The organism is Antribacter soli, assembly GCF_021568775.1.
Classification (GTDB): domain Bacteria; phylum Actinomycetota; class Actinomycetes; order Actinomycetales; family Cellulomonadaceae; genus Antribacter; species Antribacter soli.
The window spans coordinates 1-115,343 of record NZ_JAKGSG010000036.1 but is presented as its reverse complement, the minus strand read 5'-3'; the positions used below and the strand labels follow the sequence as shown (position 1 = coordinate 115,343).

85 protein-coding genes and 3 pseudogenes (1 of these 88 running past the window's edge) are annotated in these 115,343 nt (G+C 70.5%); 54 read left to right on the top strand and 34 right to left on the bottom strand.

Annotation, left to right across the window (positions count from 1 at the left end; all coding sequences use genetic code 11):
- The 5 genes from L1785_RS13720 to L1785_RS13700 form a co-directional block, all read left to right on the top strand.
- Positions 1-91, top strand: the end of a protein-coding gene (locus L1785_RS13720) for an aromatic ring-hydroxylating dioxygenase subunit alpha (protein WP_236089834.1). It extends 1,040 nt beyond the left edge of the window; 91 of the gene's 1,131 nt are visible here — the last part of the coding sequence; the start codon falls outside the window, past its left edge; its stop codon occupies positions 89-91.
- Positions 88-1,092, top strand: coding sequence for a PDR/VanB family oxidoreductase (locus tag L1785_RS13715; RefSeq protein WP_236089833.1), 1,005 nt, complete (start codon positions 88-90; stop codon positions 1,090-1,092). The genes L1785_RS13720 and L1785_RS13715 overlap by 4 nt, the downstream gene beginning before the upstream one ends.
- A 205-nt stretch (positions 1,093-1,297) precedes the next feature.
- Positions 1,298-1,525: a helix-turn-helix domain-containing protein gene (locus L1785_RS13710; RefSeq protein ID WP_236089832.1), complete on the top strand. Its 228-nt coding sequence runs from the start codon at positions 1,298-1,300 to the stop codon at positions 1,523-1,525.
- The gene (locus tag L1785_RS13705) at positions 1,525-2,823 is read left to right on the top strand and encodes a tyrosine-type recombinase/integrase (protein WP_236089831.1); all 1,299 of its coding nucleotides are present in this window, start codon (positions 1,525-1,527) and stop codon (positions 2,821-2,823) included. Before L1785_RS13710 ends, L1785_RS13705 begins: the two co-directional genes overlap by 1 nt.
- Before the next feature lie 135 nt (positions 2,824-2,958).
- Positions 2,959-3,819, top strand: a complete 861-nt coding sequence (locus tag L1785_RS13700) for a DUF2637 domain-containing protein (protein WP_236089830.1) — start codon at positions 2,959-2,961, stop codon at positions 3,817-3,819.
- Between the two features lie 80 nt (positions 3,820-3,899).
- Here L1785_RS13700 and L1785_RS13695 read toward each other — a convergent pair whose 3' ends face one another.
- Together L1785_RS13695 and L1785_RS13690 are read right to left on the bottom strand one after the other, a co-directional pair.
- Positions 3,900-4,838, bottom strand: coding sequence for a hypothetical protein (locus tag L1785_RS13695; RefSeq protein WP_236089829.1), 939 nt, complete (start codon positions 4,836-4,838; stop codon positions 3,900-3,902).
- A 663-nt stretch (positions 4,839-5,501) separates the two neighbouring features.
- Positions 5,502-5,945, bottom strand: a complete 444-nt coding sequence (locus L1785_RS13690; RefSeq protein WP_236089828.1) for a hypothetical protein — start codon at positions 5,943-5,945, stop codon at positions 5,502-5,504.
- Positions 5,946-6,536: 591 nt separating this feature from the next.
- Between L1785_RS13690 and L1785_RS13685 the strand changes: the two genes are divergently transcribed.
- Both L1785_RS13685 and cysS read left to right on the top strand, forming a co-directional pair.
- Entirely contained in the window at positions 6,537-6,683 is a 147-nt protein-coding gene (locus L1785_RS13685; RefSeq protein WP_236089827.1) for a hypothetical protein, read from the top strand.
- A gap of 312 nt (positions 6,684-6,995) precedes the next feature.
- Entirely contained in the window at positions 6,996-8,414 is a 1,419-nt protein-coding gene (cysS, locus tag L1785_RS13680) for a cysteine--tRNA ligase (RefSeq protein WP_236089826.1), read from the top strand.
- Positions 8,415-8,476: 62 nt separating this feature from the next.
- Here cysS and L1785_RS13675 read toward each other — a convergent pair whose 3' ends face one another.
- From L1785_RS13675 to L1785_RS13640, 8 genes are all read right to left on the bottom strand, one after another.
- Positions 8,477-9,232 (bottom strand): C39 family peptidase, encoded by a 756-nt coding sequence (locus L1785_RS13675; RefSeq protein WP_236089825.1) that lies wholly within the window; start codon positions 9,230-9,232, stop codon positions 8,477-8,479.
- Positions 9,233-9,268: 36 nt separating this feature from the next.
- Complete coding sequence (locus L1785_RS13670) at positions 9,269-10,861, bottom strand: outer membrane protein assembly factor BamB family protein (protein WP_236089824.1); 1,593 nt, start codon at positions 10,859-10,861, stop codon at positions 9,269-9,271.
- Positions 10,862-11,111: 250 nt separating this feature from the next.
- On the bottom strand, positions 11,112-11,585 hold the full coding sequence (locus tag L1785_RS13665; RefSeq protein ID WP_236089823.1) for an NUDIX hydrolase: 474 nt from the start codon (positions 11,583-11,585) through the stop codon (positions 11,112-11,114).
- A gap of 4 nt (positions 11,586-11,589) precedes the next feature.
- On the bottom strand, positions 11,590-12,351 hold the full coding sequence (locus tag L1785_RS13660) for a helix-turn-helix domain-containing protein (protein WP_236089822.1): 762 nt from the start codon (positions 12,349-12,351) through the stop codon (positions 11,590-11,592).
- Between the two features lie 39 nt (positions 12,352-12,390).
- Complete coding sequence (locus L1785_RS13655) at positions 12,391-13,131, bottom strand: helix-turn-helix domain-containing protein (RefSeq protein ID WP_236089821.1); 741 nt, start codon at positions 13,129-13,131, stop codon at positions 12,391-12,393.
- A gap of 68 nt (positions 13,132-13,199) precedes the next feature.
- A complete protein-coding gene (locus tag L1785_RS13650; RefSeq protein WP_236089820.1) occupies positions 13,200-13,916 on the bottom strand; it encodes a haloacid dehalogenase-like hydrolase in 717 nt (238 codons plus the stop codon).
- A 63-nt stretch (positions 13,917-13,979) separates the two neighbouring features.
- The gene (locus tag L1785_RS13645; RefSeq protein ID WP_236089819.1) at positions 13,980-14,561 is read right to left on the bottom strand and encodes an HD domain-containing protein; all 582 of its coding nucleotides are present in this window, start codon (positions 14,559-14,561) and stop codon (positions 13,980-13,982) included.
- Positions 14,562-14,627: 66 nt separating this feature from the next.
- The gene (locus L1785_RS13640) at positions 14,628-15,110 is read right to left on the bottom strand and encodes a GNAT family N-acetyltransferase (protein WP_236089818.1); all 483 of its coding nucleotides are present in this window, start codon (positions 15,108-15,110) and stop codon (positions 14,628-14,630) included.
- Between the two features lie 465 nt (positions 15,111-15,575).
- Between L1785_RS13640 and L1785_RS13635 the strand changes: the two genes are divergently transcribed.
- Positions 15,576-15,980 carry a GNAT family N-acetyltransferase gene (locus L1785_RS13635; RefSeq protein ID WP_268915279.1) on the top strand — a complete coding sequence of 135 codons (405 nt, stop codon included), beginning with the start codon at positions 15,576-15,578 and terminating at the stop codon, positions 15,978-15,980.
- A gap of 125 nt (positions 15,981-16,105) precedes the next feature.
- On the opposite strand, the gene proS is transcribed toward L1785_RS13635, so the two are convergent.
- Positions 16,106-17,530: a proline--tRNA ligase gene (proS, locus tag L1785_RS13630; protein WP_236089816.1), complete on the bottom strand. Its 1,425-nt coding sequence runs from the start codon at positions 17,528-17,530 to the stop codon at positions 16,106-16,108.
- A gap of 167 nt (positions 17,531-17,697) precedes the next feature.
- On the opposite strand from proS, the gene L1785_RS13625 reads away from it, so the two are divergent.
- The 8 genes from L1785_RS13625 to L1785_RS13590 all read left to right on the top strand — a co-directional run bounded on the left by L1785_RS13625 (position 17,698) and on the right by L1785_RS13590 (position 26,693).
- On the top strand, positions 17,698-18,357 hold the full coding sequence (locus tag L1785_RS13625; RefSeq protein ID WP_236089815.1) for a 3'-5' exonuclease: 660 nt from the start codon (positions 17,698-17,700) through the stop codon (positions 18,355-18,357).
- A 170-nt stretch (positions 18,358-18,527) separates the two neighbouring features.
- Entirely contained in the window at positions 18,528-19,124 is a 597-nt protein-coding gene (locus L1785_RS13620) for a class I SAM-dependent methyltransferase (RefSeq protein WP_236089814.1), read from the top strand.
- Positions 19,121-19,321 carry a hypothetical protein gene (locus L1785_RS13615; RefSeq protein WP_236089813.1) on the top strand — a complete coding sequence of 67 codons (201 nt, stop codon included), beginning with the start codon at positions 19,121-19,123 and terminating at the stop codon, positions 19,319-19,321. The genes L1785_RS13620 and L1785_RS13615 overlap by 4 nt, the downstream gene beginning before the upstream one ends.
- Positions 19,322-19,365: 44 nt before the next feature.
- Positions 19,366-20,763 (top strand): tyrosine--tRNA ligase, encoded by a 1,398-nt coding sequence (gene tyrS, locus L1785_RS13610; protein ID WP_236089812.1) that lies wholly within the window; start codon positions 19,366-19,368, stop codon positions 20,761-20,763.
- 157 nt (positions 20,764-20,920) lie between these two features.
- The gene (locus tag L1785_RS13605) at positions 20,921-21,328 is read left to right on the top strand and encodes a 6TM ABC transporter family protein (protein ID WP_236089811.1); all 408 of its coding nucleotides are present in this window, start codon (positions 20,921-20,923) and stop codon (positions 21,326-21,328) included.
- A gap of 16 nt (positions 21,329-21,344) precedes the next feature.
- Positions 21,345-22,544, top strand: a complete 1,200-nt coding sequence (locus L1785_RS13600; RefSeq protein WP_236089810.1) for an RIP homotypic interaction motif-containing protein — start codon at positions 21,345-21,347, stop codon at positions 22,542-22,544.
- Complete coding sequence (locus L1785_RS13595) at positions 22,541-22,912, top strand: hypothetical protein (RefSeq protein WP_236089809.1); 372 nt, start codon at positions 22,541-22,543, stop codon at positions 22,910-22,912. Before L1785_RS13600 ends, L1785_RS13595 begins: the two co-directional genes overlap by 4 nt.
- Positions 22,913-23,288: 376 nt before the next feature.
- Positions 23,289-26,693, top strand: a complete 3,405-nt coding sequence (locus tag L1785_RS13590) for a DEAD/DEAH box helicase (RefSeq protein WP_236089808.1) — start codon at positions 23,289-23,291, stop codon at positions 26,691-26,693.
- Between the two features lie 18 nt (positions 26,694-26,711).
- On the opposite strand, the gene L1785_RS13585 is transcribed toward L1785_RS13590, so the two are convergent.
- From L1785_RS13585 to L1785_RS13580, 3 genes and pseudogenes are all read right to left on the bottom strand, one after another.
- A complete protein-coding gene (locus L1785_RS13585) occupies positions 26,712-27,938 on the bottom strand; it encodes an Hsp70 family protein (protein ID WP_236089807.1) in 1,227 nt (408 codons plus the stop codon).
- A gap of 256 nt (positions 27,939-28,194) precedes the next feature.
- Positions 28,195-28,419 (bottom strand): annotated as a pseudogene (locus L1785_RS23400) (Hsp70 family protein); the annotation flags it as partial.
- An 8-nt stretch (positions 28,420-28,427) separates the two neighbouring features.
- Entirely contained in the window at positions 28,428-30,617 is a 2,190-nt protein-coding gene (locus L1785_RS13580; RefSeq protein WP_236089806.1) for a hypothetical protein, read from the bottom strand.
- Between the two features lie 343 nt (positions 30,618-30,960).
- On the opposite strand from L1785_RS13580, the gene mobF reads away from it, so the two are divergent.
- A complete protein-coding gene (gene mobF / locus L1785_RS13575; protein WP_236089849.1) occupies positions 30,961-34,524 on the top strand; it encodes a MobF family relaxase in 3,564 nt (1,187 codons plus the stop codon).
- Positions 34,525-34,582: 58 nt separating this feature from the next.
- Positions 34,583-35,062 carry a hypothetical protein gene (locus L1785_RS13570; RefSeq protein ID WP_236089805.1) on the top strand — a complete coding sequence of 160 codons (480 nt, stop codon included), beginning with the start codon at positions 34,583-34,585 and terminating at the stop codon, positions 35,060-35,062.
- 3 nt (positions 35,063-35,065) lie between these two features.
- Here the strand turns inward: L1785_RS13570 and L1785_RS23240 are convergent, their stop codons facing one another.
- Together L1785_RS23240 and L1785_RS13560 are read right to left on the bottom strand one after the other, a co-directional pair.
- Positions 35,066-35,794, bottom strand: coding sequence for a GntR family transcriptional regulator (locus L1785_RS23240; RefSeq protein WP_236089804.1), 729 nt, complete (start codon positions 35,792-35,794; stop codon positions 35,066-35,068).
- Complete coding sequence (locus tag L1785_RS13560; RefSeq protein WP_236089803.1) at positions 35,791-36,315, bottom strand: GntR family transcriptional regulator; 525 nt, start codon at positions 36,313-36,315, stop codon at positions 35,791-35,793. Before L1785_RS13560 ends, L1785_RS23240 begins: the two co-directional genes overlap by 4 nt.
- Before the next feature lie 81 nt (positions 36,316-36,396).
- On the opposite strand from L1785_RS13560, the gene L1785_RS13555 reads away from it, so the two are divergent.
- A complete protein-coding gene (locus L1785_RS13555; RefSeq protein WP_236089802.1) occupies positions 36,397-36,633 on the top strand; it encodes a helix-turn-helix transcriptional regulator in 237 nt (78 codons plus the stop codon).
- A gap of 5 nt (positions 36,634-36,638) precedes the next feature.
- Positions 36,639-37,094 (top strand): hypothetical protein, encoded by a 456-nt coding sequence (locus L1785_RS13550; RefSeq protein ID WP_236089801.1) that lies wholly within the window; start codon positions 36,639-36,641, stop codon positions 37,092-37,094.
- Between the two features lie 106 nt (positions 37,095-37,200).
- Here the strand turns inward: L1785_RS13550 and L1785_RS13545 are convergent.
- A pseudogene (locus L1785_RS13545) lies at positions 37,201-37,361 on the bottom strand (transposase); the annotation flags it as partial.
- 111 nt (positions 37,362-37,472) lie between these two features.
- Here L1785_RS13545 and L1785_RS13540 point away from each other — a divergent pair.
- From L1785_RS13540 to L1785_RS13495, 10 genes are all read left to right on the top strand, one after another.
- Entirely contained in the window at positions 37,473-39,911 is a 2,439-nt protein-coding gene (locus L1785_RS13540) for a type I restriction-modification system subunit M (RefSeq protein ID WP_236089800.1), read from the top strand.
- Complete coding sequence (locus tag L1785_RS13535; RefSeq protein ID WP_236089799.1) at positions 39,908-41,101, top strand: restriction endonuclease subunit S; 1,194 nt, start codon at positions 39,908-39,910, stop codon at positions 41,099-41,101. Before L1785_RS13540 ends, L1785_RS13535 begins: the two co-directional genes overlap by 4 nt.
- On the top strand, positions 41,098-44,235 hold the full coding sequence (locus tag L1785_RS13530; RefSeq protein WP_236089798.1) for a type I restriction endonuclease subunit R: 3,138 nt from the start codon (positions 41,098-41,100) through the stop codon (positions 44,233-44,235). The genes L1785_RS13535 and L1785_RS13530 overlap by 4 nt, the downstream gene beginning before the upstream one ends.
- Positions 44,222-44,941: a M48 family metallopeptidase gene (locus L1785_RS13525; RefSeq protein ID WP_236089797.1), complete on the top strand. Its 720-nt coding sequence runs from the start codon at positions 44,222-44,224 to the stop codon at positions 44,939-44,941. The genes L1785_RS13530 and L1785_RS13525 overlap by 14 nt, the downstream gene beginning before the upstream one ends.
- Positions 44,942-46,098: 1,157 nt before the next feature.
- Positions 46,099-47,385: a hypothetical protein gene (locus tag L1785_RS13520; RefSeq protein ID WP_236089796.1), complete on the top strand. Its 1,287-nt coding sequence runs from the start codon at positions 46,099-46,101 to the stop codon at positions 47,383-47,385.
- Between the two features lie 881 nt (positions 47,386-48,266).
- Positions 48,267-52,373 carry a P-loop domain-containing protein gene (locus L1785_RS13515; protein WP_236089795.1) on the top strand — a complete coding sequence of 1,369 codons (4,107 nt, stop codon included), beginning with the start codon at positions 48,267-48,269 and terminating at the stop codon, positions 52,371-52,373.
- 172 nt (positions 52,374-52,545) lie between these two features.
- Positions 52,546-53,538, top strand: a complete 993-nt coding sequence (locus L1785_RS13510) for a tyrosine-type recombinase/integrase (RefSeq protein ID WP_236089794.1) — start codon at positions 52,546-52,548, stop codon at positions 53,536-53,538.
- A 234-nt stretch (positions 53,539-53,772) separates the two neighbouring features.
- Positions 53,773-57,585 carry a DUF4082 domain-containing protein gene (locus L1785_RS13505; RefSeq protein ID WP_236089793.1) on the top strand — a complete coding sequence of 1,271 codons (3,813 nt, stop codon included), beginning with the start codon at positions 53,773-53,775 and terminating at the stop codon, positions 57,583-57,585.
- A 95-nt stretch (positions 57,586-57,680) separates the two neighbouring features.
- Positions 57,681-64,904, top strand: coding sequence for a polymorphic toxin-type HINT domain-containing protein (locus L1785_RS13500; RefSeq protein WP_236089792.1), 7,224 nt, complete (start codon positions 57,681-57,683; stop codon positions 64,902-64,904).
- A 2-nt stretch (positions 64,905-64,906) separates the two neighbouring features.
- On the top strand, positions 64,907-65,131 hold the full coding sequence (locus tag L1785_RS13495) for a hypothetical protein (protein WP_236089791.1): 225 nt from the start codon (positions 64,907-64,909) through the stop codon (positions 65,129-65,131).
- On the opposite strand, the pseudogene L1785_RS23395 reads toward L1785_RS13495, so the two are convergent.
- Together L1785_RS23395 and metH are read right to left on the bottom strand one after the other, a co-directional pair.
- A pseudogene (locus tag L1785_RS23395) lies at positions 65,092-65,502 on the bottom strand (TauD/TfdA family dioxygenase); the annotation flags it as partial. The gene L1785_RS13495 and the pseudogene L1785_RS23395 sit on opposite strands and share 40 nt — an antisense overlap.
- 424 nt (positions 65,503-65,926) lie before the next feature.
- Complete coding sequence (metH, locus tag L1785_RS13490) at positions 65,927-69,439, bottom strand: methionine synthase (protein ID WP_236089848.1); 3,513 nt, start codon at positions 69,437-69,439, stop codon at positions 65,927-65,929.
- A gap of 193 nt (positions 69,440-69,632) precedes the next feature.
- Here metH and L1785_RS13485 point away from each other — a divergent pair, with 193 nt between their 5' ends.
- Positions 69,633-70,742 (top strand): GNAT family N-acetyltransferase, encoded by a 1,110-nt coding sequence (locus L1785_RS13485; RefSeq protein WP_236089790.1) that lies wholly within the window; start codon positions 69,633-69,635, stop codon positions 70,740-70,742.
- A 12-nt stretch (positions 70,743-70,754) separates the two neighbouring features.
- On the opposite strand, the gene L1785_RS13480 is transcribed toward L1785_RS13485, so the two are convergent.
- Positions 70,755-71,522, bottom strand: a complete 768-nt coding sequence (locus L1785_RS13480) for an enoyl-CoA hydratase-related protein (RefSeq protein ID WP_236089789.1) — start codon at positions 71,520-71,522, stop codon at positions 70,755-70,757.
- Between the two features lie 116 nt (positions 71,523-71,638).
- On the opposite strand from L1785_RS13480, the gene L1785_RS13475 reads away from it, so the two are divergent.
- Positions 71,639-72,808: an acyl-CoA dehydrogenase family protein gene (locus L1785_RS13475; protein ID WP_236089847.1), complete on the top strand. Its 1,170-nt coding sequence runs from the start codon at positions 71,639-71,641 to the stop codon at positions 72,806-72,808.
- Between the two features lie 5 nt (positions 72,809-72,813).
- Here L1785_RS13475 and L1785_RS13470 read toward each other — a convergent pair whose 3' ends face one another.
- The gene (locus L1785_RS13470) at positions 72,814-73,365 is read right to left on the bottom strand and encodes a TetR/AcrR family transcriptional regulator (protein ID WP_236089788.1); all 552 of its coding nucleotides are present in this window, start codon (positions 73,363-73,365) and stop codon (positions 72,814-72,816) included.
- A 25-nt stretch (positions 73,366-73,390) separates the two neighbouring features.
- Between L1785_RS13470 and L1785_RS13465 the strand changes: the two genes are divergently transcribed.
- Genes L1785_RS13465 through L1785_RS13445 form a run of 5 tightly spaced genes read left to right on the top strand, consistent with a single transcriptional unit; the run spans position 73,391 to position 79,555 of the window.
- Positions 73,391-74,929 (top strand): carboxyl transferase domain-containing protein, encoded by a 1,539-nt coding sequence (locus L1785_RS13465; protein WP_236089787.1) that lies wholly within the window; start codon positions 73,391-73,393, stop codon positions 74,927-74,929.
- Positions 74,930-74,934: 5 nt separating this feature from the next.
- Positions 74,935-76,932, top strand: a complete 1,998-nt coding sequence (locus L1785_RS13460) for an acetyl/propionyl/methylcrotonyl-CoA carboxylase subunit alpha (protein WP_236089786.1) — start codon at positions 74,935-74,937, stop codon at positions 76,930-76,932.
- Positions 76,925-77,863 (top strand): hydroxymethylglutaryl-CoA lyase, encoded by a 939-nt coding sequence (locus tag L1785_RS13455; RefSeq protein ID WP_236089785.1) that lies wholly within the window; start codon positions 76,925-76,927, stop codon positions 77,861-77,863. The genes L1785_RS13460 and L1785_RS13455 overlap by 8 nt, the downstream gene beginning before the upstream one ends.
- A 10-nt stretch (positions 77,864-77,873) precedes the next feature.
- The gene (gene fgd, locus L1785_RS13450; protein ID WP_236089784.1) at positions 77,874-78,875 is read left to right on the top strand and encodes a glucose-6-phosphate dehydrogenase (coenzyme-F420); all 1,002 of its coding nucleotides are present in this window, start codon (positions 77,874-77,876) and stop codon (positions 78,873-78,875) included.
- The gene (locus L1785_RS13445; RefSeq protein ID WP_236089783.1) at positions 78,872-79,555 is read left to right on the top strand and encodes an HAD family hydrolase; all 684 of its coding nucleotides are present in this window, start codon (positions 78,872-78,874) and stop codon (positions 79,553-79,555) included. Before fgd ends, L1785_RS13445 begins: the two co-directional genes overlap by 4 nt.
- A 26-nt stretch (positions 79,556-79,581) precedes the next feature.
- On the opposite strand, the gene L1785_RS13440 is transcribed toward L1785_RS13445, so the two are convergent.
- Complete coding sequence (locus L1785_RS13440; protein ID WP_236089782.1) at positions 79,582-80,109, bottom strand: O-acetyl-ADP-ribose deacetylase; 528 nt, start codon at positions 80,107-80,109, stop codon at positions 79,582-79,584.
- Entirely contained in the window at positions 80,106-80,537 is a 432-nt protein-coding gene (locus L1785_RS13435) for a GNAT family N-acetyltransferase (protein ID WP_236089781.1), read from the bottom strand. Before L1785_RS13435 ends, L1785_RS13440 begins: the two co-directional genes overlap by 4 nt.
- A 282-nt stretch (positions 80,538-80,819) precedes the next feature.
- On the opposite strand from L1785_RS13435, the gene L1785_RS13430 reads away from it, so the two are divergent.
- The gene (locus L1785_RS13430; RefSeq protein ID WP_236089780.1) at positions 80,820-81,542 is read left to right on the top strand and encodes an alpha/beta fold hydrolase; all 723 of its coding nucleotides are present in this window, start codon (positions 80,820-80,822) and stop codon (positions 81,540-81,542) included.
- 48 nt (positions 81,543-81,590) lie between these two features.
- Here the strand turns inward: L1785_RS13430 and L1785_RS13425 are convergent, their stop codons facing one another.
- Together L1785_RS13425 and nhaC are read right to left on the bottom strand one after the other, a co-directional pair.
- A complete protein-coding gene (locus L1785_RS13425) occupies positions 81,591-84,074 on the bottom strand; it encodes a DNA gyrase/topoisomerase IV subunit A (protein WP_236089779.1) in 2,484 nt (827 codons plus the stop codon).
- A 111-nt stretch (positions 84,075-84,185) separates the two neighbouring features.
- Entirely contained in the window at positions 84,186-85,664 is a 1,479-nt protein-coding gene (nhaC, locus tag L1785_RS13420; protein ID WP_268915256.1) for a Na+/H+ antiporter NhaC, read from the bottom strand.
- Between the two features lie 81 nt (positions 85,665-85,745).
- Here nhaC and L1785_RS13415 point away from each other — a divergent pair, with 81 nt between their 5' ends.
- Positions 85,746-88,541 carry a bifunctional acetate--CoA ligase family protein/GNAT family N-acetyltransferase gene (locus L1785_RS13415; RefSeq protein ID WP_236089777.1) on the top strand — a complete coding sequence of 932 codons (2,796 nt, stop codon included), beginning with the start codon at positions 85,746-85,748 and terminating at the stop codon, positions 88,539-88,541.
- A gap of 12 nt (positions 88,542-88,553) precedes the next feature.
- Here the strand turns inward: L1785_RS13415 and L1785_RS13410 are convergent, their stop codons facing one another.
- From L1785_RS13410 to L1785_RS13395, 4 genes are all read right to left on the bottom strand, one after another.
- Positions 88,554-91,631: an AfsR/SARP family transcriptional regulator gene (locus L1785_RS13410; RefSeq protein ID WP_236089776.1), complete on the bottom strand. Its 3,078-nt coding sequence runs from the start codon at positions 91,629-91,631 to the stop codon at positions 88,554-88,556.
- A 130-nt stretch (positions 91,632-91,761) separates the two neighbouring features.
- Positions 91,762-92,235, bottom strand: a complete 474-nt coding sequence (locus L1785_RS13405) for a hypothetical protein (RefSeq protein ID WP_236089775.1) — start codon at positions 92,233-92,235, stop codon at positions 91,762-91,764.
- Between the two features lie 47 nt (positions 92,236-92,282).
- Positions 92,283-93,203: a hypothetical protein gene (locus L1785_RS13400; RefSeq protein ID WP_236089774.1), complete on the bottom strand. Its 921-nt coding sequence runs from the start codon at positions 93,201-93,203 to the stop codon at positions 92,283-92,285.
- 209 nt (positions 93,204-93,412) lie between these two features.
- Positions 93,413-94,648, bottom strand: coding sequence for an MFS transporter (locus L1785_RS13395; protein WP_236089773.1), 1,236 nt, complete (start codon positions 94,646-94,648; stop codon positions 93,413-93,415).
- Between the two features lie 81 nt (positions 94,649-94,729).
- Here L1785_RS13395 and L1785_RS13390 point away from each other — a divergent pair, with 81 nt between their 5' ends.
- From L1785_RS13390 to L1785_RS13370, 5 genes are all read left to right on the top strand, one after another.
- Complete coding sequence (locus L1785_RS13390; RefSeq protein WP_236089772.1) at positions 94,730-95,599, top strand: LysR family transcriptional regulator; 870 nt, start codon at positions 94,730-94,732, stop codon at positions 95,597-95,599.
- A 53-nt stretch (positions 95,600-95,652) separates the two neighbouring features.
- Positions 95,653-96,234, top strand: a complete 582-nt coding sequence (locus L1785_RS13385; protein WP_236089771.1) for a DUF5998 family protein — start codon at positions 95,653-95,655, stop codon at positions 96,232-96,234.
- A complete protein-coding gene (locus L1785_RS13380; RefSeq protein WP_236089770.1) occupies positions 96,231-97,430 on the top strand; it encodes an alkaline phosphatase family protein in 1,200 nt (399 codons plus the stop codon). Before L1785_RS13385 ends, L1785_RS13380 begins: the two co-directional genes overlap by 4 nt.
- 9 nt (positions 97,431-97,439) lie before the next feature.
- Positions 97,440-98,087, top strand: coding sequence for a thymidine kinase (locus tag L1785_RS13375; RefSeq protein WP_236089769.1), 648 nt, complete (start codon positions 97,440-97,442; stop codon positions 98,085-98,087).
- Positions 98,088-98,245: 158 nt separating this feature from the next.
- The gene (locus L1785_RS13370) at positions 98,246-100,147 is read left to right on the top strand and encodes an acyl-CoA dehydrogenase family protein (protein WP_236089768.1); all 1,902 of its coding nucleotides are present in this window, start codon (positions 98,246-98,248) and stop codon (positions 100,145-100,147) included.
- Positions 100,148-100,153: 6 nt separating this feature from the next.
- On the opposite strand, the gene sepH is transcribed toward L1785_RS13370, so the two are convergent.
- Complete coding sequence (sepH, locus tag L1785_RS13365; RefSeq protein ID WP_236089767.1) at positions 100,154-101,350, bottom strand: septation protein SepH; 1,197 nt, start codon at positions 101,348-101,350, stop codon at positions 100,154-100,156.
- A gap of 177 nt (positions 101,351-101,527) precedes the next feature.
- On the opposite strand from sepH, the gene L1785_RS13360 reads away from it, so the two are divergent.
- The 3 genes from L1785_RS13360 to L1785_RS13350 all read left to right on the top strand — a co-directional run bounded on the left by L1785_RS13360 (position 101,528) and on the right by L1785_RS13350 (position 103,663).
- Positions 101,528-102,178, top strand: coding sequence for a trimeric intracellular cation channel family protein (locus L1785_RS13360; protein WP_236089766.1), 651 nt, complete (start codon positions 101,528-101,530; stop codon positions 102,176-102,178).
- 2 nt (positions 102,179-102,180) lie between these two features.
- On the top strand, positions 102,181-103,020 hold the full coding sequence (locus L1785_RS13355; protein WP_236089765.1) for an inositol monophosphatase family protein: 840 nt from the start codon (positions 102,181-102,183) through the stop codon (positions 103,018-103,020).
- Positions 103,021-103,363: 343 nt separating this feature from the next.
- Positions 103,364-103,663: a DUF4193 domain-containing protein gene (locus L1785_RS13350; RefSeq protein WP_236089764.1), complete on the top strand. Its 300-nt coding sequence runs from the start codon at positions 103,364-103,366 to the stop codon at positions 103,661-103,663.
- A 93-nt stretch (positions 103,664-103,756) separates the two neighbouring features.
- On the opposite strand, the gene L1785_RS13345 is transcribed toward L1785_RS13350, so the two are convergent.
- Entirely contained in the window at positions 103,757-104,209 is a 453-nt protein-coding gene (locus tag L1785_RS13345) for a DUF3093 domain-containing protein (RefSeq protein WP_236089763.1), read from the bottom strand.
- 71 nt (positions 104,210-104,280) lie between these two features.
- Here L1785_RS13345 and dut point away from each other — a divergent pair, with 71 nt between their 5' ends.
- The 4 genes from dut to L1785_RS13325 all read left to right on the top strand — a co-directional run bounded on the left by dut (position 104,281) and on the right by L1785_RS13325 (position 106,778).
- Entirely contained in the window at positions 104,281-104,754 is a 474-nt protein-coding gene (dut, locus tag L1785_RS13340) for a dUTP diphosphatase (protein ID WP_236089762.1), read from the top strand.
- A gap of 106 nt (positions 104,755-104,860) precedes the next feature.
- On the top strand, positions 104,861-105,580 hold the full coding sequence (locus tag L1785_RS13335) for a DUF3710 domain-containing protein (RefSeq protein WP_236089761.1): 720 nt from the start codon (positions 104,861-104,863) through the stop codon (positions 105,578-105,580).
- A 36-nt stretch (positions 105,581-105,616) separates the two neighbouring features.
- Entirely contained in the window at positions 105,617-105,985 is a 369-nt protein-coding gene (locus L1785_RS13330) for an OB-fold nucleic acid binding domain-containing protein (protein ID WP_236089760.1), read from the top strand.
- Positions 105,986-106,016: 31 nt separating this feature from the next.
- Positions 106,017-106,778, top strand: a complete 762-nt coding sequence (locus L1785_RS13325) for a DUF3159 domain-containing protein (RefSeq protein ID WP_236089759.1) — start codon at positions 106,017-106,019, stop codon at positions 106,776-106,778.
- Positions 106,779-106,790: 12 nt separating this feature from the next.
- Here the strand turns inward: L1785_RS13325 and L1785_RS13320 are convergent, their stop codons facing one another.
- The gene (locus L1785_RS13320; protein WP_236089758.1) at positions 106,791-107,456 is read right to left on the bottom strand and encodes a potassium channel family protein; all 666 of its coding nucleotides are present in this window, start codon (positions 107,454-107,456) and stop codon (positions 106,791-106,793) included.
- A complete protein-coding gene (locus L1785_RS13315; protein WP_236089846.1) occupies positions 107,456-108,106 on the bottom strand; it encodes a potassium channel family protein in 651 nt (216 codons plus the stop codon). Before L1785_RS13315 ends, L1785_RS13320 begins: the two co-directional genes overlap by 1 nt.
- 100 nt (positions 108,107-108,206) lie before the next feature.
- Here L1785_RS13315 and L1785_RS13310 point away from each other — a divergent pair, with 100 nt between their 5' ends.
- Complete coding sequence (locus L1785_RS13310) at positions 108,207-110,207, top strand: APC family permease (RefSeq protein WP_236089757.1); 2,001 nt, start codon at positions 108,207-108,209, stop codon at positions 110,205-110,207.
- A gap of 51 nt (positions 110,208-110,258) precedes the next feature.
- Entirely contained in the window at positions 110,259-111,590 is a 1,332-nt protein-coding gene (locus L1785_RS13305; RefSeq protein WP_236089756.1) for a class I SAM-dependent RNA methyltransferase, read from the top strand.
- 25 nt (positions 111,591-111,615) lie between these two features.
- Here the strand turns inward: L1785_RS13305 and L1785_RS13300 are convergent, their stop codons facing one another.
- Positions 111,616-112,323, bottom strand: coding sequence for a DUF5701 family protein (locus L1785_RS13300; protein WP_236089755.1), 708 nt, complete (start codon positions 112,321-112,323; stop codon positions 111,616-111,618).
- 197 nt (positions 112,324-112,520) lie between these two features.
- On the opposite strand from L1785_RS13300, the gene acnA reads away from it, so the two are divergent.
- Positions 112,521-115,265: an aconitate hydratase AcnA gene (acnA, locus tag L1785_RS13295; RefSeq protein WP_236089754.1), complete on the top strand. Its 2,745-nt coding sequence runs from the start codon at positions 112,521-112,523 to the stop codon at positions 115,263-115,265.
- The last annotated feature ends 78 nt before the right edge of the window (positions 115,266-115,343 follow it).

Genomic DNA, 115,343 nt, shown 5'->3' with positions numbered 1-115,343 from the left:
GGTGCGGCGGATCCTCGACCGGATGCTCGAGGCCGAGGACCGCGCCCCCGTCCGGTCGGCAGCCAGGTCGGCAGTCGGGTCGGCACCATGACCACCAGCGCCCAGCCCGACTGGAGCACCGGCCGGGTCCTCGCCACCGCCCCGGTGGCAGCGGACGTCCAGCGGATCACCATCCAGCGCCCCGCACGCGGCCGGGCAGCGCCGGGCAGCCACCTCGACGTCCGGGTGCCGGTCGGTGACACGACCGACGTCCGGTCCTACTCCATCGTCGAGTCCGACGACGACGGCTCCCAGCTGACCATCAGCGTGCTCCGGGTGCCGCAGTCCCGCGGCGGCTCGGCCTTCATGCACACCCTCGTCCCGGGCGACGAGCTCCCAGTGACGCAGCCGCTGCAGAACTTCCCGCTCAGCGTGGCCGCCCCACGACACGTGCTGCTGGCCGGAGGCATCGGCATCACCGCGGTGGCGGCGATGGCGCAGGCGCTGCGTCGCGCGGGCGCCGACTACACGCTGGTCTACGCCGGCCGCAGCCGGGAGCGGATGGCGTACCTCGACGAGCTGGCCGGCCTCCACGGAGACCGGCTGGTCGTCCACATCGATGCCGAGCAGACGCCCCTGGACGTGGCCGAGCTGGTGGGCTCGATCGGCCGGCATCCGCTGAGCGGGGCCACCGAGCTCTACATGTGCGGGCCGATCCGGCTGATGGACGCCGTACGCCGGGCCTGGGAGAGTGCGGCCCTGCCGCTGGTCAACCTGCGCTACGAGACCTTCGGCAGCAGTGGCTGGTTCCAGCCCGAGGAGTTCGTGGTCACCATCCCCCAACGAGCGGTGGAGGCGACCGTCCGCAGCGACGAGACCATGCTCGAGGCACTGACCCGCGCCGGCATCGACCTGATGTACGACTGCCGCAAGGGCGAGTGCGGACTGTGCCTTCTCGACGTCGACGCGGTCGACGGCGCCCTCGACCACCGCGACGTCTTTCTCAGCACCACCCAGAAAGCCGATGGACGGACGATCTCCACCTGCGTCTCGCGGGTCGTGGCCAGGGAGGGCTCGCCTAACGGGCCGCGGGTGTCACTGACGCTTCCATGACAAGCGCGACGAGAAGGGGTGAGTGCCGGAAACCTCACACCGAGAAGTACTTCGCTTCAGAGTATTGAGCCTCTGACCAGCGACTTCGGGATTCGTGAGCCCTCGGGAGCACGAATTGCGCACGCTTTGCTTGACAGCGGTTCGGGAGCGAGGCGGTCGGTACGGCCACCACCGGCTGCCGACGAGTCGTTCACACCTGACCTGCATGAGCACGACGCACCGGCCCCGCACGCGTCATGTCACGCTGCCCGCTACGGGCTACATCACGCCGAGCCAGGCTGCCGAGGTGCTCGGCGTCTCCGTCCACACACTCGAGAAGTGGCGCCGACCCGGCTACGAGGGAATCGGCCCTCGCTATCGGCTCCACGGTCGCCACGTGCGGTATGACCCTCGAGACCTTCTCGAGTGGAGCGAGTCGAGGGTGGTGGCCTGATGGCGCGCCCCAAGCTCGCTCCCGGTTCCTTCGGCGACATCAGCGTGAAGAAGGCCAGCAGCGGCCGTCAGTGGCAGGCCCGCGTGCGCTATCGCGACGCGCTTGGTGAGTACGGCACCACGTCGGCTGTTGCGCCGACAAAGACTGCTGCCGAGGACAAGGTCAAGGAGAAGCTAGACAAGCTCCTTGGGACGACGGTCGTGGCCGCAATCACGACCGTGAGCGACTTGTGCTCGGCCTGGTACAACCAGGTCGAGGCGGAGTCGGAGGCGTTTTGGTCGCGGCCGGACGCCGCCGAGCGGCTGGGCGAGACGCCGCCGCGCCCGCAGTCGCTGGTCCACACGAAGCGGGCTGTCGGCTACGTGTGCGCCCCCGACGGTGGGATCGGTCACCTGCGTCTGGACGAGGTCACGACGCTGCTGCTGGAGCAGTGGCTCGACGGGCACAAGCGCATCGCGCGCAGCCGGGCAGAGGAGATCCGGATCGCGCTGCGCGGTGCGTTCCGGTCTGCCGTCCGTCTTGGGATCCTGCCCACGGATCCGATGGCGGGCGTGTCGCCGGTCCGGCGGCACGACCCCCGGCCGGTCGCGCTGGAGGCCGAGGAACTGCGCACGATCCGCCGCATCCTGCGCGACGAGCGGTCGCTGAAGATCACGCGCACGACGGCGACGAACCTCGACGTACTGCTCGTCCTCCTGCTCGGCGCCGCGCTGAGGGTCGGGGAGGCGGCGGCGCTGCGGTGGGGCGACCTGGTCCTGGACAGCGACTCGCCGTCGGTGAGCGTCACCGGGACACAGGTGGAGGTCACAGGCAAAGGCACCTATCGGCAGGACGTGCCGAAGACCGACTTCAGCAACCGGACGATCCTCCTGCCGCCAGCGGTCGTGGAGGCGCTGCGAAGCATCCAGCCTGAACGGCCGAAGTCGTCCGACTGGGTTTTCCCGACGAGGAACGGCACCTGCTGGAACACCGGCAACGCGGGCAAGATCCTCAAGGCGACCGTCGCGACGTCGAACGGGGCGCTCAAACCACACCGGGTCACGTTCCACAAGCTGCGCTCGACGGCAGCGACGGCGATCGCCGAGGCGCACTCCGACCACGTCGCCTCCCAGGTGCTGGGGCACAAGCCGAAGGGCGTCACGCAGTCGCACTACGTCGCCCGCCGCGAGGTCGCGCCCGACGTGCGCGAGGTGCTGCAGACCCTGGTCGAGTCCTCCGACCCCGCGCCGAAGAAGGAGCCGCGCCACCTCGTGGCCCCAGCCCGCCGTACGTCTCGCCGCCACCTTCGCGTCGTGTAGGACCCGGACGACCGATCACCAACATCCAAGACACCACCAGGAGCAGCCTTCGTGAGTCTGACCACTGCAGTTGGACAGCCCGCCGCCGTACCTTCTCGCCCTGCTCGTCTGGATCCGGACACGCTGCCGTCGCTAGTGACGGCCGTCCTGCTGACCACGACGCTCGGCGCCGTCTCATTCGTTCTGTCCTACTCCGGCCTGGTGGAGGTGGCCGACTGGGCGTCAGTCCCGGACTTCCTGGCATGGACCGTCCCGGTCACCATCGACGCCTCGATCCTGGTCTACACCCTCGCCGTGTTCATCTTCCGCGCCAGGGGCGAGTCCACCGCGACCGCGTGGTGGTCCCTGATCGGCTTCACCACGGTCTCGGTCGCGGCGAACGCCGCACACGCGTGGGACGCGAGCCTGCACGACTGGCACGGATACGCAGGCGCCGGGATCGCTGGTCTCGCCCCCGTCTCCGTGCTCCTCACCACGCACACCCTCGCGGAGCTGATCGTGGCTAGACCTGCTCATCGGCACGCCCCCGACACCGCACAAGGTGCATGTCCAACCGCCGCGGTGTCTCGTCCCGGCAGCGTGATCGCGGGCGTCCCGTCCCAGGCGCCCGACGTAGGACAAGCTGGGACGTCCCACGAGCCGGCCGGAAGCCATGCCAGCCCCGGTCGGTCCCGCGCACGAGGTCGCAGCCGGCCGGGACGTCCCAACGGGACGTCCCACGGGCAGACATCGCGGTCCACCGACGACCTGCGTGCCATGCGAGACAGCGGTATGACCATCCAGCAGATCATGAACACCACCCGGCTGAGCCGGTCCACGGTGTACCGGCGCCTGGAGCGCGACCCGCGCGTCCCTGAGACCCCTTCGGAGGGAATCCCAGCGGTCTCGCTCCAGACGTCCCCTGAGGCGTCGGACGAGACACGGGACAACCAGGCAGCCCAGGGGGAACTGTCACCATCGACAGAGGTGACCCACCTGAGCCCGTCGGCTGTGTAGCGCCGGGACGCCGCGCGCATTCCGGGCGCGTGGTCGGAGATGTCGTCGCTCCCTGAAAGGGGCGACCCTTGCGGTCGCGTTCAGCACCACGTCGAACCGGCCGCCACCTTGCTCCGTGCGTTACAGCCCGTACGTCCTTGGCGTGGGCTCTGGCAGCGGGACGTCCAGCCACGCCACTTCTGGTCACTGATGGTCGTGTCGATCTGCAGCCGCGCGAGGTGTCCGCGAAGGTGCGACGGTACCCGCACCGGCCACCGAGCCTCCGGATGCCCAGGTCGAAGGCGATCTTGAAGCGTCGCCACACGCCTCGACGCCAGCGATGCCGGCTGGTCGGTCGTGAACAGGAAGGCTTCTGGCGACAGCAACGTGACCGTGACGCTGTCCACGGCTTCCCTGCTCGTGAGGACGAGGCTGAGAAGGAACGATCTCTTGTCCTTGCGCTCTGGTTCGACCTTCGCCTCCCAGGTCGGCCTGCGTTCGTCATGTCGGCGCTGATGCTCGATCTCCGTCTGCCGCTGGGCCGCCTCGGCCTGCACGCGCGCCGAGCGCGTGGCCAGGAAGCTGTAACGCGCCGACACGATGGAGACCAGCAGTGCGAGCGCCCCGAGCCCGTCGGGGACCCAGTCCGACAGGTTTGCCATCACTGACGTCATGCCACGACCCACAGCGGCGGCAGATCCGTCCGCAAGATCGCCGCGGTCAACCGCTCGCGTTTCCTGGTGCGTTCCGTCGTGGGTTTCGACTCGTTCAAGAGGCGGTTCAGCACGTCTTTGAGGCAGGCCACCTGCGCATTGTGCCAAGTACGCAGCGGCGACGGGGCGGCTCGGGGGTGAAACGCGGCCGAGGATCGTGCTCAGCGCGACACGACAAGGCCCAAAGCCGTTGGCGGCGCGGTGGGTGATGCCCTTGCGGACGTCGTGAGCCGTCGCCGCGGGGTCCGCGTCGAGGTAGTACGCGAAGTACAGATCGAGCGAGTCGGGACTTCCCGCGTGCGTCAGGGTCGTGATGCGGTCGTCCACGCGGCGGAGCACCTGCATCCCGTGGGTGGTGGACCACACCGCGACTGGTCTGCCACCGAGGCGGACAAGCCAGGTCGAGCCGCCGTAGACGCTTACGCCCGGCTCGAGACGGGCGAGCACGCTGATTGGCTCGGCTGCGCCCAGTGGGTTGGCGATCAGCGGCCCGAGGGTTGCTGTTCAATCAGGTGGCGCTATGTCCAGAATCGCCGCCAGACCTCGCGCTTCTGGTCAGCAAGCGCATCGATGACGCCTTGTTGAGTCTCTGTGCCTTTCGCGGCTCCGAGCGCGCGACCAACGTCTTGCCACGAGGCACCCGCAGCGAGCGCGGCGTGAATCGCCTTACCGATTGCCTTGTCAATGGCTGTCGACGCCCGACAACACTCACGCACAGCTTCCAGGGGCGCCGGCTGCCAACGGCCATGCTGTCGGAGCCGTAGTCGCTCTCTATACCCGGCGATGCGCAGGCGGGGTGCTCGTGTCAACACGGTGGGAACCTCCTTCACCGGGATTCCCTCACTCTAGGTTCGAACTCCGACGCCAACTGCCCGAGGCGGAGCTACGCAGAGCCGGTGGGTCGGCATCGCGGAGGAGCAAGCCGGACACGGTACCGAGATCTCCGACGTCGGCCACTGGCTCCCTGACGAACGGCCAGGCGGGGAAGGTTCACAGCCCCAGGCGGGGTTCATCGACGGACCGACGCGCTTCATGCCGGGCGGGCGGGGTCTGGCGTGGGAACCGTGCGTGTTCGTCGTCGGGTTGTGCTCGGTTCTGAGGCAGGCGGCCCGGAGCCTGGTCGGCCGCCGGCGGGTTCCAGGTGGCTGATGTGGCGGTCAGACCGTGCTCGCGGGCACGGGTGACGATGTCCGTCAGCGCCGTGGCGAGCCGATGGGGGAGTGGTTCGCCGTCGGGCGCGACGACCAGGATGTGCCCGGTGGAGCCAGCGGGCTGGAGCCGCATGTGGCCGAGGACATGTTCGGGATGGTCGACGAAGTACTCGTTGGCCAACCCCTTGCCCTTGTCGAGGGCAAGGGGTGTGGCGTAGAGGAACGCGTCGGAGTTGACCGGTTCGTGGTCGCCGCGGCGACGGAACAGCAGGATGTCGCACACGCTGTCGGCGCCCGGGACGCGTGGACGCAACGTGCCAGACGGCAGGCGGACGGCGCCGGTCGCCGAACGCGAGCATGATCTTGCGCGCGCTCTCGTCCAGGCTGTCCAGGACCTGGTGGGTGACCAGCGCGACCACGATCCCGCCCTCCCGGGCTCGGGCCAACGATCCCTGCACGACGCGCCCCTGCCGGATCACCAGGTCGCTGATCGCGTCTGGGTTGCGCAGCCGCAGGTCGCTGTACGGCAGGTTCGCCAGCACGACGTCGTACCGCTCGTTCAGACCCTGAACCGTCCGTGCACGGGTGCGGTGCGGCCAACCGGGCGGGGGGATCGGGGCGGCGAGCTCGGCCGGGTCCGGGCGGTTGAGTGCCGGCCGGTGGGGCAGGCAAAGGAACGCCCGCGGGTCGGTGCCGCGTGCCAGCACCTGGCCGTTCTCTACGCCGAGCTAGCTAGCTGAAGTGGCTTATGAGGAAAGAGGTGGCTGCGCGAGGCCGTGGTCGAATGCGTCGAGCTCTAGGCAGCGCGCCGAACGGGCTTAGTCGGGATCGGACGGACAGGACCGAGGCAAGGCCTCGTGGGCTGGACAGTCGTTTGACGGTCGGCAGGACCTGGGTCAGGACGTGGAGCGCGTGCTCGGGCCCGGGCGGCACGACGCCCCTGACCGGGACAGTGGTGCAGCTGCCCGGCGGAGGACACCTGGCCGTCACCCAGCACCACGACCGCGTCGAGGAGATCTGATGTCGCTGGGCTGGGCCAGCGGTCTACTCGTCACGGCTGCCGCCCGAGCGTGGTGCCCGTGTCGTCCTCCGTGCTACGGGTCGTGACCTGCTCCTTCCCGATGGCGCTCGCCCAGGTCGAGCGCCTCCGAGGCCTCCTCGTCCGCGAGTCGCACATGCACGCCGTCAACTGACCTCGTCCGGTGTATTCGTGTCGTTGGTCTGGGAAGATGCTCAGGACGAGCCCTCAGGCCGTGGGAGCGTGAAGTGAGGTCGGCCGGACATCTCGCGGGTTCTACAGGCCCGTCGGACAGATCAGATCTGGAGAGTAGGCATGGCGATCGCCTTGTACAACACGCTGAGCAGGCGTGTGGAGCCGCTTGAACCGATGTCGCCCGGTGCGGTGCGGATGTTCGTGTGTGGCCCCACGGTGTACGACCTCGCGCATGTCGGGCACGCCAAGACCTATACCCAGTTCGACTTCCTGGCCCGGTACCTGCGGCTTCGTGGGTTCGAGGTGACGTACGCCCAGAACATCACCGACATCGACGACAAGATCATCCGCCGCGCCGCCGATGTGGGCCGTGAGCCGCGTGAGCTCGCCGCGGAGTTCGAGGACGCCTACCGGCAGGACATGGCCGCGCTCGGCAACACTGAGGTGGACGTCTACGCGCGGGCTCACGATTACATCGACGCGATCGTGGCCCAGGTCCAGGCGCTGGTGGAGCGTGGGCATGCCTACCAGCTGGACGACGGGTGGTACTTCGACCTGTCCACGTTCCCCGGCTACGGGAAGCTGTCGGGGCGCACGGAGGTGGCCGAGGGTGACTCGGTGGCGCGGATCGACGAGAACGACGCCAAGCGCAACGCTGGTGACTTCGCGCTGTGGAAGGCTCGCAAGCCCGGCGACCCGTTCTGGGACACGCCGCTGGGGCCGGGTCGGCCGGGCTGGCACATCGAGGACACCGCGATCACCGAGGCCCTCTTCGGGCCTCAGTACGACCTGCACGGCGGGGCGGTCGACCTAATCTTCCCGCACCACGAGGCCGAGATCGCCCAGATGGAGGCGGCCTCGGGCAAGGAACCGTTGGTGCGGCACTGGGTGCACACCGGTCTGCTGCGGGTCGACGGCGCGAAGATGTCCAAGAGCTCGGGCAACTTCCTCACGCTGCATGACGCGCTGGCGATGAGCGACTACCGGACCCTGCGGTATGCGTTCTTGTCCCAGCACTACCGGTCCTCGATGGAGCTGTCGACGACCGTGCTCGAGCAGGCGCGTGGTGCACGGCGCCGGGTGGAGAACTTCGCCCGCCTGATCGACCGGTCCGCACCAGAGACTCCGGCGGCCGTGGAGGCTGCGGAGGCGACGTGGGCTGCCATGATCGATCGTCTCGACGACGACCTCGACACGCCCGCCGCGCTGGCCGCGCTGTTCGGGTACATCCGTGAGCAGAACCGTAGCGATCAGACGGCCGGACCCTCCGCCTGGGGCCTGCTGCAGCGCGTGAACGAGCTGTTCGACATGTTCGACCTCGACGTCCGCTCGGTCGACGACGCCGAGATCGAGGCCCAGCTCGCCCGTCGGGCCGAGCTGCGCACGGCGCGCGACTTCGCTGGTGCGGACCAGATCCGCGACGCCCTTGCCGGCCGGGGAATCGTGATCGAGGACACCCCGAACGGGACGCGCTGGTGGCTCGCGGAGGACGCGGTCTCGAGCACCGGCGCCGCACCGGCATCATCCGTCGGCCACTGAACGCGAGAGCGGGAGCCGTGCTCAGGAGGTTCCCCTGAGCACCGCTCCCGCCGTTGTGATTGTCAGACGAGCTGACGCTCGCGGACCGGAGCGTCGAGGACCGAGCGGACGGCGATGCGCGCTCGGGACCCGACGACGTCGGTGAAGGGGTACGGGTCGTAGCCGAGTCCGAGGCCGGCGACGGCAATCTCGATCTCGCCGTCGACCGGTCCCCGCTCCTCGATGACCCAGGTGAGTTCGGCGTCGCCCTCGGGGGTGACGAGGCCGGCCCACTGGCGGGCCTGCTCGCAGGCCAGGCCGGCGGGGAGCTTGATGCTCGCGTTGAGGTCGGTGATGGACCGCAGCTCGCAGCGGGCGTGCGGGTGGCGGGGTGCGCCGACGGTGACGACCAGCTGGTTGGTCGTGGGTCCGACGGCCTCGATCCGGGCGGACATGGTCATGGGCGCCGGCATCGCGGCGTAGCACGCGGTCGAGTTGCACAGCAGCAGGGCCATGTCCTGCGCGGTGAGGGTGGTCAGGCCGTGGCGGTCACCACCCCACTCGGCCCGCCACGGGTCGCCGATGAGGAACGTGTCGTGGTCGTCGTCGTAGCCGACGACGGCCACGACGTGGCCCTCGCGGTCGACCTTGTGCACCAGGTCGTTGTCGGGCATCGGGTAGGCGACCCCGGGGTGGAGCCGGACGACCACCGAGTACCCGGCGGCGAGGTGCTCCTTGAGGTTGGCGATGAACCGCGGCTGGAACGGGTCGTAGCTGCCGATCGGCAGGAGACCCGCGCCGTCCAGCGCGCCGGTGCTGATGTCACGGACGTTGAGCATTGTGCATCCTCTCCTTCGTCGTGTTGCCGAACCTTGCTAGGCGTCGTCCTGACCGCCGTTCTCCCACCCTTCGATGACGGCGAGCACGTCCGACCGGGTCGGTGTGCGGCCCTGCATCTCAGGCAGCGGGAGCGTGGACGAGGCGATGATCCGGGCGGATCCGCCTCGCCAGATCAGGTGCGGGTCGATGCCCCGCCCGCGGATGTACTGCGCGGCGTCCTCGGCCAGAGCTGGGTCGACGGCCTTGCCGTGTGTTGCCAGAACGGCCGCGAGTACCGGGCCGCCGGAGTTCGCGCGGGCATCAGCGGGCGCTGGCAGCTCGGCGTCACCCAACACCCGGGCCTGGGCCGCGGCGGGGCGCTCCATGGTGCCGGTGTCGACGATGAAGCTCACGATGCGCTGGTGCGTGCCGGAGTACAGGCGCCCGTAGATCGCCACCTCGGCGTAGCGCTTGTCCTGCTGGATCTCGCCCGCCCAGTAGTACGACGTCGGGCCGCTGCGCAGCATCCGCTCGTGGCCGGTGCGTCCGAAGTGACGCAGGTCCAGGTCGATCTCGTCGACGCCCTCGCCTGCCTGGTACTCGACGCGCAGGAAGTCGCGGTCGGCGCCTACGACGTACCTGGACTCGACGCTGACCGGTACCTCCTGGTCGACCAGGGAGACCGACACGAGATAGCCGTCGCCGGGCGGGTCGCCGCCACAGATGAGGATCCGGTCCACGGCGATGACGGGAGCGGAGTATGCGTTGAACCCGACCGGGACCTCCCACACGGCCGAGAGGTCGTTCAGGCTGCGCCGACTCAGCCAGGCACCGCCGTGCACGTAGACGGACCCGTCATGAATCGTGGGCGAGGACCAGATCCCGAGCGGGTCGACCGCCGTCGAGCAGACGAGCCCGCCGTCGACCGAACGCAGCAGGTGCAGAGCACCCTCAAGGGTGCCGAGCGCGACGACGCCGTCCGCGACACATGGTGCGGAGCGCACCGCGACGCCCCGGCCGGGCAGCTCGGTCTTCCACACGACGGTTCCCGACTCGGCGTCGACCGCAACGGCGTGGCCGTCGCTCGTCCCAGCGACTATCAGGCCGTTCTCCACGGCCAGCGCGGGGCCGGCGGTGTCGGAGGCGACGACGTAGTCCCGGCCGACCGACGTGGTCCACACGATCTGGCCCGATGCGCGTTCGAAGCACACCACGACCAGCGAGGCCTCCTCGCCGCGCCGTAAGCCGGCCAGGGAGTAGAGCCGCTCGCCGGCGACGGCCGGCTTGCCGAAGAAGATCGAGCCGGGCAACACGGCGAGCTCGGTGACGCCGTCGGGCCCGAACTCCAGGATGTGGTTCCCGATAAAGATGATGTACCGGCTGCCCACGGCCACCGCGGTCGACCGGACGCGTGATCCGAGGTCGGCCTCCCAGCGGACGTGCCCGTCGTGGGGGTCCAGGGCCGAGTACGTGGTGAACGAGTTCGGGACGCAGAGCTCGTCCGTGTCGGGGTTGTAGATGCTCTGCGCGTACGAGCCCATCGGCAGTGCGCGCCGCCAGAGCTCCGCATGGCCGTCGGACATCAGCCTCGCGTCGAACGTCTTGGCCTGGTCGTCATAACCGACGACAAGGACCCCGTGCGGTGTCACCAGCGGCACCCGACCGACCCCGTGCAGCGGCGTGGCCGCCAGGACGTTTGCACGGACCTGACAATCCTCGCGGGGCGCGGTTCGTCGCCATAGCTTGTCAACGGACATCATGCTTTCGCCTCCTTCTCGCAGATCTCTTGCGATCTAGGAGACAGCCGCGGCCCGGGACACCGTCACCGCACTTGAGGTACCACTTGACGGACACTTCGAGTGTCCGCCGCGAGTCCGTCGCAGGCTCGCCGGTGGCCGGTCAGCTCAGCCATGGCTCCTTGCGCGAGGAGTCGAGCAGGTGAGCGATCCGGAGGCGGATCGACGCGTGGATGTTCAGGTCCTCGAGCTCGTCAACGGGCTGCCAGACGACCTCCGACGACTCGGTCGAGGTCCGGGCCTGGCCGGCGGTGACGGATCCGGTCAGGCAGATCGAGAACTGGGAACGGACCTCGCCGTCGGAGTAGGCGATGATGTGGTTTGGGTCCGTGTAGATGCCAACCAACCCAGTCATCTCCACGTCATAGCCGGTCTCCTCCCGGGTCTCCCGGACTGCGGCCTGACGGACGGACTCCCCGGGCTCCATGGCACCGCCCGGGATGGACCAGAGGTCGTTGTCCGTGCGGTGGATCAGCAGGATCCGGCCCGTCCCGTCGCGGACGATGACGCTGACAGCAGGGACGATCGAGTTCGGCGTCGGTGCGGCCGGGTCGTTGAGATAGTCGATGCGTGCCATGTTCTCAACCTTTCAAGGGGATGGTCAGCGGTTCAGCGAGCGCCCAGACCCGCTCGAAGCTGTCGCGGTACATCTCGAACATGTCGCGTTCTGGGTCATGGCGCAGGTGCAGCAAGGGCGCCAGGTAGCCGGCCGCGCCGAACACGTGCGGGGTGACGAGCATGTCGTCGTCGTAGACGAAGATCGAGTTGTACAGCGTGGTGCGGTGCAGGCGGAACTCGACCGTTGGCTCCTCGCGCAGTGGCTGGTAGTAGGCCAGAGCAGCCCGTATACGCTCGGGGACGGCGCTGTCGACGCCTTCCTCCTTGCCGCGCAGAGCAGCCTCTGGGCTGTCGGGATCGCCGAGGAGGATGCGGACGCGGGCGCCGTCCTGGGCTTTGCGCCGCATGATGTCGACAGAGGACGGGTTCTGCTCGGGGATGAACAGGATCGCGTGCCCGAGCAGGGCGATCTCCGAGGCGGCCCCTTTGAGCAGGCGCAGCCAGAGGTCCGGTGGTGAGGTGGCGCGGTGCGGGTACAGGGCCACGATCTCGGAGTGGACGGGGGTTGCGTCGCTGTCGCGGGGCCAGAGCGCGTCGACCGTCACACCGAGCGTCTCAGCGACCCGGGTCGCGGTCCCGGGGTGAGGCTTGCGGCCCTGGTGCAGCCAGCGGTCCACGGTCTTGGGATCGACATCGACGCGCTGTGCAAGGTCGGCCGGGCTCAGTCGTCGAGCCGTGAGCAGGCTGACCAGGTGATGGTTGGCGCGCTCTGTCGGGTTCGGCACCGATGGGACGTTACCGGACATTCGGGGCGTCCTCCAGGGTTACGGCTGGCCTTTCCCCAGGGGGAAGGACGCGTCCCAGACGCGCTCGAAGCTGGCCGCGTACATGTCGAACATGTCGTGGGCGGGGTCGCGGCGTAGGTGCAGGATCGGGGCCAGGTAGCCGTAGGCGCCGTAGACGTGCTGGTTCACGAGCATCTCGTCGTCGAACCGGAAGATCGAGTTGTAGAGCGTCGTGCGATGCTGGTGGAACTCGACTCTCGGTACGTCGATCAGTGGTCGGTAGTACGCCATCGCCATCCGGATCCGCGCTGGCAGTGCTTCGCCGAGCCTCTCCTCGGCGCCTCGTAGTGCAGCTTCGGGGCTGTCGGGGTCTCCGAGCGCGAGCCGTACACGCACCCCTGAGCAAGCCTTCTGGCGCAGGAACGCGACGGCGCCCGGGTTCTCCTCGGGCAAGAACTGGCTCGCATACGCTAGAAGCCCGATCTGGGTAGTCGCCGACCGAATCAGGCTCAACCAGAGAGGCTTCGGGACTGCGGCACGGTGCGGATACAGCGCGACGACCTCGGAGTGCACGGAGGCGGCGCTCTGATCGGCGTGCGGCCAGAGAACCTCAGGCGCTACGCCGAGCGCGTCGGCAACGTCGCGCGCCGTGCGGCGGTGCGGGACACGGCCGTCATGGAGCCATCGCCGGACGGTCTTGTCGTCGACGCCGACCCGCGCAGCCAGTTCCGCGACCCCCATCCGACGATGCTCCATTGTCTGCCGCAGCGCAGTGTTCACAGTCGGCCCCTCTCTGCCGACGAGACGGTACCTGACGACGAAGTCCCACGTCAGGAGGCTGGCCGCCCTCAGCGCACCCACGTCGGGCGGCCGGCTGCGGCCGCGACTGCCGCGACCACAGCGGCTGTGTCCGACAGGTCAGGCAGGACGCGGGTGGCGCCAGCCGCAGCGAGCGTGTCGACATCATCGGCGCCGGTTGCTACTGCGACGACCCGTGCTCCGCCAAGGATCCCAGCCCGTACATCGTTGACGGTGTCGCCGATCAGCACGGTGTTCTCGCCGTCGAACTGGCCCCCGTGCTGGGCTGCGGCTCGCCGTTGCGCGACGGCGACGAGCCCGGGTCGGTCTTGGGCGTCGAACCCGAAACCTCCGCAGTCCCAGTCCAGGGCGTCTGCGAGGCCGAACACCTCGAGCTTCACGAAGCCGTTCGTTCGGGTGTTGCCCGTCAGGACCGACTGCACTACGTCGGCGGCCTCTGTCAGGGCGTCGATCGCCGCTCTGGCTCCGAGCAGCGCATGGCCCTTCTCTGCGAGCCGCCCACGACGGGTCTCCAGAGACTCCACCAGCGCTTCTCTGATCGAGTCAGCGCTGAACGAGCCAGGGTCGACGCCATGATCACGGAGCAGATCCGCCATGATCTCAGGGTCGGTCCTACCGTCTGTGCGAGCCCTGCTGCGTGCCGTTTGACCTGTCAGGAGCTCGAAAGCACCGGCGTAGCTCTCCTTGCTCACTCCGCCGTTCTCGACAAGTGTGTGATCCACGTCCCAGAGCACGAGCACGGTCATGGAGACGAACCTATCGGCCCGCGCGCAGGTCAAGCAGATTCGCCCCCGACCCGCCGTCGGCCCTCAGGAACGCTCCGCGATGTGGAGCCGCGCACGGATCCGGTCAACGAGCGCACGCGCCAACGGCTCGGCCTCGCGCATCGACCGCTCGACGACATGGCCCGGCTCGTATCGCGTGAAGACGTCGGCGAGCCGCGAGTCGACGGTAGTGGGCTCGCCCCGGTGACTTGTCGTGAGATCGCAGTAGGTGACGAGGTCCGACAGCTCTGCGAGATCGCCGTCGGGCATCGGGAACTCGTGCTCCAGCGCCTGCCCGAGGCCTTGGTTACGCGCTTCGATTCGCGCGAACGTGTGGTGGGCGACGAGGCGGCACAGGTCGTCGTCGTACCCGAGCCCGCGTAGGTAACGGGCACCGTCAACCTGGTGTGCTCCTGTGTCGACGGCCACGTCGGCATAGCCCACATCGTGCAAGTACGCCGCAGCGACCACCAGCGATGCGCGCCGAACCGTGAGCCGCTCGGTCACGAGCTGCGCGCGCCGACCGACGGCGAGCGTGTGCGAGAGCCGGTCCGATCCCGCGGGCAGGGCGTCGTCAAGCATCGCGACGGCTTCCTGGCTGCTCGGCAGGCGATTCAAGAAGGCCATCACACCACGGTACCGGCGCGGATCGTGGTGAGGATGGCGCCCACCGAGACGGGCGGCTCACGCGTGTCAGGAGCTGATGCCCAGGTACTTGATCACTGGGTCCAGGCCGTGCGACCGGATGCCCGCCCGCAGGTGGTCCGGGCGGCCGTCCCATGCCTCTCGGGTCATGGACCAGCGACGCATGATGACAGGCGAGCCGTCCCGTGCGACGCGCCGCTCGTCAGCGAGCCGGTAGCCGAGCTTCGCCGAGACCGCGTTGGACGCCGGGTTGTCCGTGTAGGCCTCGCAGACCATCTCCTGAGCGGCCAGGCCCTCGAAGCCGAGATGAAGAACCAAGAGTCGTGCCAGGGAACCGATCCCGTGACCGTGGAGCCCGGCAGCGACCCACGAGCCGGTGGTCACCGAGCCCAGGACCAGGAAGCCCTTCGCGGACATCGACTGGACGCCGACGATCCGCCCGTTCTTGTAGATGCCCAGGTTCAGTCGCCAGTCGTCAGCGTCCACGCGAGAGCGCAGGTCCCAGTGGTACTCAAGGACGTTCCGGCGCACCGTGTCCGGCGCACCGTGTCCGGCCCGCCCCGCGTCCACGGCCAGGTGAACGCCGAACCCGCGCCATGGACACCGCCTGCGGCGACGTCGGCAAGCGCGACCAGGTCGGTATCGTCGGGGGACCTTCAGCTCCAGATCACCGCACCGCACGGAGAGCCCGAACGTCGGCACGATCGCGGTCAGGAGGGCACGTGGCGTGGCGTCCATGACCGTATCGTTCCTGGTCGTCGGCTGGGCCACCACAGGTTTTCTCACTGCTCGCCGAGATGGTGAACCGCTGGACCTGGTCAGGGAAATCGGTGGCGGGCGGCGCCGCCGGCGCGAGAGCCTGCCAGCGACACCCATGTTCCGTGTTCGCGAGGAGGTCCACCGTTGAGCACGTACGACCTGCGTCCAGCCGTCGCTGGGGACGCCGAGCAGATCGCCGTCGTGCACCACGCGGGATAGCAGCACGCCTACAGCGACCTGCTCCCGCCGGACTTCTGGCTCACCGACACCGTCGAGTACCGTGCCGGGCGCTGGGCGAACCGGCTGGCCAGAGGCGACCCGGTCGGCTGGTCGATCGTGGCCACGGTCGACGGCGTCGTTGTCGGCTTCGCCCAGGTCGGCCCCGCCCGGACAAAGCACGGCCTGGTCCCGGTCCACGAGACCGAGCTCATGTCGCTCTACCTGCACCCGGACCACCACGGGTCAGGCGTGGCGTCGGCGCTGCTGGACACCTGCCTGCCAGGCGCGTGCCCGGCTGACCTATGGACGGCTCACCCGAACCCACGGGCGCAGGCGTTCTACTCGAAGCATGGCTTCGCGCGCGACGGCGCTGTCTTCATCGACGATCACGGGATCACCGAGGTCCGCATGATCCGCTCCTGACTGGGTGGGCCGCGCCGCTGGGGGGTGCGGACCCGGAAGTTCGTCGGTGCCTCGGGATCCGACGCCTGGGCCGAGTGGTCGTCGATGGTGCCTAGTCCGCACACCATGGACGACCATCAGGTTGCTCAATAGCTGCGCGCGACGATGGCGATCAGATCGTCGGCGGAGTCCTCGACGCCGGGCACCTGGCCGGACGGGGTCTGCAGGCAGCGGACCGTGACGGCCTGCTCGTTGAGCGTGCGCTCGCCTCCCTCGCCGAGGGCCTTCCACGGGATGCGGACGAAGCCGGTCATGGCGCCCTCGAGTGCCTCGTCGACGCTGGTGGCCTCGATCGTGCGGTCGGCGAGGCGCTGCCGGGCAGCTGCGAGCATGTCCTCGTGCATCGACTCCAGAAGCGACGGGATCGTCGCTACGACCTCGCCCAGGGGGAGGGGTGACTTCTCGCTCGTGTCGCGGCGCACGACCGTGACCTGCCCGGCGTCGAGGTCGCGCGGGCCGACCTCGATCCGCAGCGGGACGCCCTTGAGCTCCCACTCGGTGGCTCGGCGGCCGAAGCCCTGCTCGGTGCGGGCGTCGATCCGTGCCCGCACTCCGGCAGCGTTGAGCGAAGCCACGAGGTCCCTGGCGGTCGACAGCGTGCGCTCGTCGTCCTTGACCGCGATGACGACCGCCTGTACGGCGGCGACCCGCGGCGGGACGCGAAGGCCGGCGTCGTCCCCGTGAGCCATGATCAGACCGCCCACCATGCGCGTGGAGGAACCCCACGACGTTGTCCAGCAGTGCTGCACCTGGCCCGCGCTGTCGGTGTAGGTGATGTTGAACGCCTTGGCGAAGTTCTGGCCCAGCTCGTGGCTGGTCGCCATCTGCAGCGCCTTGCCGTCGCCCATCATCGCCTCGCACGTCATCGTGTTGATCGCTCCGGCGAAACGCTCCCGCTTCGTCTTCGCTCCCACGAGCACCGGGATGGCCAGGACGTTCTCCAGGAAGTCGCGGTACACGTCCAGGTGGATCCGCAGCGTGTACTCGGTCGCGTCCTGACGTGTCGCGTGGGCGGTATGGCCCTCCTGCCAGAGGAACTCCGTCGTACGCAGGAACACCCGCGGGCGCATCTCCCAGCGCACCACGTTCGCCCACTGGTTCAGCAACATGGGCAGGTCCCGATGGGACTGCACCCACTTCGCCATCAGCTCGCCGAACAGCGTCTCGCTCGTCGGGCGGACCACGACCGGCTCGGTGAGCTCCTTGCCACCCGCGTGGGTCACGACGGCCAGCTCCGGGCTGAACCCCTCGACGTGCTCGGCCTCGCGCTGCAGGTAGGACTGCGGGATGAACAGGGGCAGGTACACGTTCTCGGCACCCGCAGCCTTGATCCGGGCGTCGACCTCGGCCTGCATCCGCTCCCACAGACCGTAGGCGTACGGCCGGATCACCATCGTCCCTCGCACCGGCCCGTTGTCGGCCAACTCGGCCTTCTCCAGGACGTCCTGGTACCAGCGCGGGAAGTCGGCTTCCTGGGTCGCGAGCACGCTCGGCCGCTTCGGTGTCGTCATGCCCGCGATGCTACAGACGGCCTGACCTGCACGATCGGCCGAACGCTACCGGGCCCGGAGCTTCCGGGACCTGCCTGGACCAGGACCGCGTCATGATCCGGGCGGTCCTGGAGGATCACAGCCGTGGAGTCGCGTGACGGTCGCCGCGCGGGAAGGATACCGAGTTCGTGGAGAGCATCGACGTGGACCGGCCGATCCCGGCACGCTGGGACGCTCTGGACTACGTCGTCGTCGACGTCGAGGGCAACGGGGCGTACCCGCCCGAGCTCGTCGAGGTCGCGGTCGTGCCGGTCCGGCGCGGGAGCATCGGCGGCCCTCGCGCCTGGCTGGTCCGGCCGCCGTCGCCGATCACCTGGCAGGCTCGCCGCGTGCATGGCATCACCAACCAGGACGTCGCCTCGGCGCCCAGGATCGATCATGTGGCCGGCGAGGTCCTGGCGGCGTTGGGCGTTGACGGTTCACAAGCCGCGGTCGTCGGGCACAACGTCCGCGTCGACCTGGACGTCCTGACCAGGTCGCTGCCCGGCTGGACCCCCGTCGAGGTGTTCGACACGCTCAGGCTCTCCCGGCACCTGTGGAACCTGCCGAGCCACAGCCTGGGCGCCCTGGTCCGCACCCGGCACCTGGACCACGACCTGCCCGCAGGCCTGCGCCCGCACCGGGCCGCCTACGATGCGCTCGTGACGGCGCGGCTGTTCGTCGACCTCATGACGAGCGCCGCGGTCGACGGGCTCGGGCTCAGTGCCCTGCGAGCGCACGGCGCGGTGAGCACGCTGCCCGCTCACCGTGAGGTTCTGAGCGACTCTGCCTTGTTCGACCTGCCGTGACCAGGCTGCCGGGCCGAGGACGGGCTCGGTCCCGTCAGCAACGGTCACGGACGTTTAACCGGTGGACGCCGGCCGGGGGCGCGATGGCACGATGCCAGGCGTTCCCCGCACGACGCGCGAAGCCTCACTTGGAAGACGCGCGACCGAACGGACCGACCGAGGGAGCTGCCATGACCACACCGCCGCAACCGACGTCCCCGAGCCCGTTCGCCGGGGTCGCGGACTCCTACCACCGGTTCCGGCCCGGCATCCCCGCCGACGTCGCCGACGTCCTGACCGGCGCATCGCCGCGCCGCCGTCCGCGCCGGCTGCTCGATCTGGCCACCGGCACCGGCCAGGTCGTCCGGGCGATGGCCGCCCGGTTCGACGACGTGCTCGCCGTCGAACCGGACCCCGCCATGGCGCACCTGGCGCGCACGACACTCGCCGCCGAGGTTCCCGACCTGGCCGTCACCGTGGTCGAGTCGCCCGCCGAGACGTTCGAAGCTCCCGCAGGCTGGGCCGCGGACCTGGTCACCATCAGCCGCGCGTTCCACTGGTTCGACCGCCCCACCGTGCTGCGTCGTCTCGAGCCGGTCGTGCGGCCCGGTGGCGTGATCGCGATCTTCTCCGAGCCGAGCTTCTGGGAGTACCAGAGCGACTGGACCGCGACCGTCCGCGGCACGGTCCAGGAGTTCCTGGGCCCTCGCCGCCGTGCAGGGCGGGGTACTTCGAGCGCACCGAGGCGCACACCGACGTCCTGCGCGCATCGGCGTTCAGCGCGGTGACCGAGACGAGGGTCCGGTTCACGCGCGACTGGACGATCGACCAGGTGCTCGGCTACCTGGCCTCGACCAGCTTCGCGGCGCCCCACCTGTTCGCCGAGCGAGCCCAGGAGTTCCAGGACCGCCTGCGCGACCGGCTCGGGGACGGACCGTTCGAAGAGTCCTCGTCGTTCGAGGTGATCCTCGCCGCCCGGCCTTGAACCGATAGCCCCGTATCAACCTCCCAGAGAGCAAGGAGCCCTCGATGACCCGCCTCGCCCAGTCCGTCCAGACCGTCACCACGCTGCTGCGCGGAGCGGACCTGGCCGGTTATCAGGCGGTCAGCGACCTGCTCACCGAGACGACCGCCCGCCGCACCCTGGACCTGTCGGACCTCTCGCCGACCGAGCAGGCCGAGCTGATCGGCGCCCGCACCCAGCAGCTGCAACCGTCCGCGGCCGCGCTCGCCGAGCGCGTCGCCAGGGCCGCCGCCGAGAACCGGCCGTTCATCGCGAAGTTCGGCATCGACCCGACCGGATCCGAGGTCCACCTCGGCCACGCCGTGCCCATGATGCTGCTCTCGCGCGTCCAGCGGATGGGCCACCAGGTCGTGTTCATCGTCGGGGACGTCACGGCGAAGATCGGCGACCCCTCCGGACGGTCCGACGAGCGTCCTGCCCTGAGCGACGAGGACATCGCCCGAAACCTGGCCACCTACAAGGACCAGGTCACCCCGTTCTTCGACTTCAGCCGCGGGGCCCGGTTCCGGCACAACGGAGACTGGCTGCGCGAGATCACCCTGCCGCGGATGATCGAGATCCTCGCCAAGATCCCCGTCTCCATGCCGTTGCAGCGTGAGGACTTCCGCAAGCGTCTCGAGGCCGGCCAGGGCCTGTCGATGGCCGAGCTGATCTACTCGGTGGTCATGGCGCTGGACTCCGTGGAGATCGGTTGCGACCTGGAGATCGGCGGCATCGACCAGTTCCTCAACATGCAGATGGGCCGCAAGGTCATGGAGATCAGCGGCCAGGCCCCCGAGATCGTCGTGGCGACCTCGCTGATCGAGGGCACCGACGGGACCGGCGCGAAGATGTCCAAGTCCCAGGGCAACTACGTGCCGGTCGCGGCCCCGGCCGGTGAAGTCTTCGGCAAACTCATGTCCGTGCCGGACCGGCTCGTCGAGCCCTACTTCCGCGCCCTGTCGGAGTGGACCGACCCGGAGCTCGCCGTCGTCACCGAACGGCTCGCCGCCGGGACCCTGCACCCCATGGACCTCAAGAAGATCCTCGCGGGCGAGGTCACCGCCGCGATCCACGAGCTCGACGCCGCCATGAAGGCCCGCCAGGAGTTCACCGCCCAGTTCTCCAAACGGTCCTTCAGTGACGTCTCCGACCTGCCGGTCGTGGCCGACCTCGGAGTCCCCGTCACGGAGGTCGTCAAGGCGCTCGGCTTCGCGACGTCGAACGGTGACGTGCGGCGGGTCGCCGAGCAGCACGGCCTGCGGATCGTCGTCGAGTCCGAAGCCGGCCAGGAGCAGACCACGCTCACGCCGGACGACGCCCGCCAGACCCTGACAGCTGTGCTCGCGGGGATCGGCACCACGACCGGCGAGGTCTTCCTCAAGGTCGGCCGGAGGGTCGCGCGCATCGAGCACCGACGCTGAACCGTCAGACCACCCCACGGCAGGTGACACCCTCAGCACGATGCGGGCGGCCGGACCCGGAGCAGGCGAATAAGCCCTGGTGAGCGGCGTCGCCGGTGCTGCACGCTCAGGGCGAGAACACGATCAAGGGGGCTGATCTGTGCTGGGTCCAAGGGTGATGCGTAGGCGTCCGAGAGCGAGCGAGACGTGGCGGCGGTTCGCCGTCCGGTCGCTGTTCGCGTTGACGCCGCTGACCGTCGTGACAGCGGTGATCGACGCGTTCCTCGCGGTCGTCGTCGGACGCCTGACGGCAGACCCGATCGGGGAACACCTGGTTGCCCTCGCCTGGCTCACCGCGGCGTCTCTCGTGGTGACGTGGGCGAGCGTGCTCACCTGGCGCGCGGTGGCGGCGGCGGGGGAGCGGCGCCTTCGCGGCGAGCTGCTGCACGCGACCCTGCACCAGCAGGTCTCTCCGGCGTCTCCGTACCAGTCGTACCTGCCGGCGCAGCAGCTCCACTCGTCGCCTGAGAGTGCGACCGGGACGCCGCCGACGCTCTCCGACCGGCGGTCGGAGGGGCACCAATGATGCGGAGGCCCTGGCCGTGACGGGCCGCACGAGCTACCTGCAGGTCGTTGAGGACGGCGATGGTGCCCTCGCCTGGTTCGCTCTGCGACTTCGGCCGGCGCCGGCGCTCTCGAGCGGCGCCACGCTCGCGGGTGCCGTCGCACACCCGGGTGACGCTGCCTCGTCGGTTGAGGCGGAGGCAGTCTGGCTCAGTGGGCTCCTCACGTCGGGTGGGGAGATGCGACTCGAGGTTCGCTGGGTCGCCGACGGGCGTGGCGCGCTGGCCTGCTTCCTGATCGGGAGGTGCGAGGCGCCGACGACGGAAGAGGTCGTCCGGCTCGCGAACGATCTGCGGACGCGTGCGAGTGTCGTGCCGGACCACGTCGTCGTGGAGCCCGTCGAGGTCCAGGACATCGACGCTGTGCTCGAGCCCTTCGAGGTGCTTCCATGCGGGGGCATCGTCGCCCTGCGGAGGCCCGTCCGGATCGACCGCACCTCGGCAGGCCGACTGTTCGCGATCGCCCGGGTCGACCCCTGGACGGCCAAGGGCGTCGGGCGGGGTGCCTGGGCCCACGTCCTGCAAACGCTCGAGCGATCGGCCACGCCCGTCGCGCTGTCCGTCCTGCTCGTCCCGGGGGTACTGGACGGTCCGCAGCGAGCGGCTCTGGAGCAGGTCGCCGGGATCTACGCAGAGCGGGCGCTGCCCACCACCGGGTCTGGCATCTTCGGTTCGGGGCGCAGTCCCGACGATGTAGCCCACCGCGCTGCGGCGGATGCAGGTGAGTGGCTGCACCGGCTGGCGCACCGGACTGCGCGCCTGCAGGTGATGGTGACGTCGGCCGCGCCGATCGCCCAGGGTCTGCTCGCCCAGGTGGCAGAGGCGATCAGGCCGGGTGCCGGAGGGCTGGACAACCTTGCTGTTGAATGGCCCGACCCGCCTATGGCCGACAACGCGGTCGTGCGCCATGCGGAGCTCGACGACGCGTGGTGGATCTCCGAGCCGCTGCCAGCAGGAGTGCCGGCGGTGATCGCTCGCCTGAGGGACTTGCTGGACCCCGCCGAGGTGGTCGTGCCCTTCAGGATCCCGCCCGCTCCAGGTACGTCCATCACCGTCGTCCACCTGGAACATGCGGACTCCGTACAGATCGGCAACCACAACGTGCAAGGGGGAACGGGCAACGTCACCGGCTCCGGCCACACGATCCACCAGGAACAGCGAGAAGGAGATCGACGATGAGCGGCGGAGAGTTCAAGTTCGACAAGGTCACGAACCTCCAGATCGGCGACAACAACATCCAGGGCGGCCAGGGCAACGTCACGGGGACCGACCACACGTTCACCCAGAATTTCGATGCCGCCGCGGCCCCCGAGCCGCAAGCAATCATCGACAAACTGGAAGCACTGCTCGCCGCGGTGTCCGACGCCGACCGTCCCCTTGTGGAGGCCTCCGTGGAGCGACTGAACCAGGTCGCGCCGGATGACAAGCAAGGCTGGCGGGTTGCGTTCGAGGAGACCCTGGGCACGCTGTCGCAGGTGACCGGGACGTACTCCGGCGTGGTCGAGGCCGTCGACATGACACGACAGATGCTCGAGAGCCTAGGCTGACAAGCGCGTCTCGAATCGGTCAGCGTCAGGTGACCCCAATCCAGCACGACGGCTGCGATCCCGGCCCTCCGCAGCCGTCGTAGGCATGTCCGTCACACGTTTGCACCCGAGGCTCAGAGCGCCGGGGCTGGCCTACTCTCGGGGCTGCTGTGGCAGTTCGGTTGCGGGCTCGCGCAACTCGCTGGCACCCCTCCGCCAAGACGTACGAGAAGACCCGCTCGGCGAGGTCCGTTGACGCGCCCAGCGGGTCCCCAGATCCCGAGTGCACGCGAGGTGCAGGCTTCGGCACCGTTCGGATCCGGAGTCCAAACCGCGAGAGGGCGACTTTGGTCGAGTTCGGCGTTTGAGACGAGTCCGGCCCGGTAGTTTCACGTGCGTGGACGACACCAAATACTTCCCGTGGCGCGAAGGGCTCAGCTGGCTCGCGGCCGCCCCGGTCGATCAGTTACTGGTGCTGGGCAAGGTCACGGAGGAAGACGTCGCTGCGCTTGCTGCAGTCAACGCCGATGTGCGGACCGCCGCCGAGTACGACGCCTTCGGCGGCGTACCGCGGGGTGTCTATGCGAGCGCCCGCCGTGGACGCTGGCGCGTCCTGGCGATGGCCGACGGCGGTCCTGAGGAGCAGGCGTCCAGCTTCGAGACCCGGTACAGGGACGTGCCATGGGTCGAGCTCGCCCTGCGGGTCCGCAGCGACGAATGGGGGGACGCCGTCCCGTTCGGTGGTGGCACCGACCTGACGCCAGGATCGATGGTGCGGGTCAGGAGCACCTCCGAACTCGGCACGGTCCGCAAGATCACGCGAATGGCTGCTGGCTATCAGGTGACGGTCGAGGTGGCCGGCCTCCTTCGGGAGTATCCCGAGACCGCGCTGGAGCGGCTCGCGGGCGACCCTCGGTCACCCGCATTCTGGACGAGCCAGCCGCCGGCACGCTCGACGGATCTCGCCCTGACACTGACGCATGCGACGCTCCGTAACCCGCTCACCGACGTCCTGTACTCGTTCGCGGCGAGCAAGACGGTGTTCCGCCCGTACCAGTTCCTCCCTGCGATCAAGGTGCTCTCCTCGGGTACGGGCCGCCTTCTCGTCGCGGACGAGGTCGGTCTTGGCAAGACGATCGAGGCGGGCCTGGTCTGGAACGAACTCGACCAGCGCCATGACGGCGGACCGGCAGGTGGGGCGGGTCGCCTGCGCCGAGCCCTGGTCGTAGCTCCGTCGGCCCTGACGCACAAGTGGCGCGACGAGATGAACCGGCGATTCGACCGCAAGATCGAGATCATCAAGCCGGACCGGCTCCAGGAGCTTGCCGACGACATCCGCACGGGAGGTGACCCAGAAGTCCAGGCGGTCATCAGCCTGGAGTCGTTGCGGTCGGCCACGACGGTCCTCGAGGCGCTTAACGAGGTCAACCCTCGGTTCGACCTGATCATCGTCGACGAGGCCCACCAGATGCGGAACACCGGGCGCCGGTCCAACCGCCTCGGACACCTCCTGTCCGACTGGTCGGACTACCTGCTATTCCTCTCGGCCACGCCCATCAACCTGCGCGAGGACGACCTGTTCAACCTGCTGGAGATCCTCGACGAGGGCAGCTTCTACGACAAGGACGTGTTCCGGGCGCAGCTCGAACCGAATGCCCTGCTGAACGAGACGCTGCACACGGTCGCGACGGCAGGGATCGGTCGGACCGCCCGCACCACGCTCAAGCGGGTGGAGACGGTGCCGTTCGGCCGCTCGCTCGCGATGCGGCCCGACTTCGACAGACTTCTGAAGGTCCTCGACGTCGACCGCCCTCTCGAACCTGAGGAGTGGTCGGAGGCGCGACGGTTCATCGCCGAGCTCTCTCCGCTGAGCGGGGTCCTCACCCGCACCCGCAAGATCGATGTCCCGGGCACGAAGGCAGTGCGCGAGGCGTACTCGGTCGAGGTGGAATGGACGTCGGAAGAGAAGGCTGTCTACGACGCTGTCGAGACCTACTTCCGCGACCGAGCGAGGTACGAGGGCATCCCCGTGGGCTTCGCGATGCAGATGCCTCTGCGCCAGGCAGCGAGCTGCCTCCCTGCGCTCCTGCGGCGCGCGCAGACGGAGGCCGAGCGAGGCGTGACGGTGAGCCCGGTGGACGATCCGGACGAATTGTTCGACGAGGGGTCCCAGGACGTTGAGCGGCCCGCGGCGCCGGCGTGGGCGGAGATGCTGGCGTCGTCGGCTGCGTTCCGGCGCGGAATCCGCGTGGATTCCAAGTACGAGGCCTTCGTAGAGGACCTGCGCCGCTTGCGCGACATCGGCGTGCGGCAGGTCATGGTGTTCTCGACCTTCCCCGGGACGCTGGAGTACCTGCTCTCACGCGTGCGCCCGGAGTTCACGGCCGCGGTCATGCACGGCAAGACGCCGATCGAGCGTCGCGTCGAGGTGATGGAGCAGTTCCGCGCCGGCGAGTTCGACCTGCTCCTACTCAGTGAGGTCGGGTCCGAAGGTCTCGATTTCGAGACGTGCAACGCCGTGGTCAACTACGACCTGCCGTGGAACCCGATGCGTGTGGAACAGCGCATCGGGCGTGTGGACCGGTTCGGTCAGCAGAGCGAGAAGATCTTCGTCCGCAACATGCACGTCCCTGGGACCATCGAGTCCGATATCCTCGAGCGTCTCTACCAGCGCATCGGCGTTTTCGAGCGATCGATCGGCGATCTAGAACCGATCCTGCGGTCGCACTTCAAGCAGTACCGGACCGAGCTTCTGACCCAGCGCCTCAGCCCGGAAGAGGCTCGGCGGCGGCAGAACGAGATCGCCGTCGCTATCGAGAACAACCGGCGCGAGATCGAGCGCATCGAGGAGTCCCGCGCGACGCTCGCCACGGCGGACCACCTGCGGATCGAGGGAATGGGCGAGGAGGGCCCTGATCGTGGGCGGTTCGTCGGACGGACCGAGATCGAACGGCTCGTGCGACGCCTTCTCGTCCCGACCGGTAGCCGACTGACCGGTCCGGACGAGAACGGGATCCTACTGCTGCGCGGCACACCAGAGCTTGCCGAAAAGTGCGGGCACATCCGGGGCGAACGCGGACGCGGCACCACGTTCCCGCTCAGCCGCCTGGAGGGGGCGTTCCGCACCGACCGCGACGTCCGGGTGACGTTCGACGCCGACACCGCGAGCAAGCACGACGTCGACCTGCTCTCGGTCCGACACCCACTCGTGAGCCTCGCCCTCCTCGAGCTGGAGCGCTCCGAGACCGACCTACGGCGGTTCGGCGCAGTCGCCGTGCCGGGGATCGCACCCGACCAGTACCTCCTGGCCCGCGTCGACCTCGCCCAGACCAGCGGTCTGCGCCCGCGCCTGGAGCTGTGGTCCACCGCGATCGACGCGACTTCGCATGCTGCCGTGCCCGGGGCCGAGGACGCTCTGCTCGCCGCCGTGGCCACCGGCACCCTGCGCGACGCGCACGTGCCCGACGACTTTGATGCCCGGGGCCCGCTCCCAGTGCTGGCACGGCAGATCTGGGATCGGCGAACGGCTACGGAGGCGACACGTGCCCAGGACAACGCAGCCCTGATCGACGGCCGAGTCGAAGCCCGCGAGCGGTACTTCAGGATCAAGATCGACAGGGCCACAGCGAGCGCGCGGGAATATGCGACGAAGGATCCCAGCTACGCGAAGGGCCAGCTGACCCGAGCCGGCAACCTCCGTGAGTCGCTCGAGCGAGAGAAGTCCCGGATCAGCCAGAGTCGCGAACTGGCCGTGTCGCTCACGCCGGTCGCGGTTCTCGTTGTGACCGGCACAATCAGCTGACCGCGTAGCGGCCTGGCATCAGTAGTCCTCCTGGTGCCAGGCCAGCTTGCGCACGGTACCGAGCGACGCCGCCTGCTGCCGGGCGTTCTCGACGAGGATCCGCTGGTAGGTGTCGCCCTTGAGTACGGGCCACCGGTCGACCCCCAACTCGGTGGTTCGGCCGGTGCCGTCGCCGACGAGCACCGAGCCGTCTTGCGCCAGGCGCAGGACGAACCGCTGGTGCCCGAAGCGGACGCTGACGCCGTCGAACTCGCCGTCCGCATCGGCGAACTTGATCGGCACCTCGTCCTTCTCGTGCGCCTCCACGGACCTGACGGTCAGGACGCCCTCACCTGACGTCGGCAGCTCGCCCCGGTCACGCCAGTAGTAGCGCGCACTATCCCCGCCGAGACTGCCCATGGGGTCGTAGAAGGGCGTGTATGCGTCGTAGATCCGGTGCTCCTGCCGCCCCCGCGGGGTGTCCCACTCCAGGTAGAAGTGGAACCCGGGACGGTGCAGTGACAGCCGCTCGTACGAGGTGGTCTCCGCGAGCCCGACGGCGATCGCCTCATCGGCAGCGACTTCCGGGATCTCGTGCAGCTCAGCCTCGGTGAACCTGTCGCGCAGGTACTCCGCGATTGCCGGCGTCCGGCTCATGCCTCCCGCGAGCAGCACGTAGTCGACCGTGTCGAGAATTGCGGATTCCGGTATGGACCGGACGGCAGACATCGACGACTCACCCCTCTCTGCGAGGCGAGCCGCGCGCAGGGTCGCGACCACGAACCGGTGCGCCCGGTCGAGCTGTGGACGAACGATGTCGTCGAGCGACTCGCGCGACAGCATCACGTCCGGCAGCGTGGCCTCGGCATAGCCGACCGGGACGCGAGCGTCCATCGCGGTTGTCAGGCTCACCTTCGCCTCACGCGACGCGCGGCGGACCCAGGCGCGGGCCACCTCAGGGCGCGGCTGCTCGTCGAGGTAGACGCCTTGTTCCGCCAGCCGGAGCTCATAGTCACGAAGGATCGACTGGTCGACGGCGTCGCCGGCCTCGTCGATGCCGTGCGCAGCGAGCACGTTGATCGTCGGGTCCTGGTACGGCTCGGCGTGAACATCCAGCACCGCGATGTCGAGCGTGCCGCCGCCCATGTCGTAGACGAGGACCCTGCCGCGGATCTCCTCGCGACGGTCCCGCGCGCGCTTCATGAGCCATGCGACACCCGCGGCGATCGGCTCGTCGACCAGCGTCGACGAGGCGGCCTCTTTCACGCACCCCCCCCACCCCCGCGGCCTGCGCTTCTACCCCGGCCCCCCCCCCCCCGACGGAGATGCCTGCTTCCTCGGCGAGGCCCATGAGGCGTCGCCTCTGGGCGCCGGTCCACATGGCTGGGCAGCCGAGCCGGACGCTGCCGTCGGCCAGGTCGAGAAATGCCTTCTGTTCTGCGCGCGACCGCAGCTCACGAAGCAAGTGGTAGATCGCGTCGTCGGCCTTCAGCGTGACATCGGTCCCTGGGACCTTGACCTCGGCCCAGTTCTTCGTGATGGCCCGCTTCACTGAGCGCAGCAGCGCATGCTCGGCGACCGCCACTGCCTCCTCGCCGACCAGAAGACTGCGGTCGCCCTGCGCGACGACGGAGGGCATCCACGACTGGGTGTCCCCGATCGCGACGATCTGGGTCCTCAGGGCGGTGCCCTCGGCAACCAAGCAAGTGCTGGTACCGAAGTCGATCCCAATCGCGGTCTGTGCCACGGGCGCTCCTATACGTGCAACGTCTCTACGGTCGCGCGGGCAAGAACGACCCGTTCGCCCCCATGCGTCCAGGTATACCCGGGCTGTCTGACACTGACTTCGGTGCCCGGTTCGACACCGCGCTCGATACTGTCGTGCAGAGTCGGGTCGTAGGTCACCACGGCCCCGATTTCACCCACGGTCTCGAGTCCGCTGCGCCGCACGAGCGCGGTGATCCGGTCACGCGCCCGCTTTGGATCACCCGCGCCGACTTCCTCGACTGCAAGCGCAGCGATCCGCGCCACCGAGCGCATCGCATCGATCTGCAGCTGCCGCTCGTTCGCACCGTGCGACGCCCGGTCAGCCTCGCGCATGGCATCGATCTGCCGGTGCGCTCGCTCCAGGTTCGACTGCAAGGCCGCGGCCTCCTTCAGCGCCGACTCCAGACGGCGGGCGGCCGTATCCCGCTCCTGGCTCAGCGCGGTAATCCGAGACTCGGCCGCGGCGCGGTCTGCGGCACCAGTGAAGACGGCTCGCCAGGCGGCGAATACCTTGTCCGCGCTCGCGATCCGTGCGAAGGCCTGGCCGACACGTTCAGGATCGACCATGGCTGCGACCTCGGGTGGCGACGCCAGCAGAGTCAGGAGCCGTCTCCGCGTCTGGGCGTCGTCAACAGCTACCCGCACCTTGGGCGCGACGTGAGCGGCGATCGTCGGTTCCGCGAGTGCCCGAAGCAGCGCGCCGTCCGTCACCGCCACGACGTCGTCGGCCCCGACCTCGCTCCACCACCGTGCTAGGCCGGCCTCGGCGGGCTTGAGCAGCCACAGCCGGCCGAGCAACGCCTGACGGGCGGGCGACTCCGCCAGCGGCATGAGAGCCGCCTGCTTGCCAAGCTCGCGCAAACCCTTTTCAGATACGTCGATCCGGTCCGAGGTTTGGAGAGCCTGGACGATCGCGGCAAGGACCTGCTCGCCATGCGTGCGGACGGTCGTGGACGTAAACGCACCGAGCAACTCGATGAGTGCTTCGGCCGAAACGCGAGAGAGCAGGGGCGCGGACCTTGAGACGAAGAGTGACAGCGCGCGCTCGTGGCGGCGGCCAGCGGCCGATCGGAGCTCGGCTGCCACCTGTCGAACCAGGTACTCCAGCGCGTCCCGGGAACGGCCAGTGACTCCCTTTGGCGCCTCGCTGGTCGACGCGACGAGGAGAAGCATCGCTGCCAGGTCGTTACTGCTCACGGCCGACGCAGCAGTCGCAACGACCTTGGCACTGACGCCACTCATCTGGTCGATGGTCGCCAGCGGCTTGCCCGCCAGCTCTTTTACGACCGCGGCTGGCACGTTGTCGGTGAGGGCACCTGCCAAGAAGCGCATGACGGGGTCCCTGTCCGCTGCCAGGCTCACGGCGAGCGGTCGACGTGCTTCGAGATCGGCAATCGCCGCGATCTCGGTCAGCCGACGAATCGGTGAGATCGGGCGTTCCGCGGCCTTGTCCACGTTCGTCGGGGTCGCACCGGGCTGCGGCTCTCGACCGGGAGTGGCTGCTTCGGCAGCGTTCTCGGGCGTGGGCTCCCGATCAGTGTCAGGTCCGTCGTCGCGAACTGGCTCTGCAACCCCGTCAGTAGCCGAACGCGCCTTCGACGGCTCTGTCTCTGCCTCCGATGGAGCCGTCGGGAGTGCCGCATCGGGTTGGCCACCAGTATCAACCTCGAACTCGACGTTGCTTGACGGGGCATCGGCCGCCGGCAGACCTTCTGGCGACGAGATCCCCGCGGGTTGCTCAGCGGCTTTCTCGAGAACCTCCGTCTTCAGGCGTACCCGCTTGCTGGTCACCGCGAGCCCGGCCCCATTCAGTTCGTCGCGTCGATTGACGAGGAGGTCCCTGAGCTCGTCCTCAGGCACACCCATGAGCCTCTTCGTCAGTTCATGAACCGTGCCCTCGCCCCCAGCCATGTCGAGAACCGCTCCGACGACCGCTGCCACCGGGTCGCCAGCGTATGCTTCGGCCGGCGTCGTTCCGTTTATCCATTGCAGGTATCTCAGGCCACCAGTGGCGACGACGACGACGCGATTCTTTCCCGGGGTGACTACATCCTCGACCCCGTCCGACCAACGCACGGTGGCCTCCTTTGCGGAGGGGTCCGACGCAAGGACCTGACCTTCTCGAAGGACGGCCCTCGTCTTGGGATCGGTGAGCAACGCAGACTGGTGGACTGGCACGCTGAGATTCTAAGGATCGCTTTGGCCATCAGCGTAGGCGAGGGCAGCCAGCGGGGTGCGTTCGCGCCACCGGTCAGGTGGTCGTCGCTGCGCTCCGCGAGCGGCTGTAGAGCGCGACATGATCGACCCCAGCATTGGTGCCGCCGTAGCGCCACGACCCCTCCGGCTGGACCCGCGACTGTCGTCCCCAGCAGAGCTGCTACAACTGCGGCGGACGCCTTCGGCACGACGTCCTTCGTGCCCACTGCTACGTCCGAAAACGGCGAAATGTCCACGCTGGCTCGTGCACCGTGCAGGGTGTATGCCGCGCACCTCCTTGCCGAGGGGGTGCGCCGCCGTGACGATGTCCATCCGCAAGGTCTCGGCCGGGCACGGGTACGCCTACGTGCTCAAGTCCGTCGCGAACGCGGACGGCGACCGCACGGCTCCGGATCAGGTGACGTGGTACTACCTCGAGGCGGGCACGCCGCCCGGGTTCTGGCTGGGCAAGGGCGTCGCGCACCTCGGCGACGGGACGCTCGCCCCAGGGCAGACGGTCACCTCCGAGCAACTCAAGCGTCTCATCGGTACTGGCCGCGACCCGGTCACCGGCTGCAGCCTGGGCCGTGACTTCCAGCGGTACAAGTCCGTCGCGGAGCGGGCCGAGGATCGTGCTGCGAAGCTCGAGGCCAACCTCACAGCCGAGGAGCGCCGCACCGCCACGGCCAGGATCGAAGCCGAGGAGACCAAAGTCGGGGACCGCCACGCCGTCGCCGGCTTCGACCTGACCTTCAGCGTCCCAAAGTCCGTCAGCGTCCTGTGGGCTGTCGCTGATGCCAACACCCAGGCGCTCATCGTCGAGGCTCACCACTCCGCGGTCGCAGAGACGCTCGCGCTCCTCGAGAAGCACGTCGCCGCCACCCGCACGGGTCACGGCGGGATCGAGCAGAAGGACGTCGTCGGCATCGCCGCCGCGGCGTACGACCACTGGGACTCGCGCGCTAACGACCCGCAGCTGCACACCCACGTCGTCGTCTCGAACAAGGTCAAGACCGTCGACGATGGCGTCTGGCGCGCGCTGGACGCCAAGCCCCTCTTCGACGCGACCGTCGCGCTCTCTGCCCACTATGACGCCACGCTGCGCGACCGCCTCACCGGCACGTTCGGCTTGGCCTGGGAGCAGCGCTCCCGCCCTGCGGACAAGATGCCCCAGTGGGAGCTTGCCGAGGTCCCGGACACCCTCATCAGCGAGTTCTCCTCGCGCACCCACCAGATCGACGCCTGCGCCGAGGAACTCGTCGAGGACCACGTCGCCCGCCATGGCCGCACGCCATCCAGCCGCACCCGGTCGAGGCTGCGCGCGCGGGCAACGCTCGCCACGCGCCCGGAGAAGCAGATCCATTCCCTGCACGACCTCACCGAGACCTGGCGGACCCGCGCCGCCCGCCTCCTGGGCACCGACCCCACAGGGTGGGCGCGGAAGGTGACCACGACGTCGCTGGCCCGGACCTTCACCGCGGCCAAGGTGCCCGACGGCGTCATGGCGCACCTTGCGCACGACGTCGTCACCGCGGTCTCGACCTCCAAGGCGACGTACACGCACTGGAACCTGTGGGCCGAGGCGAACCGGCAGTCCATGGGCCTGCGACTCGCCTCGGCCGAGGACCGCGAGGGCCTGATCGCCGCGGTCGTGGCGATGGCCGAGGACGCGTCCGTGCGGCTGACGCCCGGCGAGCGCGCGTCCGTGCCCGCGGCGATGCGCCGCCAGGACGGAACCAGCTGGCTGCGCCCGCACCGCGGCGAGCGATACACCGCCCCGGCGACCCTGGAGGCAGAGGACCGGCTCCTGGCCCGCGCCGCGAACACCGCGGCCTCCACGGTGGACCTGCGCATGGTGGACGCGGTGATGTCTCGGCCGTTCGACGGGCGCACGCTCACGACCGAGCAGCGGTCCGCCGTCAGGGGGATCGCCGCGTCCGGGCGGCAGGTTGACCTGCTCGTCGGCCCGGCAGGCGCCGGCAAGACGACCACGATGCAGGCCCTGCGCGCCGTGTGGGAACGAGCGCACGGGCCGGGCTCGGTCGTCGGGCTGGCACCGTCGGCCGCGGCCGCGCAGGTCCTCAGCGACGAGCTGGGCATCCGGACGGAGAACACGGCCATGTGGCTCCACGAGGCGGGGGAGGGGCGCGCCTGGTTCTCGCGCGGGCAGCTGGTCATCCTCGACGAGGCCACCCTTGCCGGGACCCAGACCCTCGACCGCGTCAACAGCCTCGCTGCGGAGGCCGGGGCGAAGGTGCTCCTGGTCGGCGACCCGGCCCAGCTGCAGTCCGTCGAGGCAGGGGGAGCGTTCGCCCTTCTGGTCGAGACCAGGCGCGACGCGGCACGTGCAGGCGAGTCTGACTCCGTCGTACCCGAGCTGACCGAGGTGCACCGGTTCCGCAACGACTGGGAGAAGACCGCCTCCCTGCGCCTGCGCGACGGCAACGCGGACGTCATCGACGTCTACGACCACCACGACCGCATCCGCGGCGGCACCACCGAGGACATGATCGACGCCGCCTACGCTGCCTGGCAGACCGACTCGAGTGGCGGCCACGTCGCGCTCCTGGTCGCCGACACACGCGACACCGTCCGCGAGCTCAACGAGCGAGCTCGTGCCGACCGGCTCGTCAGCGGCGCCACCGACCGCGGTCAGGCGGTCAGGCTGCGCGATGGGTTGGAAGCGAGCGTGGGCGACGTCGTCGTCACTCGCCGCAACGACCGTCGTCTGGCCACCCCGCACGACCTGGTCCGCGGCGCGTTCGTCCGCAACGGCGACCGCTGGCAGGTCACCGACGTCCTACCGGAAGGGTCCGTCGAGGTCCGGCGCCTACGCGCCGACGGCACGCCGCGCCACGGTGGGAACACCGTCGTGCTGCCCGCCTGGTATGTCGCCGAGCACCTCGACCTCGGCTACGCCGTCACCGCCCACGGAGCGCAGGGCATGACCGTCGACACCACCCACGTCCTGGTCACCTCGACCATGACCCGAGAGAACGTGTACGTCGCGCTCACCCGCGGACGGTCGTCGAATGTCGCGTACGTGGCGACGGACCGGCCCGACGGCGACCACACGCCGCCGTCCGAGGAAGTCACGCCGCAGCAGGTGCTCTACGGAGTGCTGGCGCATGTCGGGGCTGAGCCGTCTGCGCGGCAGGCCGAAAGGGCCGAGCACGAGCGGTGGGACTCGATTGCGCAGTGGGCCGCCGAGTACGAGCACATCGCCCAGGTCGCCCAACGACCCCGGTGGGGGCGCCTGGTTGCAGCGGCGCTCACGGTGGGCGGGTTGCGGCCCGCCGACGTCGCCGACGCCCTCGACCCCGACGCCACAGGCGCGGACGCGTTCGACGCCCTGTGCGCCGAGCTACGCCGGGCCGAGGCGTACGGGTACGACGTCGAGCGTGTGCTCCCCGCGCTGGCCGCACGCCGGACCCTGCTCGACGCCGACAGCCCGTGTGCGGTGCTGCACACCCGGCTTGAACGGCCGACCGCCCGGCCGGTCGCCACGCCGGTGCTCGTCGCCGGCCTGATCCCCGAGGCGCTTCGGCCTCTGCCCGATGACGTCCGTACGGCCCTGGACGAGCGCGCTGACCTCATCGAGGAGACGGCCCGCGACCTGGCCGAGGCCGCAATGCGCGACCGCGAGCCCTGGGTGGGCCGGGCGCTGGGAGGGGAGGCGACGTCGGATGCTGACTTGGACACGCTGGCGACCGTCGCGGCGTACCGGGACCGCTACGCGATCAAAGGTACGGACCCGCTCGGTCCGGAGCCGACGACGCTCACCCAGCGTGCCGACCTTGTGCGAGCGCGGGCCGCGATCAGCCGACAGTCGACGCGACGGACAAGCGATGGAGCGGTCTCCAGCCGCCACATCGTTCTGCACCCGTGACGGACGCGTGCGCGTGTGGTCGGATATGCGCCAACTGTCCGATGGTCGGGGAGGCGCCTTGTCTGAGTCCACGCTCACCTGGATCGAGATCGTCGGTGGCGTCGCGTCCCTCCTGGGGATCGTGGCCGTGCTGGTCCAACTGCGGCAGGTCGTCATCAGCCTCCGGTCGACGGCCCGCGGCGCGACGTCTGCGATCGGGACGCAGCTCAAGGACGTGTTCATCGCCTACCCACACCTGCGCCCGTACTTCTTCGACGATGCCGATCCCACGGGCGACCCCGACCAGGGCCGGATCCAGACGATCGCCGAGTTGTACTGCATCTACCTTCAGGAGATCGCGGCACAACGGGCTCACGTACGCGGAGCGAGCGGCGACGCCTGGTTCGCGCTCATGATGGCGATCTACCAGGGGAGTCCCGCCGTGCGAGCGCAGCTTGAGCGGCACTCCGCCTGGTACTCCGTTGAGCTTCGCTCAACGATCGCGGTCATCAAGGGGGTCCTCGCCAGGGAAAGCCCGGTGGGACCTACTGGTGACTGACCGCTACGACTGCGGGATCACTTGCTGGTACTGCAGCTCGTACAAGTGCGCGCCCTTGACCAGCACGCTCACCTCGACCGGGCGGTCATTGTCGGACAGGACGGTGCGCAGCTGGCGGAGAACGGGGACGCCGTCGGGCAGGGCGAGGAGCGCAACCTCCTCTGTTGTGGGCTGGCGGGCCGAGACCCGGTCGGTGAAGGACCGCTCGGGTGAGCCCAGCGACGCGAGGACGGCCGGCGCGCCGCCAGGCACCTTGCCGGGGCTGGCGAGCGGGGTCCCGGCGACGAGGTCGGCCGGGTAGTACGACGCCGACACCTCGACCGGATTGCCGTGGTGCAGCATGAGGCGCCGGCGTCGGACTGCCTCGCCGCCGTCCGCCAGCCCCAGCGCAACGACGACATCCGCGGGCGGGACTACGGTCGCGATGTCGAGCAGGTCGTACCGGAACCCGTCGCCAGGCGGGACATACGCGGCGACGTCGACGACGAACGGGTGCGCTGCGCGCACGTACACGCCCTTGCCGACGCGACTGTCGAGGAATCCCTCGTCCTTGAGGGCGCGCAGTGCCCGCTGGATGGTGGCGTTGGCCGCGTCGAACCGGGACACGAGCTGTGCCGTGGACGGGATCTGCGCGCCCGGGGCGAGGTCGCCGGAGAGGATCTGCTCGCGCAGCTCGGCGGCGATCTGCTCGTGGCGTGGGCGGTGGTCCGCGCTGCGGGAGGTGCCGTTCACGGCGTGATCTCGTAGCGAAGTCGCCGGCCGTCGGCCGGGGAGGTCATGACGGTGGCTTCGACGGGGAGGTCGTCGTCGGACAGGATGACCCGCCGCAGCTCGATCACGCACGCTCGCTCCGCGAGGCCGAACGTCTCAACTTCCGCCTCGGTGGCGAGGCGGGCGGTGACGTCCTCGATCACCTTCCGGACCGGGTACCCCAGCTCAGCCAGGTGCCCGACGGCGCCACCGCGCACCTTTCGCTCCTCGGCGAGCCTCGTGCCGCGGGCAATCGAGACCGGGTAGTGGGAGTCGACGAGCTCGACCGGATGGTCGTCCAGGAGCATCACCCGTGAGCGCCTGATCACGAGGTCGCCCGGATCCAGGCCAAGGGCGGCGGCGGCCTCGTTGTCCGCGGTGTGCTCCGTGACGGAGAGGAGCCGCTGCGTGCCTATGCCGCCCGCGGCGGAGGCCTCGGCGGCCCAAGCGTCGGCCGCGTTCCCGACGACGTAGGGCAGGGAGACGCTCGTCCACTTGCTCACAAGCCAACACTACTTCCATTGTCACCTTTCGGGATAGGCGATAAGGTTGTGGCGGTTGCCGAAGCGGCTCGGGAGGTCGACATGACAGAGGTCGCGAACGCCGCGCGGGTGCGCCGCCCGCTCATCGTGGAGCGTCGCCGCGTCGTCGGGCTGACGCAGGAGGCGCTGGCCGCCGTGCTCGGTGTGCAGCGCTGCACCGTCGCCCGCTGGGAGACCGGCGCGACCGAGCCGATGCTCTGGGTTCGTCCACGGCTCGCCGCGTCCCTCGGTCTGACGCTCGAGGAGCTCCATGCGATCCTCGAAGAACCGGGGAGGTGAGTGCGATGACGCCTGACGCCGTCAAGTACCAGATGACGCTGGAGAACGAGGAACGGCTCCGCATGCGCACGTGGCGGCCGGGAGACCACGACGTCGACTACGACGAAATCACTGCGCGGCCCGCGCGCTGGTCGGATGTCGCCGTCACGCCGACGAGCCGGCTCATCGTCTGGATGCTTCGCCTTCCGAATCAGAGGTGCGGAGAGGCGATCGCCGCTCTGCTTGTGCCTGCCTACCTCGCGGTTGCGTATGGGCTATGGCAGTGGGCGCCTCCTTCGGGCGAGGTGGCGCTGCTTGCGGTGCTCGGGATCGCTGTGGCGCTCTGGAACGCAGCGAAGTTCACGGTCGCTGGAATTGTCGGTGCCGCGCTCCTCATCAGCGGTCCCACCGCTCCCTCTCGGCCATCCGGGGCTGCCAGTGCGGAGGAGTCACATTGGCGGCCCAGTAGGGTCACGCGGTGACGAGACGGACTGTCCACGTCGGCTGAATCTTGACCATCTGGCGCCCCGTCGATCCCAGATCAGTCTTCAGGCGACGTCGACACGGACCCGTTTAAGGCACCAGCGGCCTTGAGAGCCGGTGACGACCGTCTTGCCGGACGACGCCGGTAGTGGTGCGACGCCAGCGAGGGCGGCGAAGGCGGTCTCGGACCGCACGCGCCCCCGGTTGGACCACACGGTCAGGGCCGTCGCTGCCACGTCGGGTCCGACACCCGGGACGGTGAGCAAGCCGGGCACGAGCTCGCGCACGCTGATGTCAGCGGCGACAGATACGCTCGTTCAGGCGTCCCCGCAGGTCGGCGGACATCTCCCAGACCAGGACATGAGGAGTACCCAAGCGTGGCGTTGAAGAAGTCTGACCTGTACGGCTCCCTGTGGGCGGGAGCGGACCAGCTCCGCGGCGGCATGGACGCTGGCCAGTACAAGGACTACGTGCTGACGCTCCTGTTCGTGAAGTACGTGTCGGACAAGGCGAAAGCCGACCCGCGGGCCATTATTGACGTGCCCGACGGCGGCTCGTTCGACGACCTCGTTGCCGCGAAGGGCAAGCCCGATGTCGGCGAGCGCGTGAACCTCGTTCTCGCTTCCCTGGCCAAGGAGAACGGCCTGGAGCGGGTGATCGATGTCGCCGACTTCGATGACCCGGACAAGCTCGGCAAGGGCAGAGAGCTGGTCGAGCGGGTTAGCAACCTCATCGGGATCTTCCAGGGCCTGGACTTCACTGGCTCACGCGCCGAGGGTGATGACCTCCTCGGTGACGCCTACGAGTACCTCATGCGGCACTTCGCCACCGAGTCCGGCAAGAGCAAGGGCCAGTTCTATACGCCGGCCGAAGTCTCCCGGGTGCTGGCACAGTTGCTCGGCATCAAGGCGACGACACCGAAGTCGTCGACCGTCTACGACCCGACCTGTGGTTCTGGCTCCCTGCTGCTCAAGGTGGTCGACGCCGCACCGCACGGTCTGACGATCTACGGCCAGGAGAAGGACAACGCGACGCGGGCCCTCGCGCTCATGAACACGATCCTGCACGGCGTGGGTACTGCAACCATCGAGCAGGGCGACACGCTCACGAGCCCGGTGTTCGTCGAGGGCGGCGAGCTGTCCACGTTCGATTTCGTCGTCGCCAACCCGCCGTTCAGCGTGAAGTCATGGACGAACGGGCTGCTGAACGAGTACAGCAGGTTCGACGGCTACGGCCGCCCGCCGGAGAAGAACGGCGACTACGCCTTCCTGCTGCACATCTTCAAGTCGCTCAAGAGCACCGGCAAGGCCGCCGTGATCTTGCCGCACGGCGTCCTTTTCCGCGGCAACGCGGAGGGTCGGATCCGCAAGGAGCTCGTGCGCCGGGGCCACATCAAGGCGATCATCGGGCTGCCGGCAAACCTGTTCTACGGAACGGGCATCCCCGCCTGCATCATCGTGCTCGACAAGGAGAACGCCCACGCCCGCACCGGCGTCTTCATGATCGACGCGTCCAAGGGCTTCGCGAAGGACGGCCCCAAGAACCGGCTACGGCACCGCGACATGCACCGCATCGTCGACGTGTTCACACGGCAGGTCGAGGTCGAGCGCTACTCGCGCATGGTCCCTCGGGCAGAGATCGCAGACGCAGAGAACGACTACAACCTGAACATCCCCCGGTATATCGACAGCTCGGAGCCCGAGGACATCCAGGACCTTGGCGCCCACCTGCACGGTGGGATTCCGAACCGGGACCTGGACGCCCTCCACCAGTACTGGGACGCGTTCCCGTCGCTGCGCGGCAAACTGTTCAGACCGTTGCGCCCCGACTACAGCGAACTGATCGTCGAATTGTCCACGATCCAGCCGACCATCACAGCATCGGCTGAGCACCAGACCTTCGTCACCAGCGCCATCGGCACGGTGACGCACTGGTGGAACACGCACACCGACCTGCTGGCCGGCATCACCGAGACGACCCGCCCTGCTGCGGTCGTGACCGAACTCGGAGAGTCGCTGCTCGACGCCTTCCGCACGAAGCCGCTGATCGACGAGTACGGCGTCTACCAGCAGCTCATGACCTACTGGGACGACGTCATGCACGACGATGTCACGCTGATCGTCGGACTCGGGTGGGAGGAAGCCGCCAAGCCGCGCCGGGCCGTCGATGACAAGGCGCGAAAGCTCACCGAGACGCCTGATCTCGTCATCGGCACGGCGCGCAACGCCGTCAAGTACAAGATGGACCTCATCCCGCCCGCGCTGATCGTGGCCCGATACTTCCTCGGAGACAAGGTCGCTCTCGACGAGCTGATCGCCTCGGGAGAGGCGGTCACGCAGGAGATCGCTGAGCTCGTCGAGGAGCATGCGGGCGAGGACGGCCTGCTCGCCGACGCCATGGAGGACGAGAAGATCACCAAGGCCCTCGCTACGGCACGACTCAAGGCAGCGCGGTACGAGGACCCGAAGGGTGACGAGGTGGTTCTTCTTACCAGGCTTGTCGGCCTCTACGCTCGCGAGGCGGACCTGAAGAAGCAGACGAAGGAAGCCGCTGCTGCCCTCGACAAGAAGACGCTCGACCAGTACGGGAAGCTCTCTGTCAAGGAAATCCAGAGCCTCGTCATCGACGACAAGTGGGGGGCCCGGTTTGTGCGTGGCGCCCAGGCCGAACTCGACGTTCTGATTCGGCAACTCGTCGAGCGGCTCGATGGGCTCGGCAGCCGATACGCCGATACCCTCGGCGATCTTGACGCCACGATGGCACTCCTGAACGCGGAGGTCATGATGCACCTCTCCACGATGGGTTTCGAAGCGTGAGCGCGAACGTGCATGGCCCGTGGCCGAACGTTCTGCTCGACAGCGTTGCAATGCGAGGAAGTGGTCATACACCCAGCAGGAAGCACCCTGATTACTGGGATGGTGACGTGAAGTGGGTTTCCCTGAAAGACACAGCACGGCTTGATAACGGTCTAATAAATACAACCGGGGTAACCATCACCGAATCCGGGCTCGCGCACTCTGCAGCTGTTGTTCACCCTCGTGGTTCAGTGATTCTTCTGCGCGACGCTGGGATCGGAAAGAGCGCAGTTCTTGCATCAGATATGGCCGTGTCGCAACATTTTATGGCGTGGCGATGCGGTCCCAAACTTCACAATTGGTTCCTCTATTACGTGCTCCAATTCAGAAAGCCGGAATTTGAGCGAATCGCGAATGGCAGCACGATCAAGACGATCGGGCTCGACTACTTTCGGCAACTTCAGATCGCTCTCCCAGACCTCCCGGAACAGCGATCGATTGCAGGTGTATTGTCCGCGGTCGACGCCGCCATCGCCATGACTGAGCGCCTGATAGCCAAGAAGCGGGCGATCAAGCACGGCGTGATGCAGGAACTCCTGTCTGGTCGCACGAGACTCCCGGGCTTTTCGGAATGTTGGACGCCGGCCAGGTTTGGCGCAATTGCCGCACCTGCGCGCGAGAGGGTCCGCCCGCAGACGGTCACGGGGCGTGTTGTCGAGTTGGAGCACCTCGCGGCAGGCACTGGCGCACTTCTCGGCGACGGCGACGTTCGCAACGCTGTCTCCTTGAAGACCCGATTCCGCGATGGCGACGTCCTGTTCGGCAAGTTGCGTGCATACCTGCGCAAGTATTGGCTCGCCGACCGCGACGGATACAGCTCCACCGAGATCTGGGCGCTGCGACCGCGTGATGGTGTGGCGTCAGGAAAATTCGTACGGTACGTCGTCGAGCAGGATGGGTTCATCGAGGCGGCAAGCACCGCATACGGCACCCACATGCCGAGGTCGGACTGGGGCATTGTGTCCAAGTTCAGGGTGTTGTTGCCTCCGCCAAGCGAGCAGATCGCAATTGGTGAGGTGCTGGGGGACGCGGACGCCGAGATCGAAGCACTTGAGCGACGGCTGGACGTGACTCGGGCACTCAAGGTGGGGATGATGCAGGAGTTGTTGACGGGGCGTGCCCGTCTGAGCGTCGGGGAGGACGCCGAGTGACCGAGGTGGGGCAACCAGAGCGCGAGACGCAGGATCGTGTCGTTGCGTTGCTGACCGAGCGGCTCGGGTACGAGCCGCTAGGCAGCTGGCAGTACCGAGCAGGGAACGCGAACGTCGAGGAGGCGAAGCTTGCCTCCTACCTGACGAAGACCCGGCGGTACACGGACGACGTCGTCCGAGCTGCGGTCAAGCAGGCGAAGCATGCCGCGGTCGTCGGCGGTACGCGACGCCTGTTCGACGCGAACCGTGACGTGTACCTCCTGCTGCGGTACGGGGTGAAGGTCAAGGACAGCACGGGCGAGAAGGTCACGACCGTCTGGCTGATCGACTGGGACCATCCGGAGGAGAATCACTTCGCGGTGGCGGAGGAGGTCGCAGTCGACGGTCCGCACTCGAAGCGCCCCGACGTCGTGCTGTACGTCAACGGCCTGGCGTTGGGCGTGATCGAGCTGAAGCGCTCGAACGTCGCCGTGAGCGAGGGCATCCGGCAGCACCTGGGCAACCAGCAGCAGGACTTCATCCGGCCGTTCTTTGCCACCGCGCAGCTGCTGTTCGCGGGCAACGACGTCGAGGGCTTGCGCTACGGAGTGATCGAGACGCTGGAGAGGTACTGGCTGACCTGGAAGGAACCCGAGGAGAGCCCGGTCGGCTCTGACGCGACCGGACGCCTCGACCAGGCGCTGGTGCAGATGTGCTCCAAGGCGCGGTTCCTGGAGCTGCTGCACGACTTCGTCGTGTTCGACTCGGGGGTCAAGAAGACCGCACGGCACAACCAGTACTTCGGGGTCAAGGCCGCGCAGAAGCGCGTGCGGTCCCGTGAGGGCGGGATCATCTGGCACACGCAGGGCTCGGGCAAGTCTCTGACGATGGTGTGGCTCGCCAAGTGGATCCGCGAGAACGTGGACGGCTCGCGCGTCCTGATCATCACTGACCGGACCGAGCTTGACGAGCAGATCGCGAAGGTCTTCGCGGGTGTCGAGGAGCAGATCTATCGGACGACGACGGGTGCGGACCTACTGGCCCAGCTCGACAAGCACGATCCATGGCTCATCTGCTCGCTGGTGCACAAGTTCCGGCGGGGGCACTCCGAGGACGAGAGCCCTGAGGCGGAGGCCGAGCGTGACAAAGCGACGGCGGACTTCGTCCGACAGGTGACATCGTCGGTGCCGGACGGGTTTCAGGCGAAGGGCAACCTGTTCGTCTTCGTCGACGAGGCGCACCGCACGCAGTCGGGCAAGATGCACATCGCAATGAAGAAGCTGCTCCCGGGGGCGATGTTCATCGGGTTCACCGGCACCCCGCTGCTCAAGGCGGACAAGGCGACGAGCATCGAGACGTTCGGCTCGTTCATCCACACGTACAAGTTCGACGAGGCCGTCGCTGACGGGGTCGTGCTCGACCTGCGCTACCAGGCGCGGGACATCGACCAGGACCTGACGAGTCCCTCGCGGGTCGACAAGTGGTTCGAGGCGAAGACCCGCGGTCTGACCGACCTGTCGAAGGCGGCGCTGAAGAAGCGCTGGGGAACGATGCAGAAGGTCGTTTCGTCCGAGCCGCGTGCCCGCCAGATTGTGCAGGACATCCTCCTTGACATGGAGACTGAGCCGCGGCTCGTCTCGCGTCGAGGCAACGCGATCCTCGTGGGTCAGAGCATCTATCAGGCGTGCAAGTTCTACGAGATGTTCGTCGATGCCGGCTTCGCCGGGCAGTGCGCCATCATCACGAGCTACGAGCCGAGCGCTAGCGAGGTCTCCAAGGAGAACTCCGGCGAAGGCCGGACCGAGAAGCGGCGACAGTACGACATCTACCGGCGGATGCTGGCCGATTACTTCGGCGAGCCGGAGGACGTGGCGTCCACGCCGGAGCGGATCGAACGGTTCGAGATAGAGGTCAAGCAGAAGTTCATCGACGAGCCCGGGCAGATGCGCCTGCTCATCGTGGTGGACAAGCTGCTGACTGGTTTCGACGCGCCGAGCGCGACCTACCTGTACATCGACAAGCCGATGCGTGACCACGGGCTGTTCCAGGCGATCTGCCGTGTGAACCGGCTCGACGAGGAAGACAAGACGTACGGGTACGTCGTCGACTACCGCGACCTGTTCAAGTCGCTGGAGAACGCCATCGGCGACTACACCTCCGGCGCGCTCGACGGGTACGAGCGCAAGGACATCGAGGGCCTGCTCAAGGACCGCCTGAAGCAGGCTCGCGAGGACCTCGACGAGGCGCTCGAGAAGGCCCGCGCACTCGTCGAGCCGGTCGCGCCCCCAAAGGGGACCCTGGAGCACCAGCACTACTTCTGCGCGATCGAAGCCGGAAACGCCGCCCAGCTCAAGGCCAACGAGCCTAAGCGCGTCGAGCTGTACAAGACGGTCTCGACCCTCGTTCGTGCCTACGGCGCGATCGCCAACGATCTTGCGGCAGTCGGGTACCCGGTCGCGGAGGCTGAGGCGATCAAGAAGGAGGTCTCGCACTTCGTCGCCGTGCGTGACGAGGTCCGGCTCGGAGCCGGCGAGAAGCTCGACCTCAAGCAGTTCGAAGCCGGCATGCGGATGCTCCTTGATACCTACATCTCCGCTAGCCCGTCCGAGGAGGTCGCCACCCTCGAAAAGGGCCTCGTCCAGATGGTCGTCGAGCGTGGCAAGGACGCTATTAGTGGCCTGCCTGCGGGCCTACGGAACAACCCCAAGGCGGCATCGGAGACGATCGTCAACAACGTGCGTCGCACGATCGTGGACGAGCACGCGATGAACCCCAAGTACTACGACGCGATGTCGACGCTGCTTGACGCGCTCATCGAGCAGCGCCGCCAGAATGCGATCGAGTACGAGGAGTACCTGCGACGTCTCATCGACCTCACCGAGCAAGTGGGACGCAAGGACTTCGAAGGCGATTACCCGTCGTGGGCGACGACACCGGCGCGGCGTGCTCTCGTCGACCTCACCTGGCCGTCCGGGTTCGACGTGGCGGTTGTCCACTCGGCCATCCAGCACGGCAAGGAGCACGGCTGGACGAATCATGTGCGAAAGCGCAAGGCGCTGCGGAACGCGCTCCGGCCAGTGGTGCCAGCCGAGTGGCTGGATGGCGACATAGACAACCTGCTCGATCACATCGAGAAGCACCATGAGTACCAGTAGCGAATATCTCACCGTCGCCGGCATCGACGTCGACGTGATCTACAAGGACATCAAGAACCTGCATATCTCCGTCTACCCGCCGATGGGCCGCGTGCGCGTAGCGGCTCCACAGCGGCTTGACGAGGACACGATCCGCCTGGCCGTGATCCAGCGCCTGCCCTGGATCAAACGACAGCGCCAGGAACTTCAGGTGGCGGCTCGTCAGACCGAACGTCGGATGGTTAGTGGCGAGTCCCACTATGTGTGGGGCGCCCGCTACCGGCTCGACGCTTCACAAGGCGGTCGGCCTTCCGTGCGGCCGAAGGGCAAGACCCTCTGGCTCACGACACCGGAGGGAAGCAGCGAGGACGCACGCCAGGCCGTCCTTGACCGGTGGTACCGGCGCCAGCTCAAGGACGCACTTCCCCCCCTGCTTGCCAAGTGGCAGCCGGTTATCGGTGTCGAGGCAACCCAAGTAGTCGTCCGGCGCATGAAGACCAAGTGGGGCACCTGCCAGCAGAACAGCGGGGCGATCTGGATCAACCCCGAACTCGCGAAGAAGCACCCCCGCTGCCTGGAGTACATCGTCGTCCACGAGCTTGTTCATCTCCATGAACGCACCCACAACGAACGGTTCGTCAACCTCATGGACCAGCTCCTTCCCGACTGGCGGTCACGGCGCGATGAGCTCAACGTGGCCCCGCTCGCTGCAGAATCGTGGCAGTAGTCGTCAGGATGCGTGGCTTTGCCGTCCTCCGAGTGGTGACTACGAACCTCGCCCGATACGTCACGCGTCACTCGTACCGCCATCGCGAGCAAATGTAGGGCGAACCACCAGACGACCAGGTTTGTACCAGAACAAGCACAACGGGTTCCACGAGGTGTTGACCGCTGCAAGGCGCGATCAGCGACAGTCCGCCATCGCGCTGCCGGTGGTCCAACATTCATGTACTTCCCGTGTTGATTCTGCGTGGGTGTCGCTGCACCGAGGGCCGTCCCGGCGCTGCGCGGTCGGCCCGGGACTCGTTAGTTTCTGGGTGGGTGACGCAAGGGGGCGGGGGTGGTCTCGACTGCGGCTTTGTCCGCGTGCAGCTGTCTGGCAACGCGGCGGGGCGCGTCAGGGTCGCAGTGTGGCGATCATTGGTGCAACCGACCGCAGCCGGATGAGCGCTTCGCCGCGTTCGATCGCACGCAGCGCTTGCGGCGACATAAGGAGTCCCTGCGCCGGGTCCGGTCTGGGTGGTGCTGGCCCCGTCGGCGCCAACAGACCGGGAGTGGGTGGTCTCGTCGCGGTTGCCGAGCAGGGCGGAGACATCTTGTAGGTCCCGGGCGACGGCGGAACCACCGAGGTTGATCCTGACGATTGCGGTGTCCCGGACGGCGCCGGCCTCCTCGACACCCCAGGCACATTGCGGGCTTGGGCCTAGGACTGGAGTACCGGCATGACGGTGATGTTGGGTCCGCCGCCGTCGGACATGAGGGCGCGGCGACGTGAAAGAGCTCGGCAACCGGGTCACCGCGGGCGGCGTCGTCGCCCGGGCACTGTGGGCGCAGGTCACCCGTGATGTTGACGTACTTCAGCTCGACGTACGTGGGGAGGCAATCTACGACCCGGTGACCAAGGCGCTGGCGGATGACGGCAATCTCAAGGAGTCCCACCCAGGCTGCCTGGGACCGCGCACAAACGGGAGTCCGGGAGACCCACGGAGCGGATGCGAAGACCCGTTCGCTCAGATCCCTCGGCGACCAGTGCCGCTCCTGGGGCAGGGTGAACTTCGACTACAGGCAGGCACGCCAGGCGCTTCGGCGCAAGACTTACAAGTACTGCTCGTTCGAGCTGGGTCGCAAGGGTGCGCGAGCGGGGCTTCTCCTGGGAGGTGTCCGTTGACCGACAAGTTCAATTGGTTCGTGATTCCCAAGGACCCGCAAGCGATAACAGAGTTACTCCCTGGAGCGACTGACTACGACCTCCTGAACGAGTACACGCTTCAGCGTCTTATCTACAGGCGGCGCGAGTACGGGATCAACTTGGACTGGGCAGAACTAGATCCTGGCTCACCATCACCATCGTTCTATGTTGCGCGGGGGTTCGCGGGCGCAGGGCCGATCAACTACAACGAGCCGGTCGCGATAGGCATCCGCGACGGCGGCTACCTTCGCTACGGATCGCAGGAGTACGGCATCAACCTTCGCTGGTCAGGAAGCCCAGTGTACGAATGGCGGCTAGTGTCGGAAGACATCAATCTCCTCGGAACCCCTGTGCGGTTGGGCCAGCCTGTAGGGTTGCGCAACGACGTAGTGCCTGACGAATTGTTCTACGACCCGCGCAGGTACGGCATCAATCTCAAATGGCTTCAAGACAAGGGGAAATTTAACAGCCGTCCCTGGTATGCGCCAATCACCACGGCCATCGGCGGGGTTATCTCGGAACTGCGGAACTTGGCAAGCGAGGGCCTTTGGAGACTGATCCATTCGCCGGACTTCCTGCTCACAATAATCGGCATCCGGTTCCCGAAACAGGTGCGCGTCCACTTCATGATACTTCGCGATACGTCAGGAAAGCCTGTCTTTCTCGACCAGAACAGTCCAGCATTCGGCGACGACAAAGATCAACTCGATAAGGCAATCGCGGCCATGCGGAGATGCCTAAACGAGGTCAACGTCGAGGCGATCATCGAAGAGGACAAGAATCTCTACAGGATCCTGCCATTTCCGGCCCCTGCTTACGCGTTGGACGTCAAGTGTAAAGGCGGGGCGTGGGGAGAAGACTTGAAACTCACGGGCCGTTATTTCCGCGGCAACCGAGGTGTGAGCGGAATCTCAGTGTTTGTCGTGCGCGAGGTTGAAGGCAAATCTGGCTGCTCCCTCGGCCCGCTAGCCGATTACGTCACCGTTGGTGCCGACAAAGGTTTTGAGAACTCGACGTCGGGCCCGCCGTATGCGGATGAGCAACGTCCAACAACGCCAGTCCACGAGATAGGGCATGCTTGCATGCTTCAGCACAGGCGAGTTACAAGTTCAGATCAGGAAGAGAGGGACAGGGAACGCAAGAATCTCATGAAGGCTAGGACACCCCGAGGTGTGACTTTGAGCCGGGTTCAGGCTGCGATCCTTCGAACCTCTCGCCACATGCGATACCGGTTCGGGACCGGCGGAACGATCGTGGATTGAGGTCGAGCATTCTTCCGACCCCGGGGCCGAGGCACTGCGCTGGCGTCTAGCCATAGCCGCACCCAGGTCAGGCCGTCATGTCGATCCCGGGTCGCCCGTCGAACCGCGGCCCCCCGCGTGGCGGGACTCCGACGTGCTGACGGCAGAGTGCGGGATCGACGCCTCGGTCGGCTCGGTCGGTGACGCCTGCGTACCCTCTCTCGCCAGATCGTGGTGTCTTCGGAGATCGGTGCTATCTCGAGGGTTAGCGTGTGCCTGGGCGTAGCGCGTCCGCAAAAGGATCACGCCGCGCTCCAGGCGTGCCCATTGCGGGACCGGGCCATTGGAGACCCTTGGACCCGTGGACGGTGCCGAGTGCGACGCCGTCGGCGAATAGGTCTTCCTCGCCGGCAGAGTCCTCGAAGCTCCCGACCGCGTAGTTCGCCAGCCCGGCGGGCAAGAACTCACCCTCACCGGCACGACGGTTACCGCCCAGCGCTACTACACCCACGGCGGCACGACCGTCGCGACCCCCGGCGTGTCCGGGGCGACCATCATCCGTCATGACCGCGTCAGCAGTCGCGCGGCCCTCTGACCCCGCCAGAAACCCCGGTTTACGGTGAGACGTCCGGCAGCGAAGCCGGACCGGCCGGACTGTCGGGGGTGACGGGACGTGGCGAACGGGGTTCCGGTCGCACCATTGACTGGCATCAGGGCCGTGCGCGCGGACGACCTGCTCCTCAACGGGACCGTCGTGCCCAAGTGGCCGGCCGCCGAGTGGCAGCCGCTACGAGGGGCGCGTCGTGCAAAACGCCCATATGCTCTCGGGCACCGTGCACCGCTGGCCCTCCCCGCTGGAGCCGATCTTGAGCCCACGTCGCCTGACCGTCGTGATTACCGGCGTGGTCGCCACCGCCGTCTTCGTGGTCCTTGCGGTGCTGAAGTGGAAGCAGGGCGAGCAGGTCGCCGGGACCGTCAGCGCGGTGTGCGGGGTGCTCGCGGTGGGAGCCGCTGTCGTGCCGCTGTTCTCGCGGCCGGGAGCTGGTGAGGGCGCAACGGGTCGGTGGCGAGTGTCGCGGACCGGTCGGGCACAGGGCGGGCGCGGATCGACGGCTACTACCGGAGTGAACGCGCCCGCCGACGCGCTGCCCGGCTCGCTGAAACTGTGGCGGACGGGGAGCGCCACTGTCGAGGATGACGGGGAGGCGCACACAGGGGTACGGGTGGTCAGCGGCGCGGGCGCGGGGGAGGCGGCCACGACGGAGGGTGCGAGGGGGGACACCGTCGGCCCCGGGGCCATGGAAGTACACCGCAGCGGGCAGGTGCAAGCAGGCGATAACAGCACGAACATCACGGGAGCCGTTGGCTCCGTCGTCATCACCAAGCCCGCCGACGTGCCCCGCCCGCATCACACGAAGTACCTCGTGCGAGTCCGCCAGCTCCGCCCCGAGGCACTGAAAGAGCGGGACGCCGAGCTCGCCGAGCTGAGCGAGATCTGCACCCGGCCGGACGGCGCCGCGTATGTCTGGTGGCAGGCCGGGCCGTGGGCTGGCAAGACCGCGCTGATGGCGCACTTCGTCGACAACCCGCCCGACAACGTGCGGATTGTCTCGTTCTTCATCATCGCGCGCGACGCCTCGGAGGCGGACTGCGAGGCGTTCCTCGAGCTCGTCATCCCGCAGCTCGCGGAGATCGCCGAGGTGCCCGTGCCCGCCAACATCGCAGGCAATCGCAAGCGGGACTTCTTCTGGGAGCTGGTGGTGCAAGCCGACGAGGCGTGCACGGCCCGCGGCGAACGGCTCGTCCTGCTCGTGGACGGGCTCGACGAGGACCAGGGTGTCACCGGCTCCGGGACGATGCGGAGCATCGCTTCGATCCTGCCCAAGCCCGCGGGCGGGTCGTTCCGGGTGATCGTGGCGGGGCGGCAGAACCCGCCCATCCCGGCTGATGTCCAGGCGGACCACCCGTTGCGCGACCCTGCCGCCGTCCGGCTCCTGGACCCTTCGCCTCACGGACTCGCGATCAAGGCGCAGGCGGAGCTTCAGCTCCGGGCGCACCTGGAGGACCGCGGGCTGCAGCACGAGGTCCTCGCGTTCGTGACGGTGGCACGCGGCGGCCTGACAGTCGCCGACTTGGCCGAGCTGACGGGTGAGACGGTGCCGCACGTGCGGGGGGTGCTCCACTCGCACTCCGGGCGGGCGTATCAGCTCCGCGACCAGGTCTGGTCTGCCGCCGAGGAGGTCATGCTCGCGCACGACAAGCTGCGGGATGCGGCCGAGGAGGGCATCTCACGGCGGGAGTCGACCGAGAAGCTTGCTGCGCTTGTGCGGTGGGCAGGGGAGTACCGTGACCGCGGCTGGCCGGCGGACACGCCGGAGTACCTGTTGGCAGGCTTCTACAGAGTCCTGCTGAAGGCCGGAGACGTCGTCGGACTCGTGGGCCACGTCGCCGACCTCGCGCGGTTGGAGCTGCTGCGCTCCGCGACCGGAGGAGACGCAGCAGGACTTGGACAGGTGAACGCGACGATCGAGCACGTCGCGAAGGATCCCGCCGATCTGGAGCAGACCGTCCTCCTGGCGCTCGTTCGGGATCACCTGTCCGACCGGAACGGGAACCTTCCCGAGGAGGTGCCTGAGGTGTGGGTCCGGCTCGGGGACCCGCGGCGCGCGGAGGCCCTGGCGGAGTCATCCGTCGACCCGGGCAAGCAGGCCGATGCTCTTGGACGGCTCGTCCAGCCGCTGATCGAGTGCGGGTACACCGACCGCGTGGGGCGTGTGGTCGAGAAGGCATGCGCGGCTGCGATCCTGGCAGGCCGTGGATGGCTTGTGGACCGGAGACTTGAACTGGCGGAGAGGCTGTACGCCACGGGCTTCCGCGAGCAGGCGACAGACCTGTTACGGCGGGTCTGCAACGAGGACGCCAGCCGTCGTCTTGAACCGGACGGCGTCGCTCGTGACCTGCTGGAGCTCGTGGCTCCAGAGAGCGCCGGCGAACTCCCGACGGTTGCCGATCAGCTGGGCCTCTTGCCGGACGCCCTGCACCGCGTAGTGGCAGTCGAGTCGCTTGTCGCTGCCCGGGCACGAAGGCGCGATCTTCGCTCGTCGGCGGATGTCGTGTCCGCCGCAATTGCCGAGGCGACTTCGATTCCTGAACCACAAGACCGGCTCCGGGCACTTCGTGGTCTGGCGGGCGCCGCGGTCGCAGCTGGAGACCTGACTACTGCTCTGGTATTGCTCGATCGGGTCACTGACATTGCGAGAGGCCTGCCTGACGTCGGGCACCGCATGGAACAGCTGGACAACGCCGCGACTCTGGCCTGTGACCTCAACGCCCTGCAGAAGGCCCGGTTGATTGCCCTGGAGGCGCGCGACCTCGCTGACACCACCACGGAGCCAGACACGGGGTCACAGCGAGAGGCGTCATTCGCCTGGCTCGCCCGCCGGCTAGCACGCACCGGTGACGTCGATGAAGCTCTGGCGACCGCAGACCGCATCACAGACCTCGACCAACGGCATGATGCCCTGGCACGCATCTCGGCGACCCTGGCCACGATGGGCCAGGTGGAGCCGGCACATGACCTCCTCCGCGGGCTGCCCCGCGAAACTGACGTGTCGGATGCTCTCATAGCCGTGGCCCAGCATCACGGGGCCGCTGGCCGGTTCCGAGCTGCGGAGGCGGCGCTTGCCGCTATCACTTACCCCGGCCACCGGGCCGCGACGCTGGGATCCATCGCGCTTCACGCCGTCAAGCAGGGCGACGCAGAGCGCGCCCACATCGCCGCCATCGCTGCCGAGGAAATTGCACGAACTGTTGTGTCCGCACCGGACGCATCGCAAGTACTGAGTGCCCTCGGGCTGACACGCTACGAACTGGGTGACTCCGAGGGCTCGCGCTCCGCACTGAGCGCAGCGCTCCACGAGGCACACCGGGAAACTCTCCGCTACACGCCGACGGGATGGACGCCGCTGTGCCGTGTCGCGGCGACGCTGGCTCGTGCAAATGAGGTTGACCGAGCGCGGGACGTCGTGGAAGAGGTGGTCGCCACCTTCGCGGAAGGTCTGCCATCCGGCCGAATTGACCCGCACTCGCTACTCGACGTGATGCGGTACATCGCCCCCATCAACCCAGCGGCGCGAGCCCAGGTGATCGAGCTCCTGACGATTGTCCTGCCCAAGGCGCCATATGTTGATGCATGGTGGCTCGCCCTACTCGCGGATGCTGCACGCCAGTACCTCAATCCGGCCACTGCAGTCACCATCCTCGACGTCGCCGTGGCGCGCCTGGATCGACTGAGCACCGACTCGAAACGGGCGGAGGCCGCACTCCTGATCGCAGACACTTCGATCGAACTCGGTCTCGCAAAGCAGGCTCGCGAATACCTTGCAGCGGTCCTGACGATCGCGAAAGGGTCCCTCTCTAGCGAGCGCCGATCCCTACTCTTCCGGGCACTAGACTACGCGGGAGGCCCTAGCGCCGTTATTTCCGTCGAGGAAGTCATGAGCCACGCCCACGCGTCGGACCATGAAGATCTCAGCGGCGCGCTAGCGCACGCCCTGGGCAGGCTGGGGCAGTTCGACGAGATTCGGCGGTATCGCGACAGTCTCACGGGCGACACCCGCCGCCGATTCACTGAGCGGTCCGTTCACGGCCTCGTCGCCGGAGGCTTCACCGCCGAGGCCCTCGCCGAGTACCGCGACGCCGAGGACGCACAAACCCGCGAAGGGCTGGTTCCCGCGGCGGTGCGGGCGCACACGGCCCGGGACGAGATCACACACGCTGTCCGGCTCGTCACCACGACGCCGATGACACCAGAACTGCGAGGCGCCATCCTGTACCTGTGCGAGCTTTGCACAGGCGACGACGCCCGCGCCGTCCTGACCCTCGCTGTCGCGTACGGCCCAGTCGTGGACGTGGTCGACGACCTCGCCGAGAAGCTCCCAGAGGTCCTCGTGGCCAACGGGGACAGCGTTGAGACGATCTACTCCGTCGACCCTGTGCTGTCGCCGTGACACCACACCGACCGGACCTGAAGGAACCGGTCACGAGACTCTGGCAGCCCGGAAGGTCAACGAGCTGGGCCCCGCTCCGTTGCGACCGTGTGCGGGTCCTCTGACCCCGCCAGAAACCCGGTTTTGCGGACGTAGCGAGCCGCCGTTCCGGTCGGCCGGTATCACGGCTGCTGTGACTACCTCATTGATACCCGCTCCCGCCCGCGCCGACCAGGCACTCCCGCCCGGCCTGACTGCCGAAGACATCGATCGCATCGTCGCGGCGGTCGCCGCGGAGCACGCCTCCAGCACCCTGGCCGTCTATGCCTCGGCATGGCGCATCTTCGCCAGGTGGTGCGCGGGCCGCGGCATGCAGGCGCTGCCCGCCGATTCAGCGACGGTGTGTGCCTACCTCACCGACCGGGCCCACCAGGGCAAGTCCTACGCGACTCTCGACCTGGCTTGCGCCGCCATCCGGTACGAGCACCTCCGCACCGCCCTGCCCAACCCGATCGCCGACGCGACCGTCGGGCGGGTCCGCCGGGGCCTGCGTCGCATCATCGGTGTGGCGCCGCGCCGTCAATCCCGCCCGCTGCTGGGCGAGGACATCTGTTGCATTGTTGAGGTCATCGACGCCGGCACCACGACCGGGGTCCGCGACCGCGCCCTGATCCTGCTCGGCTTCGCCTCCGCGCTGCGCCGCCCAGAGCTTGCCGCCCTCACCTTGGCCGACCTGGCGTTCGAACCGGGCGGGATTCTGGTGACGGTGCGCCGGTCCAAGACCGACCCCGACGGACGGGGACAGGTCATCGCGGCGGCGGCCGGCGCCGGCCGGGCCACCGACCCCGTCGAGGCGGTGCGCGCCTGGCTGCAAGTCCGTGGCACGCGGCCGGGGGCGCTGTTCACGCGTGTGGCCGCGGACGGCACGGCCGGACCCGAGGCGCTGTCCGGACGGACGATCTGCCGGGTAGTCCACGATCGTGCGAGGGACGCCGGCGTCCCGGCCGACCGTGTGTCGACCCACTCGCTGCGCGCCGGCCACGCGACCACGGCCGCGATGGCGGGCGTGCCGCTGGACCGGATCGCGGCCCAGACCAGGCACCGTGACCTCGCCACTCTCGTGCACCACCACATCCGGCCGATCGAAGAGATGACGAACACATCAAGTCGTGCGCTCGGACTCTGAAAGTACTGGGCTCGCGCTTGCCCCGACCTACCGCAGCGGCGCAGTCCTGCGAGCGATCTCCCCTCTGGCTCAATCGGTTGGGCGCCGAGCCCGAGCACGGCAGTGCTTCCCGAGTGGGCCGCCACCGTGCCCCCAGGGGGGCTGATTTCACCCGTCGGCGCGGTCTGAGGGCTTTTTCTGGAGTGTTAAATTTCGCCTGCTCTGGGGCGTTCCTGGGCGTTGGAGGAATGTCTGATGGGCTGGTCGTCGCGCGCCGGCGCCCGCGTGGTTGCGGGTGTCGTTGCTCTGATCGTGGTGTCGGGTGGTTCGGCGTGGGCGTCGCCGACGTCGCCGGCACCTGCGGAGGCAGGTGTCACGCTGGCCGAGCCGGTGGACACGTCGGGGATGGATCGCACGCAGGACGGGTACCTGTTCGCGTCTGACGGTGGCAGGGCTGCTGCTCTGGCGGTGGCGACGGGCGAGCCGGTCGAGGACTTGTCCTCCCGGGGGGAGTCGGGGGAGACCTTGTGGCTCCCGGACGGCACGATCGCGCTGGGACAGTCGAGCGGCCCGCGCTGGCTGCAGACCGGCGGTGACGGTACGGCGCTGGAGGACTGGGCGCCGGTGGACACCACGCTGGTGTTCGACGACGGCCTGGTCCGCCCGGTGGCGGTACCGGGTGACGTGGTGATCTCTGCCGGAGGTGCGGGTGATGCGACGTCGCCGCAGTCGTTGGTCGAGCTCACGGCACAGGATGGGACTCGGCAGTCGCTCGGCTGGGAGGGTGACCTTCCCACGCCGGTGCTGGACGGTCCGCGTGCGACGTGGCAGGACGCCGCCGGCGTGGGCGTCGATGTGGTGGTCGAGGTCAACACCTCGGGCGCAGAGGTCTTCTTCGTGATCGCGCAGGCTCCGGCGTCCGAGGTCGAGCTGCCTGTTCAGGTCGCCTCTGAGGGCGGGGTCCGGTTCGACGGCGCGGGCGGGCTGGAGCTGCTGGGCAGCGACGGGGCCACTGCGGCGAGCGTCGTGCCGGAGCCGATGATGTGGGACGCGGTGGCAGACGGCGACCGCTTGCACCCGGTTGCCCAGGACTGGGTGGCCGGAACGCGCGAGCGCACGCCGCTGCCGCCGGCGGGCTGGGGCGGGGTCAGCGACGCGGCGCTCGAGCGGGTCGAGGCCGCTTCGGTGTATCGCTCGGCGGTCGCTGACGAGCCGTTCGAGGCTCCGAGCCTGTCTGAGCCTGAGTCGTTCGCCGCGCCGTCGCTGCTCACCTCGACGGCCTCGGAGTCCGAGGCCGCTCCCGAGGCGGCGGGCACCGATGAGGTGGACCCGCGGGTCGCGGCTGCGGCGAGCTCGCCGGAGCCGGAGTCGGACCGGCAGTTCCCGGTTGGGGTAGAGCTGCAACCCGTGACGGCCGGCGCCGGCGTGGGCGAAACAGCGGCGATGGCGGAGTCGTCGATGTCCGTCGAGGAGCCGACCTCCGAGACGGTGGCGGCCGCTGTGGTCGCGGATCATCCGCAGGCGGTGCGGATGGTGCTGCGTCCGGACATGGGTTTCCTGAGCGATCCGGACACGGTGTACCCGGTGATCGTGGACCCGGAGCTGAGCCGAGCCGGGTTCGATACCTGGGTCCAGTCGGACTCGACGGTGGACAAGTCGAACGATGCGGAGCTGCGCCTGGGGACGTTCAACGGAAGCACCGTGGCGCGGTCGTTCCTCCAGTTCCAGACCGCGGAATTCGCTGGCCGCGTCATCCTTGATGCGCACATCGGCCTGTGGGCGAACTGGTCCTACTCGTGCGAGGCACGTGGCTGGGAGTTCTGGCACACCGGAGGCGTCGGTACGGGGACACGCTGGAACGCTCAGCCGGGCTGGCTGTCGTATCAGAGCACCTCGTACGACACGAGGGGGCACGACGGCGCGTGCGGTGCGGGTTGGGTGGGCATCTCAGCTCGTTCCCAGATCCAGTGGGCGTCCGACCACGCCGACCCGCAGATAACCTTCGGCCTCAAGGCGTCCAACGAAGGGGACATGTACGGCTGGAAGAAGTTCAACAGCGGCAACGCTGGGTCCGGTCAGCCGTACCTGTGGCTGAACGTCGAAGACAAGGCGCCGGGCCTGCCGTGGGGCATCAAGGTGACAAGCCCGAACGAGATCCCGTGCGTGGTGACCCAGCCGTATCCGAAGCTGCGGTCGACGCCGACGATCTACTGGCGGGTGGACGACCCGGACGATGAGTCGGTTGCGGCGAACCTGGACATCGTCAACCTCGACACGGGGGGGTTCGCGTGGGATGCCTGGGACGGGGACGGGACCCAGGCGAGCCGTCCCGAGAGCTCCAACAACGAGTTCAATGTTCCGGTTCCGGTGGGCAAGCTGACGCCAAACGGGAGGTATGAGTTCCGCACCGGTGGCCAGGATGCCGACAGCGGGGCTTTTGGTCCGATGACGGGCTGTCGTTTCGTGTTTGACCCGGTGGCGCCCGAACCGCCGACGGTGACCTCGTCGAACTATCCGGCGACGGAGGCTGGCGGTGTCGGGGTCGTGGGCAAGTTCACGTTCACGCCCGCAACGTCGGACACGGACGTCGCGCGCTATGCGTGGGGCTTTGACGACCCCGCGATGGGCAGTGGCTACCACACCGCGGCCGACATGTCGCTGGACATCTGGTGGGCCCCGCAGACCGCCGGACCGCACTACCTGTACGTGCAGGCGATCGACGACGCAGGCAATGCGTCCTTGCCTACGACGTACAAGTTCGACGTGGCCGAGGCGGTCGAGGACGGCGCGTGGACCTTCGACGACCAGGCCGCGCCCTACCACGACACCTCGGGCAGGGGAGCGTTGCCGTTGGTGCCGTCGGGTGGTGCGCCCGCGCGTGAGCAAGGTGCGTTGACGGAGTTCGGGGCGCGCACCGGTGACCTGGCGTTCTCCTCGGACGGTGACGACTGGGCGGCCACTTCAGGTCCGGTCATCGATACGCGAGAGAGCTTTGTGGTCTCAGCGCGGGTCCGGCTCGATCCGGCCGCGGTGGGCACGGGCAGGTTCGCCACTGCCGTGGGGCAGGACGGGCTGAACGTGTCCGGGTTCGAGCTGGGGTACCGGGACCGGGACTGCCCGGCCGGCGCTGACGGGCCGGGTTGCTGGTCGTTCACGATGTTCGACGCAGACGTGGTTGGTACGTCGGTACAGGCGAACGCCGAGGACAAGGTCAACCCTGGAACGTGGGTGCAGCTGGTGGCGGTGCACGACGCCGGGGCGGATGAGATCTCGTTGCGGGTGTGTGATGTGGGTATCGCCGAGGCACCCGGGACAGCGATCCCCGGGGCGGCGGCAACCACCCACTACACCTCGTCGTGGTACTCGCCCGGTGGTCTGACGGTCGGGCGGCACAAGCAGGCGGACGGGAACTGGCACGGCCTGGTCGATGACGTGCGCGTCTTCACCGGTGAGGTCGTCGGACCGGCGAAGATCCGAAGGCTGTGCCAGGGCGCTGAGGCGACGGACTTCGCGGCCGATCCTGCTACGGGCTTCGCCCCGCTGGATCCCACCGTCAAGGACTCGGTGGAGCAGGCGCCGACCGCCCCGTTCGGCCCGGTGGAGTCGTTGTGGACGACGTCGGACACTCCCGCGGTGGTCAACGAGGCGACCTCGCGCCAGATCACTGTGGGGACGCGGGTGAAGGTGGCCGCGCCTGGACTTGTGACGGGCATCCGGTTCTACAAGGGCTCGCAGAACACGGGAACGCACACCGGGTACCTGTGGACTGCGGGAGGGACGCTGCTCGCGTCGGGCACGTTCACCGGTGAGACGGCTTCGGGGTGGCAGACGCTCACGTTCGCCGACCCTGTGGCGGTCAGTTCCGGCGCCGAGCTGATCGTGGGTTACCACGCACCGGTTGGCCGGTACTCCACGAACTACAACGGCATGGCCACGTCTCGGACGCGTGGGGCGTTGACGACTCCCGCGCCCGGTGGGGTCTATGTCTGGGACCAGGCCGGGTTCCCGACCGAGAGCACAACGGACGGCTTCTGGGTGGACGTTCTCTTCACCCCGGCACAGTCATGAGCGGCATCCTCGGCGGGGCCCGCGCTCCCCGCGACCCTCGAAGCGACAGCAAGATGGGCCCCGCCGCGCCGCGTGCAGGCCAGAACGGAATGCTCGTGACGCGCAGCTGGAACAAGACCTCAGCCCGTAGCCGTTGGTCGCTGTCCGCCCGTGCGCGGCGGGCGTGGGCGGGCACGGTTGCTGGGCTCGTGGTGGTCGTGCTCGGCACGGACCCAGCCGCGGCCGCGCCGGTCACGGTGCAGATCCTGGCCGCCCAGGAGTCGCTGCTGGACGCGCTCGAGGATCGCGGAGCGAACCTTGCCGAGGCGATCGCTGAGCTGATCATGCCGGAGCAGGTTGACGCGACAGCCGTTGTCGCGACGGCCGAGCCGGTCCCGCAGGTCACGGTCCCGCCGGTCCCGACGGCGACGTTTCCCACCGAGGGTGTGGTGATCGTCGACGTCGGCGAGTCCGGCGGGACGTCGACCGTGGGCGGCCTGGAGCTGGAGGTCGCGCCCGTGCCCGGGGAGCCCGCGCCGTCGACCCTGCAGATCGAGGTGGCCGACCAGGTCTCGGCGCAGGCGTCGGGCGTAGGTGTCCTTCTGGACCTGACCGACCTGAGCGCGCAGCCGGAGGCTTCCAGCTCGCAGCAGGTCGCCAGCGCCGACGGGGCGGCGATGACGGCGGAGCCCGAGCCCAGCGTCGAGTCGTCGTCGATCACCCTCAGCGTCCCCTACTCCCAGTACGCGCAGGCGTTCGGCGGCGGATTCGGCTCACGCCTGGCACTGGTGAGCGTGCCCGAGTGCGCGGCAACGACCCCCGACGCTCCGGAGTGTGCGCTGGTCCCGCTGGAGACGTCCGTCAACGACCCGGCGGCGCAGAAGGTGACGGCCACCGTCGAGCTGCCCGCCGGCGGCGCGTCCGTCGAGGGGGCGACGTTCACGTCGTCGACCAGCGAGCTGTCTGCCACCGAAGAGCCCTCGATCATGCAGGCCACCACCAGCGAGTCGGGCTCGGGTACGGACATCGGGTTGGCACCGGTGAATTCCGGGTCGGCCGGCGACTGGGGTGCATCACCCTTGTCACCGTCCGCGTCGTGGAACGCAGGCGGCGCGACCGGCGACTTCTCCTGGTCCTACCCGATCCAGGTCCCGGCCCCGCCGGCGGGCCCGGCACCGTCGCTGGCGCTGTCGTACTCCTCGGCGGGGCTGGACGCCCGGTCTCCGGGGTCCAATCCGCAGGCGTCCTGGGTCGGGGACGGGTGGGACCTGACCACCGGGTTCGTCGAACGGTCCTACGTCCCGTGCTCGCAGGACACCGACGCGGTCGCCGGACAGGTGCCGAACAACGCCGCCAAGAAGACCGGTGACCTGTGCTGGGGCCTGGACAACGCGAACCTGGTGTTCGACGGTCACGCCCTGCAGCTGTTCAAGGACGACGCCGACGTGTGGCGGGTCAAGGACGAGGACGGCACCAAGGTCCAGCACCTGAACGGTGCGAGCAACGGTGACGGGGGAGGCGCGGTCGACGGCGTCGGTGAACACTGGGTCGTCACCACGACGGACGGGACGGTGTACACGTTCGGCGCGTCGACCGAGTCGACGTGGACGGTGCCGGTGTACGGCAACCACCCGGGTGAGCCGGGCCATGTCGCGGCGTTCACCGGCTCGGACCAGGTCCAGGCGTGGCGGTGGCTGCTGGAGTCCGTGCGGGACACCTCGGGCAACGTGATGCGGTACCACTACCAGGCCGAGAAGAACTACTACGCCTCGGGTGGTGGTGAGGACGGCGTCAAGGAGTACACGCGCGGCGGGTACCCGACGAGCATCGAGTACGGCCTGCGCGAGGGTGTCACCACCGCCCCGTACAGGGTCGAGTTCGCTACGGCTCAGCGGTGCATGCCCACCGGCGGCCACCCGTGCGGCCTGGTGGACCTGAAGAACCCGCAGGCCGCGGCGTGGTTCGACACGCCCCTGGACCTGGTGTGCGACTCGTCCACGTCCTGCCCGCGGGTGCAGACCCCGGCGTTCTTCACCACCCAGCGCCTGACCACGATCGCCACGACGGTGCACACCGGCGGGGACTACAAGCCCGTCGACATCTGGTCCCTGGCGCAGGAGTTCCGCGACCCGGGCGACACCCTCGGCTACACGCTGTGGCTGTCCTCGATCACCCGCAAGGCCGCTAACGGCACGGTCGATACCGGGGACGACTTCGCCCTGGATCCGGTGTGGTTCACCGGTGATCCCCTCCAGAACCGGGTCGCTTCGGGCACCCTCGGGCGCCCGGCCCTGAACCGGTACCGGGTCGAGGGCATCCACACCGAGACCGGCGCGACGATCTCGATCAGCTACGAGCTGCCCGACGCGCACAAGTGCACCGCCGAGCCGACGTCACCCGAGGGCAACCGCAAGCTGTGCTTCCCCGTGGAGTGGCAGGAGCCGGACGGCAAGGAGGTCGTGGGGTACTTCCACAAGTACGTCGTCACCCAGGTCACCCAGACCCCGAACGCCATCTCCGAGGCAGTCGGGATCCAGACCAACTACGTCTACGACGCCAACGGGCCGTACTGGGGCAAGACCGACAGCCCCCTGACCAGGATCACCGACCGCACCTGGTCTGAGCTGCGCGGCTTCCCGACGGTGACGACCTTCACCGGGGCAGCCCATGAGGTCGGCCAGGAGAAGACCGAAACCAAGTACTACCTCGGGATCGACGCCAGGACGCTCGACGCCGACCTCGACGGCACCGGTGGGCAGCCGGCCGTGTCCCCGACCGATAAGCCTCGGCTTGCCGGTCAGCCCTTCCAGACCACGACCTACGACGGCGCCAACCCGGTCTCGACGACGGTCACCGTTCCTCAGGTCGCCGAGACCGGACGCAAGAGCGACCCCTACCTGACCGACGACGTCGACCCGACGGTCGTCGCCACCCGCATCACCGGCACCGAGACGACCGGTGCGGTGTACGGCAGGGACGGGGCCGCGGACGCGGTCACCCGCACGGTGACGACTATGGACGAGTACGGGCAGGTGACCCAGGTCGCCGACTCCGGTGACCTCGCCACCGGTGATGACGACCTGTGCACGACGGTCACCTACGACCGGCGCGACGCGCTGGCCACCCGTCACGTGATGGGTGCGGCGAACCGCACCACGACCGTGTCGACGCCGTGCGGTGCCGGCCCGGCGCTTCCCGGGGACCTGGTCACCGTGCAGGGAGCAGAGTTCGACAACTCCGGGCGCCCGACCAAGTCGCTGTCTCTTCACCCGGACACACCCCTGGGACCGGACGGTCAGCCGAACCTGCTCACCGTGTCCACGGTCATCTACGACGACCTCGGCCGCCCCATCGAGAACACCGACGTCCTGAACAGGATCACCAGGACGACGTTCGACCCGCAGGGTGCGGGCGTGCCGGCCTCGGTCACCACGACCTCACCCGACCCGGACGGGACAGGCCCGGTCGAGAAGTCCGTGACCACGACGCAGCTCGACCCGCTGCGCGGTGTCCCGGTGAAGGTGACCGACCCGAACGGCAAGATCACCACCGCGAGCTATGACAAGGTTGGCCGCCTGACCGAGGTGTGGCTGCCCGAACGGCAGGGCAAGAGCCCAAGCCTCATGCACGAGTACTCCCTGTCCGCCACGGGCATCAACGCGGTGGTCACCAAGACCCTCGGCGCGGACGGGTCCACCTACCACTCCTCGGCGTCGATCTACGACGGCCTCGGGCGCGTGGTCCAGTCGCAGGCCGAGTCCGCCGACGCCAAGCACCGGGTCTACGACGGCAACAAGAACCTGCTCGAGACCGGCCTGCTCGCCACCGACACCACGTTCGACACCGCGGGCCGTCCGATCGCCACGACCAGCCCCTGGTACGCCCACGGGACACCGTCGGCGCACCTGTTCCAGCCGACCGAGCAGGCACCGGCCACGACCCAGGTCACCTACGACGGTGCCGGACGGGCGACCGTGGAGCGGTTCTTCGTCGGCAACCCGGAGGACCCCACCGCCGCCCGGACAGAGAAGTGGCGTACCACCACCGAGTACGACGGCCTCACCACGACCGTGGTCCCGCCCGACGGCGGCACGCCGACCGCCAGCACCATCGACGCGCGGGGGCGGACCACGACCCTGACCCAGTACCTGCGTGACCCCGTCGCGAATGCCGGCGCCCGCACCGCGGCAGATGTGCGGCAGCTGGCAACGCAGGTCACCTCCTACCGGCACGACGTGGCCGGTCGCCTGACCGGCATGACGGACGCGGCCGGGTCGGTCTGGTCCTACTCCTACGACTGGGCCGGACGGCAGACGCGCGCCGTCGACCCCGATGCCGGGACGACGACGACCAGCTACGACCTGGCAGGACAGGTCACCACCGCCACCAACGGTGCGGGGCAAACCCTGGCCTACACCTACGACCAGCTCGGGCGGCGCACGACCGTCCGCGACGGGTCCGTGACCGGGCCCGTGCGGGCCAGGTGGGTCTACGACCAGCTCACCGACGCCGCCGGCGTCCCCCTGACCGGCACGTCGGCGGTCACGGTCAAGGGGCAGACCACCGCCTCCCTGCGGTTCCTCACCCCCACGACCACGCCCGAGGACACCACGACGGCGTATGTCACCTCCACCACCGGGTACGACGCCGCCTACCGGCCCACCGGGACCACGACCCGGCTCGGTACCGACGCGCGCCTGGGCGCCCTGTCCGGGGACACCTACACCACCGGTTACGAGTACACCCCCGGTGGAACGCTCACCAGGACGATCCTCCCCGCGATCACCAGTTCGACCGGGGTCCAGGTCCTGGGCAAGGAGACCGTCACCACCACCTACGACACCGCCTCACAGCCGTCGTGGCTGTCCGGCGGGTTCGGCTGGGGCACCTACGTCGCCGACTCCAGGACCGACGCCTACGGGCGCACCGCCGCACTGGACCTCGGCACCACCTACGGCGCCGTCGTCAGCTACCAGTACGAGCACGGCACCGCACGCCTGACCAACATCGCGCTCGACCGCGAGCGGATCAACTACACCGACCTGAACGTCACCTACGCCTATGACCAGGCCGGCAACGTCACCTCGATCAAGGACCAGCCCGGCAACCCGGCCCTGGCGGGGCCGACGCACGAGGACAACCAGTGCTTTACCTACGACGCCCTGCGCCGCCTGACCCAGGCACACACCGCAGTGTCCGGCGCTTGCCCGACCGGCAGCCCGACGCCCGCGAGCGTGGGTGGCGCGGCGCCCTACTGGGCCGAGTACGGCTACGACGCGGCCGGGAACCGGACCGGCCAGAAGGTCCACGCCACCGACGGCACCACCAACACGACCCTGACCCAGTACCAGCTCGGAGACGGGCTCAATACTGCGGACAACGCGGGACCGCACGCCGTGGTCGGAACCACGACCAAGGCGTTCCCCACCGCCGACACCACCGGCACCCCGACCAGCACGACCACGGCCGCATACACCTACGACGACACCGGGCGAACCCTCACCCGCCCCGGCGCCGCGCAGGCAGACCAGACCCTGACCTGGGACCCCGAGTCCGAGCTCACAAGCCTGACCGCGAACGACGGCGCACGCGAGTTCGTCTACACCGCCGACGGAAACCGCATCGCCCGCTTCAACGGCAACACCGTCTCAGTCACCCTGCACGACGGCACCGAACTCACCCTCGAGAAGACCAGCGGCACCCTGACCGCCCAGCGGTGCTACACCTTCAAAGGCCAGACCGTCGCCGTCCGCACCAAGGCCGGCCTGGGCGGCGTCACCTCCCTGGTCAACGACCACCACGGCACCACCATCGCGTCGGTGGCCAACACCATCTGGACCACCACCAGCGTCCAGCGCACCTACACCGACCCCTTCGGCCAGCTCCGCGGCGGCACCCGCCCACCCGGCGCCAACGACGGCTTCCTCGGCAAACAGCACGACAGCACCGGCCTCACCCTCATCGGCGCCCGCTTCTACGACGAGACCCTCGGCCGATTCGCCACCGTCGACCCCGTGATGGACCTCGCTGACCCGCAACAGTGGAACGCCTACGCCTACTCCAACAACAATCCGCTGACCTGGAGCGACCCGACGGGTCTCTACGCGGGGGCGATGATCGAGGACGGCGGTGTTGCCTGGGGGTCTACCAAGGCCGCCGGAGCGGGGACAGCGGCGCGGGCTGATTCGCCTTCCAAGGCAGTTGCGACGGCGACAAAGGAGACCAACACACCAGCAAATCCCCTCTTTCTAGACGGAGGGCCAGTAGACGACCGGATAAACGAAACCATCAAGCTCACGGCCGAGATCGGTGCAGCGATCGCAGCATCGTGCATCAGCGGATGGGCCTCTGCCGGTCACTGTGCACTCGACGGCGCAGGCTTCGTCCCCGGTTACGGTGAGGCGGCCGACCTTGCCAACTGCGCCTGGTACGCCTCTGCAGGCGAGGCCGCGAATGCAGGTCTCTCATGCATCGGCGCCGTACCGGGAGTGATTGGCTGGACGGCAACCGGCGTCAAGCTCGCTGGGAACGCTGGAGTGCTCGATGAGGCACTCGCTGCGGTTGCACGCGCATGCAAGACCGGGACCTGCGGGATTCCGGGTGGGACGTGCTTTGTCGCGGGCACACTGATCCTCACAGAGGACGGCCGGAAGCCAATCGAGGAGATCGAAGTTGGCGACAAGGTCTGGGCCAAAGACTTCGAAACCGGCGAGGACGTCCTACGCACGGTCGACAAGACCTACATCCGGCATGTGGAGACGCTCTTTGAGCTGACGATCGACGGCGAAGTCCTCACCACGACGGCCGAGCACCCGTTCTGGGTCGAGGGACGGGGCTGGGTCGACGCCGTAGACCTCACCGTCGGTGACCTGCTCGTCACGCCCGAGAGCAGGGCCGTCGTTGAGGCGATTGCCGTCGAGCCGCAGGGCGAGCCGGTCACGGTCTACAACTTCCGCGTCGAGGGCCTGCACAACTACTATGCTCTGGCGGGCGGCACCCCGGTTCTGGTCCACAACGCTGACTACAGCGGGGTGACGCACTTCGCGGATGGCGACATCTTTGCGCACAGCCTGCGGACGGGCGGCGGGGAACTGGAATTGATGGCGCAGGTTCGCGTGGCGGGAAGCACGCTTTACCTTGATGACCTGTCGGTTTTCGCCGCAGGCGGGAATGCGCTGGAACGCGTCCCGATGGGCCCAGTTGCCGTGGGAGCGCTCAGGAACGACATCCTCGACATGGCCCGAGAGCAGGGATTCTCTCGCGTCGAGATCTCCTACGTGCGGTTCTTCGAGAACGGGACCGTTCGGCGCCCTGGACGAGTCGGATTCGACGTGGAGTGAGCATGAAGACACGAGAAGAACTCGATGAACTAGCGCAGGGTCTGCGGGAGCGTGTTGCCGCAGGAGAGGGGCTTGATCCGGCAACAGAAGCGCTACGGCTGCGAGGTTCAGGGCTCTCGGTGGTCGAGACCGGAGTCATCCTCGCCAAGGGCCTTGCTATGCGCTTGGCCGATGCGCAGGAACTGTTGGTCCGGCTCGCTGCTTCCGGCGAGGACCGGTTCCGCTGAGCCAACTCGAACGCCCTCGCGACTGCCTGCAGTCGCGAGGCGTACAGCCCGGCCGTGAGCAGATCCAGGTCGGCGAACAGCGGGAACCCGCCCGTCGAAGCCTCGTGACGCACCAGGTGCATCCCCAAGAACCGCGGCGGAACGGGCAGCGAGGACCGGTCCGTGTGCACGCCCAGCGCCCGTACCGTGAAGCCCGCACCCGGCTCACCCCGCCGCCGCGAAGGGCTGATCGTGGTTCGTCCGTCCGCATCCCCGTCGGGGTGTGGGTAGACCCGACCCAGCCCGGAGATGATCCCCGCGAACTGCGACGCAGTGACCTGGGGCAGGACGACGAGCCCACGGTCCCTCACCCGAGCGGCAACATGACGCATCTACCAACGGCCCCCCGACCTGTGGCGCTGCTAACTGCAAGAACAGCCCGACCAGCGTAGGCGAGTCGGCGCCGAAGCGAAATGAGCTCCATGCGGGTTTCACCCGGTTCGCCGGGTGGCGGCCAGCCTAACTCGTCTCGACGTCTAGTCTGAGGCGCGCGGAGCCAGTGTGATGACCGGCGTTGCCGCAGGTCAGGCGGCAATTCGTGCAACGACGCCTAGCAACGCCGCAGGTCAGGGCCTATTTCGTGCAGCGGGCACTCCCAGGCCCTCGCGGAGGCCTCGACCGCTGCACGTCTACTGCACGCTTTGGTACGGTGAGGTACGTCCAGCGACGTCTGGATACGGGAGTCCCGGGAATCCGCCCAGGCCTCTGACCAGCCAGAATGCCGAAGACCTGGTCCGACGCGAGCCGTCCGAGAACCTAGACGGAGAAGTACTTAGCCTCCGGGTGGTGGAACACAAAGGCATCGGTCGACTGCTCCGGGTGCAGCTGCAGCTCCTCGGACAGGGTCACGCCGACGCGCTCCGGCCGGAGCAGCGCGACGACCTTGTGCCGGTCCTCCATCTCGGGACACGCGGGGTAGCCGAGCGAGAACCGCGCGCCCCGGTAGTCGAGCTTGAACATGCCCTCGATGTCCGCGGGGTCCTCGTCGCCGAACCCGAGCTCGCCGCGGACCCGCGTGTGCCACATCTCCGCCAGCGCCTCGGTGAGCTGGACGGACAGGCCGTGCAGCTCCATGTACTCGCGGTACTTGTTCTCCTCGAACAGCCGCGCGGTGTGCGCCGCGACGGTGTCGCCCACCGTCACGAGCTGCACCGGGAGCACGTCGAACCGTCCGGTCTCCTCGACCCAGGAGCGGGGCTTGACGAAGTCCGCGAGACACAGGTGCCGGTCGCGGCGCTGCCGCGGGAAGTGGAAGCGGAGCCGCTCGGTGCCGTAGGGCCCGCCGGAGCCGCCGTCGGGCCCCTCGTGGTGCGCGACGACGACGTCGTCGCCCTCCGACCACACCGGGAAGTACCCGTACACGACCGACGGGTCGAGGATGTGCTCGGTGCGGATCCGGTCGAGCCACTCCTTGAGCCGCGGGCGGCCCTCGGTCTCGACGAGCTCCTCGTACGAGGCTCCGTCGTCCCCGCGCCCCGGCTTCAGCCCCCACTGACCCATGAACGTCGCCCGCTCGTCGAGGAACGCCGCGTAGTCCGCGAGCTGGAGGCCCTTGACGATGCGGGTGCCCCAGAACGGCGGGGTGGGGACGGGGTTGTCGGCCGCGACGTCGGACCGAGCAGGCAGGTCCTCCTCGGCGGTCTGGGTGACCGTGACGACCGCGTGCCGCCGCTTCTTCAGCGGGGGCAGCCCCACCGAATCGGGCGAGGCCCCGCGAGCGACCTTGACCAGCGGCTCCATGAGCCGCAGGCCCTCGAACGCGTCGCGCGCGTAGCGGACCGTCCCGGGGAACATCGACGCGAGGTCGTCCTCCACGTACGTGCGGGTCAGCGCGGCGCCGCCAAGGAGCACGGGCCAGCGCCCCGCGAGACCGCGCGACGTGAGCTCCTCGAGGTTCTCCTTCATCACCACCGTGGACTTCACGAGCAGCCCGGACATGCCGATCACGTCGGCCCGGTGCTCCTCGGCGGCCCCGATCATGGCGCCGATCGTCTGCTTGATGCCGATGTTCACCACGGTGTAGCCGTTGTTGGTGAGGATGATGTCGACGAGGTTCTTGCCGATGTCGTGGACGTCGCCGCGGACCGTCGCCAGCACGATCGTGCCCTTGGACCCCGTCTCGCCCTCGACCCGCTCCATGTGCGGCTCCAGCAGCGCGACCGCACCCTTCATGACCTCGGCGGACTGCAGCACGAACGGGAGCTGCATCTGGCCGGACCCGAACAGCTCGCCCACGACCTTCATGCCCTCGAGCAGGTGGTCGTTGACGATCTTCAGGGCCGGGATCCCGGAGGCCAGCGCCTCGTCGATGTCGCCCTCGAGGCCCTTGCGGGCGCCGTCGACGATGCGCCGGGCGAGGCGCTCGCCCACGGGCAGCTCGGCCAGCTCGGCGGCCCGCGCGTCGCGGATCGCCGCGGAGTCGACGCCCTCGAACAACTCGAGCAGGCGGGACAGCGGGTCGTAGGTGACGTTGCCCTCGGCGTCCCGCTCCCGGCGGTCCAGGACCAGGTCGAGCGCGACCTGCCGCTGCTCGTCCGGGATGGACGAAAGGGGCAGGATCTTCGCCGCGTGCACGATCGCCGAGTCCAGCCCGGCCTCCACCGCCTCGTGCAGGAACACCGAGTTGAGCACGGTCCGCGCCGCGGGGTTGAGGCCGAACGACACGTTCGAGACCCCGAGGGTCGTGTGGACGCCGGGGTAGCGCCGGTTGATCTCGCGGATCGCCTCGAGCGTCTCGATCGCGTCGCGCCGCGTCTCCTCCTGGCCGGTGGCGATGGGGAACGTCAGGGCGTCGACGATGATGTCGTCGACCCGCATGCCCCAGTCACGCGTGAGGGTGTCGATGAGCCGGGACGCGATCGCCACCTTCGAGGCCGCGGTGCGCGCCTGGCCCTCCTCGTCGATGGTGAGGGCCACCACGGCGGCGCCGTGCTCCACGACCAGCGGCATGATGCGGGCGAACCGCGACATCGGGCCGTCGCCGTCCTCGAAGTTCACGGAGTTGACGACAGCGCGCCCGCCGACGAGCTCGAGGCCCGCCTGGATGACCGCCGGCTCGGTCGAGTCGATGACCAGCGGCAGGGTCGAGGCCGACGCGAGCCGCGACACGACCTCACGCACGTCCGCGACGCCGTCGCGCCCCACGTAGTCGACGCAGACGTCGAGCAGGTGGGCGCCGTCGCGCGTCTGGGCGCGGGCGATCTCGACGACCTCGTCCCAGTTCCCCGCGAGCATCGCATCGCGGAACGCGCGGGAGCCGTTGGCGTTGGTGCGCTCGCCGATCGCGAGGAACGACGCGTCCTGGTGCAGGTCCGTGTGGGAGTAGAGCGACGCGACGCCGTTCTCGCGGACCGGGTGCCGCTCGGTGACGGACCGGCCGCGCACCGCCTCCACGACGAGACGCAGGTGCTCGGGCGTGGTGCCGCAGCAACCGCCCACGAGCCCCAGCCCGAACTCGCCGGCGAACTGCGCGTGCGCCGCCGCCAGCTCGTCGGGGGTCAGCGGGTACGACGCCCCGTTCGGCCCCAGCACGGGCAGGCCGGCGTTCGGCATGCACGTCACCGGCACCTCGGCGTGGTGCGCGAGGTGGCGCAGGTGCTCGCTCATCAGGTCCGGCCCCGTGGCGCAGTTCAGCCCGATCGCGTCGATCCCGAGCGCCTGCAGGGTCGTCAGCGCCGCGCCGATCTCGGAGCCCATGAGCATGGTGCCCGTGGTCTCGACGGTCACCGACACGATGACCGGCACCTTTCGCCCGACCTCGGCCATCGCCTCGCGCGACCCGGTCACTGCGGCCTTCGCCTGCAGCAGGTCCTGGCTGGTCTCGACGAGGACGGCGTCGACGCCGCCGTCGAGCAGCCCGACCACCTGCTCGCGGAACGTGTCCTTGAGGTTCGCGTAGGGGACGTGCCCCAGCGACGGCAGCTTGGTCCCGGGGCCCATCGAGCCCAGCACCCAGCGCGGGTGGTCGGGCGTGCTGAACGCGTCGGCGCGCTCGCGCGCGATCGCGGCGCCGGCGCGCGCCAGCTCGCGGATCCGGTGCTCGATCCCGTAGTCGGACAGGTTGGACCAGTTCGCGCCGAAGGTGTTCGTCTCGATCGCGTCCACGCCCACCGCGAGGTACGCGTCGTGCACTCCCGCGATGACGTCCGGGCGTGTCACGTTGAGGATCTCGTTGCAGCCCTCGTGCCCCTCGAAGTCCTCCAGCGAGGGGTCGGCAGCCTGGATCATCGTGCCCATCGCGCCGTCCGCGACGACCACCCGGTGGCGCATCGCGTCGAGCAGCGCGGCCGCGCGGGCGTCCGCGGCGGTCGCCGCGGAGGTGCCGGAGGGGATGGGGGCGTCGATCAGGGTCACGTTGGAAGCCTAATCGCGCTCACCAACACCCGCCGCGACGCCCACCAGGCGGTCTTTCACGGGGAAATTCCCCGTGCCCGACGGCGGTCGCTCGCCTAGCGTTGTCGGCATGTCCCACGTAGCGCCGCAGACCCTGGCCCCCATCGCGCAACGGGCGCAGGCGCCCGCGACCCTGCCCGTCCCGGAAGCCGGGGGTCTCACGTGGCGGCCCGCCACGTCGGCCGACGCCCCGGCGATGCTCGACCTCCAGAACACGATGTTCGAGGCCGACCGCGCACCGTACCGGTACACCCTCGCGGAGGTGCAGGACTGGTTCGGCGCCCCCTGGCGCGACCCGGCGACGGACAGCCTGCTGGGGCTCGACGCCGACGGCGTCCCGCGCGCGTTCGCGACCGTCGACTCGTTCCCTGGCGACACCCGCACCGTGCGCAGCTTCCTCGACGGCGGCGTGCACCCCGCGCGGCGCGGCGAAGGTATCGGACGGGAGGTCCTCGCCTGGTCGCTGGCCCGGGCCCGGCAGAAGCTCGCGGCGTCGGGCAAGGACCTGCCCGCCCGCATCCTCGTGTACGCAGAGGACGACGCCCCGCAGGCCGCCCACCGCCTCTACGAGCGGGCCGGGTTCCGCCCGGTGCGGTACTTCTCCGAGCTCCGGCGCGACCTGGCCGCGCCGATCCCCGAGCTCGAGCTCGACGGGTCGCTCCGGCTCGTGCCGTGGTCGGCCGAGCTCGACGACGCGGCGCGCCTCGCCCACAACGACTCCTTCCGGGATCACTGGGGCAGCGAGCCGCGCACCCCCGAGGCGTGGGTCCACGGCCGCAGCGAGTTCGCCCCGGAATGGTCGTTCCTCGTGGTCGACGAGGCCCCCGACGTCGCGGGGCTGCTCGCCGACCCGGAGACGGACCCGGAGACCGCGGCGGCCCTGCGCGCGGGGGCGCCCCTCGTCGTCGGGCACCAGCTGGCGGGCCGGTACTCGGAGGACTGGCCCGTGCACGGGTACACCTTCGGCTACACCGAGCTGCTCGGCGCGCGCCGCGCGTACCGCGGGCGCCGGATCGCCGTCGCGCTCCTCGCCCGGGCGATGCGCGCGTTCGCCGCCGACGGCATGCAGTACGCGAACCTCGACGTGGACACCGAGAACCCGTCCGGCGCCCACGGGCTGTACGCGTCCCTGGGCTACGAGAAGGTGCACGGCAACCGCGCATACGCGATCGAGCTCTGACCCGGCTGCGAGTCACCCGGGCCGCCGCAGCAGCGTCGCCATCGCGGCCCGGGCCGGCTCGGACGCGAACAGCCGGACGGACAGGTCCACGAGGTCGCCGGCCCGCTCGTCGAAGTGCCGCAGGACGTCGGCGTTGAGCACGCCCTTGGTCGCGGCGAGTCCCTGCGGGTCGCCCAGGGCCAGGTCGGCGAGCACCGCCGCGACGGCGTCGTCGAGCGCGTCCGGCGCGACGGCGGCGGTGACCAGGCCGCAGGCCGCTGCTTCGGCCGCGGTGAAGGGAGCCCCGGTCAGGAAGCGATGGGACGCGGCGCGCGGCGTCATCCGGGGGAGCACCGTCAGCGAGATCACGGCGGGCGCCAGCGCGAGGCGGGCCTCGGTGAACGCGTAGGTCACGGTGTCGGCGCTCAGGGCGACGTCACACGCGGCGACCAGCCCGATCCCGCCCGCCCGCACCGGCCCGTGCACGCGCGCCACCACGGGCTTGGGCAGCGCGAGGATCGTGCGCAGCAACCCGGCCAGCCGGTGCGTCGAGGCGGCGACGCCGTCGGCCAGCGCCTCGGCGAGATCCATGCCCGAGCAGAACGCCGGGCCGGCGCCCTGCAGCAGGACGGCGCGGACGTCGTCGGCCGCGGCGCGGTCGAACGCGGCCTGGAGCTCGTCGAGCAGCGCCGTCGAGAGCGCGTTGCGGTGCGGCGCGTCGAGCGTGACCCGGGCGTACGGCACGCCCGGGGCGCCGGGCGGCTCGGCGACGGCGACGTCGTACGCGACGTGGTCGGGCATCGGGATGCTCCTCTGCGTGGACTGCGCGCGGGTGGCTCGTGGGTGACTCGTCGGTCCGGACGCGTGGGTCCTGGCGGACCAGGTTAACGGTTGTTAACCTTTGTGACATGCCTAACATGCATACCGCACACGAGTCTCCGGAGCACACCAAGCTCCGCAGCACCGTTCGTGACTTCGCCCAGGCCGAGATCGCGCCCCACCTGCAGCAGTGGGACCGCGACCGGCACTTTCCGGTCGACGTGGTCCGGAAGATGGGCGACCTGGGGCTCTTCGGCCTCACCGCACCGAGGGAGCTCGGCGGCTCGGGCGGCGGCCTGACCGAGCTGTGCCTCGCCGTCGAGGAGCTCGGCCGCGTCGACCAGTCGCTCGGGATCACGCTCGGCGCCGCCGTCGGCCTCGGGATCAACCCGCTGCTCGCCAACGGCACGCCCGAGCAGCAGGCCAGGTGGCTCCCGGACCTCGTGGCCGGCCGCAGCCTCGGCGCCTTCGGCCTGACGGAGCCAGGTGCGGGCAGCGACGCGAACGCCATGGCCACCACCGCGCAGCTGCGCGACGGCGAGTGGGTCATCGACGGCGCCAAGCAGTTCATCACCAACTCGGGCACCCCGATCACGAGCGTCTGCACCGTCGCGGCGCGGACCGGGACCAACCCCGACGGCAGCCCTGAGCTCAGCGCGATCGTCGTCCCGGCCGACAGCCCCGGCTACATCGTCGAGCCGCCGCACGACAAGATGAGCTGGCGCATCAGCGACACCCACCCGATCATCCTCCGGGACGTCCACGTGCCCGAGGGCAACCTGCTGGGGGAACGGGGCAACGGCTTCAAGCTGCTCGTCTCCTCGCTCAACAGCGGTCGCGTCGCCGTGGCGGCGCTCGCCGTCGGATGCCTCCAGACCATGCTCGACCTCGCCGTCGAGCACGCCGGGGTGCGCCCGACGTTCGGCGGACCGATCGGCCGCAAGCAGGGCGTGGCCTTCCAGATCGCCGACCTCGCCGTGATGCTCGACGCCGCACGCCTGCTCACCTACCGCGCGGCGGCGCTCAAGGACACCGGCGCGCCGGTGGTCGAGTTCCGGCAGGCTGCCTCGATCGCCAAGCTGTACGCCACCGAGTCCGCGGTCACGGCCACGCGCATCGCGGCGCAGGTGTTCGGCGGGTACGGCGTCATGGAGGACGGCCCGGTCGCCCGGTTCTACCGCGACGCCAAGGTCCTGGAGATCGGCGAGGGCACGTCCGAGCTGCAGCGCATGCTCATCGCGCGCGGGCTGGGGCTCCCGGTCGAATGACCCTGTCAGGAGAGGAGCGCGGCGCGCGCCATGCGGGTCAGCAGGGCCTGCATGGCGTCGCGCCCGATCCGCGCGCTGTGCGGCGTCGAGTTGAGCAGGCCGAACGCGGCCTGGACGGCCGCCCGGGCCTCGGCCGGCCCGAGGTCGGGGCGCAGCGGCCGCAGCGCGTCCGTCCAGACCCCGATGTACGCGAGCTGGCGCTCGCGGACCTGGGTGCGCACGTCCGGGCCGAGCGTGCGCCACTCGCGTTCCTGGATCACGATGAGCGACGGGCGGCTCACGGCGAACTCGGCGTGCCAGCCGATGAGGGCGTCGAGCGGTGCGGCGCCGTCGTCGTCGGGCAGGGCGGCACGCTCCCTCGCCCCGGCGAGGAGCTGCTCGGAGGCATGCAGCAGGCACTGGCCGAGGATGTCCTCCTTGCCCGCGAAGTGCTTGTAGAGCGCGGGGCCGGAGACGCCGACGGCGGCGCCGATGTCGTGGACGGACACGCCGTGGAAGCCGCGCTCGGCGAACAGGTCGGCCGCCGTGTCGAGGATCTGGCGGCGGCGAGGGGTCACGCAGGGAGTGTATGGGGGGTTAACGATGGCTAACCAGTCGGACCTGCGTGAGCTCACGGCGCAGCTGCGCGAGCGCCTCGCCCGCGTGCGCGAGGGTGGGCCGGAGCACGCCAGGGACCGGCACACCGGGCGCGGCAAGCTGCTCGCGCGCGACCGCGTCGACCGGCTGCTGGACCCGGGCAGCGCGTTCCTGGAGATCGGGGCGCTCGCCGCCTACGACCTGTACGGCGGCGAGTGGGCCGTGCCGAGCGCCGGGGTCGTGGCCGGGGTGGGGCGGGTCGCGGGCCGCGAGTGCCTGGTCGTGGCCAACGACGCCACGGTGAAGGGCGGCACCTACTACCCGATGACCGTCAAGAAGCACCTGCGGGCCCAGCAGGTCGCGGCCGAGAACCACCTGCCGTGCGTCTACCTCGTCGACTCGGGCGGCGCCTTCCTGCCGCTGCAGGACGAGGTGTTCCCGGACCGCGAGCACTTCGGGCGGATCTTCTACAACCAGGCGCGGATGTCGGCGGCAGGTATCCCGCAGGTCGCCGCCGTGCTGGGCAGCTGCACCGCCGGCGGGGCGTACGTGCCGGCGATGAGCGACGAGTGCGTCATCGTGCGCGACCAGGGCACGATCTTCCTCGGCGGGCCGCCGCTCGTGCAGGCCGCGACGGGCGAGGTGGTCACGGCCGAGGAGCTCGGCGGCGGCCTGGTGCACGCGACGACGTCGGGCGTCGTCGACCACCTGGCCGACGACGACGCCCACGCCCTGCGGATCGTGCGCGACATCGTCGCGACGACCCGGGCGCCCACGCCGTCGATCGAGCGTGACGTGCCCGAGGAGCCGGAGCTCGACCCCGACGGGCTGTACGACGTCCCCTCCGACCCGCGCACCCCCTACGACGTGCGGGAGGTGATCCGGCGGATCGTCGACGGGTCCCGGCTGACCGAGTTCAAGGCCCGCTACGGCGAGACGCTCGTGTGCGGCTTCGCGCACATCGACGGGTACCCGGTCGGGATCGTCGCGAACAACGGGATCCTGTTCTCCGAGTCGGCGCTCAAGGGCGCGCACTTCGTCCAGCTCTGCGACCGGCGCCGCGTCCCGCTGGTGTTCCTGCAGAACATCGCGGGCTTCATGGTCGGCAAGGAGTACGAGAACCGCGGCATCGCGAAGGACGGCGCGAAGCTGGTCACCGCCGTGTCGTGCGCCACGGTCCCGCGTTTCACCGTGGTGCTCGGCGGGTCGTTCGGCGCGGGCAACTACGGCATGTGCGGCCGCGCGTACGACCCGCGGTTCCTGTGGATGTGGCCGGGCGCCCGGATCTCCGTCATGGGCGGCGAGCAGGCGGCGTCGGTCCTGGCGTCGGTCCGGCGTGACCTCGCGGACGACGACGCCGAGGCGTTCAAGGCGTCCGTCCGCGAGCAGTACGAGACGCAGGGCAGCCCCTACTACGCGACCGCCCGCCTCTGGGACGACGGGATCATCGACCCCGCCGACACCCGGCGCGTCCTCGCCCTCGGGCTCGCCGCGGCCGCGAACGCCCCGATCGCCGAGCCCTCCTACGGCGTCTTCCGGATGTGAGCCGCATGCACACGCTCCTGGTCGCCAACCGCGGCGAGATCGCCCTGCGGGTCCTGCGCACGGCTCGCCGGCTCGGGCTGCGGACCGTCGCCGTGTACTCCGACGCCGACCGCGACGCGCCCCACGTGCGCGCCGCCGACGTCGCCGTGCGCGTCGGCCCGGGCCCCGCCGCCGAGTCCTACCTGTCGATCCCCGCGCTGCTGGCCGCCGCCGAGCGGACGGGCGCCGACGCCGTCCACCCCGGCTACGGCTTCCTCGCCGAGAACGCCGGCTTCGCGCAGGCGGTCCTCGACACGGGCCTCGTCTGGGTGGGCCCGCCGCCCGACGCGATGGCCGCCATGGGCCGCAAGGACACCGCCCGCGAGATCGCACTCGCGGCGGGCGTCCCGGTGCTGCAGCAGCTCCCCGTCCTCCCGTCCGACGCCGGCCGGTCCGCCACCATCGGGGACCTCACCTTTCCGCTCCTCGTCAAGGCGGCGGCCGGCGGCGGCGGCAAGGGCATGCGCGTGGTCCGGGACCCGGCCGGGCTGGACGCTGCCGTCGCCGCCGCCCGCCGCGAGGCCGGTGCCGCGTTCGGCGACGACACGGTGCTGCTCGAGCGGTACGTCGAGCACGGGCGGCACGTGGAGGTGCAGGTGCTCGCCGACGCGCACGGTCACGTGGTGCACCTGCACGAGCGCGACTGCTCCGCGCAGCGCCGGCACCAGAAGGTGCTCGAGGAGGCGCCCGCCCCGTGGCTGACGCCCGGCCTGCGCGAGCGGCTGCACGCCTGGGCCGTGGAGCTCGCGGCGAAGGTCGGCTACGTGGGGGCCGGGACGGTGGAGTTCCTTGTGCCAGGGGATCCGGGGCAGACCGCCGGGGGAGAGGCGTGGTTCCTCGAGATGAACACCCGCCTCCAGGTCGAGCACCCCGTCACCGAGGCGGTCGTGATCGTGGCCGGGCGGCGGCTCGACCTCGTCGCCGAGCAGCTGCGGATCGCCGCCGGGGAGCCTCTCGGGTTCACGCAGGCGGAGGTGAACGTCGTCGGACATGCGATGGAGGCCCGGATCAATGCGGAGGACGCCTACGCGGGGTTCCTGCCGCAGGCCGGGATCGCGACCCGCGTGCGCTGGCCCGCGGGGGTTCGCGTCGACGCCGGTATCGAGGACGGGACCGTGGTGCCCGCTGCGTACGACTCTCTGGTCGGCAAGGTGATCGCCCGTGGCGAGGACCGCGAGGCTGCCCGTCAGGCGCTCGTCGGGGCCCTCGACAACACGGCGATCCTGGGCCTGACCACCAACACCGGGTTCCTCCGGGCCCTGGCGGACTCGGCCGCGTTCCGCGACGGCGAGGTGGACACGGCGTGGCTGGATGGCCACGAGGTCGACCCGCCCGACCCGTGGTCGGCGCTCGTCGCCGCGGCCTGGGCGATCACGTCCCTCGGCGGCGACGGCTGGCGGGCGGGCGGGCCGCCCGGGCCCGCCTGGGTGGAGCTCGGCGAGCATGTCCTCGTGGTCGCCCGGGCGCCTTCCGGGGAGGGCGAGGTGCGCGAGGCGTCGGGCGCCGGCCGGGACGCTGCCGAGCGGGCGGGCGTCGTGCGGGCGGGCGTCGTGCGGGCGGGCGTCGTGCGCGACGCGGGCGACGGGCTCCTCGAGGTCGACGGCGTCGTCGGCCGGTTCGTGGTCGAGGTGCGGCCGCGGGCGGTGGAGGTCGCGCACCGCGGGCACACGTTCCGGTTCGCGCGCCCGGACGGGTCCAGCGTGCGCGAGGCGGAGGCGGGCGACGGCGTCGTGCTGGCGGTGATGCCCGGGACCCTGACGCGCGTGGACGTGCGGCCGGGCGAGCGGGTGAAGCGCGGGCAGGCCCTCGGCGTTCTGGAGGCGATGAAGATGGAGCTCGCGCTCACGGCGCCGGCCGACGGCGTCGTGACCGTCGGTGCCGCCGCGGGCGAGCGGGTCGCGGCCCGGCAGGTCCTGTTCGAGGTGCACGATCCCGGGGCGTCCGGGAAGGTGCCCGGTGCGTAGCCCGCAGGTGGTGCCCGACCCCGCGCTGCCGTCGCGGGTCACCGTCTACGAGGTGGGCCCACGGGACGGGCTGCAGAACGAGCCGACGACGGTCCCCGCCGCGGTGAAGGTCGAGCTGGTCCGGCGGCTGCTCGACGCCGGGCTGCCCGTCGTGGAGGCGACGAGCCTGGTGCACCCGCGCTGGGTGCCGCAGCTCGCCGACGCGGAGGAGGTCCTCGACGCGCTCGCCTCGTCGCTGGGGGACCGGGCGCGCGACCTGCCCGTGCTGGTGCCGAACCAGCGCGGGCTGGAGCGGGCGCTCGAGCTGGGCCTGCGGCACGTGGCGGTGTTCGCCAGCGCCACCGAGTCGTTCGCGCGGCGCAACCTGAACCGCCGGCTCGACGAGCAGTACGCGATGTTCGAGCCCGTGATGACCCGGGCGCGCGACGCCGGGATGCGGGTGCGGGCGTACGTGAGCATGTGCTTCGGCGACCCCTGGGAGGGCGACGTGCCGGTCGCGCAGGTTGTCGGGGCTGCCCGTCGCCTCGTGGACCTCGGCGCGTCCCAGGTCTCGCTGGGCGACACGATCGGCGTCGGGACGCCCGGGCACGTCGTCGCGCTGCTCGACGCGCTCAACGAGGCCGGGCTGCCCGACGACGTCCTCGCGCTGCACGCCCACGACACCTACGGGCAGGCGCTCGCGAACGTGCTCGCGGCGCTGCGGCACGGGGTGACGACGTTCGACGCGTCCGCGGGCGGGCTGGGCGGCTGCCCGTATGCAGAGTCGGCGACCGGCAACCTCGCCACGGAGGACCTCGTGTGGATGCTGGACGGGCTCGGGATCGAGACGGGGGTGCGCCTGGACCGGCTCGTCGCAACCAGCACGTGGCTGGCTGGGGTGCTCGGCCGGCCGGCGCCGAGCCGCGTCGTCCGAGCTCTGGCCGATGGGTGAGGATGGGGACATGACCCTGAAGATCGGTTACAAGGCGTCCGCGGAGCAGTTCGGCCCGCGAGACCTGGTCGAGCTCGCGGTCCTGGCCGAGGAGACCGGCCTGGACAGCGCCGTGGTGTCGGACCATTTCCTGCCGTGGCGGCACGAGGGCGGGCATGCGCCGTCGGCCCTGGCGTGGCTCGCGGCCGCCGGCGAGCGAACGAGCCGGATCAGGCTCGGCACGAGCGTGCTCACGCCGACGTTCCGCTACAACCCCGCGGTGATCGCGCAGACGTTCGCGACGCTGGCGCTGCTCACGAACGACCGCGTGATGCTCGGCGTCGGCACCGGCGAGGCCCTCAACGAGATCGCTGTGAGCGGCCGCGAGTGGCCCGAGTTCAAGGAGCGGTTCGCGCGCCTGCGCGAGGCGGTCGACCTGATGCGCCGACTCTGGACCGAGGAGTCCGTGTCGGTCGAGGGCGACCACTACACGCTGGTCGACGCGACGATCTACGACCGGCCCGAGCGTCCCGTGCCGGTCTATGTCGCCGCGGGCGGGCCGCTCGTCGCCAAGTACGCCGGCCGCGTGGGCGACGGCTTCATCTGCACGTCGGGCAAGGGCATGGAGCTCTACACGGACGCTCTGGTCCCGGCCGTCAAGGAGGGCGCCGAGAAGGCAGGCCGCTCGTTCGACGACCTCGACCGCATGCTCGAGCTCAAGATCTCCTACGACCGCGACGAGGACACCGCCCTGGAGAACACCCGGTTCTGGGCGCCGCTGTCGCTCACCCCCGAGCAGAAGCACTCCGTGTCGTCCGCCGAGGAGATGGAGCGCCTCGCCGACGAGCTGCCGATCGAGCAGGTGGCGAAGCGCTGGGTCGTGGCGTCCGACCCGCACGAGGCCGTCGCCCAGATCAAGCCCTACCTGGACGCGGGCTTCAACCACCTGGTGGTGCACGGACCGGGCCACGACCAGCGCCGCTTCCTCGAGCAGTTCGGCGAGGACGTGCTGCCGCTCCTCCGCGGGCTGTGACTGCCCTCGCCCTGCCCTCGCGCGTGACCCACGTCCTGCTCGACCTGGACGGAACCCTCACCGACTCCGCGCCGGGCATCGTGGCGTCGCTGCGGCACGCGTTCGCCACGCTGGGGATGCCGGTGCCGGGGGACGACGTCCTGCGCACGTTCGTCGGGCCGCCCCTCGGGCTGAGCCTGGAACGGCACGGGCTGCGACCCGAGCACGCGGCGCTCGCGATCACCGCGTACCGGCGGGAGTTCGAGCGGGTCGGGATGCTCGACAACTCCCTGTATCCGGGCATCCCCGGGCTGCTCGAGGCGCTGGCCGACGCCGGATTGGTCACCGTCATCGCGACGGCCAAGCCCCAGCCGTACGCCGTGCGGGTCGTGGAGCACTTCGGGCTGCACCGGACGCTCCACGGGGGGCTCGGCGGTGTCTTCGGCGCCGAGACCGAGGGGGCGGGCATCACGGCTGGCAAGGAGGTCGTGATCGCCCGGGCGCTCTCGGCGCTGGGGCAGCCCGGCGCCGGCGTCGTCATGGTGGGCGACCGCGAGCACGACGTCGAGGGGGCCGCCGTGCACGGCGTGCCGACCGTGGGCGCCGGCTGGGGCTACGGCTCGCCAGGCGAGCTGGAGGGTGCGGGCGCGGTGGCGCTCGCGGAGACCCCGGAGGCGCTCGCCAAGCTGCTGGTCGGCTGAGTGGCTCGGGCCGGCCCGGTGTCGGCTCAGGGGCCCGCGAGGGCCCTCTCGAAGGCACCGAGCAGCTGCTTTCCGAACAGGACGAACCGGACGTCGTCGGGTCCCTCCTTGCCCGGGGGAGCGGTCCACGACAGGACTGCCCGGACCGCGGTGCGCGCGACGTCGTCGGGCAGCCAGCCGTAGGCGCCCGCGCTGATCGCCGGGAAGGCGACCGAGCCGGCGCCGAGCTTCGCGGCGAGGTCGAGCGAGCGCGTGAAGCACGACGCGAGGAGGGCCGGGTCGTCCTCGCCGCGGTGGCGGTTCGGGCCGACCGTGTGGATCACCCAGCGTGCGGGCAGGTCGAAGGCCGGCGTGACGACCGCGTCGCCGACGGCCAGGCCGTCCCGGTGCGTCGTGTTCCGCAGGCGTCGGCAGGCCTCCAGCAGGCGCGGGCCGGCCGCTGCGTGGATGGCGCCGTCCACCCCGCCGCCGCCCAGGAGCAGCGAGTTCGCGGCGTTGACGATCGCGTCGACCTCGACGCGCGTGATGTCCCCGAGCTCGGCCGTGACCATCATGGCCGGCGCTCCATCCACGTGTTGTCCTCGACGAGCGGCGCGAAGCCGAACTTCGCGTACAGGCCGTGAGCGTCGGCGGTCGCCAGCACGGTGCGGCGCAGGCCCAGGGGCTCGAGGTCCGCGGTCACGCCACCCACGAGGAGCTTGCCGATGCCCTGACCCCGATGGGCGGGGTCGACGATGACGTCGCACAGCCAGGCGAACGTGGCGCCGTCGGTCACCACGCGTGCGTACGCAACCTGCTCGCCCGTCGCGCTGTGGTAGACGCCGTAGTTGCGTGAGCCCACGATCGCCGCGTCCTGGACCTCGCGCGGCCGTCCCGGCGCCCAGTAGGAGTGCTCGGAGATCAGCTGGTGGGCGCGGGCCGCGTCGACCCGGGCGGGGTCGGCGGAGAACTCGTACGTGGCGTCGGGGAAGGGCTGGGCCATGCTGTGATCGAACCACAGCCGGCGTCGATGGCGAGGCCATGGCCTGGGTGCGTGTCGCCAGGGCCGGCGGCCCTGGGGCAGGAGGCCACGTGGAGTTCGACCGGTACACCGCGGTGCTGCTCGTGCTGCGCGACGACGCCCCCGTGCGCGACGACGCCGCGGCCGACGCCCTTGCACATCTTGAACGTCGGACCCGAGGAGGCCCTCGAGCTGGCGTCCGCCGACCTGGCGGTGGTCGCGAGACGCCGTTGCGAACCATTGCCGACGGGCTAGCGTCGACGCATGGACATCATCCTCATCCCTGGTGCCTGGCTGGATGCGTCCGCGTGGGATGACATCGTCCCGACCCTCGAGGCCGCCGGCCACACCACGCACCCGGTGACGCTGCCGGGCAAGGAGCTGGCTGACGCGGACCGGTCCGGGATCGGGCTCGCGGACCACGTCGACGCCGTCGTCGCCCTCGTGGACGCGCTCGAGGGCAAGGTCGTCCTGGTCGGCCACTCGGCGGGCGGCGCGATCGCGTACGCGGTGACGGACCGGCGCCCGGATCGCATCGCCCGCGTCGTCTACGTCGACGCCGGGCCGCTCGGCGAGGGCGGCGTCGTCAACGACGAGGTGCCGGTGGTGAACGGCGACGTGCCGCTGCCGGACTGGTCGCAGTTCGACGAGCCGGACCTCGTGGACCTCACCGACGAGCTGCGGGCACAGTTCCGTGCACGCTCCATCCCCGAGCCGAGGGGCGTGTTCTTCGACCCGCAGCACCTGACCGACGACCGCCGCCGGGACGTGCCGTCCACGATCATCGCGTCGGAGTACTACTCCGAGAAGTACGACTCCCCGTCCGCGATGTACCAGGACTTCCTCGACCAGGGCGCGCCGTGGGTGGCCGAGCTCGCGACCCTGCGGGACTACGAATTCGTTGACCTGCCCACCGGCCACTGGCCGATGTTCACGCGGCCGGCTGACCTGGCCCAGGCGATCCTCAAGGCGGTGGACCGGACCTGAGCCCCGGGCGGCCGGGCGCGCGGAACGCGCCCGGCTCGTGCCGGCGCCTCAGCCGATCGCCGCCACCGGGGCCGGCAGCGGGGTCCCGGAGCCGTCGCGGCGCGCGTCCGGTGCGGGCAGCTCGACGGGCTGGCCGCCGGCGCCCACGGCGCGCGGCGGGGCAGCGCCCACCCACGCGAGGACCAGGCTGTCCTCGCCCCGGAGGAACCGCTGCGCCCGGACGCCGCCGGTCGCGCGGCCCTTGCCGGGGTAGAGCTCGAACGGCGAGACCTTCACGGTGCCCTGGTCAACTCCCGGCAGGGCGTCGCTCGACCCCGCGACGGTCACGACGGCCGACGCGTCCTTCGTCGCGGCGGGCACGGCGCCGAAGAACACGACGCGGTGCCCTTCTGCCAGCTTGATGCCCGCCATGCCGCCGGCGGCGCGGCCCTGGGGCCGCACGGACGATGCGGGGAAGCGCAGCAGCGACGAGTCGGACGACACGAACACGAGCTCGTCGTCGTCCGCCACTGCGGCGGCCCCGACGACGACGTCGCCCGCCCTGAGGCCGATGACGTCCCACTCGTCGGCGGTGGTCGGCACGTCGCCGGCCGACACCCGCTTGACGACGCCGCCCGCGGTGCCGAGCGCCAGCGTCGGCGCGCCGGCCGCGAGCGACATCACCGAGATCACCTTCTCGCCGGGCGACAGCTCGACGAGCTCGGAGACCGGCAGCCCGCCGGACAGCGACGGGGCGCCGTCGACCGGCGGCAGGGCCGGCAGCTCCAGGACGGGCACGCGCAGCGCCCTCCCGGCGGACGTCACGAGGGCGATCTCGCCGCGCGTCGTCGTCGGGCAGGAGCCCAGCAGCGCGTCGTGCGCCGCACGGTTGCCCTCGCGCGCGGGGGGCGCGTCGTCGGACAGCCGGGCGAGGAGGCCGGTGGCCGAGAGCAGCACGCGCGTCGGCGCGTCGGCGATCTCGAGCGAGATGGGCGGGCGCACAGCGCCCTTGCCGGCCGGCGCCGGCGCGGCCGAGCCCACCGAGCCGCCCGCCGAGTCGAGCAGCACCGTGCGCCGCGGGGTCCCGTACGTGCGGGCGACATCGGTCATCTCGGCGGAGACCACGCGGCGCAGGCTCGCGTCCGTGCCGAGGATCTCCTCCAGCTCGGCGATCTCCCGCTGGAGCTGCTCCTGCTCCTTCTCCAGCTCGATGCGGGAGAACCGGGTCAGGCGGCGCAGCTGCAGGTCGAGGATGTAGGTCGCCTGCGGGTCCGACAGGTCGAAGACGCCGATGAGGCGCTCCTTCGCCGCGGCGGCGTCGTCGGACGCGCGGATCACCTGGATGACCTCGTCGATGTCGACGATCGCGAGGAGCAGGCCCTCGACGAGGTGCAGCCGCTCGCGGCGCTTGGCCAGTCGGAACTCGGACCGGCGGCGCACCACCTTGATGCGGTGCTCGACCCAGACGCGCAGCAGCTCCACGAGCCCGAGCGTGCGGGGCTGCCCGTCGACCAGCGTGACGTTGTTGATGCCGAACGACTCCTCGAGCGGCGTGACGCGGTAGAGCTGCTCGAGCACCGCGTCCGGGTCGAAGCCGGTCTTGACCTCGATCACGACGCGCAGCCCGTGCTGGCGGTCCGTGAGGTCCTGGACGTTCGTGACGCCCTGGATCTTCTTGTTCTTGACGCCCTCGGCGATCTTCTCGAGGACCTTCTCCGGGCCCACCAGGTACGGCAGCTCCGTCACGACGATGCCCTTGCGGCGGGGCGTGATGTTCTCGACGCGGGCGGTCGCGCGGGTGCGGAACGTCCCGCGCCCGGTGCGGTAGGCGTCCCGCACGCCCTCGAGGCCCACGATCTTGCCGCCGGTGGGCAGGTCCGGCCCGGGCACGAACCGCAGCACGTCCTCCAGGCCGGCGTCGGGGTGCTTCACGAGGTGCTGCGCCGCGGCGACGACCTCGACGAGGTTGTGCGGCGGCATGTTGGTCGCCATGCCCACCGCGATGCCCGAGGCGCCGTTCACCAGCAGGTTCGGGATCGCGGCCGGCAGCACCTCCGGCTGCAGCAGCTTGTTGTCGTAGTTCGGCACGTAGTCGACGACGTCCTCGTCGAGGCTCGCCGTCATCGCGACCGACGGCGCCGCCAGGCGTGCCTCGGTGTAGCGGGGGGCGGCCGGCCCGTCGTCGAGCGAGCCGAAGTTGCCGTGCCCGTCCACCAGCGGCAGGCGCAGCGAGAAGTCCTGCGCGAGGCGCACCAGCGCGTCGTAGATCGCCGCGTCGCCATGGGGGTGCAGCTTGCCCATGACCTCGCCGACGACGCGCGACGACTTCACGTGCGCGCGGTCGGGGCGCAGCCCCATGTCCGCCATCATGTACAGGATTCGCCGCTGCACGGGCTTGAGGCCGTCCCGCGCGTCAGGCAGCGCGCGCGAGTAGATGACGGAGTAGGCGTACTCGAGGAACGAGGACTCCATCTCCGCCGAGACGTCGATGTCCACGACCTTCTCGTGGATCTCGCTCGGTTCGAGCGGCTCGGCCTGCGGCTTGCGCGACATCGTGTCGGGGGCTCCTGAGGTGGGACGGGACCGGTCGAGCCACACAGTACCGCCAGCAACCGACGCTCCCCGCGATCGCCACAGGGCGGGCAGGCGGGCCACGGCCGCCCGTCAGGACACCGGCTCGTCCTGGCCGGCCGGGACGCGCTCGACCTTGAAGCCGGTGAAGCCGTACAGGAGGCTGAGCACCGGGCTGGCGATGCAGAACACGCAGAACGGCAGGTACAGGAGCGTGGACACGCCCAGCGCCGCGCTCATGAACGCGCCGCAGGAGTTCCACGGCACGAGCGGTGAGGTCACGGTGCCGCAGTCACTGACCAGCCGGGAGAGGTTCGACGGCGCGAGCCCGCGTCGGGCGAACTCGGCCCGGAAGACCCGGCCGGGCAGGACGAGGGCGAGGTACTGGTCGCCGGCGACGATGTTGAGCCCGAAAGCGGTCGCGAAGACCGCCAGGAAGAGACGCCCGGTGGTGCGGGCGGACCGGACGAGCGGGTCGATCAGCGGCGCCGTCAGGCCGAGCTCCTCGAGGAGCGTGCCGAACGTGACGGCACCGATGATGAGCCAGAGCGTGAGCAGCATGCCGGCCATGCCACCGCGGGACAGCAGCTGGTCGACGTCCGCGTTCCCCGAGTCGATGGAGAAGCCGGTGGCGATCGCCCGCCAGATCGCCTCCACCTGGGTGCGGACCGGTCCGCGGTCGCCGGCGAAGTCGCGCACGATATCGGGCTGGAGCACGAGGGCGAGCAGCCCGGCGAACAGCGCCGAGCCCGCGATCGAGAGGGACGCCGGCGCTCGGCGCACCGACAGGAAGACGAGCAGCACGAGGGGCAGCAGCGTGAGCGGCCCGATGTTGAAGATCTGGTCGAGCGCCCTGAGGTCGACGTCGGCGTCCGCCGTCGCGCTCCGGTCGCCGACGTGGACCAGGCCCAGCACCAGGAAGACGGCCAGCGCGATCCCGAACGCCGGGAGGGAGGTCCACGCCTGCCGCTTGATGTGCTCGTAGAGGTCGATCTTCACGAGCTGTGCGCTCAGGACGGTCGTCTCGGACAACGGGGACAGCTTGTCGCCGAGGTACGCGCCGGAGATGACGGCGCCGGCCGTGATCGCCGGCGAGACGCCGAGGACGACGGCGATCCCCGTCAGGCCGACGCCGATCGTCCCCGCGGTGGTCCATGAGCTCCCGATGGACATCGCGACGACCCCGCAGATGATCGCCGTCGCCGCGTAGTACCACGTCGGGGAGAGGACCTGGATGCCGTAGCTGACCAGCGTGGGGATGGTGCCGGCCATGCTCCACGTGGCGATGAGCGCCCCGACGGCGAGCAGGATGAACACCGCCGAGCTGATCGACGCCAGGGAGCGCTGCCCGGCCTCCTGCACCGCGGACCAGCGGTGCCCGTTCTTCATCCCGATCAGTGCGGCGACCATGCAACAGAGCACGAGGGCGGCCTGGACGGGGCCGTCGAGAGCGTCGAGGCCGAAGAGCGCGATCGCCCCGGCGATGAGGACGGCGAGCACGACCACGGGGACGACGGCGTCGATCACGGAGGGTGTCCGTTCCGTGCGGGCTCGTGGCTCGTCCCCCTCCATCCGCCCACAGTGCCACGTCACCCTGTCCTCGTCGCGTCCGGAACCTGCCGCCGTCGCCGCGGACCTCGCTAGCCTGAGCCTGTGGACGAGGCGGAGCGGGTGGTGGTCGGCCACGTCGGTGTGCCGTACCCCGAGGAGTGGGAGGCCGACGTCGTGCTGCGCGACGGGTCCACCACGCACCTGCGCCCGATCCGCCCCGACGACGCCGACGCGCTCCAGCGGTTCCAGATGGCGCAGTCGGAGCGGTCCACGTACTTCCGCTTCTTCGCGGCGCTCGAGCGGCTTCCCGAGCGGATGCTGCACCAGTTCGTCACCGTCGACCACGTCCGGCGCGCGGCGATCGTCGCCGTTCGCCCCGCCCGCCGGGCCGACGGGACCGACGGCCCCGAGGACGTCCTGGGCGTCGCCCGGTACGACGTCGTGGAGGACGGCACCGCGGAGGTCGCGTTCAACGTCGCGGACGCGATGCAGGGCCGCGGCCTGGGCTCGGTCCTCCTCGAGCACATCGCCGCGGCCGCGCGCGAGCGGGGCGTCCGCCGGTTCGTGGCGGAGGTGCTGCCGCAGAACCGCGCGATGCTGGCAGTGTTCCGCGAGGCGGGCTACGTGGTGGAGCAGCACGTGGACGACGGCGTCGTCACCGTGTCCGTCGACCTCGACCCGACGGAGCGCTCCCGTGAGGTCATGGCGGACCGGGAGCACCGCGCGGAGGCGCGGTCGATGCAGGGCCTGCTGGGCGCCCGGCGGGTCCTCCTCGTCGGGCCGGGCCCAGAGGGCGCGGGCACCATGGACGGGCTCCTCGCGGAACGCGTGCTCTCCGCGGCGGAGCAGGACCCGGGTGACACGCAGCTCGTCGTGCTCGACGCCGGCCGCGCGCCCGGTGCCGACCACGTCACCGTCGCGAGCGGCTGGGACGACGTCGGCGAGGTGGACCTCGCCCTGCTCGCCGTCCCTCCTGACCGGGCGATCGACGCGGTGCGCGACGTCGCCGCACGGGGTGCGCGGGGCGTCGTCGTGCTGTCGGCGGGTTACGCGGAGGAGGGGCCAGACGGCCTGGCGCGGCAGCGCGACCTGTTGCGCGCCGCGCACGGGTCGGGGATGCGCGTGGTGGGTCCGGCGAGCTTCGGACTGCTGACGAACACGCCGGGCGCACGCCTGCGCGCGAGCCTGGCCGAGCACGCCCCGGCGCCGGGCACCATCGGCCTGTTCTGCCAGTCGGCTCCGGCGGCCGTGACGATCGCCGCGACGCTGCAGCGCCGCGGCCTGGGCGCGTCGTCCCTGGTCTCGGCAGGGCACCGGGCGGACGTCTCGGGCAACGACCTCATGCAGTTCTGGCACGACGACCCGCAGACCGAGGTGGTGTGCCTCTACCTCGAGTCCCTCGGCAACCCGCGCAAGTTCTCGCGCGTCGCCCGGCGGCTGGCCGCCGCGAAGCCGGTGGTCGTGGTCGTCGCGGGCCGGTCGGGGCACGTGGTCCCGCCGGGTCACGCGGTGCGGGCCACCCGGGCGCCGCGGCGCATGGTGGACGAGGTGCTGCGGCAGTCCGGCGTGATCCGCGCGGAGAACACGCACCAGCTCATGGACGTCGCGCAGGTGCTGGCGCACCAGCCGCTGCCGGCCGGCTCGCGGGTCGGGATCCTGGCCAGCTCGGAGTCGCTCGTCACCCTGGTCGCCGAGGCGTGCGGTGCCGCGGGCCTGGAGGTCCGGGCCGTGTCGGCGTACCTCGCGCCCGACGCGACCGACGAGCAGGTGGCCCGCGCCGTCGACGCCCTGTACGCGCCGGACGCGTGCGACGCGGTCGTGGTGGTCGACGTGCCGGTGGTGCACGCGCGCGGGGGAGCGGTCGCCCGGGCGGTCGCCGCGGCGGCGGCCGTCGCCGGCCGCACGACGGTGGCGAGCGTGCTGGGCCTGCACGGCATGCCGGACGAGCTCGCCGCCGCCACCCCGGAGGGACGCGAGGTCCGCATCCCCGCGTTCTCCACGCCTGAGGACGCGGTGTCGGCGCTCGGGGCGGTCGCGCGCTACGCGCGTTGGCGTACCCAGGACCACGGCACCCCGGTCCGCCCGCCGCTCGGCCCCGCAGGCGCGGACCAGCTGCCCGACGGCGTCTGGCGCGCCCGGGCGCACACGCTCGTCGAGGCGGCACTCGCCCGGGCCGGAGGCGACCGTGGCCCGGGCGGGCATGAGGGCGTGCTGCTCGACGCGGCCGCGACGGCCGAGCTGCTCGCCTGCTACGGGATCGCCCTGGTGGAGTCGCGGCCGGTGCGGGGAGCGGACGAGGCGGTCGCCGTCGCCGAGGAGCTGGGCTGGCCGGTGGCGCTCAAGATCGCGTCACCGGTGCTGCGGCACCGGACCGACCTGGGTGGCGTGCGCCTCGACATCGCCGCTCCGGAGGAGCTCCGCGACGACGTGGCGCGGATGCAGGAGGCGGCAGCGGCCCTGCTGCCGGGGATGGACCCCGTGCTGGAGGTGCAGCGCATGGTGCCCTCAGGCGTCGCCTGCGTGGTGCGGTCCGTCGAGGACGAGCTGTTCGGGCCGGTGGTGTCGTTCGGGCTGGCGGGTGACGCGTCGGACCTGCTCGACGACGTGACGCACGGCGTGCCCCCGCTGACGGACGTCGACGTCGCGGGAATGGTTCGTGGGGTGCGCGCCGCGCCGCGCCTGTTCGGCTACCAGGGCGCACCGGTCGCGGACGTGGCGGCGCTGGAGGACGTGCTGGCGCGCGTGTCCGTCATGGCGGACGACCTGCCGGAGCTCGCGAGCCTGGAGCTGTACCCGGTGGTCGCCGCCGAGCGCGGCGCGTCCGTGCTGCACGCCGTCGTGCGGCTGCGCCCGGCCGAGCGCCGCGCGGACCCGCTGCGCCGCGCCCTGCCGGGCTGAGGCCGACGGTCTTCACGCCACTGACGCCTTCTCCATCTGGGCACGCACATCCTCGGCGTCGGGCATGTCGAGCTCGGTGTAGATGACGTAGGCGCGTTCGTAGTGAGTCCGGGCCAGGTCGAGTTCGCCCATGGCGTGCCGTGCGTGGCCGATTCCGGCATGGGCGCGGGCTTGCTGGTGCCGGGGGCCAGACTCGGTGGCGATGGCGAGTGCGTCGGTGTGCAGGGTCAGGGCGGCGGCCGCGTCGCCAGTGAGCAGGGCGGCCTCGCCGAGGCCGTTGGTCGACCAGGCCTGGCCGTTGCGGTCACCGATCCGGCGGAATTGGACGAGCGCCTGCTGGAAGCACTTGGTCGCCGGCCCTGGTTCCTTGAGGTGGAGGTGCAGGGTGCCGAGCGTGTCCAGGGTGTGGGCCCTGCCGCGGTGGCTGCCCAGGTCCTCGAGGATCTCCAACGCCTGGCGCAGGTGTTCGGCGGCCAATGGGTATCGCTTCCGTCGCAGCTCGGCGTTGGCGAGGTTGTTCAACGTGACGGCCTGGCTGTCCCGGAACCCGAGCTCCTGGTAGATCGCGAGGGCCTGATGGTGGATCTCGACGGATCTGGCATGGTCGCCCAGCCGTGCCTCGACCAGTCCAAGGCTGTTCAGCGCGTACGCCTCGCCCACCGGGTCGCCGGCCTGCCGCGACAAGGCGATCGCCTGGCGGAAGCCGTCGAGCGCGTCCTTGTGGTCGCCACGCTGATAGTTGATGAAGCCGAGGTTGGTCAGCGTGAGGGCCTCGCCCACCGGGTCGCCGGCCTGTCGGAACAGAGCCAACGCCCGCCGGTCGTGCTCGGCGGCCGTCTCGTGCTGGCCCACCCGCGTGTAGCCCACGCCGAGCTGGCGAAGTGCGTGGGCCTGACCGACCTGGTCGCCCGCGCGCTCGGACGCGCGCAGGGCGTGGCCGTTGATCGTCAGCATGTCGGTGAGGTGGATGTCGCTCACGTAGCGGTGCAGGGTCCGAGCGAGCCGGACCACGTAGCCGGACCTGCCAGCGTCGGCGGCGTGCTCCGCGATCGCCAGGACGCACAACCGTTCGGCCTCCAGCCAGCCGCGAGCTGTGTCCGACCCGCTCAGGTCGGGGATCGCGACGCCTGCGGTGGCGGCATCTGATCGATAGAACGGCTCGGCCGGGTGCTGGGCGCTCATCGCGGAGACCGCCGCCGCCTGGTAGTAGTCGAGGAGCCGTTCCTCCGCTGTTTCGCGGTCTTCGTCGGTGTCCTGGGTGGCCGTCAGGTGGGTGGCGTAGGCGCGCAGCAGGTCGTGCATGCCGTAGCGGCCGGGGCCGGTGCGGTGGAGCAGGTGGGCGTTGACGAGCAGCTCCAGGACGCGGCGGGCGGTGTTGGGTTCCGTGCCGGTCAGGGCTGCGGCCGCGTAGGGGTCCAGGTCGGGGCCGGGGTGCAGGCCGAGCCGCCGGAACGTGCGGGCGGCGTGTTCGGGCAGGTGCTGGATCGACCAGGAGAGCACGGCGTGCACGGCCGCGTAGGGGTCGCCGCCGGGGTCGAGCAGCTCGAGCCGCGCCTGCCGGTCGGCCAGCTCGGCCACGACGTCGGCCAGGGGGCTGTCCGGTCGTGAGGTCGCGAGCACGGCCGCGACCCGCAGTGCCAGGGGGAGCCGGGCGCACTGGTCGGCGAGCGTCGCGGCGGCCTGTGGCTCCGCCGTGACCCGTTCGCCGATCAGCCGGTGCAGCAGGCCGACCGCTTCGGCGGGGGGTAGCAGGTCGAGGTCGACCTGGTAGGCGCCGTGCACGGCGACGAGCCCGGCGAGGCTGTCCCGGCTCGTGACCACGACCAGCGATGTGCCGCTGCCGGGGAGCAGGGGCCGTACCTGGGCCACGCTGCCGGCGTTGTCCAGCACGATCAGCATCCGGCGCCCGGCCAGCTCGCTGCGGTACCGGGCGGCTCGCTCGTCGCTGTCCAGGGGGATGTCCCGCTCTGCCACGCCCAGCGCGGTCAGGAACCGGGCGAGCGCATCGGTGGGCCGCAGCGGCTGGTCCGGGTCGTAGCCGCGCAGGTTCACGTACAGCTGCCCGTCGGGAAACCGGTCGGCTACCTGGTGGGCCCAGTGCACCGCGAGCGCGGTCTTGCCCACCCCGGCAGTACCGCTGATCGCGGTGACCACGACCTCCCGTCGTGCGCGGTCGGCCGAAGCGTCGGACAGCAGGTCGTCGAGGCGCCGCAGGTCGTCGGAGCGGCCGGTGAAACCGGCCGCGTCGAGGGGGAGCTGCGCCGGCCGATACGGCCGTTCAGCCGTGACCGGGTCGTCCACCGCGTCGCCGTCTGCTCCAGCCGGCGCGCCGACGGTCGGCGACGCCGTGGCCGGCGCGGCAAGCTCCTGGTGGTGCCGCAGGATCCCCTGGTGCAGCTCGCGCAGCGCCGGACCGGGATCGCTGCCGAGCTCATCGGCCAGCCGCTCCCGGACCAGGCGGTAGTGCGCCAGCGCGTCGGCCTGCCGGTCGCAGCGGTACAGCGCGAGCATCAGCTGCCCGGCCAGACGTTCGTCGAGCGGGCTCTCAAGCGCGGCCTCGGCGACCGAGGGCAGCAGACGGGCGTGCTCCCCGCGGCGCAACAGCACGTCGTTGTGGTCGAGGACGGCCGCCTGCCGTTCTGCCTCGAGCGTGACAGCGACCGACCGTAGCCATTCGCTGTCCAGGTCGGCGAACGGTCGGCCTCGCCACAGGCTCAGCGCGTCCTGCCACAGGGCCGCGGCGTCGGCGTCGTCCGCTCGCCTGGCCCGCGCCACGAGCGCACGGAAGCGGTGCAGGTCCACCGCGGACTCGTCGGCATCGAGAACATAACCGCCCGACCGGTGGTCCAGCGCCGGCCCGCCCTCGTCGTCGAGCACGGACCGTAGCCGCGACAGGTAGCTGTGCAGGGTCTGCCGGGCGCTGCGTGGCGGCGTCGCGCCCCACACCTTGTCGATCAGCAGCTCGAGCGAGACCGGTACGCCCAGCTCGACCAGCAGCGCCGCCAGCACGGTCCGTTGACGCGCCGAACCGAGCCGGACCTGCCCCCGCTCGCTCTCGGCCGACACGTGACCGAGCAGCTGAAACCGCATGAACCCCATCCACGCCCCCCGGGTCAGATGCCCAGGTTAAGGGAGACGGCCAGAGGCGGGGTGATGCACGAGCACGGCTCCAGCACGACCGGGCGGGTGTCCCGCTGGTCGTGCTGGAGCCGCTGTGTCGTCAGTGCAGGAACACGCCGCCGCAGGCGGCCTCCTCCACCCACTTGTGGGAGCTGATGGTGTTCGATGCCGGGACCCGGTCGGTGAAGTGGACCCCGCCTGTCAGGTAGTCGTCGTCAAGGCTGCTGACGTAGTACTCGGACCTCTTGATGCACGCATAGGCACCGGTGTAGAAGTTCCCGTTGTACACCTTGACGGCCAGCCCGGACGTGCCCTTGTGCAAGATCGAGCTCGCCCTGTTCGTGTCAGTGCCCTGGAAGCCGCCGGCAGCGTCTCCCCAGTGCGAGTCGTTACCTGCGCTACTTCCCAGCCTGCCGAGGCAGTCGGCGTAGTCGTAGGCGTAGAAGGAGCCCGAGCTCGCGCTCTGCCATGCGGAGTCGCAGAGCTGGGAAGCCGCCTGAGCGCTCGTGACAGGGAACAACGTCCCCGCGACCAGGAGGCCGAGCGTCGCGAGCAGAACTGACATCTTGCGCATGATTGCTCCTTACCTAGTTGGGTTGTGCCGGTTCTGTGGTCCAGGTGTCATCCGCGCCCTGCGTGGATGTCCCTGGCGTTCTCGAGGGCCGCATGCTGCAGCCGCTGGTAGTTGATGACGTCGTCGCGGTACTGCCCGAGCCGGCCGCGGTACTCGCTCTCCAGGTCGCGCGTCGTACGGACGAGCGAGGTCTCCTGGGTGGCGCAGATGGCCTCGGCGACCGCCAGCTCCTTCTCGACGTCGTGGGCCTTCTCGTCGCTCAGCCCGTCGGTCAGGAAGGGCAGCTCCTCGCGGATCGCAGGCGGGTCGGGGTAGTCGTGGCCGCGCTCCCGCATGCACTCCGACCACGCCCTGAGCGCCACCTCGAAGCGCTCGTCCGCCATGAGCTCGGGCGCGTAGAGACCGACGAGGTTGGTGGCGACCTTCTCCGCCTGGAACCAGGCAGCGAAGTCCCCGTAGAGCTCGCCCTTCGCCCGCGCCAGGCAGCTGTCGCCCGGGGTCTGGACGTAGCCGCCCATGGGCAGTTCCGCCGTCAACATGCCCGCGGACGGATCGCCGTCCAGGGCCTTGGAGTAGCGCACGCGCTCCGCGTCCGGCAGCGCATTGGCATAGGCATGGTTGGGATCGTTCTGCTGGACCGCGGCGACCCGGTCCTGCAACTGCATGCCATAGCCATGCTCACGCGCCCAGCCGACGTCATCCAGCACATAGCCAGAGCCCTGACGTTCTTCGACGCCGGCGACCGCCACCGGCCAGTACCGGAACCCCTCGGCCTCCATGCACTCCTGGACCAAGAGCTCTCGGGCCTGCTCCACCAGCATCTGCTCCGCGTCGGTCAACGCCCGTTCCTCGGCGCCATCGGCATGTGCGCGGTCAGCTCCGGACATCCCCGAAGCTGCTGTGGTGCAACCCACCACAGCCACCGCGACGACTGCCGCCAGACAGGTGGAGAAGAACGCTCGCTTCATGCCGGGGTGACCTCCTCGACGGCCGGGTATCGACGCTCGCCGCCCGGGGGGGGCGGGGTGAACGCGGCGCCATCAGCGCCAGCACCCAACGTAGGGAGTGGGCCTTGCAGGAAACTTGTAGGCGCCTTGCAGCCCGTCAGAGGTCAAGACGAAGCAGGCCAGACGAAGACCGTGCGCTCCGCCAGGCTCCCGGCGTCACGCGACCGGGCTCACGTGCCCTTCTCCAGGAGTGTGGGCGTCCGGCGCAGCACGAGCGCGAGCGTGCCGGTGGCGGCGAGCAGGCCGGCCGCCAGGGCGACGACACCCGGCCAGCCGGCCGCCTTCCAGGCGTGCCCCGCGAGGCTTCCGAAGACCGAGGACCCCAGGTAGTACGTGAACAGGTAGAGCGACGCCGCCTGCCCGGTGGCCACGCCTCCGGCGTGCGCGCGAGCCGGGACCCACCCGCTGGCGACGCCGTGGACGGCGAAGAATCCCATGGTCAGCAGGGCCAGCCCGACGAGGACGACCGGGAGGGCGGAGGGCAGTGTGACCAGGGCGCCGGTGACGGCGAGGGCGCAGCCCAGGGGCAGCACGGCGCGGCGCCCGTGGGTGTCCGCGAGCCGTCCGAACAGCACGGAGCTGAGCGTGCCCAGCGGGTAGACGAGATACACGAGGCCGGCCGCTGCGAGCCCGAGGTCGAAGGGAGCGCCCGCGAGCCGGAAGCCGAGGGCGTTGAACACCGCGACGAGGGCTCCGGCCGCGCACCCGCCGATGCCGTACAGCGTCAGCAGCCCGCGGTCCGAGACGGCGCGCAGGCTCTGCGCGAACAGGGCTCTGGTGCCGGTCTGGGCCGGCACGAAGCGCCGCGAGCGCGGCAGCAGGACCCGCACGGCGACGGCGCAGCCGACGCCGATCGCGGCGGTCGCCGCGAGCGCCCACCTCCACCCGGCGGCCTCCGCCACGACGCCCGTGACCAGGCGTCCGGCCATCCCGCCGAGCGCCGTCCCGCCGATGTACAGGCCCGCCGCCCGCGCATGGCTGGACGGGTGCAGCTCCTCACGCAGGTAGGCGGTCGCGACCGCGGGAAGCCCGGCGAGCGTGATGCCGACGAGCAGGCGCAGCGCCAGGAGCGTCGTCCAGGACGGTGCCAGCGCGCAGGCGGCCGCGACCACGCTGGAGGCCGCCAGCGAGAGGTGGATCAGCGTGGTGCGGCCCTTGACGTCGGAGACCGGTCCGGCGACGAGCAGGGCGACCCCGAGCCCCAGCGTCGTCAGCGAGAGGGTCAGGGTGCTGCCGGCCGTAGAGACGTCGAACTGGTCGGCGAGCTCGGGCAGGATCGCCTGGGTGCTGTACAGCAGGGCGAACGTCGCGAGCCCGGCGGCGAACAGCGCGGCCACGACACGCCGGTACCCCGCGGTTCCCGGGAGGTACCCCGTCGGGGCCGTGGCCTGCAGCAGTGGTGGCACCCCTCCACTCTGGGAGCTGCCGCGCGATGCGTCCAATGCGCCGTGGTGCCAATCTCGATGCGTGCTACGTATGGTGGAGACGTGCTGCTCCGCGATCTCTCCTGGATGGTCGCGCTCGCCGACCATCGGCACGTCACCGACACGGCGGCGATCCTCGGCACGACCCAGCCCACGCTGTCGCGCGCCCTGGCGCGTGTCGAGGCAGAGCTCGGAGCCCGGGTCTTCGAGCGAGCCTCGGACGGCGTGCACCTCACTCCGACCGGGGAGCTCGTCGTGGCCGCTGCCCGCGACCTCACCGCGCGCCACGACCGGCTCCTTGCCGACCTCGCGGGCGTCCTCGACCCGGACACCGGCGTCGTGCGCCTCGCGTTCCTCGACTCCATCGCGACCTCCCTGGTCCCGCGCGTGCTGCGCTCCTTCCACGGGCACGCCCCACGGGTCCGGGTCCTGCTGCGTCAGGAGCCGGCGCACGAGATCGTCCGGGACCTCACCCGGGGCGTCGTCGACCTCGCGATCACCTCGGTGCGGCCGCCGGGGGAGCACGGCTGGCATCCGCTGCAGGAGGAGCGGCTGGTGCTCGCCGTGCCGCCGGGGCACCGGCTGAGGGGCCGGGAGTCGGTCTCGCTCGGGGAGCTGGCCGGCGAGGAGCTCGTCACCACGCCGGTCGGCTTCGGCTTCCGCTCGCTGGTCGACTCGCTGCTGCGGGAGGCTCAGGTGACGCCGACCATCTCGTTCGAGAGCCAGGACCTGGCGACCATCGAAGGCCTCGTTGCGGCCGGCCTGGGCGTCGCCGTCGTGCCCGAGCCGTTCGCGGGTCAGTCCGGCACCGTGGGCGTCCCCATCGCCGTGCCCGGCGCGCGTCGCACGATCGGCCTCACCTGGCGGACCGATCACCCGCTGTCGGCCCCTGCCGAACGGTTCCGCACCTTCGTGGCGCCGGCGGCCCGCTGATCGCACACCCGCGTGAGTAGCCCCGCGCCCGCGGCAGGTGGGACAATGCCCGGGTGCCTCACGCCGTCTCCGCATCCCGTCACGACCTGACCGCCCAGCTGCACCGGGCCGGGTACTACCCGGACCTGGTCGCAGACGTGATCGACATCGCCCTCGCCGACGAGGAGGTCGTGGCACACCTGGTCCAGCCGGAGACCACGTTCGACTCGGAGGTGCGCCGGCACCTCACGGTCCTGGTGCTGACGCCGACGCGTCTCGTGACCGCCCATGTGGACGACGCGCCCGCGGACGGCGACAACCAGCACACGGGCCAGGCCGCCGCGACGACGGAGTCCGTCGCGCTGCGGGAGATCCGCTCGGTCGCCGTGACGCACATCGTGTCGGAGCCGGAGCGCCACCCGTCGGGTGAGGGCGCCCGCGAGGTGACGCTCGCGATCGGCTGGGGCGCCGTGTCGCGGATCGACCTGGAGCCGGCGTCCTGCCCGGACCCGACGTGCGACGCGGACCACGGCCTCACCGGCCAGCTCACGCCCGACGACGTGGTGGTGCGCGTGTCCAGCGCCGCCGAGGGCGCCGACGCCGTCCGTGCGGCCGTCGCGTTCGCCCGGGCGTTGTCGCGGGCCACCGCTGCATGACGGCCGGCACCGCCCCCGAGACCCCCAGCACGGGCACGCTGCTCCGCGGCGACCTCGTCGCCCCCCGTTACGACACCGGCAGCCTGGCCGGCGTCCTGCCCGCCGCCGCGGGCGCGCTGGGCCACGACCTCACGACGAGCACGGGCATCGACGCGCGGCACGCGCGCGACGCGTTCGGACTCCCGCAGGTGGACCGGGTCGTGGTCGTCCTGGTCGACGGCCTCGGCCTGCGCAACCTCGCCGAGCGCGGCGGTCATGCCCCCTTCCTGCGCGGCCTGCTCGCCGGGGGCAGCGAGCTCACCACGACCTTCCCGAGCACGACGGCGGCCGCGCTGTCGGTGCTCGGCACGGGCACCTCGCCGGGCCGCACGGGCCTGGTGGGGTACACGCAGCGCAACCCCGCGACGGGCGGCCTCGCCTGGATGGTGCAGTGGAACGGCGCGGGCGACCCGGACGACGTCCAGCGCGAGCCCACCGTCAGCGAGTCGCTCGCGGCCGCGGGCGTGCGGGTCACGAGCCACGGCAAGTCGCGGTTCGAGGGCACGGGCCTGACGCGGGCCACGCAGCGCGGGGCGACGTACGTCCCGTCGCGCGGCCTGGAGGACGCGGTCGACGCCGTCGCGACCGCGCTGCGCACCCCGGGACTGGCCCACCTGTACTGGGACGAGGTGGACCGCACCGGCCACAAGCACGGGTGGGAGTCCTGGCAGTGGGGCGACGCCCTCGAGGCCGCGGACCGCGAGCTGCGCAGGCTGACCCGGTCGGTCCCGCGCGGCACGCTCGTCCTGGTCACGGCCGACCACGGCCAGGTCCAGGCCGACCTCTCCCAGCAGTGGGACGTCGCGACCGACGCCGAGCTCGGTGCCGGCGTCGCCCTCACCGGCGGCGAGCCGCGGGCGCTGCACCTGTACGCGCTGCCCGGCGTGGATCCGGGCGACATCGCCGCCCGCTGGACCGCCCGCCTCGGTGACCACGCCGTCGTCGCCACGCGCGACGTGGCGGTGGCGCAGGGCTGGTTCGGTCCCGTCGCGGACCACGTGCTTCCCGTGCTCGGCGACGTCGTCGTCGCGATGACGGGCCGCGCCACCGTCGTCGACTCGCGGGTCCACTCCGCGGAGGCGCGGGCCCTGCCGGGGGTGCACGGGTCGTTCACGCCGCACGAGATGCTCGTGCCCCTGCTGACCGTCGTCGCGTGAGGAGGCGCCGTGGCTGAGCTCGTCTTCTTCTCCGGCACGATGGACTCCGGCAAGTCCACGCTCGCCCTCCAGATGGACCACAACTACGGCGTCCGCGGGCGCAGCGGCCTCATCTACACCAGGGGGGACCGCGCAGGCGCCGCACGCCTGTCGTCGCGCCTGGGGCTCGAGGTCGGGGCTCGCGAGGTCACGGACGGCACGGACTTCTGGGCGGAGGTCGGCGCGGAGCACCGCGCCGGTCGCGCCGTCGACCATGTCGTGTGCGACGAGGCCCAGTTCTACTCGCCGGACCAGGTGGAGCAGCTCGCCCGCCTGGTCGACGAGATGGAGGTCGACGTCTTCGCGTTCGGCATCACCACCGACTTCCGCACCCGCCTCTTCCCCGGCTCGGCGCGCCTCATCGAGCTCGCGGACCGCATCGAGGTGCTCCAGGTGCAGTCCCTGTGCTGGTGCGGGGCCCGCGCCACGCACAACGCGCGCACCGTCGGCGGCATCATGGTGGTCGAGGGGGAGCAGGTCGTCATCGGCGACATCGCGAACGGCGCCCCGGCGCAGGTCGCGTACGAGGTGCTGTGCCGGCGCCACCACATGCGGCGCATGACGGCGGACACGTCGCGCCGCCGCAGCTCCCCGGACGACGAGGCCCTCTGGGCCTAGCGATGATCCCCGCTGCTCGATCCGGCGGGTGAGCCGGCGTGGCGAGCGGGCGCAGGTCCGGCCGCGCGCCTACCATGGCAGACGTCGGTCAGCGCGGGGTCGCATCGATGGCGAGCGGCAGGCCCGTTCCGCGCTGGCCCCCGCCGGGAGGATCTCTCATGATCGACGACGCCGTGCACCGGTCCACGACAACACAGGGCGAGCGTGAGGCCCGGAAGGTCGCCGAGGCCGCCCGTGAGACGCATTGGGTGCGTCCGAGCTTCGCCAAGGGCCTCTACCTCGGCTCCTTCGATCTCGGGCTGATCCATCCGTACCCGGTGCCGGAGCCCGGGGCCGCAGCGCGGGGACGGGAGTTCCTCGAAGCGCTGACCGCGGTCTGCCGGGCGATCGACGGGTCCCGGATCGAGCGCGAGGACCACGTCCCCGACGAGGTGATGGCGGACCTGCGCCGGATCGGCGCCTTCGGCATGAAGATCCCCCGGGAGTACGGCGGCCTCGGCCTGTCTCTCGTCGACTACGGCCGGGCACTGATGCTGATCAGCTCGGTCCACCCGAGCCTCGGGGCGCTGCTGTCGGCTCACCAGTCGATCGGGGTGCCGGAGCCCGTGCGGATGTTCGGCACCCCGGAGCAGAAGCAGGAGTACCTCCCCAGGTGCGCCGCGGGGGCCGTCTCGGCCTTCCTGCTCACGGAGCCCGACGTCGGCTCCGACCCGGCGCGGATGAGCGCCACCGCGACCCCGACGGAGGACGGCTCGGCCTACGTCCTGGACGGCGTCAAGCTCTGGACGACGAACGGGCCGATCGCCGAGCTGCTCGTCGTCATGGCGGTCGTGCCACCGCACAAGGGCGGCGACGGGGGCATCACCGCGTTCGTGGTCGAGGCCGGCACACCCGGGATCACCGTGGAGCACCGCAACCGCTTCATGGGGCTGCGCGGCATGGAGAACGGCGTCACGCGGTTCCGGGGGGTGCGGGTGCCGGCCGCGAACCGGGTCGGCCGCGAGGGCCAGGGCTTGAAGATCGCGCTCACCACGCTCAACACCGGCCGGCTGTCCATCCCAGCGATCTGCGCGGGTGCGGGAAAGTGGGCGCTGGGCATCGCCCGTCAGTGGTCGACGCACCGGGTCCAGTGGGGCCGCCCGATCGGGCAGCACGAGGCGGTCGGCGCGAAGCTGTCGTTCATCGCGGCGACGAGCTTCGCCCTCGAGTCCGTCTTCGAGCTCTCAGCGGCCCTCGCCGACGCCGGCCAGAAGGACGTCCGGATCGAGGCGGCTCTGGCGAAGCTGTGGTCGAGCGAGATGGGGTACCGGGTCGCCGACGAGCTGGTCCAGATCCGCGGGGGCCGCGGCTTCGAGACGGCGGACTCCCTCGCCGCGCGCGGTGAGCGCGCCGTGCCCGCGGAGCAGGTGCTGAGGGACATGCGGATCAACCGGATCTTCGAGGGTTCGTCGGAGATCATGCGGCTGCTGATCGCCCGCGAGGCGGTCGACGTGCACCTGAACGCCGCCGGAGACCTCGCCTCGCGGGACGCCGACCTGCGCGCCAAGGCCCGCGCGGCGCTCGGCGCGAGCGGGTTCTACGCGCGGTGGCTGCCGACGCTCGTGGCCGGCCAGGGGGTACGGCCCGGCGCGTACGGCGAGTTCGGGCGGCTCGCCCGGCACCTGCGCTTCGTGGAACGGTCCTCCCGCGCGCTCGCCCGGCGAACCTTCTACGCGATGGCTCGCTGGCAGGCACGCCTCGACCGCAAGCAGGTGCTGCTCGGACGCATCGTCGACATCGGCGCGGAGCTCTTCGCCATGTCCGCGGTCTGCGTGCGGGCCGAGGCGATGCGGCACCAGGACCCGACCACGGGCGCCGACGCCGTCCGGCTCGCGGACGCCTTCTGCGAGCAGGCCCGCCTGCGGGTGGGCGAGGACTTCCGCAGGTTGAGCGCGCCCACGGACCGGACCGACGCCGGCCTGGCCCGGGCGGTGCTGGACGGCCGTCTTCGCTGGCTCGAGGCAGGCGTGCTCGACGCGTCGGAGGGGACGGGTCCGTGGATCTCGTCCCGTGATTCCTAGCGCGGCTCAGCTCTCGGGGCGCGCCCCGAAGACGATCTCGTCCCAGCTCGGCACCTGCGCCCGGCCCTTGCGCGTGCTGCGCCGCGTCGCGGGCTTGGCGGCGGGCGTCGCCTTCGCAGCGTCGTCCTCGCTGCCCGGGGCAGACCGAGCAGGTGCCGGCACGGGTACGGGCGCGGGGGCCGGGGCCTCCGGCTCCGGGATCTCCCAGCGGCTCGGCCCGTCCCACTCCAGGGCGGGGACGTCGTCGCGAGGGGGCTCGGCGGGGGCGGGGTCCGGCGTCGGCGCGCCGACCCCGGGCATCGCCGGGCGACCGCCGCCGCGCCGGGCGCCGAGGTCGACCACGCTGGCAGCGGGCTCGGCCTCCGGCTGGGCGGGCGCGGGCTCCTCGGCCTCCACCGGCGCGTCCCGGTCGACGTCGGCCCCGCGGCGCGGGGCGAGCTCGGCGAGCGTGAGGTCGCCGAGCTCCAGCATCTCCTCGTCGGGCGGGCGGCCGGCCCGGGCGCGTGACGGGCGCTGCCCGCGGCGCTCCGACAGGTCGTCCAGGAGCAGGTCCGTCTCGTCCGCCTCGGGTGCGGGTGCCGGGGGTCGCGCGCGACGGGTCGAGAGCGCGGACACGCCCGCGAGCGCGATGCCGCCGTCGTCCTCCGGGAGCGCGAGCCACCGGGCCTCGTCGTCCAGCGCGGTGACGACCATGCCGCGCGGGTCGTACGACCAGCGGGCGGTGCGGGGCTTGTCCGCCGTCTCGAAGGCGACCCGCACGATCCACGGGGCGCTGCCGGCGCGCGTCGCCGTCCACGCCGCGGCCTCGGGGGCCACGCCGCGCGAGGTGAGCCGCGAGTCGGCGACCTCGCCGAGGGTGGCGGGACCGGCGTCGGACATGACGGCGCGGCCGCGGACGCGGCTGATGGCGTAGTCGCGCTCCGCGATGACGGGGTACTCGAACCGGCGCACGTGCTCGACCGGCAGGCCCGACGCCGCGGCGAGCTCCTCGCACGTGGCACCGGCGCGCAGGCGCGCCTGGATCTCGCGCGGCCGCAGCGTCGACTCCTCGTGAGCGCGGATGTTTTCCATGCGCGGGCGGTCGCCGCGCACCGCGGCGCGCAGCGCGTCGGTGATCGGCAGGGTGCTCTGGGTCCCGTCGGGCGCGGTGAGGACGAGGCGCTCACCGTCCTCGTGCAGCCTCACGAGCTCCAGCTCGTCCATGCCATGCCTCCTCCGAAGGGGCCCGCGTGCCGTGCGGCACGCCCACTGCTGGGGACGAGCCTGCCATCCCGGCGCCGCCTGGGGGCGCAGGCGCGTCGGTGTGCCGCGTGATGATACCGAGCCCCCGCCCGGGGCCGAGACGGCCCGCCGGGGCGCTCGACGGGTCATGATGGCCCCGTGCAGATCGACGACGTCCTCGAGATCGCCGGGGTCTTCTTCTCCGCCCTGTCGGGCGGGCTGGCCGCCGTCCGCAAGAAGTTCGACGTGTTCGGCGTGCTCGTCCTCGCGTGGGCCGCGGGCCTCGGCGGCGGCATCCTGCGCGACGTCCTCATCGGTGCCACCCCGCCGGTCGGCATCGCTGACCCGAGCCTCGTCGTGACGGCGATCGTCGCGGGCTTCGTCATCTTCCTCCTGCACCCGGGGCTGGCCCGGATGCGGACCGTCGTCGTCGTGCTCGACGCCGGGGCGCTCGCCTTCTTCGTGCTGCAGGGCACCACGAAGGGCCTCGACCACGGGGTCGGGCTGCTCGCGTCGGTCGTGGTCGGGGTGCTGACCGGGATCGGCGGCGGGGTGCTGCGCGACATGCTCACGGGCGAGGTACCGCTCGTCTTCGCCGACCGTCAGCTCTACGCCATCCCCGCGATCGTCGGGGCAGGTCTCACGGCGGTGCTGTGGCAGGCCGGCGCCCTCACCGTGGCGACCCAGGCGGCGGTGGTGGTCGCCGTGCTCGGGTTCCGGCTGGTGTCGGTGTGGCGCGGCTGGGTCGTGCCCGCGGCGGCGCCGGGGTGGACGGGCCGGTGGGGGTCGGGCGGCTCGGGCAGGATGTAGGTGTGACCGAACTTCTCCCCGCAGACGCCGCGGACGTCCCTGCCCTGCGTGACCTCGCCGAGCGCCTCGCCACCAGCGCCGGTGCCCTGATCCGTGAGCAGCGGCCCGACACGGTGGTCGTCGCGGGGACGAAGTCCAGCGACGTCGACCCGGTCACCGCGATGGACCGCGCCTCCGAGGAGCTGCTGCGGGCGCTGATCGCGGCGGAGCGGCCCGACGACGCGATCCTCGGCGAGGAGGGCGACGACCTGCCGGGCACGAGCGGCCTCACCTGGGTCCTCGACCCGATCGACGGCACCGTGAACTACCTCTACGGCATCGCCTCGTACGCGGTGTCCGTCGCCGTCGTCGCCGGGCCGCCGGTCCCGGGCGAGTGGACCGTGCTGGCCGGCTGCGTGCACTCTGTCGTGGACGGGCGCACCTGGACGGCGGGCCTCGGGCTGGGCGCCACGCGCGACGGCGTGCCGGTCCGCGTCGGGTCGCCCGCGTCGCTCGCCACCAGCCTCGTGGGCACGGGCTTCGGGTACGACGCCGGACGGCGTGCCCACCAGGCCCGCGTCCTGACCACCGTGCTGCCGCTGGTTCGCGACATCCGCCGGCTGGGGGCCGCCGCGATCGACCTGTGCCTGGTCGCTGAGGGCACGCTCGACGTGTTCTACGAGCGCGGGCTCAACCCGTGGGACCTCGCCGCGGGCGAGCTCATCGCCTCGGAGGCGGGTGCCGTCGTCACCGGGCTGCGCGGCCGGCCCGCGGGCGGCGAGATGGCCGTCGTAGGGCCGGGCCACGTCGTGGCGCCGCTCGTCGCCGTCCTCGAGGAAGCCGGGGCGGACGGCGACAGCTGACGCCCAGGCGGCCACGAGGCCGAGGTCACGGGGCGAATTTTTTCTGACACGGTCGCGCTTTCATGCCTCGAACGAACCAGGGCCGCTGTCCCTCGCGAGAAGTGTCTTCGCAGGTCAGGTCGTACGTGACGCGAGTAACACGGCTACGTGTCGCACGCCTGACGGAATTGGTGCACAATCCGTTGGCCGACCTGGGAACAAAACCGGGGCTGCGTGCATTATCTGCGCGTACACACCGGGCAGGTACCAGCGGCGCTGCCCGTGCCGCGGCTCGGGACGGCGTCAGTTCCCGGGAACCCCGCAGTACCGACGCGACCACCAACCTCTTTTGGAGTTACCGCACATGGCGACCGACTACGACGCCCCACGCAAGACCGACGAGGACGTCGAGCAGGACTCGATCCAGGAGCTTCAGGCCCGTCGCTCCGACAAGAGCTCGGGCGTCGTGGACGAGGACGAGACCGAGGCGGCCGAAGGCTTCGAGCTGCCCGGCGCCGACCTCTCCGGCGAGGAGCTGTCCGTTCGCGTCCTGCCGCGGCAGGCCGACGAGTTCACGTGTTCGAACTGCTTCCTGGTGCACCACCGCAGCCAGCTGGCGTACGAGCGCAACGGTCAGCAGATCTGCACGGAGTGCGCTGCCTGACGCGCACGTCGAACTCGACGACCAGGCTGTCACGGCAACGTGGCAGCCTTTGTCGTCCCCGGCGTCGGGCCTGCCCCACCCCGGTCCTCGGGCCTACCGCACGGACGGCGCGAGGACCCGCACCAGGCCCTCCGGGTCGCGGGTCGACACGAGCCAGTACGGCGTCGGGTCGGCCGGGTCCTCCAGGACGATCTTGACTCCCGTGCGGGCCCAGGCTCGCAGGCACACGTAGGCGCGGGCGTCCAGACCCGGCCCCAGCTCGTGCCGCATCGCCGTGACGTCCAGCGGCGTGGCCTCGCCGAGGAACGCGACCGGGACCCGCGCCTGGCCGGCGCGCAGCACCGCGCCCGACACCTCGACCACGGGCGACGTCGCCGCCAGGGAGGCCGCCGCCACGGCGCACACCATCAACCCCGTCGTGACACCGAGCGCGTGGTCGACGGGCCACAGCGCGATCGCCGCGATGACTCCCAGTCCTGCTGTCCCGAGCCAGCCGCCCGGTCCGGGCAGCAGGCGCTCGTGGAACATGGGAGTCGGTGCCGTCATGGGCCCATCATCCCAGGTGCGGCCGACCCCGGTGAGCGGCGGGCGCGCGTCCGGTGGCGTACTCTTCCCGCGTGCCTCACGACGACGGCAGCACGGTCGACGTGCTCCTCCGCCTCCTCGACGACGGTGTTCCCGTCCCCTCCTACGCCCACCCGGGTGACGCGGGAGCGGACCTGGTGACCACCGTGGACGTCGAGATCCCGCCGCAGGGCAGGGTCACCGTGCCCACCGGGGTGGCCATCGCGCTGCCCGACGGCTACGCCGCCTTCGTCCACCCCCGCTCGGGCCTGGCGGCCAAGCACGGCGTGACGATCGTGAACGCGCCGGGCACGGTGGACGCGGGGTACCGCGGCGAGATCAAGGTCACGCTGCTCAACACCGACGTCTCCGAGCCGGTGCGGCTCTCGCGCGGCGACCGGGTCGCGCAGCTCGTGATCCAGCGGGTCGAGCGGGCGAGGTTCCTGCAGGCCGAGGTGCTTCCCGGGTCGCACCGCGGCGACGGCGGCTTCGGGTCGAGCGGTGGCTGGGCTGCTGCCCGCGCCTGAGCCGGGGTGCAGCACAGGGTGCCGCCAGCCTGACCCGACCATCTGACCGGACTAGTGTTGACGTCGGCGGGCCCTTTCCGCCGTCGTGAGTTGAAGGAGCTGAGCTGTGGGACTGTTCCGCCGAGCCGCCGCCGAGCCCGCTCAGGAGGCGAACCCCTGGGAACCCGTGTCCCAGGGACCGGCGCGTCCGGAGCGCGGGCCGTACGACCGGTCGCACGTGGAGGAGATCGGGCCGCGCGTGGACCTGGGCGCGATCTGGCTGCCCGTCCTGCCGGGCCTCGAGCTGCGCATGGAGATCGACAAGAAGACGCAGAAGGTCACCGGCGTGACCGCCGCGCTCGCCGGATCGAGCCTGCAGGTCCAGGCGTTCGCGGCCCCGCGCAGCGACGGCATCTGGGACGAGATCCGCGCCGAGCTCGCCCAGTCGGTCGCCTCCCAGGGCGGCACGGTCGACGACGTGCCGGGCGCGTTCGGTCGCGAGCTGGTCGTGCGCCTGCCCGCCACGGGGCCTGACGGCAGCAAGGGCGTCCGCCCCGCGCGCTTCATCGGCGTCGACGGCTCGCGGTGGTTCCTGCGCGGCGTCCTGTCCGGTCGCGCCGCGCTCGACGCGGAGGCCGCCAAGCCTCTGGAGTCCGTGTTCGCCAACATCGTCGTGGTGCGCGACCAGAGCCCGCGCCCCCCGCGCGACCTGCTGACGCTCACCCTGCCCCGCTCCGCCCAGCGCCCCGGCGAGGCCGACGCGCCCGCCGCGCCCGAGGGGGCGGCGCCGCAGGCCCCGTCGTTCGATCCCCTGACGCGCGGTCCCGAGATCACCGAGATTCGTTGACACTCGCGGGACAATGGGAGTGACGAGGGGAACCCGATGTCGCTGAAGGATGCCCTGCGGAACGCGCTGGCCTCCCAGGAAGAGGTCGACGCCGAGCAGGAGCGCGATACCGCTGCGCGCAGCGTCGACTGTCAGGCTGTCTCGACGCTGGCCGCCCGCACCCGGGGAAAGGCCACGGGCGTGCTGCGGTCGGTCGTGCTGCGCCCGCGCGAGGGCGTGCCCACCGTGGAGGCGGAGCTGTACGACGGGTCGGGCGCGCTCGACCTGGTCTGGCTCGGCCGCCGCACCATCGCCGGGATCGAGCCGGGGCGCCGCATCCGGGTCGAGGGCATGGTCTGCGAGGTGGACGGACGGCGCACCGTCTTCAACCCGCGCTACGAGCTGCAGTCCAGGCCGGGGGAGTAACGAGCGCCCCGAGCACGGCAGAATGGGCGCCATGAACGAATCGAGCGGACCATCGGCCCCGACCCCGACCGGAGCAGGCGTCCGTGCCGTCACGAGTGACACGTTCTCGCTGGCCCAGGCCGTGGGCGGCGTGCGCGGGCTCGCCGAGTCCGTGGCTCCGGGCCTGGTGTTCGTCGTCGCGTACGTCGCCACGCAGGACCTGACGGTATCCGTGGTGGCGTCGGTGGCCGCGGCCCTGGTGGCGACCGCGGCACGCCTCGTGCAGCGCACCCCCGTCACGCAGGCCCTCGGCGGGCTGCTCGGTGTCGGTATCGGCGTCGTGTGGGCGTGGAGGTCGGGCGAGGCGGAGAACTTCTACGCCGGGGGCCTGCTGGTCAACGCCGGCTACCTGGTCGTTCTCCTCGGCTCGATCCTGCTGCGCAAGCCCCTCGTCGGCTACGTCGTCGAGGCGCTGCGCACCGGCTGGAGCCCGCAGCAGGCCAAGGACCGGGCAGCCACGCCTGACGCGACGTCACCCGCCTCGGGCGAGCGACCGGCGTCGGACGGCGACGACGAGGCGCCGAGCCCGTTCGCCGGCCTGACCGCCTGGCTGCAGGACCCCGCGAAGGTGCGCCGCTACTCGATCGCCACCTGGTTCTGGGTCGCGATGTTCGCCCTGCGCCTCGCCGTGAAGACGCCGCTCTACTTCGCGGGCGACGTCGCGTGGCTCGGCACGTTCCACCTGGTGCTGGGCGTGCCCCTGTGGGCGCTCGTGCTGTTCCTCACCTGGGTCGTGGTGCGCGACCCGCGCTGAGACGCGGGCCGCTCACCCCTGGCGGAGGAGCAGCTTCTGCAGGCCCGCCTCGTCCGTCTCACGGCCCGTCACGATGAGGAGCTCGTCGCCCGCCTCGAGCGCGTCGTCGGCGCTCGGGGAGATGGGGCGGTTGTCGCGCACGATGGCGGCGAGCACCGTGTCGGCCGGCCAGTCGACCTGCCCCACGAGGGTGCCGATGAGCGGCGAGTCCGGGGGCAGGGTGAACTCCAGGATGCCGGCGCCCGACTGGTGGAAGGTGAAGATCCGGACGAGGTCGCCCACGGCGACGGCCTCCTCGACCATGGCCGTCATGATGCGCGGCGTCGAGACGGCGACGTCCACGCCCCAGGACTGGTCGAACATCCACTCGTTCTTGGGGTTGTTCACGCGCGCGACCGTGCGCGGCACGCCGAACTCGGTCTTGCAGAGCAGGGAGAAGACGAGGTTCACCTTGTCGTCGCCCGTGGCGCCGACGACGACGTCGGCCTGCTCCACGTTCGCGTTGCCGAGCGAGGAGAGCTCGCACGCGTCCGCGAGGAGCCAGTCCGCCTCCGGGACCTGCGCGACGCGCATGGCTGCGGGGCTCCGGTCGATCAGCATGACCTCGTGGTTGTTGCCGATCAGCTCGCGGGCGATCGAGCGCCCGACCGACCCGGCGCCGGCGATGACGACGCGCATCAGTCCTCCTTCGTGGGGGCGTGCGCCAGGACCCGCTCGACGCGGTCCGCGTCCTGCGCGCGCATGAGCAGGTGCAGCACGTCGTTCTCCTGCAGCACCGTGTCGGTCGTCGCGAGGACGCCCTCGGTGAAGCGGGACAGGTAGGCGACCCGTGCGCCCGTCGCCTGCTCGATGCGGCGCACGGTGCGGCCGGCCCAGCCCGGGTGGTAGTCGACCTGCGCCAGCCGCACCTGGCCGGACGGGTCGCGGTACTCGTCCGCGGCGCCCAGCGGGAGCATCCGGCGCAGCACCTGGTCGGCGGTCCAGCGGACCGTCGCGACCGTCGGGATGCCGAGGCGCTGGTAGATCTCTGCCCGGGCCGGGTCGTAGATGCGGGCCACGACGTTCTCGACCTGGAACGTCTCGCGCACGACGCGCGCCGCGAGGATGTTCGAGTTGTCGCCGTCGGAGACCGCGGCGAACGCGTACGTGTCCTCGATGCCGGCCTGGACCAGGGTGTCGCGGTCGAAGCCGACCCCCGTCACCTTCTTGCCCGAGAAGTCCGCCGGGAGGCGTCGGAAGGCGTCGGGGTTCTGGTCGATGACCGCCACGGAGTGCCCGCGGGACTCGATCGTCTGGGCGAGCGTGGAGCCCACACGCCCGCAGCCCATGATCACGAAGTGCACGAGGGGAACGCTATACCGACTTTGGGCAGTAGTGCGGAGAAGACCAGTAGGCCGGGAGTCACGGCAGGGCATAGCATCTTCCAACGTGTCGGATATCGCGGATGCCGCCAAGCGCCTGCTGCTCGGACGGCCCATGCGCAGCGAGAGCCTGGGCCACACGCTGCTGCCCAAGCGCATCGCGCTGCCCGTCTTCGCCTCGGACGCGCTCTCGTCGGTCGCGTACGCCCCGGACGAGATCCTCCTGACGCTGGCGGTTGCGGGTGTCGCGGCGGCGACGCTGTCGCCCTGGGTCGGGCTGGTCGTCGTGGCCGTGCTGCTCATCGTCGTCGCGTCGTACCGGCAGAACGTCCATGCCTATCCCTCGGGCGGCGGGGACTACGAGGTCGCCACCACCAACCTGGGGCGCTCGGCCGGCGTGGGGGTCGCCTCGGCCCTGCTCGTGGACTATGTCCTGACCGTCGCGGTGTCGATCTCGTCGGCGGCCCAGTACGCCGCCTCGGCCCTTCCCGGGCTGCGGGGCCACGAGGCGCTCGCCGCCGTCATCGCGGTGAGCGTGCTGACGACGGTGAACCTCCGGGGCGTCAAGGAGTCGGGCACGATCTTCGCGATCCCGACCTATCTCTTCATGTTCCTCATCGGCGCGCTCGCCCTCACCGGCGCGTTCCGGTTCTTCGCGGGCGACCTCCCCCAGGCCGAGAGCGCGAACCTCGAGCTCTCCGGCAGTGCGGCCTTCGACCAGGGGCTGACCGGCCTGGCCGGCGCGTTCCTCCTGGCCCGCGCCTTCGCGTCCGGCTGCGCCGCGCTGACAGGCGTCGAGGCCATCAGCAACGGCGTGCCCGCCTTCCGCAAGCCGAAGTCCCGTAACGCGGCGATCACCCTGACGCTTCTGGGCGGTATCTCGTCCACGATGATCATGTCGATCCTCGTCCTCTCGCAGGCCACGAACGTCCGCTATGCGGAGGACCCGGCCACCCAGCTCCTGCTGGACGGGCGGCCCGTGGGGGAGGACTACAACCAGGACCCCGTGATCGGCCAGCTCGCCGAGGCCGTGTTCCAGGGGTTCCCGCTCGCGTTCTACGCGATCTCCGCGGTGACCGGCCTCATCCTCGTGCTCGCGGCGAACACGGCGTTCAACGGGTTCCCGGTACTGGGCTCGATCCTCGCCCGGGACGGCTACCTGCCACGCCAGCTCCACACCCGCGGCGACCGCCTCGCGTTCTCGAACGGCATCGTCACGCTCGCGGTGGCCGCGATCGTGCTGATCGTCGCGTTCGACGCCGAGACGACCCGCCTGATCCAGCTCTACATCGTGGGCGTGTTCGTGTCGTTCACGCTGTCGCAGCTCGGCATGCTGCGGCACTGGACGCGCCACCTGCGTACCGAGCCCGACCCGGCGGAGCGAGCCCGGATGAAGCGCTCGCGCGTCGTCAACTTCGTCGGCTTCCTCTGCACCGGCACCGTCCTGATCATCGTGCTGCTCACGAAGTTCACGCACGGCGCCTGGATCACGATCCTCGCGATGGGCGTGCTCTTCGTCCTCATGGGCGGCATCCGCAAGCACTACGACCGCATCCGCGACGAGCTCACGCTCGAGGACGTCGCCGCCGCCCGCGCCCTGCCCAGCCGCGTGCACGCGCTCGTGCTCGTCTCGAAGATCCACAAGCCGACCATGCGGGCCATCGCCTACGCGCGCGCCGCCCGGCCGTCGGTGCTCGAGGCCGTCACGGTGGGCGTCGACAAGGAGGAGGTGGAGGAGCTCACCCGAGAGTGGGAGGCCCTGCACCTGCCGGTGCCGCTGCGCGTCCTCGACTCGCCGTTCCGCGAGATCACGCGCCCGATCCTCAAGTACGTGCGGTCCATCCGTGGTGATTCGCCGCGCGACCTCGTCGTCGTCTACATCCCCGAGTACGTCGTGGGCCACTGGTGGGAGCAGCTCCTGCACAACCAGAGCGCGCTGCGCCTCAAGGGGCGCCTGTTGTTCACGCCCGGCGTGGTCGTGGCGTCCGTCCCGTGGCAGCTCTCCTCGACGGAGGGCCAGACGGGCCTCGAGGGAGAGACCTTCGTCGAGGGGCGCCGGCGCTTCTAACGCGTGAGCGGGGTTACGGCGATGGAGCTGCGCGTCTGGGAGACTGGGCGCATGCCCCAGACCCCTGCCCAGCCCCGTCGTGCCGCCGAACAGCCCAGCACCCGTCGCCCTGCCCGTCCCGCGCGGCAGGCGACGCGGCAGCGCGAGGTGAGCGCCGGCACCGGGCAGGTGCTCGAGCTCGAGGTGGGTCCCGTCGCGCACGGCGGCCACTGCGTCGCCCGCCACGAGGGCCGCGTCGTCTTCGTGCGGCACGCGCTGCCGGGGGAGCGTGTCCGCGCCCTCGTCACCGAGGGCGGCTCGCGCTACTGGCGCGCCGACGCGGTCGAGGTGCTCGACGCCTCCCCGGACCGCGTGGAGCCGGCCTGGCCCGCCGCGGGGCCCGGCGGGGTGGGCGGCGGCGAGCTGTCGCACGTCGCGCTCGGCGCCCAGCGGCGGTGGAAGGCCGACGTCGTCGCGGAGCAGCTCAGCCACCTCGCCAAGATCGACAGGGAGGTCACCGTCGAGGCCGCGCCCGGTGACGACGAGCGCGGCGGCCTCGGCTACCGCACCCGCATCGAGCTCGTCGCCGACGAGACCGGGCGCGCGGGCATGCGCCGGTTCCGCTCGCACGAGGTCGTGCCCGTGGACGGGATGCCGCTCGCCACGGAGGCGGTGCTGGCGCTCGCCGCGTCCGAGGACGTGTTCACGCGGACCTGGGAGCCGGGGGCCCGGCTCGAGCTCGTCGCGCCGGCCGGCGACGAGCCCGTGCTGCTCGTCGACGGCACCCCGTGGCGGCGCGGTCGCGCCGACCAGCGGCCGAACGCGCGCCGCGCCGTGACCGAGACGGTCACCGTGGCCGGCCGGGAGCACCGCTACCGCGTCGCCGCCGACGGCTTCTGGCAGGTGCACCGCGAGGCGCCGGGCGTGCTCGCCGGCGCCGTCCTGGACGCGGTGGGCGACGCCCCCGAGGCGACCGTGCTCGACCTGTACTCGGGCGCCGGGCTGTTCACGGTCCCGCTCGCAGCCGCCGTCGGGCTCGACGGGCGGGTCGTCGCCGTCGAGGGTGACGCCCGAGCGGTGCGCGACGCGCGTCGCAACGCCCACGACCTGCCCTGGGTCGAGCTGCACGAAGGGGCTGTCGAGGCGGTGCTCGCGGACGTGGTGCCCGGGGTCGCGGACGTCGTCGTGCTCGACCCGCCGCGCGCCGGCGCCGGCCGCACCGTCGTGGACGCGATCGCCGAGCGGAGCCCGGCGCGCATCGTCTACGTCGCGTGCGACCCGGCCGCGCTCGCGCGCGACGTCGCCTACCTCGCGGGGCACGGCTACGTGCTCGACGGCCTGCGCGCGTTCGACCTCTTCCCGCACACGCACCACGTGGAGGCGGTGGCGGTCCTCACGCGCTGAGGCGTCAGCCGTGTCGTTCGTCGGCTCAGCCGATCCGGGCCGTCGCCGAGGCGAAGCCCAGCCACGTGTGGCGGTTGCCCCACCAGCACCACCCGACCTTCGGTGCGTCCCGGCGCTCGCGGCCGTCGCGGCCCGTGCCGTTCGAGATCCACACGGCCGGGGTGCGTGCGTCGAAGCGGCCGTCGGGGCGGCGCAGCCGCGAGCCGATCGTCATGTAGCAGCGGTTGCGGTCCAGGGCATCCGGCAGCTGCACGGCCCACCAGATGCCCTCGGGGAGCGTGAGGGGCGTGCGGCCACGGGTCGCGAGCTCCGGCTTGGCCTCCTCGGGCGACCAGTTCGCCAGGTCGTCGCCGCGGTCGAGGCCGACGACCGCGTAGAGCGGCGCGTCGGGCACCTCGAGGCCGTCGACCGGCGCGAACGCGTCGACGTCGGTCATGTCCTCCACGACGAAGCCGGACCTCGGCTCGCCCTTGCGGTCGTGCCGCCGGAGCAGCGCCGCGGTGCCCGACGGCGGAGCGAGCCTCGGGTGCACCACGAGGAGCGCGGCGGCACCCGGGTGAGCGTCGGCGACGCGCTCGGCGAGCATGGTTGCCCGGGCGCGGACGTCGTCGTCGGACAGGCCCGCGGCGCGCGTCACGCCGAGAGCGAGGAGCCGCTCGGCCTGTTCGGCGAGCGCGGGGAGCTCGGGGAGCGAGGAGAGGGCGGACGGGGCGGGGGCGGGCGTCGTCGTCACGTCGGGTCCCAACGACCGTCCCGGCGCCAGAGTTCCCCAGGTGACGAGGAAGTATCTTGACGTCAAGATAAGTGCGCTATGCTGGCCTGAGCAGCCCGGCTTACGCTGGGCGGAGCCCCCAAGCCCCCGTGACGGTGGCCGAAGCGCCCGTTGCGCCCTGGCCGCCCGAGCACAGTCAGCCCCGCAAAGGAGCCGCAGTGAGCAGCGTGGACACGTTCGGATCGAAGGGAACGCTGGAGGTCGGAGGCAACGCCTACGAGATCTTCCGCCTCTCCGCAGTGGAGGGCGTCGAGCGCCTCCCGTACAGCCTCAAGATCCTCGCCGAGAACCTCCTGCGCACCGAGGACGGCGCCAACATCACGGCGGATCACGTGCGCGCCATCGCGGCCTGGGACCCCGACGCGCAGCCGGACACGGAGATCCAGTTCACGCCGGCGCGCGTGATCATGCAGGACTTCACGGGCGTGCCCTGCATCGTCGACCTCGCCACGATGCGTGAGGCCGTCGCGGCGCTCGGCGGCGACGCCACCCGGATCAACCCGCTGGCCCCGGCCGAGATGGTCATCGACCACTCCGTGCAGATCGACGTCGCCGGCCGCGCCGACGCGTTCCGGCGCAACGTCGAGTTCGAATACCAGCGCAACCACGAGCGCTACCAGTTCCTGCGCTGGGGCCAGACGGCGTTCGACGACTTCAAGGTCGTCCCGCCGGGCACCGGCATCGTGCACCAGGTCAACCTCGAGTACCTGGCCCGGACGATCATGACGCGGGAGGTCGACGGCGTTCTTCGCGCCTACCCCGACACCTGCGTCGGCACCGACTCGCACACCACGATGGTCAACGGCCTGGGCGTGCTCGGCTGGGGCGTGGGCGGCATCGAGGCCGAGGCCGCCATGCTCGGCCAGCCGGTGTCGATGCTCATCCCGCGCGTCGTCGGCTTCAAGCTGTCGGGCTCGATCCCCGCCGGCGTGACCGCGACCGACGTGGTGCTCACCATCACGCAGCTGCTGCGTGAGCACGGCGTGGTCGGGAAGTTCGTCGAGTTCTACGGCGCCGGCGTTGCCCAGGTCCCGCTCGCGAACCGCGCCACCATCGGCAACATGTCGCCGGAGTTCGGCTCCACGGCCGCGATCTTCCCGATCGACAGCGTGACGGTGGACTACCTGCGCCTGACGGGCCGCTCCGAAGAGCAGGTGGCGCTCGTCGAGGCGTACGCCAAGGAGCAGGGTCTGTGGCTCGACGAGACGACGCCCGAGCCCCTGTTCTCCGAGTACCTCGACCTCGACCTGTCGACGGTCGTCCCGTCGATCGCCGGCCCGAAGCGCCCGCAGGACCGCATCGAGCTGTCGCACGCGAAGAGCGCGTTCACGCGCGACCTGCCCAACTACGCGCCCGAGGTCATGGACCGCGTCGACGAGGCCGAGAAGGAGTCGTTCCCCGCGTCCGACTCGCCGGCCATCACGCCGAACGGCCGCAAGCGCGTGCACGTGACGAACAGCGAGGGCAAGGAGTTCGAGCTGTTCCACGGCGCGGTCGCCATCGCCTCGATCACCTCGTGCACCAACACGTCCAACCCGTCGGTCATGCTGGCCGCGGCGCTGCTCGCGAAGAAGGCCGTCGAGAAGGGCCTCCAGGCCAAGCCGTGGGTCAAGACGTCGATGGCGCCCGGCTCGCAGGTCGTGACGAACTACTACGAGAAGGCCGGACTCTGGCCCTACCTCGAGAAGCTCGGGTTCCACCTGGTCGGCTACGGCTGCGCCACGTGCATCGGTAACTCCGGCCCGCTCGACGAGAAGGTGTCGGAGGCCGTCAACGCCCACGACCTGGCCGTCGTCTCGGTCCTCTCGGGCAACCGCAACTTCGAGGGCCGCATCAACCCCGACGTGAAGATGAACTACCTGGCCTCGCCGCCGCTGGTCATCGCGTACGCGCTCGCGGGCACCATGGAGTTCGACTTCGAGCACGACCCGCTGGGCCGCGACGAGGCCGGCCACCCGGTGTTCCTGCGCGACATCTGGCCGACGCCGGAGGAGGTCGAGACCACGATCGCCTCGTCGATCGACCGCGGCATGTTCGTGTCCGACTACGCCGACGTGTTCAAGGGCGACGAGCGCTGGGCCGCCCTCGAGACCCCGGAGGGCGACACGTTCGCCTGGGACCCCGAGTCCACCTACGTGCGCAAGCCCCCGTACTTCGACGGCATGGGTCTCACGCCGGAGCCCGTCACGGACATCTCGGGCGCCCGCGTGCTCGCGAAGCTCGGCGACTCCGTGACCACGGACCACATCTCCCCGGCGGGTTCCATCAAGCCGGACAGCCCGGCCGGCAAGTACCTGGCGGAGCACGGTGTCGAGCGCCGCGACTTCAACTCGTACGGCTCGCGCCGCGGCAACCACGAGGTGATGATCCGCGGCACGTTCGCGAACATCCGCCTGCGCAACCAGCTCCTCGACGGCGTCGAGGGCGGCTTCACGTACAACTTCGTGAAGGGCGCCCAGGACACCATCTACGACGCCGCGCAGGACTATGCCGCGCAGGGCACCCCGCTCGTCGTGCTGGGCGGCAAGGAGTACGGCTCGGGCTCGTCGCGTGACTGGGCCGCCAAGGGCACGGCGCTCCTGGGCGTCAAGGCCGTCATCACCGAGAGCTTCGAGCGCATCCACCGCTCGAACCTCATCGGCATGGGCGTGCTCCCGCTGCAGTTCCCGGTGGGCGAGGACGTGCAGTCGCTCGGTCTCGACGGCACGGAGACGTTCGCCATCGCGGGCATCACGGCCCTGAACGAGGGCACGACCCCGTCGACGGTGCACGTGACCGCCACGAAGACCGACGGCACCGCCGTCGAGTTCGACGCCGTGGTGCGCATCGACACGCCCGGCGAGGCGGACTACTACCGCAACGGCGGCATCCTGCAGTACGTGCTGCGCTCGCTGGTGGCGTGACGCGCTGACCCCCTGCGGCGGGCCCGCCCCCGACGGGCGGGGGGGGCCACCGCCGGCCGCGGCCGGGAGCCACACGCC

Excerpts from the sequence above, each read along its gene's own strand:
- L1785_RS13715 (WP_236089833.1), top strand. The coding sequence starts at position 88 with ATGACCACCAGCGCCCAGCCCGACTGGAGCACCGGCCGGGTCCTCGCC.
- L1785_RS13710 (WP_236089832.1), top strand. The coding sequence starts at position 1,298 with ATGAGCACGACGCACCGGCCCCGCACGCGTCATGTCACGCTGCCCGCT.
- L1785_RS13705 (WP_236089831.1), top strand. The coding sequence starts at position 1,525 with ATGGCGCGCCCCAAGCTCGCTCCCGGTTCCTTCGGCGACATCAGCGTG.
- cysS (WP_236089826.1), top strand. The coding sequence starts at position 6,996 with ATGGCGATCGCCTTGTACAACACGCTGAGCAGGCGTGTGGAGCCGCTT.
- L1785_RS13675 (WP_236089825.1), bottom strand. The coding sequence starts at position 9,232 with ATGCTCAACGTCCGTGACATCAGCACCGGCGCGCTGGACGGCGCGGGT.
- L1785_RS13665 (WP_236089823.1), bottom strand. The coding sequence starts at position 11,585 with ATGGCACGCATCGACTATCTCAACGACCCGGCCGCACCGACGCCGAAC.
- L1785_RS13650 (WP_236089820.1), bottom strand. The coding sequence starts at position 13,916 with ATGACCGTGCTCGTGCTCTGGGACGTGGATCACACACTTGTCGAGAAC.
- L1785_RS13645 (WP_236089819.1), bottom strand. The coding sequence starts at position 14,561 with ATGGCCTTCTTGAATCGCCTGCCGAGCAGCCAGGAAGCCGTCGCGATG.
- proS (WP_236089816.1), bottom strand. The coding sequence starts at position 17,530 with ATGACGACACCGAAGCGGCCGAGCGTGCTCGCGACCCAGGAAGCCGAC.
- L1785_RS13620 (WP_236089814.1), top strand. The coding sequence starts at position 18,528 with ATGACCACACCGCCGCAACCGACGTCCCCGAGCCCGTTCGCCGGGGTC.
- tyrS (WP_236089812.1), top strand. The coding sequence starts at position 19,366 with ATGACCCGCCTCGCCCAGTCCGTCCAGACCGTCACCACGCTGCTGCGC.
- L1785_RS13605 (WP_236089811.1), top strand. The coding sequence starts at position 20,921 with ATGCGTAGGCGTCCGAGAGCGAGCGAGACGTGGCGGCGGTTCGCCGTC.
- L1785_RS13595 (WP_236089809.1), top strand. The coding sequence starts at position 22,541 with ATGAGCGGCGGAGAGTTCAAGTTCGACAAGGTCACGAACCTCCAGATC.
- mobF (WP_236089849.1), top strand. The coding sequence starts at position 30,961 with ATGTCCATCCGCAAGGTCTCGGCCGGGCACGGGTACGCCTACGTGCTC.
- L1785_RS13555 (WP_236089802.1), top strand. The coding sequence starts at position 36,397 with ATGACAGAGGTCGCGAACGCCGCGCGGGTGCGCCGCCCGCTCATCGTG.
- L1785_RS13550 (WP_236089801.1), top strand. The coding sequence starts at position 36,639 with ATGACGCCTGACGCCGTCAAGTACCAGATGACGCTGGAGAACGAGGAA.
- L1785_RS13525 (WP_236089797.1), top strand. The coding sequence starts at position 44,222 with ATGAGTACCAGTAGCGAATATCTCACCGTCGCCGGCATCGACGTCGAC.
- L1785_RS13505 (WP_236089793.1), top strand. The coding sequence starts at position 53,773 with ATGGGCTGGTCGTCGCGCGCCGGCGCCCGCGTGGTTGCGGGTGTCGTT.
- L1785_RS13495 (WP_236089791.1), top strand. The coding sequence starts at position 64,907 with ATGAAGACACGAGAAGAACTCGATGAACTAGCGCAGGGTCTGCGGGAG.
- metH (WP_236089848.1), bottom strand. The coding sequence starts at position 69,439 with ATGCGCCACCGGGTGGTCGTCGCGGACGGCGCGATGGGCACGATGATC.
- L1785_RS13485 (WP_236089790.1), top strand. The coding sequence starts at position 69,633 with ATGTCCCACGTAGCGCCGCAGACCCTGGCCCCCATCGCGCAACGGGCG.
- L1785_RS13480 (WP_236089789.1), bottom strand. The coding sequence starts at position 71,522 with ATGCCCGACCACGTCGCGTACGACGTCGCCGTCGCCGAGCCGCCCGGC.
- L1785_RS13475 (WP_236089847.1), top strand. The coding sequence starts at position 71,639 with ATGCATACCGCACACGAGTCTCCGGAGCACACCAAGCTCCGCAGCACC.
- L1785_RS13465 (WP_236089787.1), top strand. The coding sequence starts at position 73,391 with ATGGCTAACCAGTCGGACCTGCGTGAGCTCACGGCGCAGCTGCGCGAG.
- L1785_RS13460 (WP_236089786.1), top strand. The coding sequence starts at position 74,935 with ATGCACACGCTCCTGGTCGCCAACCGCGGCGAGATCGCCCTGCGGGTC.
- fgd (WP_236089784.1), top strand. The coding sequence starts at position 77,874 with ATGACCCTGAAGATCGGTTACAAGGCGTCCGCGGAGCAGTTCGGCCCG.
- L1785_RS13440 (WP_236089782.1), bottom strand. The coding sequence starts at position 80,109 with ATGATGGTCACGGCCGAGCTCGGGGACATCACGCGCGTCGAGGTCGAC.
- L1785_RS13435 (WP_236089781.1), bottom strand. The coding sequence starts at position 80,537 with ATGGCCCAGCCCTTCCCCGACGCCACGTACGAGTTCTCCGCCGACCCC.
- L1785_RS13430 (WP_236089780.1), top strand. The coding sequence starts at position 80,820 with ATGGACATCATCCTCATCCCTGGTGCCTGGCTGGATGCGTCCGCGTGG.
- L1785_RS13425 (WP_236089779.1), bottom strand. The coding sequence starts at position 84,074 with ATGTCGCGCAAGCCGCAGGCCGAGCCGCTCGAACCGAGCGAGATCCAC.
- nhaC (WP_268915256.1), bottom strand. The coding sequence starts at position 85,664 with ATGGAGGGGGACGAGCCACGAGCCCGCACGGAACGGACACCCTCCGTG.
- L1785_RS13410 (WP_236089776.1), bottom strand. The coding sequence starts at position 91,631 with ATGCGGTTTCAGCTGCTCGGTCACGTGTCGGCCGAGAGCGAGCGGGGG.
- L1785_RS13405 (WP_236089775.1), bottom strand. The coding sequence starts at position 92,235 with ATGCGCAAGATGTCAGTTCTGCTCGCGACGCTCGGCCTCCTGGTCGCG.
- L1785_RS13400 (WP_236089774.1), bottom strand. The coding sequence starts at position 93,203 with ATGAAGCGAGCGTTCTTCTCCACCTGTCTGGCGGCAGTCGTCGCGGTG.
- L1785_RS13380 (WP_236089770.1), top strand. The coding sequence starts at position 96,231 with ATGACGGCCGGCACCGCCCCCGAGACCCCCAGCACGGGCACGCTGCTC.
- L1785_RS13370 (WP_236089768.1), top strand. The coding sequence starts at position 98,246 with ATGATCGACGACGCCGTGCACCGGTCCACGACAACACAGGGCGAGCGT.
- sepH (WP_236089767.1), bottom strand. The coding sequence starts at position 101,350 with ATGGACGAGCTGGAGCTCGTGAGGCTGCACGAGGACGGTGAGCGCCTC.
- L1785_RS13350 (WP_236089764.1), top strand. The coding sequence starts at position 103,364 with ATGGCGACCGACTACGACGCCCCACGCAAGACCGACGAGGACGTCGAG.
- L1785_RS13345 (WP_236089763.1), bottom strand. The coding sequence starts at position 104,209 with ATGACGGCACCGACTCCCATGTTCCACGAGCGCCTGCTGCCCGGACCG.
- L1785_RS13330 (WP_236089760.1), top strand. The coding sequence starts at position 105,617 with ATGTCGCTGAAGGATGCCCTGCGGAACGCGCTGGCCTCCCAGGAAGAG.
- L1785_RS13325 (WP_236089759.1), top strand. The coding sequence starts at position 106,017 with ATGAACGAATCGAGCGGACCATCGGCCCCGACCCCGACCGGAGCAGGC.
- L1785_RS13320 (WP_236089758.1), bottom strand. The coding sequence starts at position 107,456 with ATGCGCGTCGTCATCGCCGGCGCCGGGTCGGTCGGGCGCTCGATCGCC.
- L1785_RS13315 (WP_236089846.1), bottom strand. The coding sequence starts at position 108,106 with ATGGGCTGCGGGCGTGTGGGCTCCACGCTCGCCCAGACGATCGAGTCC.
- L1785_RS13305 (WP_236089756.1), top strand. The coding sequence starts at position 110,259 with ATGCCCCAGACCCCTGCCCAGCCCCGTCGTGCCGCCGAACAGCCCAGC.